Origin of the sequence: Lactococcus sp. EKM203L, from assembly GCF_011800585.1 — a bacterium.
Taxonomy (GTDB): Bacteria; Bacillota; Bacilli; order Lactobacillales; family Streptococcaceae; genus Lactococcus; species Lactococcus lactis.
Window position 1 is genome coordinate 170526 of record NZ_JAALEQ010000001.1, and the last position, 115343, is coordinate 285868.

The 115343-nt window shown below is 35.2% G+C and carries 117 protein-coding genes and 1 riboswitch (1 of these 118 only partly in view); of the genes, 89 read left to right on the forward strand and 28 right to left on the reverse strand.

Annotation, left to right across the window (positions count from 1 at the left end; genetic code table 11):
* From HFD15_RS00980 to HFD15_RS01050, 15 genes are all read left to right on the forward strand, one after another.
* Positions 1-278 carry the 3' portion of a phage major capsid protein gene (locus HFD15_RS00980; protein WP_167593568.1) on the forward strand. 1081 nt of this gene lie to the left of the window's left edge, so the window shows 278 of its 1359 coding nt (coding positions 1082-1359); its start codon lies off the left edge, out of view; the stop codon is at positions 276-278.
* The gene (locus HFD15_RS00985; RefSeq protein ID WP_167593569.1) at positions 278-544 is read left to right on the forward strand and encodes a head-tail connector protein; all 267 of its coding nucleotides are present in this window, start codon (positions 278-280) and stop codon (positions 542-544) included. Before HFD15_RS00980 ends, HFD15_RS00985 begins: the two co-directional genes overlap by 1 nt.
* The gene (locus HFD15_RS00990; protein ID WP_167593570.1) at positions 525-851 is read left to right on the forward strand and encodes a head-tail adaptor protein; all 327 of its coding nucleotides are present in this window, start codon (positions 525-527) and stop codon (positions 849-851) included. The genes HFD15_RS00985 and HFD15_RS00990 overlap by 20 nt, the downstream gene beginning before the upstream one ends.
* Positions 841-1176 (forward strand): hypothetical protein, encoded by a 336-nt coding sequence (locus HFD15_RS00995; RefSeq protein WP_075070399.1) that lies wholly within the window; start codon positions 841-843, stop codon positions 1174-1176. The genes HFD15_RS00990 and HFD15_RS00995 overlap by 11 nt, the downstream gene beginning before the upstream one ends.
* Entirely contained in the window at positions 1163-1531 is a 369-nt protein-coding gene (locus tag HFD15_RS01000; RefSeq protein WP_167593578.1) for an HK97-gp10 family putative phage morphogenesis protein, read from the forward strand. Before HFD15_RS00995 ends, HFD15_RS01000 begins: the two co-directional genes overlap by 14 nt.
* 1 nt (position 1532) lies before the next feature.
* Entirely contained in the window at positions 1533-2174 is a 642-nt protein-coding gene (locus HFD15_RS01005) for a major tail protein (RefSeq protein WP_167593571.1), read from the forward strand.
* Positions 2174-2641 (forward strand): hypothetical protein, encoded by a 468-nt coding sequence (locus tag HFD15_RS01010; protein ID WP_167593572.1) that lies wholly within the window; start codon positions 2174-2176, stop codon positions 2639-2641. The genes HFD15_RS01005 and HFD15_RS01010 overlap by 1 nt, the downstream gene beginning before the upstream one ends.
* Positions 2642-2832: 191 nt before the next feature.
* Entirely contained in the window at positions 2833-5139 is a 2307-nt protein-coding gene (locus HFD15_RS01015) for a phage tail tape measure protein (RefSeq protein ID WP_167593573.1), read from the forward strand.
* The gene (locus tag HFD15_RS01020; protein WP_167593574.1) at positions 5136-5852 is read left to right on the forward strand and encodes a phage tail domain-containing protein; all 717 of its coding nucleotides are present in this window, start codon (positions 5136-5138) and stop codon (positions 5850-5852) included. Before HFD15_RS01015 ends, HFD15_RS01020 begins: the two co-directional genes overlap by 4 nt.
* Positions 5849-8503 carry a phage tail tip lysozyme gene (locus HFD15_RS01025; RefSeq protein WP_167593575.1) on the forward strand — a complete coding sequence of 885 codons (2655 nt, stop codon included), beginning with the start codon at positions 5849-5851 and terminating at the stop codon, positions 8501-8503. The genes HFD15_RS01020 and HFD15_RS01025 overlap by 4 nt, the downstream gene beginning before the upstream one ends.
* 17 nt (positions 8504-8520) lie before the next feature.
* A complete protein-coding gene (locus HFD15_RS01030) occupies positions 8521-10809 on the forward strand; it encodes an SGNH/GDSL hydrolase family protein (protein WP_167593576.1) in 2289 nt (762 codons plus the stop codon).
* A gap of 114 nt (positions 10810-10923) precedes the next feature.
* Positions 10924-11229: a hypothetical protein gene (locus HFD15_RS01035; protein WP_167594985.1), complete on the forward strand. Its 306-nt coding sequence runs from the start codon at positions 10924-10926 to the stop codon at positions 11227-11229.
* A complete protein-coding gene (locus tag HFD15_RS01040) occupies positions 11216-11503 on the forward strand; it encodes a phage holin (protein ID WP_023164507.1) in 288 nt (95 codons plus the stop codon). The genes HFD15_RS01035 and HFD15_RS01040 overlap by 14 nt, the downstream gene beginning before the upstream one ends.
* The gene (locus tag HFD15_RS01045) at positions 11503-12282 is read left to right on the forward strand and encodes a peptidoglycan amidohydrolase family protein (RefSeq protein ID WP_167593255.1); all 780 of its coding nucleotides are present in this window, start codon (positions 11503-11505) and stop codon (positions 12280-12282) included. Before HFD15_RS01040 ends, HFD15_RS01045 begins: the two co-directional genes overlap by 1 nt.
* A gap of 154 nt (positions 12283-12436) precedes the next feature.
* Positions 12437-13279: a hypothetical protein gene (locus HFD15_RS01050; RefSeq protein ID WP_058217256.1), complete on the forward strand. Its 843-nt coding sequence runs from the start codon at positions 12437-12439 to the stop codon at positions 13277-13279.
* Between the two features lie 429 nt (positions 13280-13708).
* Here HFD15_RS01050 and HFD15_RS01055 read toward each other — a convergent pair whose 3' ends face one another.
* Genes HFD15_RS01055 through HFD15_RS01080 form a run of 6 tightly spaced genes read right to left on the reverse strand, consistent with a single transcriptional unit; the run spans position 13709 to position 18314 of the window.
* Positions 13709-14554, reverse strand: coding sequence for a nitronate monooxygenase family protein (locus HFD15_RS01055; RefSeq protein WP_025016989.1), 846 nt, complete (start codon positions 14552-14554; stop codon positions 13709-13711).
* A gap of 22 nt (positions 14555-14576) precedes the next feature.
* Positions 14577-15323, reverse strand: coding sequence for an SDR family NAD(P)-dependent oxidoreductase (locus HFD15_RS01060; RefSeq protein ID WP_080756625.1), 747 nt, complete (start codon positions 15321-15323; stop codon positions 14577-14579).
* On the reverse strand, positions 15320-15613 hold the full coding sequence (locus HFD15_RS01065) for a hypothetical protein (RefSeq protein ID WP_015426950.1): 294 nt from the start codon (positions 15611-15613) through the stop codon (positions 15320-15322). The genes HFD15_RS01060 and HFD15_RS01065 overlap by 4 nt, the downstream gene beginning before the upstream one ends.
* A complete protein-coding gene (locus tag HFD15_RS01070; protein ID WP_004255217.1) occupies positions 15588-15938 on the reverse strand; it encodes a hypothetical protein in 351 nt (116 codons plus the stop codon). The genes HFD15_RS01065 and HFD15_RS01070 overlap by 26 nt, the downstream gene beginning before the upstream one ends.
* On the reverse strand, positions 15935-17083 hold the full coding sequence (locus tag HFD15_RS01075; RefSeq protein ID WP_058208161.1) for an acetyl-CoA C-acyltransferase: 1149 nt from the start codon (positions 17081-17083) through the stop codon (positions 15935-15937). The genes HFD15_RS01070 and HFD15_RS01075 overlap by 4 nt, the downstream gene beginning before the upstream one ends.
* On the reverse strand, positions 17073-18314 hold the full coding sequence (locus HFD15_RS01080; RefSeq protein ID WP_025016987.1) for an AMP-binding protein: 1242 nt from the start codon (positions 18312-18314) through the stop codon (positions 17073-17075). Before HFD15_RS01080 ends, HFD15_RS01075 begins: the two co-directional genes overlap by 11 nt.
* A gap of 144 nt (positions 18315-18458) precedes the next feature.
* On the opposite strand from HFD15_RS01080, the gene HFD15_RS01085 reads away from it, so the two are divergent.
* The 22 genes from HFD15_RS01085 (at position 18459) to HFD15_RS01190 (ending at position 39801) form a co-directional block, all read left to right on the forward strand.
* A complete protein-coding gene (locus HFD15_RS01085; RefSeq protein ID WP_004255224.1) occupies positions 18459-19028 on the forward strand; it encodes a biotin transporter BioY in 570 nt (189 codons plus the stop codon).
* A 5-nt stretch (positions 19029-19033) separates the two neighbouring features.
* On the forward strand, positions 19034-20005 hold the full coding sequence (locus tag HFD15_RS01090) for a biotin--[acetyl-CoA-carboxylase] ligase (protein WP_023188526.1): 972 nt from the start codon (positions 19034-19036) through the stop codon (positions 20003-20005).
* A 16-nt stretch (positions 20006-20021) separates the two neighbouring features.
* Positions 20022-20327 (forward strand): CHY zinc finger protein, encoded by a 306-nt coding sequence (locus HFD15_RS01095; protein WP_012898347.1) that lies wholly within the window; start codon positions 20022-20024, stop codon positions 20325-20327.
* Between the two features lie 35 nt (positions 20328-20362).
* Positions 20363-21019, forward strand: a complete 657-nt coding sequence (gene tenA / locus HFD15_RS01100; RefSeq protein WP_167593254.1) for a thiaminase II — start codon at positions 20363-20365, stop codon at positions 21017-21019.
* Between the two features lie 379 nt (positions 21020-21398).
* Entirely contained in the window at positions 21399-22577 is a 1179-nt protein-coding gene (locus tag HFD15_RS01105) for an SLC13 family permease (RefSeq protein WP_012898345.1), read from the forward strand.
* 172 nt (positions 22578-22749) lie between these two features.
* Positions 22750-23313 (forward strand): GNAT family N-acetyltransferase, encoded by a 564-nt coding sequence (locus HFD15_RS01110; protein WP_004255233.1) that lies wholly within the window; start codon positions 22750-22752, stop codon positions 23311-23313.
* A 103-nt stretch (positions 23314-23416) separates the two neighbouring features.
* Positions 23417-23815, forward strand: coding sequence for a hypothetical protein (locus HFD15_RS01115; RefSeq protein WP_058208160.1), 399 nt, complete (start codon positions 23417-23419; stop codon positions 23813-23815).
* Between the two features lie 104 nt (positions 23816-23919).
* Entirely contained in the window at positions 23920-24852 is a 933-nt protein-coding gene (locus tag HFD15_RS01120; protein WP_004255238.1) for an ABC transporter ATP-binding protein, read from the forward strand.
* Positions 24849-26210, forward strand: coding sequence for an ABC transporter permease (locus HFD15_RS01125; protein WP_039115830.1), 1362 nt, complete (start codon positions 24849-24851; stop codon positions 26208-26210). The genes HFD15_RS01120 and HFD15_RS01125 overlap by 4 nt, the downstream gene beginning before the upstream one ends.
* A gap of 59 nt (positions 26211-26269) precedes the next feature.
* Positions 26270-26917: a ComEA family DNA-binding protein gene (locus HFD15_RS01130; RefSeq protein WP_010906131.1), complete on the forward strand. Its 648-nt coding sequence runs from the start codon at positions 26270-26272 to the stop codon at positions 26915-26917.
* Positions 26898-29108, forward strand: coding sequence for a DNA internalization-related competence protein ComEC/Rec2 (locus HFD15_RS01135; protein WP_058208159.1), 2211 nt, complete (start codon positions 26898-26900; stop codon positions 29106-29108). The genes HFD15_RS01130 and HFD15_RS01135 overlap by 20 nt, the downstream gene beginning before the upstream one ends.
* A 284-nt stretch (positions 29109-29392) precedes the next feature.
* Entirely contained in the window at positions 29393-30169 is a 777-nt protein-coding gene (locus tag HFD15_RS01140; RefSeq protein WP_058208158.1) for an alpha/beta hydrolase family protein, read from the forward strand.
* A 184-nt stretch (positions 30170-30353) separates the two neighbouring features.
* Complete coding sequence (locus HFD15_RS01145) at positions 30354-30569, forward strand: F0F1 ATP synthase subunit C (RefSeq protein WP_004255250.1); 216 nt, start codon at positions 30354-30356, stop codon at positions 30567-30569.
* 44 nt (positions 30570-30613) lie between these two features.
* Complete coding sequence (gene atpB, locus HFD15_RS01150; protein WP_004255255.1) at positions 30614-31327, forward strand: F0F1 ATP synthase subunit A; 714 nt, start codon at positions 30614-30616, stop codon at positions 31325-31327.
* Positions 31328-31341: 14 nt separating this feature from the next.
* The gene (atpF, locus tag HFD15_RS01155) at positions 31342-31848 is read left to right on the forward strand and encodes a F0F1 ATP synthase subunit B (protein WP_010906128.1); all 507 of its coding nucleotides are present in this window, start codon (positions 31342-31344) and stop codon (positions 31846-31848) included.
* Between the two features lies 1 nt (position 31849).
* Positions 31850-32377 carry a F0F1 ATP synthase subunit delta gene (locus HFD15_RS01160; RefSeq protein WP_012898339.1) on the forward strand — a complete coding sequence of 176 codons (528 nt, stop codon included), beginning with the start codon at positions 31850-31852 and terminating at the stop codon, positions 32375-32377.
* Between the two features lie 186 nt (positions 32378-32563).
* Positions 32564-34066, forward strand: coding sequence for a F0F1 ATP synthase subunit alpha (atpA, locus tag HFD15_RS01165; protein ID WP_004255265.1), 1503 nt, complete (start codon positions 32564-32566; stop codon positions 34064-34066).
* Positions 34067-34081: 15 nt separating this feature from the next.
* Positions 34082-34951 (forward strand): F0F1 ATP synthase subunit gamma, encoded by an 870-nt coding sequence (locus tag HFD15_RS01170; RefSeq protein WP_025016981.1) that lies wholly within the window; start codon positions 34082-34084, stop codon positions 34949-34951.
* 132 nt (positions 34952-35083) lie between these two features.
* Positions 35084-36493: a F0F1 ATP synthase subunit beta gene (atpD, locus tag HFD15_RS01175; protein WP_025016980.1), complete on the forward strand. Its 1410-nt coding sequence runs from the start codon at positions 35084-35086 to the stop codon at positions 36491-36493.
* A 184-nt stretch (positions 36494-36677) separates the two neighbouring features.
* Complete coding sequence (locus HFD15_RS01180; protein ID WP_004255278.1) at positions 36678-37103, forward strand: F0F1 ATP synthase subunit epsilon; 426 nt, start codon at positions 36678-36680, stop codon at positions 37101-37103.
* Between the two features lie 115 nt (positions 37104-37218).
* Complete coding sequence (locus tag HFD15_RS01185; RefSeq protein WP_058208157.1) at positions 37219-37860, forward strand: hypothetical protein; 642 nt, start codon at positions 37219-37221, stop codon at positions 37858-37860.
* Between the two features lie 21 nt (positions 37861-37881).
* On the forward strand, positions 37882-39801 hold the full coding sequence (locus HFD15_RS01190) for a hypothetical protein (protein WP_058208156.1): 1920 nt from the start codon (positions 37882-37884) through the stop codon (positions 39799-39801).
* A gap of 108 nt (positions 39802-39909) precedes the next feature.
* Here HFD15_RS01190 and HFD15_RS01195 read toward each other — a convergent pair whose 3' ends face one another.
* Both HFD15_RS01195 and HFD15_RS01200 read right to left on the reverse strand, forming a co-directional pair.
* Complete coding sequence (locus HFD15_RS01195) at positions 39910-40653, reverse strand: amino acid ABC transporter ATP-binding protein (RefSeq protein ID WP_003132766.1); 744 nt, start codon at positions 40651-40653, stop codon at positions 39910-39912.
* Between the two features lie 15 nt (positions 40654-40668).
* Positions 40669-42813: an amino acid ABC transporter substrate-binding protein/permease gene (locus tag HFD15_RS01200; RefSeq protein ID WP_017864907.1), complete on the reverse strand. Its 2145-nt coding sequence runs from the start codon at positions 42811-42813 to the stop codon at positions 40669-40671.
* 380 nt (positions 42814-43193) lie between these two features.
* Here HFD15_RS01200 and HFD15_RS01205 point away from each other — a divergent pair, with 380 nt between their 5' ends.
* From HFD15_RS01205 to HFD15_RS01295, 19 genes are all read left to right on the forward strand, one after another.
* The gene (locus tag HFD15_RS01205) at positions 43194-43850 is read left to right on the forward strand and encodes a VTT domain-containing protein (RefSeq protein ID WP_003132768.1); all 657 of its coding nucleotides are present in this window, start codon (positions 43194-43196) and stop codon (positions 43848-43850) included.
* A gap of 167 nt (positions 43851-44017) precedes the next feature.
* Positions 44018-44878, forward strand: a complete 861-nt coding sequence (locus HFD15_RS01210; protein ID WP_012898335.1) for a shikimate dehydrogenase — start codon at positions 44018-44020, stop codon at positions 44876-44878.
* Positions 44875-45945, forward strand: a complete 1071-nt coding sequence (gene aroB / locus HFD15_RS01215; RefSeq protein WP_003132771.1) for a 3-dehydroquinate synthase — start codon at positions 44875-44877, stop codon at positions 45943-45945. Before HFD15_RS01210 ends, aroB begins: the two co-directional genes overlap by 4 nt.
* Positions 45946-46055: 110 nt before the next feature.
* Positions 46056-46979, forward strand: a complete 924-nt coding sequence (locus HFD15_RS01220) for a DMT family transporter (protein ID WP_023188539.1) — start codon at positions 46056-46058, stop codon at positions 46977-46979.
* A gap of 111 nt (positions 46980-47090) precedes the next feature.
* A complete protein-coding gene (locus HFD15_RS01225) occupies positions 47091-47690 on the forward strand; it encodes a DUF1054 family protein (protein ID WP_167593253.1) in 600 nt (199 codons plus the stop codon).
* 4 nt (positions 47691-47694) lie between these two features.
* Positions 47695-48291: an HAD family hydrolase gene (locus HFD15_RS01230; protein ID WP_023188540.1), complete on the forward strand. Its 597-nt coding sequence runs from the start codon at positions 47695-47697 to the stop codon at positions 48289-48291.
* Positions 48292-48321: 30 nt separating this feature from the next.
* Positions 48322-49488, forward strand: a complete 1167-nt coding sequence (gene aroC, locus HFD15_RS01235; RefSeq protein ID WP_023164466.1) for a chorismate synthase — start codon at positions 48322-48324, stop codon at positions 49486-49488.
* 118 nt (positions 49489-49606) lie between these two features.
* Positions 49607-49966, forward strand: a complete 360-nt coding sequence (locus HFD15_RS01240) for a YxeA family protein (protein WP_010906119.1) — start codon at positions 49607-49609, stop codon at positions 49964-49966.
* A gap of 188 nt (positions 49967-50154) precedes the next feature.
* Complete coding sequence (locus HFD15_RS01245) at positions 50155-50934, forward strand: ABC transporter ATP-binding protein (protein WP_012898329.1); 780 nt, start codon at positions 50155-50157, stop codon at positions 50932-50934.
* Positions 50927-52930: an ABC transporter permease gene (locus tag HFD15_RS01250; RefSeq protein WP_033899972.1), complete on the forward strand. Its 2004-nt coding sequence runs from the start codon at positions 50927-50929 to the stop codon at positions 52928-52930. Before HFD15_RS01245 ends, HFD15_RS01250 begins: the two co-directional genes overlap by 8 nt.
* 180 nt (positions 52931-53110) lie before the next feature.
* Entirely contained in the window at positions 53111-54175 is a 1065-nt protein-coding gene (locus HFD15_RS01255) for a VanZ family protein (RefSeq protein WP_023188544.1), read from the forward strand.
* Positions 54176-54177: 2 nt separating this feature from the next.
* Positions 54178-54849 (forward strand): response regulator transcription factor, encoded by a 672-nt coding sequence (locus tag HFD15_RS01260; RefSeq protein ID WP_003132782.1) that lies wholly within the window; start codon positions 54178-54180, stop codon positions 54847-54849.
* Positions 54836-55711, forward strand: coding sequence for a HAMP domain-containing sensor histidine kinase (locus HFD15_RS01265; RefSeq protein ID WP_003132784.1), 876 nt, complete (start codon positions 54836-54838; stop codon positions 55709-55711). The genes HFD15_RS01260 and HFD15_RS01265 overlap by 14 nt, the downstream gene beginning before the upstream one ends.
* Before the next feature lie 2 nt (positions 55712-55713).
* Positions 55714-56778 carry a prephenate dehydrogenase gene (locus tag HFD15_RS01270; RefSeq protein WP_010906116.1) on the forward strand — a complete coding sequence of 355 codons (1065 nt, stop codon included), beginning with the start codon at positions 55714-55716 and terminating at the stop codon, positions 56776-56778.
* Between the two features lie 120 nt (positions 56779-56898).
* Entirely contained in the window at positions 56899-58191 is a 1293-nt protein-coding gene (aroA, locus tag HFD15_RS01275) for a 3-phosphoshikimate 1-carboxyvinyltransferase (RefSeq protein ID WP_023188546.1), read from the forward strand.
* A gap of 23 nt (positions 58192-58214) precedes the next feature.
* A complete protein-coding gene (locus HFD15_RS01280) occupies positions 58215-58703 on the forward strand; it encodes a shikimate kinase (protein WP_017864896.1) in 489 nt (162 codons plus the stop codon).
* Position 58704: 1 nt separating this feature from the next.
* On the forward strand, positions 58705-59544 hold the full coding sequence (pheA, locus tag HFD15_RS01285) for a prephenate dehydratase (RefSeq protein ID WP_023188548.1): 840 nt from the start codon (positions 58705-58707) through the stop codon (positions 59542-59544).
* Positions 59545-59546: 2 nt separating this feature from the next.
* Positions 59547-60140 (forward strand): histidine phosphatase family protein, encoded by a 594-nt coding sequence (locus HFD15_RS01290; RefSeq protein WP_010906114.1) that lies wholly within the window; start codon positions 59547-59549, stop codon positions 60138-60140.
* On the forward strand, positions 60137-62641 hold the full coding sequence (locus HFD15_RS01295) for an ATP-dependent RecD-like DNA helicase (protein ID WP_058208152.1): 2505 nt from the start codon (positions 60137-60139) through the stop codon (positions 62639-62641). Before HFD15_RS01290 ends, HFD15_RS01295 begins: the two co-directional genes overlap by 4 nt.
* A gap of 93 nt (positions 62642-62734) precedes the next feature.
* Here HFD15_RS01295 and rpsT read toward each other — a convergent pair whose 3' ends face one another.
* A complete protein-coding gene (rpsT, locus tag HFD15_RS01300) occupies positions 62735-62968 on the reverse strand; it encodes a 30S ribosomal protein S20 (RefSeq protein ID WP_010906113.1) in 234 nt (77 codons plus the stop codon).
* Between the two features lie 332 nt (positions 62969-63300).
* Here rpsT and HFD15_RS01305 point away from each other — a divergent pair, with 332 nt between their 5' ends.
* The 3 genes from HFD15_RS01305 (at position 63301) to HFD15_RS01315 (ending at position 65709) form a co-directional block, all read left to right on the forward strand.
* A complete protein-coding gene (locus tag HFD15_RS01305; protein ID WP_003132795.1) occupies positions 63301-63813 on the forward strand; it encodes an HD domain-containing protein in 513 nt (170 codons plus the stop codon).
* 155 nt (positions 63814-63968) lie between these two features.
* On the forward strand, positions 63969-64883 hold the full coding sequence (locus HFD15_RS01310) for a diacylglycerol kinase family protein (protein ID WP_058208151.1): 915 nt from the start codon (positions 63969-63971) through the stop codon (positions 64881-64883).
* Between the two features lie 112 nt (positions 64884-64995).
* Complete coding sequence (locus HFD15_RS01315; protein WP_023188576.1) at positions 64996-65709, forward strand: Bax inhibitor-1/YccA family protein; 714 nt, start codon at positions 64996-64998, stop codon at positions 65707-65709.
* Positions 65710-65782: 73 nt separating this feature from the next.
* Here HFD15_RS01315 and HFD15_RS01320 read toward each other — a convergent pair whose 3' ends face one another.
* From HFD15_RS01320 to HFD15_RS01335, 4 genes are all read right to left on the reverse strand, one after another.
* Positions 65783-66466: a lactate utilization protein C gene (locus HFD15_RS01320; protein ID WP_003130398.1), complete on the reverse strand. Its 684-nt coding sequence runs from the start codon at positions 66464-66466 to the stop codon at positions 65783-65785.
* A gap of 2 nt (positions 66467-66468) precedes the next feature.
* On the reverse strand, positions 66469-67941 hold the full coding sequence (locus tag HFD15_RS01325) for a LutB/LldF family L-lactate oxidation iron-sulfur protein (RefSeq protein ID WP_003130400.1): 1473 nt from the start codon (positions 67939-67941) through the stop codon (positions 66469-66471).
* Between the two features lie 9 nt (positions 67942-67950).
* Entirely contained in the window at positions 67951-68721 is a 771-nt protein-coding gene (locus HFD15_RS01330) for a (Fe-S)-binding protein (RefSeq protein ID WP_039115804.1), read from the reverse strand.
* A 180-nt stretch (positions 68722-68901) separates the two neighbouring features.
* Complete coding sequence (locus tag HFD15_RS01335; protein WP_003130402.1) at positions 68902-69738, reverse strand: Cof-type HAD-IIB family hydrolase; 837 nt, start codon at positions 69736-69738, stop codon at positions 68902-68904.
* 306 nt (positions 69739-70044) lie between these two features.
* Here HFD15_RS01335 and HFD15_RS01340 point away from each other — a divergent pair, with 306 nt between their 5' ends.
* The 17 genes from HFD15_RS01340 (at position 70045) to phoU (ending at position 89388) form a co-directional block, all read left to right on the forward strand.
* Entirely contained in the window at positions 70045-71466 is a 1422-nt protein-coding gene (locus HFD15_RS01340) for an NCS2 family permease (RefSeq protein WP_167593252.1), read from the forward strand.
* 191 nt (positions 71467-71657) lie between these two features.
* Entirely contained in the window at positions 71658-72506 is an 849-nt protein-coding gene (locus HFD15_RS01345) for an alpha/beta hydrolase (RefSeq protein ID WP_010906111.1), read from the forward strand.
* Between the two features lie 160 nt (positions 72507-72666).
* Positions 72667-73752 carry a YdcF family protein gene (locus HFD15_RS01350; RefSeq protein WP_012898312.1) on the forward strand — a complete coding sequence of 362 codons (1086 nt, stop codon included), beginning with the start codon at positions 72667-72669 and terminating at the stop codon, positions 73750-73752.
* Positions 73753-73825: 73 nt separating this feature from the next.
* Positions 73826-74815 (forward strand): competence protein CoiA, encoded by a 990-nt coding sequence (locus tag HFD15_RS01355; RefSeq protein ID WP_012898311.1) that lies wholly within the window; start codon positions 73826-73828, stop codon positions 74813-74815.
* Between the two features lie 62 nt (positions 74816-74877).
* Positions 74878-76683: an oligoendopeptidase F gene (gene pepF / locus HFD15_RS01360; RefSeq protein WP_167593251.1), complete on the forward strand. Its 1806-nt coding sequence runs from the start codon at positions 74878-74880 to the stop codon at positions 76681-76683.
* 2 nt (positions 76684-76685) lie between these two features.
* The gene (locus tag HFD15_RS01365; RefSeq protein ID WP_010906108.1) at positions 76686-77369 is read left to right on the forward strand and encodes an O-methyltransferase; all 684 of its coding nucleotides are present in this window, start codon (positions 76686-76688) and stop codon (positions 77367-77369) included.
* A gap of 153 nt (positions 77370-77522) precedes the next feature.
* Positions 77523-78449: a peptidyl-prolyl cis-trans isomerase gene (locus tag HFD15_RS01370; protein WP_010906107.1), complete on the forward strand. Its 927-nt coding sequence runs from the start codon at positions 77523-77525 to the stop codon at positions 78447-78449.
* 265 nt (positions 78450-78714) lie between these two features.
* The gene (gene alaS, locus HFD15_RS01375) at positions 78715-81333 is read left to right on the forward strand and encodes an alanine--tRNA ligase (protein ID WP_021722158.1); all 2619 of its coding nucleotides are present in this window, start codon (positions 78715-78717) and stop codon (positions 81331-81333) included.
* A gap of 104 nt (positions 81334-81437) precedes the next feature.
* Positions 81438-81995, forward strand: a complete 558-nt coding sequence (locus tag HFD15_RS01380; RefSeq protein ID WP_023189734.1) for an SGNH/GDSL hydrolase family protein — start codon at positions 81438-81440, stop codon at positions 81993-81995.
* A 31-nt stretch (positions 81996-82026) separates the two neighbouring features.
* Positions 82027-82494 (forward strand): SsrA-binding protein SmpB, encoded by a 468-nt coding sequence (gene smpB / locus HFD15_RS01385; RefSeq protein WP_003130878.1) that lies wholly within the window; start codon positions 82027-82029, stop codon positions 82492-82494.
* Positions 82495-82770: 276 nt separating this feature from the next.
* Entirely contained in the window at positions 82771-83667 is an 897-nt protein-coding gene (locus HFD15_RS01390; protein WP_003130880.1) for a phosphate ABC transporter substrate-binding protein, read from the forward strand.
* Positions 83668-84013: 346 nt separating this feature from the next.
* The gene (locus HFD15_RS01395) at positions 84014-84865 is read left to right on the forward strand and encodes a phosphate ABC transporter substrate-binding protein (protein WP_017864882.1); all 852 of its coding nucleotides are present in this window, start codon (positions 84014-84016) and stop codon (positions 84863-84865) included.
* A gap of 120 nt (positions 84866-84985) precedes the next feature.
* Positions 84986-85909: a phosphate ABC transporter permease subunit PstC gene (gene pstC / locus HFD15_RS01400; protein ID WP_003130883.1), complete on the forward strand. Its 924-nt coding sequence runs from the start codon at positions 84986-84988 to the stop codon at positions 85907-85909.
* Complete coding sequence (gene pstA, locus HFD15_RS01405) at positions 85909-86802, forward strand: phosphate ABC transporter permease PstA (protein ID WP_003130884.1); 894 nt, start codon at positions 85909-85911, stop codon at positions 86800-86802. The genes pstC and pstA overlap by 1 nt, the downstream gene beginning before the upstream one ends.
* Before the next feature lie 33 nt (positions 86803-86835).
* Positions 86836-87645 carry a phosphate ABC transporter ATP-binding protein PstB gene (gene pstB / locus HFD15_RS01410; RefSeq protein ID WP_003130885.1) on the forward strand — a complete coding sequence of 270 codons (810 nt, stop codon included), beginning with the start codon at positions 86836-86838 and terminating at the stop codon, positions 87643-87645.
* Between the two features lie 165 nt (positions 87646-87810).
* Positions 87811-88572, forward strand: a complete 762-nt coding sequence (pstB, locus tag HFD15_RS01415) for a phosphate ABC transporter ATP-binding protein PstB (protein ID WP_003130886.1) — start codon at positions 87811-87813, stop codon at positions 88570-88572.
* A 162-nt stretch (positions 88573-88734) separates the two neighbouring features.
* A complete protein-coding gene (gene phoU, locus HFD15_RS01420; protein WP_003130887.1) occupies positions 88735-89388 on the forward strand; it encodes a phosphate signaling complex protein PhoU in 654 nt (217 codons plus the stop codon).
* A 94-nt stretch (positions 89389-89482) separates the two neighbouring features.
* Here phoU and HFD15_RS01425 read toward each other — a convergent pair whose 3' ends face one another.
* The 4 genes from HFD15_RS01425 to HFD15_RS01440 all read right to left on the reverse strand — a co-directional run bounded on the left by HFD15_RS01425 (position 89483) and on the right by HFD15_RS01440 (position 93251).
* A complete protein-coding gene (locus tag HFD15_RS01425) occupies positions 89483-90052 on the reverse strand; it encodes a histidine phosphatase family protein (RefSeq protein ID WP_023189729.1) in 570 nt (189 codons plus the stop codon).
* A 21-nt stretch (positions 90053-90073) separates the two neighbouring features.
* Positions 90074-91048 (reverse strand): S66 peptidase family protein, encoded by a 975-nt coding sequence (locus HFD15_RS01430; protein ID WP_023189728.1) that lies wholly within the window; start codon positions 91046-91048, stop codon positions 90074-90076.
* Positions 91049-91236: 188 nt separating this feature from the next.
* Entirely contained in the window at positions 91237-92508 is a 1272-nt protein-coding gene (gene serS / locus HFD15_RS01435; protein WP_003130891.1) for a serine--tRNA ligase, read from the reverse strand.
* 383 nt (positions 92509-92891) lie between these two features.
* Positions 92892-93251: a DUF956 family protein gene (locus HFD15_RS01440; RefSeq protein ID WP_021722151.1), complete on the reverse strand. Its 360-nt coding sequence runs from the start codon at positions 93249-93251 to the stop codon at positions 92892-92894.
* Positions 93252-93411: 160 nt separating this feature from the next.
* Here HFD15_RS01440 and HFD15_RS01445 point away from each other — a divergent pair, with 160 nt between their 5' ends.
* Positions 93412-94107 (forward strand): YitT family protein, encoded by a 696-nt coding sequence (locus tag HFD15_RS01445; protein ID WP_023189726.1) that lies wholly within the window; start codon positions 93412-93414, stop codon positions 94105-94107.
* 24 nt (positions 94108-94131) lie between these two features.
* Here the strand turns inward: HFD15_RS01445 and HFD15_RS01450 are convergent, their stop codons facing one another.
* From HFD15_RS01450 to HFD15_RS01470, 5 genes are all read right to left on the reverse strand, one after another.
* Positions 94132-94515: a DUF956 family protein gene (locus HFD15_RS01450; protein ID WP_003130895.1), complete on the reverse strand. Its 384-nt coding sequence runs from the start codon at positions 94513-94515 to the stop codon at positions 94132-94134.
* 142 nt (positions 94516-94657) lie between these two features.
* Positions 94658-95581 (reverse strand): PTS system mannose/fructose/sorbose family transporter subunit IID, encoded by a 924-nt coding sequence (locus HFD15_RS01455; protein WP_015426887.1) that lies wholly within the window; start codon positions 95579-95581, stop codon positions 94658-94660.
* A gap of 18 nt (positions 95582-95599) precedes the next feature.
* Complete coding sequence (locus HFD15_RS01460) at positions 95600-96412, reverse strand: PTS mannose/fructose/sorbose transporter subunit IIC (RefSeq protein WP_167593250.1); 813 nt, start codon at positions 96410-96412, stop codon at positions 95600-95602.
* Positions 96413-96490: 78 nt separating this feature from the next.
* A complete protein-coding gene (locus tag HFD15_RS01465; protein ID WP_003130898.1) occupies positions 96491-97480 on the reverse strand; it encodes a PTS sugar transporter subunit IIB in 990 nt (329 codons plus the stop codon).
* Positions 97481-97748: 268 nt separating this feature from the next.
* Entirely contained in the window at positions 97749-97952 is a 204-nt protein-coding gene (locus HFD15_RS01470; RefSeq protein ID WP_010906103.1) for a ferredoxin, read from the reverse strand.
* Between the two features lie 46 nt (positions 97953-97998).
* Here HFD15_RS01470 and HFD15_RS01475 point away from each other — a divergent pair, with 46 nt between their 5' ends.
* From HFD15_RS01475 to HFD15_RS01525, 12 genes are all read left to right on the forward strand, one after another.
* On the forward strand, positions 97999-98517 hold the full coding sequence (locus tag HFD15_RS01475; RefSeq protein WP_025016963.1) for an SAG1386/EF1546 family surface-associated protein: 519 nt from the start codon (positions 97999-98001) through the stop codon (positions 98515-98517).
* A gap of 82 nt (positions 98518-98599) precedes the next feature.
* On the forward strand, positions 98600-99262 hold the full coding sequence (gene cmk / locus HFD15_RS01480; protein ID WP_003130902.1) for a (d)CMP kinase: 663 nt from the start codon (positions 98600-98602) through the stop codon (positions 99260-99262).
* Positions 99263-99339: 77 nt separating this feature from the next.
* Positions 99340-100743 (forward strand): LCP family protein, encoded by a 1404-nt coding sequence (locus tag HFD15_RS01485; RefSeq protein ID WP_017864875.1) that lies wholly within the window; start codon positions 99340-99342, stop codon positions 100741-100743.
* 328 nt (positions 100744-101071) lie between these two features.
* Positions 101072-101902: a LuxR C-terminal-related transcriptional regulator gene (locus HFD15_RS01490; protein ID WP_223848552.1), complete on the forward strand. Its 831-nt coding sequence runs from the start codon at positions 101072-101074 to the stop codon at positions 101900-101902.
* Positions 101903-102135: 233 nt separating this feature from the next.
* Positions 102136-103158 carry a putrescine carbamoyltransferase gene (gene ptcA, locus HFD15_RS01495; protein WP_039115775.1) on the forward strand — a complete coding sequence of 341 codons (1023 nt, stop codon included), beginning with the start codon at positions 102136-102138 and terminating at the stop codon, positions 103156-103158.
* A 15-nt stretch (positions 103159-103173) separates the two neighbouring features.
* Positions 103174-104535: an APC family permease gene (locus tag HFD15_RS01500; RefSeq protein WP_017864872.1), complete on the forward strand. Its 1362-nt coding sequence runs from the start codon at positions 103174-103176 to the stop codon at positions 104533-104535.
* Positions 104536-104545: 10 nt separating this feature from the next.
* Complete coding sequence (gene aguA / locus HFD15_RS01505; protein WP_167593249.1) at positions 104546-105646, forward strand: agmatine deiminase; 1101 nt, start codon at positions 104546-104548, stop codon at positions 105644-105646.
* A gap of 24 nt (positions 105647-105670) precedes the next feature.
* Entirely contained in the window at positions 105671-106624 is a 954-nt protein-coding gene (gene arcC / locus HFD15_RS01510; RefSeq protein ID WP_039115770.1) for a carbamate kinase, read from the forward strand.
* Positions 106625-106743: 119 nt separating this feature from the next.
* Positions 106744-106913: riboswitch (M-box (ykoK) riboswitch) on the forward strand.
* A gap of 56 nt (positions 106914-106969) precedes the next feature.
* Positions 106970-107320, forward strand: a complete 351-nt coding sequence (locus tag HFD15_RS14205; protein WP_235586229.1) for a hypothetical protein — start codon at positions 106970-106972, stop codon at positions 107318-107320.
* A gap of 18 nt (positions 107321-107338) precedes the next feature.
* On the forward strand, positions 107339-108727 hold the full coding sequence (locus HFD15_RS01515) for an ABC transporter permease subunit (RefSeq protein ID WP_235586228.1): 1389 nt from the start codon (positions 107339-107341) through the stop codon (positions 108725-108727).
* Between the two features lie 17 nt (positions 108728-108744).
* Complete coding sequence (locus tag HFD15_RS01520; RefSeq protein ID WP_058208146.1) at positions 108745-109542, forward strand: ABC transporter ATP-binding protein; 798 nt, start codon at positions 108745-108747, stop codon at positions 109540-109542.
* Positions 109543-109570: 28 nt separating this feature from the next.
* Positions 109571-110719 carry an LCP family protein gene (locus tag HFD15_RS01525; RefSeq protein WP_080735883.1) on the forward strand — a complete coding sequence of 383 codons (1149 nt, stop codon included), beginning with the start codon at positions 109571-109573 and terminating at the stop codon, positions 110717-110719.
* A 41-nt stretch (positions 110720-110760) separates the two neighbouring features.
* Here HFD15_RS01525 and HFD15_RS01530 read toward each other — a convergent pair whose 3' ends face one another.
* The 6 genes from HFD15_RS01530 to HFD15_RS01555 all read right to left on the reverse strand — a co-directional run bounded on the left by HFD15_RS01530 (position 110761) and on the right by HFD15_RS01555 (position 115258).
* Positions 110761-111447 (reverse strand): CPBP family intramembrane glutamic endopeptidase, encoded by a 687-nt coding sequence (locus HFD15_RS01530; protein ID WP_238785260.1) that lies wholly within the window; start codon positions 111445-111447, stop codon positions 110761-110763.
* 218 nt (positions 111448-111665) lie between these two features.
* Entirely contained in the window at positions 111666-111824 is a 159-nt protein-coding gene (locus HFD15_RS01535; RefSeq protein ID WP_012898283.1) for a hypothetical protein, read from the reverse strand.
* Positions 111825-112094: 270 nt separating this feature from the next.
* Entirely contained in the window at positions 112095-112634 is a 540-nt protein-coding gene (locus tag HFD15_RS01540) for a DUF1440 domain-containing protein (RefSeq protein ID WP_017864865.1), read from the reverse strand.
* A 171-nt stretch (positions 112635-112805) separates the two neighbouring features.
* Positions 112806-113981, reverse strand: coding sequence for an NADH-dependent flavin oxidoreductase (locus tag HFD15_RS01545; protein ID WP_033899386.1), 1176 nt, complete (start codon positions 113979-113981; stop codon positions 112806-112808).
* Positions 113982-114072: 91 nt separating this feature from the next.
* Positions 114073-114375, reverse strand: coding sequence for a helix-turn-helix transcriptional regulator (locus HFD15_RS01550; protein WP_003130388.1), 303 nt, complete (start codon positions 114373-114375; stop codon positions 114073-114075).
* A 64-nt stretch (positions 114376-114439) separates the two neighbouring features.
* The gene (locus HFD15_RS01555) at positions 114440-115258 is read right to left on the reverse strand and encodes an LssY C-terminal domain-containing protein (RefSeq protein WP_058208144.1); all 819 of its coding nucleotides are present in this window, start codon (positions 115256-115258) and stop codon (positions 114440-114442) included.
* Positions 115259-115343: the final 85 nt, after the last annotated feature.

Consider the following 115343-nt stretch of genomic DNA (forward strand, 5'->3'; position numbering starts at 1 on the left):
GAAACACGCTTGTTGGTTATCCTATGGAGTTCACAGACTCTGCTGATAATACAACTTCGTCCGATGTTCCAGTACTTTATTTTGGAGATTTCTCATCATTCCATATTCAAGATGTTATTGGTGCAATGACCATGCAGAAACTCGTTGAGAAATATTCAGGAACGAATCGAGTTGGATTCCAAATTTACAACTTGCTTGACGGCCAATTGATTTACTCACCATTTGAGCCAACTGTTTACCGATATGAACTTAGCGCATCTACTGGAGGGACTCATTAATGGAAGAACCGGACTTAGTTGAAAAACTAAAGTCTCATCTACGATTTGAGGAGGGAATGGACAATTCCCTTCTTTCTTTTTATATTGATAATGCTAAAGATTATGTTACAAAAGCAACAGGAAGCGAAAAAGAATATTTAGTTATTATGGTTGCTGGAATCATGTTTGAATATCGAGTATCAGAGAAAGAATTAGGTGAGGCTTTAGATGCACTGACTCCATTCTTTGTTCAGGAGGCGTTTTCAGATGAAGAAACAGATAAATAATTCAAGATGGAAAGCAGTCCTTATGTCTATTTCAAATGATGAATTGGATGAGAATGATCGGCCACAAACCATTAGAAAAAAGAAACGTGATATTTTTTATCAGGATATTGGGATAACCGCTCAGGAAAAGTTTTTATCTAAGCAAGATAAAACAGAAGTCGTTCGTAGAATAAAAGTAAGGTGGGATAAAGGTATCACAGAAAAAAACTCGGGTATTCAAATAGATTCGATTGATTATAATATCGAAAGAATTTATACGAACGTTGATACACGAGAAATGGAGTTGAGTTTATCATATGTCAATTAATTTAAATGAATTAAAAACTATTTTAAAATCAGTTAATCCTCGTGTCTATCGTGACCAGGCTCCGAATAATACTGATTATCCTTATATCGTTTATTCCAATATATCTATTGGAAAGAAAAAAGCCTCTAGTAAACTATTTAAATTAATGCCACTGTATCAGGTTTCCTTATTTACTTTAGGAACAGAGAGTGATGTTATTCCTTTGGAGAAAGCATTATCTAACATTCCACATCCAGATTTTTTTGGAGTTCAAGGAGATGAAAATGATGATACAGTTACAAATTTCTACACTCAAGTAAGGGTGGTGGAAGATAGTGAACAATAATAACGGGTTTCAAGAAATGGCAGATTATACTAGCCGTTTAGCGAAAGTTGATCCAGTTGAAATAACGCTAGAATCACTTAATGATGCCGCTGAATATTTTGTTGAAAAACTAGTTCCAGTAATTCCTAAATCATTGATGAAAAAAGAACACATGCGTGATCATATTCTAATAGAAGTTTCGGAAGATAAAGTAACTGTCTCTTTTGAAGGGACTTCGTTTTATTGGAGATTTATTGAAAACGGAACTAAAAAAATTAAAGCAGCACATTTTGTTGAGGGGACTTGGCAGCAACAAAAATCAAATATTGAGGATATTATGACTCAAAAATTATTAAAGAAATTGGAAGGTAACTAAAATGGGAACTACTGATGTGTTTTATTTTGAAGGGTTAGATGATATTCTAATCGCCATGATGACAAAAAAAGATACAGTCTCTACCGCACCGCAATATGGTGAAATTGTTCGCTTGCCTATTGCGACTAAATTAAAAGTAAAAGGAAATGGTTCAGAACTTGAAAAGTGGGCATCTAGTAAGATGTTCCGCCGTGTATCACGAGAAACTAAACATGAGTTAGGTTTAGATCATGTAGGAATACCTATCGAATTAATGGACCAAATTAAAGGCTTAATCGCTAAAAATGGAGTCACATTTGGGAAAAATAACGCTCGCGAACTTCCATATTTTGCATTTGGATTTATTGGTAATGTTGAAGGCGGAGGGAAAAAAGCGGTTTGGTACCCTAAAACCCAACTTTCAATTGTTGTTGATGAGGAATACGCAACAGCAGAAGAGGAAACTAAAATTGACGATGTAACAGCAAATCTTGTCGCAACAGGTCTTTTGAATAATGGAGTAATGTATTCAAGCTTTGATTCAAATAGAGATAGTGCTCTTGGGGTTTCTGTCGACAAATTTATTTCAGAACCTATTTTTGATGAAACGCAATGGGCAGAGATTGTGGCAGCTCAATCAGGTGGAGCAGGAGGTGGCGAATAATGGCAAGATTAGCCGATTATGGAATTCAAGTTGAACGACTATCTAACAGGGCGACAGTTCATATTGATGGACACGATTTCCCTGTAGTCTTGTCCCATGAAGCACTTGAATATATTGGAATCGTTTATCAAGAAGATTATCAGAAATTCGAGTCAGATTTAAATGACTTCTTACAACGTTCTAAAGGAAAGTTATCTGTTGGTACAATCAAATCAAGCGATTGGAAAATTGTAAAATCATTAGTTTATGGAATGCTTGCTGCTGGAGGTTTGGAAGATTCCCCTAAAGATGTGTTTACTTGGTTAGGTTTTAGAAATGAAACTGTTAAAGTATTTACTACGTGTATGGAAGTATTTTCAAAAAATACATTTCAGGTGGATGACTTAAAAAAATCGAAGAAGCCACAAGACTTTCAGAAAATGAAAAGAAAAAACAATCGAAATCAAAAAAACAATCCCAAGAATTAGGTACACCTTGGGATTTTTATTTATATGTTTCGGTTACATTGCTTGGATGGGATGTTAATTTCTTTTTGAAATCAACACCTAACTTGTGGCTTAAAAGTTATATTCAATGGTTAGAAACAAACACAGATTTTAAAGAGATAGAGTCAATCACACTTGATCAATCTCCATATTGGTAGAAAGGAGCAGTAGAAATGTCAAAAAAAGAATCAGATGTTGTATTAAATTTTAAAATGGATGGTCAAGTTCAATATGCACAAACCATAAAAGAAATTAATCAAGTGATGAATACTGCTGCTTCTGAATACAAAAATCAGATTTCAGCAATGGGAAATGATGCAACTGCAACTGAGAAACTTACTGCAGCTAAGAAAAAACTTGAAATTCAATTGGAAGGTGCTGAGAAACGCTCTCAAATGTTGCGAGAAGAATATGAACAGTCAGTGAAAGAAACTGGGGCATATTCTGAGCAATCAAAAAAACTTTATAAGCAACTTCAAGATTCTGAGACTGGCGAAAATAAGTTAAGGAATGCCCTTGATCAAACGAACGATGCAATAAAAGAGCAAGGTGATGTATCAATTGATACGGCAAAAAAATTGCAAAAAATTGAAGAATCTGGTGAAAAAATAAAAGGTGTTGGTGAGAAAATGTCTATTGGAGTAACCGCTCCAATAGTTGCTGCAGGAGCCGCAGGGTTAGCTGCTTTTAGCGAAGTAGATGAGGCATTGGATACAATTACCACAAAAACTGGTGCAACTGGAGACAAAGCTGATCAATTAGCACAATCTTTTGAAAATGTCGGTTCTAACACTCATTTACCACTCCAAACAGTTGGGGAGGCCATAGGAGAAGTCAATACTCAATTTGGTTTTATGGATAAGCAGCTTGAAGACTCGACAAATTATCTACTTCAATATGCTGAAATCAATGATACAGATGTTTCTCAATCTGCAATCTCAGCTCGTCAAGCAATTGAAGCCTATGGACTTAAATATACTGATTTAAATAGTGTTTTGGATGTGACTACAAAAACATCCCAAGACACTGGGCAATCGGTAGATGACTTAATGCAAAAAGCAATAGATGGAGCACCACAAATTAAACAACTAGGGTTGAGCTTTGGTGAAGGTGTGACCCTGATGGGGAAATTTGAACAATCTGGTGTTGATTCGGGGGCAGCATTAAGTAGTTTATCAAAAGCAACTGCTGCATATGCTAAAGATGGAAAGACACTCAGCCAAGGTTTGGGAGAACTCCAAGATAAAATAAAAAATGCTGGTTCAGAGACAGAAGCAATTAATGCCGCAGCTGAAATTTTTGGAACAAAAGGTGGACCACGAATGGCAGATGCTATTCGAAGAGGAGCTTTAGATTTAGGAGATTTAGCCAAAGCAGCAGATAGTAGTGGTGGGACAGTTGGAAAAACATTTGATGCAACATTAGATCCAATAGACCAAGCAAATCAAGCAATGAACAACGCTAAGCTAGCTCTTGCGGGTGTTGGAGAAAGTGTACAAGTTAGTCTTTTACCATTTTTTCAATCAGCTATTTCTGCATTAAAATCATTTAAAACTTGGTGGGATTCACTAAGTCAAGGTACTAAAAACTGGATTATGATAATTGCGGGTATTGCAGCAGCAGTTGGACCAGCATTAGTTATTTTAGGTACCTTAATGGGTTCAGTTACTAAGATCTATCAAGGTGTAAAGTCATTAAACACAATATTTGGTATCTTAAAGGCTACAATGCTTACTAATCCTTTTGTTCTGATAATAGCAGGTATTGCACTGCTTATTGCTACATTCGTTTTAGCTTATCAGAAAGTCAAATGGTTCAGAGATGGCGTTAACGCTTTTGTGGGTGGAGTCAAAGATATATTTGTTCAAGGCTTTAATTTCATTTCGGGCTTTTTAGGCAATGTTTTTGGAGGAATAGAACAAAATTTCACTAACTTCTTTGAAGCTGGTAAACGTATTCTCAATGGTTTAATTGATTTTGTAACAGGTATTTTCTCAGGCGATTGGGAGAGAGCTTGGAAAGGAGTAACAGAGATATTTGGTGGTATATTTGATGGAATTGCGGCTTTTGCAAAAGCTCCAATAAATGAAATGATTGGCTTGATTAATGGTTTTATTGGTGGATTAGATAATATCAAAATTCCCAAATGGGTTCCTGGTGTTGGTGGGAAATCCTTTAGTATCGGTAAAATCCCTTATCTTGCAACTGGTGGACATCTACTTAATGGTCAAGCTATCGTTGGTGAAGCTGGACCAGAACTGTTATCAACAAGTAATGGTAAAACTACTGTCACCCCTCTTTCAGCTGATGAAAAGAGAAAAGGGATTAGCGGTAAGCTTGATAATAATGTGACCATTGAACAACATAATCATTTTGGCCAAATTGATGCAAATAATCCAAGTGAACTCTCTCGATTAAATCGTAAGATGAAGCAAGCCTCTGTTCAGGCAATTGTGGGAAGAGGAGGTGTTCCAGGATGACGGATTTTTTTAATTCTGATGAGCCAAATTTTATATTTAAAGGAATTAATGCTGTGATAGATTTTGGGTGTGTTATTGAATCGGAAATTCCAGATATTAAAGCACAACCTAATATTGAAGAAATAACAATTCTTGGTCGAAGTGGAACGCTTACTGAGTGGTACGGAGATTATGAAGCTTATGATTTACCTATTGGAGATATTTCAATTCCATATGGAAACTTAGAGGAAGTTAAAAGGTGGCTGTCAGGTAGTGGTCAACTGATTTCGCACAATGATTATGATAAATATATTGAAGCTACTCCTAAGTTTTCAAGCCCTTTGGAATTTGAAAATGAGTGGGGGATTTTTTATAAGTTTGAACTGACTTTTAGATGCCAGCCTTTCAAAAGAAAAGTTAATGAAAAAAAGCTTGTTATTAAGGAACCTACAAGCACTTTTTTTAATCCTGGATCTGTGAATTCTTTTCCAATTATTGAAATTGCAACGAATGAAGGAGATTTGGAAGTTAATCTAAATGGGACAATAATTAAACTTCTAAATCTATCAAAAGATTGGGTAATTATTGACTGTGAAAAAGGAGAAATTAACCAACTAAATAAAATGGTTCGCTCGATAGGCGAATGGCCAGAGATTGTCCCTGGGGAAAATGAAATTTCGTTTTCTAATAATTTTATTGAAGCAACAGTATCAATGAGGAGTTCATGGTTATGATAAGAAAAATTTATCTGTATGACAAAATGCCAGAAAAACTTGAAGAAAATGGGATTCCAATTATTGATTGGAAAGATTTACCTGAAATTACAAGAAGCTTAAATAACTCTTTTTCATTTTATGGTAACTATCTTTTGAATGGTAATAATGTCAAAAAAATAAAAAAAGAAAAATATATCAAAGCATTTACCGAAAATGGAACTTATCAATATTTTAGAATTAAGTCGGTTAAGAAAAATCTTAATGGAATTTCAATTACTGCTCTCCATATCGGCTATGAAGCAAATCGCAACTTTATTCCTGAAGCAAATGTGACAAATGGGAACGGGAAACAGATCATGAATGCTTTGAAATCCAATCTTGTTTTAGATCAACCTTTTCTTTACGAGTCAGATGTTGCAAGTTACCATCAATTTACAGCAAAACAAGTGAATCCAATTGATGCCATAATTGGAAGTAATAATGGTAATCAGAACTTAGCTGGTGTATGTGATGCTGAACTTGATATGGACAATTATACCTTGACTTTAAAAGAAAGAATTGGAGAGGATAATGGATTTAGGATTGATTTTGGTAAAAATTTGGCTTCAATAGAAGAAACGGTGGACGACTCAGCAATAGTTAACCGTCTTTTTCTTGTCGGTGGTGTTCCTGATGATACTGATTACAATGTTGAGCAAGATCCTGTGACTTTTGGATACTTGAGTGTTTCTGGTGTAACAGAAGAAAATGTTCAGATTGCTAAACGAGAGAATAGTGAATGCAAAACTGTGGAAGACCTCAAAAAATGGGGTCAAACATTATTTGATAATGATCGCATTCATGAACCCAAAGTGACTCATGAAGTGGATATGGCGGTTTTAGAAAATACGTTAGAATATCAAAAAATTTATCAAAAGGTAGCTAGTCTTAAATTTGGAGATACCGCTTATATCTCACTCAAAAACTTAGACATTCAAGTCCAAGAGCGAATGATCGAATATACTTGGTATCCAACACTCGCAAAGTATAAGTCTGTCGTACTTGGGAATGATTTAGAGATGTATACCTCATCAATAGAAACCCAAGTTAATTCAGTTAACAAAAAAATTGAAACTAAATCAGATGAACTCATTAATGCCGTAAACAATGCTTCTCAATGGATTACAGGAAATAAAGGAGGATATGTTCTTTTAGACCCTAAAGATGCTCCAAGAAGAATTTTAATCATGGATAAACCAAATGCTGCAGATGCTAAAAAAGTCTGGCAATGGAACGTTGATGGGCTTGGGTATTCAAGCACAGGAATCAACGGGAAATATGGTTTAGCTATGACACGAGATGGAGCAATTGTAGCTGATTTTATAACAGCTGGTGTTTTATCTGGTATTAAAATTCGTTCAGTTAATAATGATTTTATCATTGAATTATATGACGGAAAAATTCGTTTTATAAAAAAAGATGGTTCTTCTGAAAAAGAAATGTTCGCATTTGCTCCAACTTATGTCGGTGGACAACTCCAAGGGATTAATGCAATCCAAAATCAAGGTTACTCTTTTGCACTCTCTTCGATGGGAAGTAATGGTGCATTTTTAAATGTTTTAGAAATTCCTAAAGATAGTACAGCAGATAATCGGAAGTTAAATCTTTATGGAGATGTTAAAGTTAAGGGTAACTTTTATGTTAATGATGTGAAAATCGATACCAACGGTGGAGGAAACTCTGGTGGTGGAGGTGGTTGGAATGGCCAATATCCACCAGAGGTAACAAGTGATCGTGATAAACGTTACTGGCAAATCTGGGCAATGGCGATTGGAGCTGGTTTCTCTAAACAAGCGGCCGCTGCTTTACTCGGAAATGCACAAGGTGAATCTGATGCTAACCCAACCGCTGATGAAAGTGGCGGACGTCCTGGTTTCGGTTATGGAGTTTGGCAATGGACAGATAGTTCGGGCGCTAGCTCTGGTCGTGTTTATATGATTAACCTTATGACGAGAGCAGGAGTGACTGACAATCCTGACACAATCACAGCCCAATTCAAGCTCTTGATGTGGCATGCACCAAATGGCCAATGGATTGCGACAAGTTCTTATCCTTATTCTTGGACTCAATTCATGACATTAACGGATATTAACACAGCTACACAAGCATTTGTATCGAACTTTGAACGTCCATTGGTTCCGCATCCAGAACGTAGCACTTGGGCGCAAGAATGGTTCAACAAATTTGTTAATCTTGAAATTCCAAGCGGAGGAAGCTATATTGCCCCGATTGCAAGTCCTATTACCGTAACAAGTGAAATGGGATGGAGAACGAGTCCAATCACCGGAGCGCAAGAATTTCACAATGCTATAGACTTGGTTAATGGCAATCCAACAACTCCAATCTTAGCTTCAGGCGATGGTCAAGTGGTCCAAGCGGGAAGTAATTATTATGACTGGTATGGAAATTACACGGTCATCAAGCATGCGGATGGACTTTATACAGGGTACGCACATCAAAGCAGAATCGATGTTTCTGTGGGTCAAAATGTTAAAAAGGGCCAACAAATTGGACTTATGGGAGCGACTGGTCCGGTCACTGGACCACATTTGCACTTCCAATTCATGGATGAATATTGGCCATCATCAAACGCTCACTTTAAGAATCCAAGGGATTATATCAAATTTTAGAAAACAGGAGAATAAATATGAGTGATTACTCAGTTACTTTGAGTACTACAGAGCCTAATAACTATGTTGGACTCATTAAGTTACGACAGGGAGATGTCGCTTCACAATCAATCCAAGCTACAATCACAGCAAATGGTCAACTCTTTAACTTTGACCGCTTGTCTGTGTTTTTTAATGCCGTTTTACCAAATGGAAATGTTATCAGAGACAAAGTCACCGATGTAGACTATGTCAATTCTAAGCTCAATTACATCGTTGCGGATAGCTTTTTGCAAGAGGTTGCTCAAGTTACCGCTTGGTTTTCATTTGAAAATGGGGAGAAAATAATTGATAGCACGAAGAATTTTCAATACTCGGTTATTGGCGGATGGAAGGAATGTATTCCGCAAGGGAATTACATTTATGAACTATCAGAAATTCAACGTGAGATTGAACAAATAATCGGCAATAAAGACTTCACAAGTCTAATCAGTAAAATTGACTCCGCAACAACTGAAATCGTCTTTTTGGATAGTACGAAAGCGGATAAAAATGAAGTGGCACAAGGCTTGGCTAGTAAAGTTGATAAAGGTGGTAACGAACAAGTTTCGTGGGCGAACTTATCACAAGAAGCAAAGAAAAATATTTCAGGTGATAAGGTAGCTGTTGTCGGAGATAATTCAGTCACTACTAGCACTGTCGCCGACAATGCAATCACACGAGCGAAAACAAATAAATATTCTCAAACAAATGAGAAATATCTAGACAGTAATTATGATTTGAATACTGTTTTTGAGGAAGGACGCTATGTTGTAACAACAGCTACTAACAAACCTTCTGACGTCGGGACAGCAAGTGGGTTCTTAGTTGTTGAACCTTTTGGTGATAAAAACAACCCAAATTCGTGGGTTCTACAGACTTTTTATTCATTTATTAATCAAGATATTAGTTATAGTCGCATACTAATTAAAGGTTCAAATGCAATTAGTTGGGTAAAAAATGCAAGTTTCACCACAATTAATGCGGACAATTTGAATGATGGATTTATGACCGATACAACAAAATTAACAAGTGCTATTGACTTGAATGGTTTTAGAAAAGAGGGTCATTTTATGGGGGCTGGTGCAAAAAATAGACCTTCCTCTTATGGAGATTCAGATACCTTTTTCTTAATCAATCAACAATTTGGAGATACCAACACCCGTAATGCGTGGAGTTTACAACGAACTATTTTATATTCAAACCCCACCCAAAGTTTTGAACGATTGGTGTATAATGAAGGGTCAACGTCTTCATGGAAAGCATTTGGTAATTTTGGAGCAATGAACCATGCGGAAATGTCTGAAACACCTTTGACCGCGTTTGATGTGTTAGATAAAAACTATAACTTAAATAATATTTTTAAAGAAGGTAATTACGTTGTAACCGATGCATATAACAGACCGTCACAATTCCCAGCGGCAGATGGGGCAGGGTATTTAGTGGTAAAACCGTTTGGCGGAAAATATGACCCTTATCGCTGGGTAATCCAAACGATGTACAGTGGATATGATGCACAAGTACAATATTTCAGATACATGGATATGAAAAGTAATATTCAGTCTCCATGGAAGACAACTACACCTCGAGAAGTAACCTCTATTTGCTGTATGGGGGATAGTATTACACAGAATGACAAATATCAAAGCCCGTTATCAAAACTGTTAGGTATTCCAAAAATTAAAGTCACAGGTTTTGGTGGAACTACTGTATGTGACAGAGATGAAGCTGACTACAAACCATTTTCGTTTATTAACTTAGTTCATGAAATTGTCAAAGTTAGTGATGATGCCACAAAATGGGCAGCACAAGACGCTGTAGCAGCGAACACTCAAGGCTACGATACAGCTTTAACGAATTTAAAAGCAGTAGACTTCAAAAACTTAGAATATTTAACCTTATTTTATGGCACAAACGATTATGGGCTAGGATATACACTAGAAAATTATCAAGATACGTATAAAAAAGCATTGTCTATTTTGCAATATAATTTTCCACGATTAAAAATTATTGTTTTGAGCCCGATGTGGCGACAAAGAAACTCGTTAGGAGACAATAAAGACGCTGACTATAACACAAATGGTTTAGGGAAATATCTTAAAGAATATATAGACGCAACTATTGAAGTTTCAAAAACACAAAAAGTACCTTTTAAAGATATGTATCATGAGAGCGGTGTTGGAATTAACAACTATTCAACGATGATGATTGACGGTTTGCATCCATCAGACGAAGGCGGAAAGCGTATCGCTGAATGTATTGCAGGTAAAATTAAAAATAGTTATTAAACAAAGAAAAATGAGAACAATGGCGCAGTATATGGCTGGTGTAATCAAACAACATTACTACTAATATGATTACAGGCACTGCATTGGAGTATCAATTATTAGAAAGCAGGGGGTATGGATGCATTAGTATATGAAGGGTGGCTTTTTTTCAAGCTTGTTATTGATAATTGGGCCGCTCTTCTTATAATTTCTGGTATTTTTGGATGGATGTATCGAAAAATGACCAAAAAACAGGAGGAGCAATTAAGAATACTTTTAGTAGTCATTAAGCGTGTTGAGCTTGGAGAAGCAATTAACCATGATTATGGCTTACAAATTGTCAGTGGTATTTTTGATGAATATACAGCGTTAGGGGGCAATCATTATGCTCACGAAATTTACGAAAAGTATAAAAAGGAGAAAGAACATGAAAACAATTGACAAAGGAACACTCACACGTACAGTTTTGCTTTGGTTAGCTATCATTAACCAAATTTTAACAGCATTGGGTATTAATCCATTGCCACTTGATGATAATACTGTTAGCACTGTAATTACAACAGTTTTTGCACTTTGGGCTTGGTGGAAGAATAATGACTTCACTCATGCAGCTAAAAAAGGAACTGAACTTACTAAAAGTTTAAAAAATGGAGATAGTGTTCAAGTAGTTAAGGCATCTGATTCTGACCACGAATTCACAGAAGGAGGCGAATAATGCCAAGTATTGAAAATATGATTGCTTGGATGCAAGCACGAAAAGGTAAAGTTACCTATTCAATGACTTCACGAATGGGTCCAAAAAGTTATGATTGCAGCTCGTCAGTGTTCTTTTCAATGATTGCCGGTGGCTTTCTGTCAGCTGGTTCAATAGGAAATACTGAAACCTTGTTTGGGATGTCTGGTTCAAAACTGAAAGAAATTAGTCGAGGAGAAGTACGACGTGGTGATATTTTTATCTCAGGCACTCCTGGTGGTTCTGCTGGCTCTGACGGACACACGGGTATTTTCCTAAGCAATGGCTCATTCATCCACTGTTCTTACACTCACAACGGAATTGCGGTTGATACGAATGATGCATATATGAGTACTCGCTTGCCACATCACTTTTATCGAATTATTGGCTCAGGTTCAGCAAATACTGACAGTAAACCTCAAATGGTTACATTAAACGTTGATGGACAATTTGGTAATGCGACAGCTAAACGATTGCAAGAATACTTTGATACAGCCGGGAAAGACGGAGTAATCAGTCACCAATATAAACAAACCTTTAATCAAAATATTTATGCGGCACAGTTTGATTCATCACTGACAGGCTCAAACGTAGTAAAAGCATTGCAAAGTTTCTTAGGAATTAAGCAAGACGGACTATTTGGTCAAGCTACGATTAAAGCACTACAAAAACATCTCGGAACAACACAAGACGGAACAATTAGTAAAGTTTCTGATTCTATCAGAGAACTACAACGTCGATTGAATGCGAATAAACTATAAAATTAACCCGCTTCGGCGGGTGTTTTTTGTTTTCCGTATTTTGAAAATCGAAATACTTCAGTTAACCAATTAATCTTTATTATTGTTCAAAAATATTTGGATACATTATGGTATACTAACAAAATATGATACAATTTGGAGGAATAATGAGTTTATGGGTAATATTGATTGGAACTTGACTTGGAGTATGGTCGGAAGTATAGCGACGGCTTTAGCAGTTATTACTTCTTTTGTAGTTCTTTTTTTGCAAAGATATTTTGATAACCAAAGAACAAAAAAAGAAAATGAAGGAAGAATATCTCTAGGGAGCTTCTATCCTGAATTTTCAAAGGATGAAATTGGATATTATTTTGATACTGATAGTTCTATTAAAGTTAATCCCTTTATGAGTTCTGGAGTAAGCATACCTATTATTAATGTGGGAAAAACTCCAGTTTCAGAAGTAGAAATCAAAGTTACATTCCCAGCTTTTGATAAAATAATAAAAAGTTGGGAAAAAGATGGTCTTAACTCACCATTAATATTTCATGGTTTTACACAAATTTATGCTAAATATATTGATACAAACAGAATTAAATATAATATCATCTACAATGATCATAAAAAAGAAGTAGTATTTTCTCATGATAGTCGGCGATATCGTATAGGTCCAATAATCTCTGGGGAAAGTTTTTTGCTGAAACTTTCCTCTAGAGAAGAATTATATATTCAATATTTATTATTCATTTTAAATCAGAGGAGTCGAAGAGAAAATACACCTAATGGAATTGGCGTTAGTTTAGGCGAAAATAAATCAACTTCTGAATATTTTAGAGGTTTTAAATTTCAAATAACATTTAATGATTATGTTGGGAATCAAATATCCAAAGATATTTATTTAGGACTGTTTGATGAAGGGTTTAAAGAATTTCATAGCCATTCCAATGATGTTAATGAAAAAATACAAAGATGGTACTTAGCGCCTGTTGACTATAATCATATAAAAGATTATTTGTGAAAGAAGAATGTTTGATATATAGCTATATAACGTTTTTTTAAGTATAAAAGTAGTAGCATTAGAACTATCCTGTTGAAGATTGATACTATAACAAATAAGAAATTACAATAAGGTTTAGAAGGACCATAAATAAAAAGGGGCAAAAAAGGGGCATAAGTCTTAAACTTCTATGTGAATATGACATTTTTTTGAAAATGTTCTAAACTTATTTATGCTAATGTATCAACGTTTCGGGTCATATTATGAGATTAAGAAATTCCATTTTTAAATGGAGGGTTCTATCGGGTAAAATAAAAAAACTGCTCCCTTGATTTTGGGGAGTATTTTTTTATGATTTATATCTTACTTAGTTTGTGATATTAGAGAAAATAGGTACAATGAAAACTCTGATAGAATCACTTTAAATAATAAAGAGGATTAATCTAAATTTTATTTTTTCATAATTCGTTGAATAATATTTTCAACAGGCTCAATTTTTTCAAGATAAGCAGAAGAGCTACCAGCCATAAATGCACCATTGATTAAATCACCTTTTTCTACTGCGGCTTTCAATGATTTATTTAAAGGATATTCTGATGAGATATTTAATAGTCTGGTCAGATGGCCATTCTTATCTGAGATTAAACTTGTTCCATTTTCTTCACCTTTGCAGATTAATTCTTGGTAAATTGGTGAAATTTGACATTCTTTTGCCAATAAAAAGGCGGTGCCAACTTGTACTCCATTTGCACCTAAAATATTAGCCAAAGAAGCAGTATGGTGATTATAAATTCCACCAGCAGCGATGAGCGGTAAGGGACAGATTGGAGCAATTTCTTTGAGAAGTGACGCCAAGTTTTGGATCCCCACGTGACCTCCTGCTTCATTTCCTTCTACAATGATTCCGGAGATAGGAAGTTTTAACATTTTTAGGGCAATTTCTTTATTGGGAACCACAGGGAAAAGTTTGATATTATTAGCAATTATAGTATCAATAATTTCTTTAGGACTCCCTGCACCAGTTGTCACTACTGATATTTTTTCTTCACAAATCACTTCTAAAAGTTGCTTGATATTTTTATCGAGTAACATTAAATTAACGCCAAAAGGCTGTGAAGTGAGAGTTTTTGTTTTTCTTATCATTCTTCTCAGTTCATTTGCTGTCCGTCCGCCGCTACCAATAATTCCCAAAGCTCCATTGTTTGAAACAGCAGCTACTAATTCAGCATTAGAAGCCCAAGCCATTCCACCTTGAAAAAGAGGATATTTTATTCCTAATTCGTGATACCAAGTCATTTAATTCTCTTTCTATACCTTATTAAAGTTTATGAAATGTAGGTTCTTGCCAATAGCCAATCTCAGAGCCGTTAACGGAAAAAATTTTGCCTGTCATTTCGCTTTCAATTAAATCAATAATAATAAAATTAGCGACATCAGAGCTTGAACCCATTTTCCATTCATCAGGGATATTCTGACCATAAGTTTCTTTTAAACTTTTTAATACTGGTAGAGTCATATCAGTTAAGGCAGCAGGAGAAACAGAATTTACTCGTATCATACTTTTTTGCAATTCTTTAGCTAGTGTTTTCGTAAAAGCAATGATGCCGGCTTTGGACGCCGCGTAGTTTGCTTGCCCAAAGTTACCAAATAAAGCTGATTTTGAAGTTAGTGTAATGATTTGTCCACCTTGATTGATTTTATCAAGCAAAGCGTGAGTACTATTAAATACACCAGTCAAATTGACAGAAATGACTTCATCCCAAATTTCTGGGCTCATTTTCTTAAAAGTACTATCAGCAGTAATTCCAGCATTATTAATTAGAATATCAATATCCTTTATTAATTTGGCTGCATTAGCAACGCTAGAGCGATTAGAAACATCTAGTGGAATAGCTTGGATTTCTGTTTTGGGAAATTTTTTTTTCAATTCTTCAGCTCTACTTTTTAAACTAAGTGGGTCACGGCCAGTTAAAATGACTTTGTGATTGGCCTGAGCAGCTTTCTGAGCAATTGCCCAGCCGATTCCCCTTGTTGCACCGGTAATCAAAATTGTTCGTTTGTTCATTGCTTCCATTCTCCTTTTAGGATTAATGTTTGATTTCTGTCAGTAATTTGAAAAGCGTTTTGATTAAATATAAAACAAAAGCGTTCATTCAAATAGGCTGGTGAGCAGAAATTTGCTTTTAAGTATGATAAAGGCACAGAATAGAACTCTTGATACATCTCTTCTAAAATAAATAATAAAAAATTTCCAGGTATAATGGGATTTTTACCGTAGTGTAAAGAATTGGTATCTTTAACTGATTGAAGATAATCAATTAAATCAGCCTTATTGATTTTTTTGTATAATTTCATTCCAGGAATCCTCAGATAATAGACTTAGGTTAATTTGTGCCAATAACTTTGTATTGCTAGTTATTTCAAGACTTAGATTGATTATATATTTTTTTGAATGACGAGTGATGTGTTCACTTAGTAAATAAAGTTTCAGTTTATCAAATGAATAATTAGAAGATGGATAGCGAATAATTTCTTCGGATAGTAACCAATTTTCTCCATTTTTAAGACTGTAGGGAATTCCTTCTAATTCTTGCCACAATTGTGGAAGTAAGGAGAGAAAATTTTTTTGGCCCTCTAATTTAAAATGTCTTGGAAGACTTTTTTGAGCGATTAAAATCATTTTTGATACCAGTGATTACCTATCAGTACACTGATTCCCATACCTCCAGCTACGCACAAAGTTGCGATGCCAAGACATGGTTTTTGCACTTGGTTTAGGCGATTTAAGAGTCGAGAAATTAGAATGCCACCAGTTGCACCGTAAGGATGACCAAATGCAAGGGCACCACCATAAGCATTTAATTTTATATCATCAAGCTTAAAATAATTTTGGAATAAAATGGCCTGACTGGCAAAGGCTTCATTTAATTCGATAGCCTCAATATCATTAAGTTTAAGGTTAAATTTCTGTAAAAGTTTTTCAGTTGCTTTTATTGGGCCTAATAAGAAATCTGATGGAGATAAAGCAATAGTTGTTTGTCCTAAATAATAGCCTTGAAAATCAAAAGGATTATTAGTGGATGACAATATGATTGAAGAAGCACCATCGTTTATTGGGCAAGAGTTTCCAGCAGTGGCTGTTCCGTTAGTGGTAAAAGCAGGGGTTAATTTGCTCAAAGCTTCCATTGAGGATTTAGGGCGAACAGTTTGATCGCTACTTATTGTAAATTCTTCATCTTGATAGGGGAAAACTTCATTTTCTAAAAGTTTTCCTTCAATAGCTTGAGACGCTTTTTTATGACTATTTAGAGCGTAAAGGTCTTGAACACTACGAGAAATATTGTATTTTAGGGCTGTCATATCGGCAAGTGTTCCCATGTCGAAATCTTCATAGGGTTCAGGAGCCGTTTTAAATCGCTTAATTGGCTGATAACTCTCTGAATCAAGAACAATATTGGCTTGAGATGTGCTTTCTACCCCTCCTGTACAAATAATGGAAGCTTCACCAGAAATAATGTAGTTTGCAGAGCTAATCATAGCTGTCAGTCCAGAACCGCACTGCTGGTCAATTGTAAAAGCTGGGACCTGGCTAGAAAATCCTGCTTTTAAGGCACAACGTCGAGCTAAATTTCCTCCTTGATTAGTCACATTTCCCAAAATAATATAGTCAATATCAGCTTTTTTGAGAAGTGGATTTTTATTAAACTGTTGTTTAATTAGATTTTGATATAAAGTTTCAGGAGAAATTTTTTTATAAAAACCATTGATTTCTCCTATAGGTAAACGGTTTGCTGCTATGATACCGACGGGATTTTTAAAGCTCATGATAGACACCTCTAAAATATTCTTTTTCTAATTCTTTTCTAGATATTTTTTGATTTTTAGTAAAATTAAGAGTGGGAGTTTCTAAATATATTTGAGGAAGTTTGTATTTAGGAAGTCTTTGAGCTAGTATTTTGATTAATTTCTCTTTCTCGATAGGATTTAAGAGTAGTAGAGCAATTTTTTGACTATATCTTTCATCAAAAACTCCAAAAGCGATGCAGTCTTCACATAAATCTTTTGCCATACGCTCAATTTCTTCTGGAAAAATTTTATTTGCACCATGCTCGATAATGTCAGACCGACGTCCAAATAAATAAAGATGATTATTTTTTAAGGTTCCTAAATCATCAGTTGTCCATGATTGTGGATAAGGTTGATTAAGATAGCCAGAAAATAAATAAGGACTTTTAACTGTAAGACGATATTTTGGTCCTAAAGTGAGCTCTACGTGTGGAAAGAGTTTTCCTACAGATGATGTTTTTTTACCATCATTAACTGCTTGCCATGAAATAAAACTTGTTTCAGAGCTTCCATAAAACTCAATCATTTGAGTTTGCGGAAGTTTTTTTCTTACTTTATTAATTGCCTCTGGGCTGAGTGTTCCTCCACCTAAAAAAATAATCTCTGGAGAAGTTAAAGCAAATAATTCATTGAGGTTATTTAAGAGGTAGGTTGGGACGGTAAAGAGAGCATAGTTTTCCGTAATATTTATAAATTGTGAAGGATTTGTAATTGCTAGGAAGGTTTTTCCTAGATATAAAGCACACATGAGTGTATGAAGTCCTAATGAAGTAGTGAGTGGGCTAGTAGTTGCAAGAGCTTGTGAGTTGCTCAAATGAAATAAATCATCACAAACTTCAAAACCCATTTTCCAAGATTCCCAGTTACGATAATAGATTTTGGGCGGTCCAGTTGTCCCAGATGTGCTTGCTAAGAACAAAGTATCCTCAGGGATAAGTCCGAATTCAAAAGACTTTTTCTTAAAAGATTTATCCACGACAAGTGGATAATTTCCACTTTCGATAATTGCGAGAAAATCAATAATAAAATTCAAGGGACTATCATTTATTAGAGTAATAACAGTTTTAGAGGAGTGGCTATAATCTGTTAATTTTCTTTGTATTAAATCATTGATTTGTTGGTAGCTATATGAAATTTCGTCTATTTTAAGAGCTGGATAATCAGTAAAAAGTGCGGCCAGTTTTGAAAAATTAAATTTATTTTTTTCCATCTAAAATTTTCCTTTGTGTGAATAAAAAAGCAAATAATAAAATTAACAGTTAACCTAAATTTGATTTTAGGGTTACTATTTGATATGATATCAGTATAATAAAAAATTCTTTTATTGTAAAATATAAAATCAGGAGTAGCAAATATGACTAAGAATCAAAAAGTCAAAACATTAACGTATTCAGCCTTTATGACTGCATTTATTATTATTCTAGGATTTTTACCAGGAATACCAATTGGTTTTATTCCTGTCCCAATTATCTTGCAAAATATGGGAATAATGATGGCTGGGGGACTTCTTGGCCCCAAATATGGTACAATTTCGGTAGGAGCATTTCTTACTTTAGCTTTAATTGGCTTACCTGTTTTAACGGGTGGAAATGGCGGAGCAGCGAGCTTTTTAGGGCCTTCGGGAGGCTACCGAATGGCTTGGCTTTTTACACCATTTTTAATAGGTTTTTTCCTTAAGAAATTGCAAATTACAGCTTCAAAGAATTGGATTGGAGAATTAATCATTGTTTTAGTGTTTGGAGTTATTTTTGTTGATCTAGTCGGAGCAATCTGGCTATCTATTCAATCTAATATTCCATTAATTACTTCGTTGATTTCTAATTTAGTTTTTATTCCTGGTGATTGTATCAAAGCCATTTTGACTGTTCTTATCGTGCGACGTCTTAGAAAAGAAGGAGGCTTTGAAATGTATTTTAGAAAGTGATAATTATGCGAACAACAAAACAATTTGTCTTGTTAAAACTTCTTCAACAAAAAGGAAACTGGGTTTCGGGTGATGAATTAGCTGAGGAGCTAAAGCTTAGTCGAGAAAGTATCTGGAAAGCAATTAATACTTTAAAGCGCAAGGGCAATCAAATCGAAAGTCGTAAAAATTTGGGCTATAAGTATGTTGGAAATAATTCATTAGATGAAGATACGATAAATTTTTATAGTGGAATGAAATTTGAAGATAAAATTTTTGTTTTTGATGAGGTGACTTCTACGCAAGAGTTAGCGAAGCAATATTTGTCTTCACATGAGGTCAAACAACCTCTTATTTTTGTTGCAAATAATCAAACGGAGGGACACGGTCGGCGTGGCCGAAATTTCTATTCTCCAAGTGATACTGGATTATATTTTAGTATTATTTTACCCAACCCCAGTCATGATATTTTGAAAATAGGATTATTGACGACAAGTACGGCTGTGGCCGTTGTCAAGGTCCTTGAACAATTTTATAAAGATAAAAACTTTCAACTCAAATGGGTTAATGATATTTATTTGGGGACCTATAAAGTTGGCGGAATTATCACTGAAGCTGCTTTAGATTTAGAATCAAGCTCTGCTGGAAATTTCATTATGGGAATTGGCTTAAATCTGTCAACAAAAGATTTTCCAGCAGATTTATCCGAAAAGGCTCAGGGAATAAATCCTGAGTTTAAGATAGACAGAAATCAGCTTTTAGCAGAAATGGCTAAAGAAGTGATAAATAATTTCGCAAATTATAGACAGCCAGATTTAATTGATGAGTATCGAAAGAGGTCATTGTTGTTTGGTAAAAATGTGACTTTAAAATTGGGAACAAAAGCTGTTAATGGACAAGTAGAAGGAATTTCTGATGACGGAAGCTTGATTTTAAAAGCAAAATCAGGAGAATTACAAACTTTTAAAAGTGGCGAAGTTGTGAAAGTTGATTGGTAATGAAAGGTGAATTTTATTGCGAGAAAAAATCTGGGGGAAAGTGATAGATGAGGAAGGCAGGTGTACTCATTATCATCAAGAAAATGATATTGTCGCCCTAAAATGTTCAGACTGTGAAAAGTATTTTTCTTGTTATCATTGTCACGATGAATTAGAGAATCATTTATTTAGGGCTACTGATAAAGAAGACTTTCCAGTACTTTGTGGCCATTGTGGAACAAAATTAAATTTTAATGATTATTCGCGAGGAGAGTGTATCAAGTGCAGCTCTGCTTTTAATCCAAATTGTCATCGACATTGGCAAGTTTATTTTAATGAATAGGCATATGTTTTTAATATTATGAAGGAAGAAATGAAATGTTATTTACTGAATTAGCAAGAGAAAAATCATCAATATTTTGGGAAAGAAGTTTTGAGCATCCTTTTATTCAAGGATTAGTGAGTGGAGAATTAGCTCCTGAGGTTTTTCGCTATTATTTGTTGCAAGACCGTTATTATCTTGAACATTTTAGTAAGTTATATTTTCTTATTGCCAAGAAATCTGCTAGTGAAGAGATTCAAGCGCATTTAAGATTAAATGCCGAAGAACTAAAAAATGGAGAGATTTTTGTTCGCGAGGGATTTTTTAAAGAATTAGAGATTGGTGAACAAGAAATTTTAGAAACGCCGGTTGCTCCCACTGCTTATCATTATGTTTCTCATATGTATCGTCAGCTTATTGATGGCTCTGTTAATAGTGCAATTGCGGGAATGTTGCCTTGTGCTTGGCTATATCATGAAATTGGTTTACGATTAATTAAGGTGGGGTCGCCCAATCCTTTGTATCAAAAATGGATTGAAACCTATGCGAGTGAAGAAGCTACCGTCCAAATCGCAAAAGAGTGTGATATTATTAATCGGCTTTATCAAGAAAGTGATGAACAAGAGCAAGAACAGATGCTTGAGGCTTTTTTGATTAGTAGTAAAATGGAGGCTGATTTTTGGGAAATGACTTTGGTCTTAGAAAAATGGTAGTTGAAATTTTTCTGTAAAAGTTAAAAAGTCTTATATGACTTCTAATATAAAAAAAGATTAAATCTATTTCAGTTAATTCTTGCAAACGGATACACAAAATGATAAAATATATTTATCCTTATAGGAAAGCGTTTACCTAAAAGTCATGGTTACGTAAATAAGCTATAGCGAGTAGCTTAATTTCTTTCAAATCCCTCCTAGTCAGGGGGATTTTTTGATGAAATTTTATATGGAATATATAGATAATAAATGTATTTTCTACTTGAAAAAGTCCCTTTGAAATTAATTTACTTTTATATGAGAAAAAGCTTGTCACTGTCATCTTTAGATGTTATAATTTATTGTGGTGCAAAATTTTATATGCTAGTTAGGAGAAGTAGTGGAACATTCAGCTACTCAGCGCGAATCCCAAAAAGTATGGACGGCCATTAAAAATTGGTTTCTAGTGGACAAAGTTTTTCTGATTTCGTTTATTATTGCAATTATTGCCATTAGTTTGGGTGGAGTGACAACGCGTTTCTTTAATTATCACGTCATCGTTACAGTTTCAGGTTTGATGCTTGTAATTGGTGGTTTTAAAGAAACAGGTTTGTTACAGTATTTGGGACAATCCTTAGTTAAAAGAAGTACAACAACGCGTCAGCTCGTTCGATTTACGACGCTACTTACCTTCTTTTTAGCCGTTTTTTTTACAAATGATTTAACAATTTTGACGGTTTTACCGCTCTATTTAGCGATTACTAAAGAAATTAAAAACCGAAAGTCAGTTTATATTGGAGCAGCATTGATTGTTCCAGCCTGTCACATTGGTTCTGCCTTACTTCCGCAAGGTAATCCGCATAATCTTTATTTGTATTCTTTTTATAAAGTAGCAGCACATCATGGTGGTGCCGCTTTAACTAATTTGGACTTTTTTAAAGGAACAGGCGCTTTATGGATTTTGGGTTTATTGATTTTGATGATTGCTTGTCAATTCATTGATAATGAGCCTTTGGTGATTGAAACTAAAGTGACGCAATTTAATAAAGTTGAAACTTCTATTTTTGTTGTTTTGATGTTATTGATGGCAGCTTCGGTTTTTGGCTATGTGAATTTTTATCTTGCTGGAGCAATTGTTGCTTTGGTTGTATTAATCTATCGTCCGAGACTTTTTAAAGGAATTGATTATCATCTTTTATTTACATTTATCTTTTTCTTTTTGATTGTAGGAAATATTGCTAATATCAGTGTGTTGACTGATTTTATCAGTAATACTTTAGTTGGACCGCAGGCTTCTTTTTTAGGAACTGTGATTATGAGTCAATTTATCTCTAATATCGCGGCCCCAATTTTGATTTCTCCGTTCACTCCTCATGCTGTTTCTTTGGTGCTTGGAGCTGATATTGGGGGAATTGGTACAATTGTTTCGTCAATGGCAACGCTGATTGCTTACAAAGTTATTAGAATGAATGCGCGTGGTGAAACGCGAGGATTTGTAAAATATTTTACAATTGTAAATGCAGGATTTGTTGTGATTCTAACTTTGATTGGTTTAGTCATTGTGACAATTGTTGGTTAAGATGTAAAAGTTGGAGCATCCAGCTTTTTTATTATGGAAAATTTTTACTGACAGAGCTGTCAGTAATTTTTTATTTATCTCTGATAAAAAAATGTTAAATAAAAATGTGTAGAAATTTCTGTCAGTAATTAATAAATGGTGTATAATAGTTAAAAATGTAAAGGAGAAGGAAATGGAGTTTAGATTAGCGAAAAAGTCTGATGCTAAAAGACTTTTAGAAATTTATAAACCTTATGTTGAAAAAACTGCCATTACTTTTGAGTATGAAGTCCCAACGATTGCAGAATTTGAAAAGCGAATTGAAAAAATAGGAAGTCGCTATCCTTATATTGTGGCGATTGAAAATGACAAAATCATTGGTTATGCTTATGCTGGCGCTTATCGAGAACGGGCGGCTTATGATTGGGTGGTTGAATTATCAATTTATTTAGATGAAAATGAACGGCAACATGGCGCTGGTAGTGCCCTTTATCAAAAGTTACTGACAGCTTTATCGGTACTTAATTATCAGCGTGCTTATGCTTGTATTACCTATCCAAATCCAGCAAGTGTTGCATTTCATAAAAAATTTGGTTTTGAACAAATTGGACTTTTTCCAAAAGCGGGTTATAAGTTTGAACAATGGTATGGTATTGTTTGGTTAGAACGCTCTCTCCAAACTACTGATAAAGTTACTGCGATAAAATTACTGACAGATTTGTCAGAGAATGAACTAGAAAAAATTTTGGCTAATTAGTCAAGATTTTTTATTATTTTATTGAAAAAGTAAAACATTTTGTATTTGGTAAGAAAAATATTAAAATAAAATTAAATAAATTAAAAGTAGAAAGGAAGAAAAAATGAACAAATTTATCTGGTCCATTTTTATCCCCGTCCTGATTTTTGCAGGACTATTGACAGTTATTGGTTTTAGCCTTGAGAGTCGGCATTTTTACTGGCTTCAATCTGTTGAGCTCATTTATCTTTTTGGAAGTTTAATCTTTACTTTTGCTGCTTTTTGGATTTGGCATCTGGGGATAAAATCTCGGAAAATGAAAAGCTTAAAAGTTTTGTGGCTCATTCTGAGTTTAGTTTTTCTAATTGACTTAATCAACACAGGAGTTTATTTAGCTCAGGGGCAAGGATGGCTGTGGGGTATGAGTAGTTTTAGTTCTGCTGGACCTGCTTTTTTTGCAAGCATGCTCCTTTTGATCCTAAGTTTTTTAGGATTTAGAGGTCAAATGAAGAAAGAAAATTAAAATGACAAAATTAAGACATTTTTTGTCTTACCTAAGAGGGAAAAGGAGGTTAAAAGTGAAAATAAAATGATATAATTAGAAAAAAAGGAAGAGTAAGGAAAATTATGACATTAAAGATTGACAAAGTTCGAAAAAGCTTTGGTGATAAAATCGCTGTTGATAATCTCAATATGGTTGTTAAACCAGGTGAAGTTATGGGCTTAATTGGTCAAAATGGTGCTGGGAAAACAACGACTTTTCGGATGATTCTTAATTTTATATCAGCTGACCAAGGGAAAATTACTTGGCAAGATGGACCGATTACGCAAGAAATCAAGCAAAAAATTGGTTTCTTACCCGAAGAACGTGGTCTTTATCAAAAGATGACAGTTGAAGACCAAATTCTTTATTTTGCGGAACTCCATGGAATGAAACGAGCAGATGCCCGGATAAAGCTACAAGACTGGATGAAACGTTTAGAGGTCGTTGGTAAACCAACCGACAAAGTTCAAACCCTTTCTAAAGGGAATGCCCAAAAAATTCAATTCATTGCCACTTTGATTCATGAGCCTGAATTTTTGATTTTGGATGAGCCATTTACAGGGCTTGACCCAGTGAATACAGAACTCTTGCGAAATGAGATTAAACGGAGTCGTGATAAGGGAGCGGCGGTTATTTTCTCTAACCATAATATGAGTGATGTTGAGCTTTTATCTGACCATTTGTTAATGCTAAAAGGCGGTCAAACAATTTTAAATGGAACGGTTGAAGCCATTCGAGCTTCTTATGGCCGTACCCGTATTTATTTGGAGTCTGATCTGCCCAATGAAGAGCTCTCTGTAATTACAGGAGTTGAATCAATTGAAAAAAGAGGAAGTGGTCGTTCAATAAAAATATCTGAGGCAGAAGTTGGACGTGAAATTTTCCAAAAAGTGGCTAAAGATGGCTATGTTCAAGCATTTGTTCAGTCTCCACCGTCACTAGATGAAATTTTCCGAATGGAAGCAGCTGAGAACAATCAAGAAAATTTAAGTGCAAGAAGTGAGGAAATAAAATGAAAAATCAAACTTGGCTTGTTGCAAAAAATATTTACCGAAGTCGTGTCAAAGGAGTGGGCTTTTGGGCACTTGTCCTTTCACCATTTTTGCTAGGAGCGATTTATTTAATTATCGGTTTAGTCATCAGTAGCGGGGCTAATCAAAGTCCAAAAATGGTTGTAGTCGATAATCCTGCTCTAACTCAGATTCTTTCTAAAAATGACACTTTAAAAGCAGATATTCGTAACGAGTCTTCTTTAGATGACGCTAAAAAAGACCTTTCTTCCGGAAAAATTGATGGATTTTTAACCGAAGATAATGGAGCTTATACCATTGTCACTGATAATAAATCAAGTGTCAAATTTGACCAATCAAGTTTTCAAACTGCACTGACTCAAGTTAATATTTCAAAAACAGCACAACGTCTCAATCTGTCAGCCGCCGATGTTCAAGAACTTCTTAGTCCAGCTAAGTTTACAATGAAAACACAAACAAGTTCTGGACAAAAGTCAACAGGTGATGGACAGACTGGCGCGAATATTGCAATTGGCTCCATTGCCTCGATTTTAATTTTCACATTGATGATGATGTATGTGGGAATCATCGGACAGGAAATTGGTAATGAAAAATCTAGTCGAATTATGGAGACGTTACTCGCGGCCACTAGCTCAAACGTACAGTATTATGGGAAAATTATTGGTGTAATTCTACTATTAGCGACTCAGCTTGGAATTTATGTGCTTGGTTTTGGAATTGCTTATCCTTTTATCAAAAATTTAGATCAGATTAAAGCAATTGGTACCATGCTTTCAGGGATTACTTTCGGTTTCGGAATTTATTTGGTAGCCATGTCTTTAATTGGGATTTTAGGTTATTTAATTCTCGCGTCAATTGTGGCATCTCTGGTTAATGAACAAGCTCAGGTGCAACAAGCTACTCAGCCAATTGCTTTTTTAGCGATGATTGGTTATATTGGGGGAATTGCTGGCTCGACTGTTCCGGGGAATATTGTTTTGAAAGTTCTTAGTTTTATTCCATTTATCAGTCCAACATTGATGACTAGCCGACTGGCTATTCAATATTCAACAACGACAGAAGCCTGGATTGCTCTTGGATTACAACTTTTAGCAACACTTGCCATAGCAAAAGCGGGTGAGAAAATTTATGCGCGAAATGTTCTTTCTTACAGTGATGAAAAAATTATGAGTCAACTTTTTAAAGGACTGACAGGTCGAAATTCGAAGAAAAAAACAACTGACAAACTGGTCAGTGAAAATGGTGAAAAGAAAAATCCATGGCGGAGAAATTCTCCACTGCGTCTGGCTCTTGTCATCATTATCATTCTAATAATTTTGGCTTATCGATTCATCTTTAAATAAAAAATATTTTATAATTCAACTCTTGGAAACTTTCCAAGAGTTTTTTCGTATATAAAAGTATGGATAAGATTTTAGAAAAAGTAAAAGAATATTGGAAAATGATTGTTTTAGTTGTTTGTGGGCTCATTGCTGGTGGGATTTTTTACGTTTTAACCAACGGTCAAAAGCCAACTACAAATCTGTCAGTAGAAAATTTAAGTTCTGTCAGCAGGCAAAGCTCTGTCAGTAAATTTAGTGAACCTAATGAAAAATCTGTCAGTAAAATTATGGTTGATTTAAAAGGTGCGGTAACAAAGCCTAATGTCTATCAAATTTCGTCAGATGAACGTCTAGTTGATCTAATTAAGGAAGCTGGTGGTTTTACTGACCAAGCTGACCAGAAATCAATTAATCTGTCAGCAAAATTAAAAGATGAAGAAGTAATTTATGTCCCAAAAATTGGTGAAAATTCAAGCACAGAAAATACTGATAGCTCTGCTAATTCGGTCACTAGTCAAGTCTCAACAACCACTGAAAAAATAAATATCAATCAAGCAGATTTGACTGAACTACAAAAATTAACAGGTGTTGGTCAGAAAAAAGCTCAAGACATCATCGATTTTCGGACGAAAAATGGTGATTTCAAATCACTTGAAGACTTGGGAAAAGTTTCCGGTTTTGGAGATAAAACACTAGAAAAATTGAAAGATGAGTTGTGTTTTGAATAAAATTCCTTTGATATTTTTAGCTTATCTTTCTGTTATCTTGTATTTTTTAATCTTCAATTTTAATTTACTTTGTCTCATTTTGTTCATTTTTTCAAGTTTACTTGCCTCATATAGAAAATATTATTTAGTCATCCCATTTTTATTAGTTATGGGAAGTTTTTTCTTAGTAGTAAAAATGGATACGATTAAGAATAGTGAAAATCAGCCAACCACTCTTTCCAAAATTACAATGATCCCCGACACTATCCAAGTTAATGGTGATTTACTAAGTTTTCAAGGAAAAGAAAGAGACCAAAATTATCAAGTTTACGAGACTCTAAAAAGTAAAAAAGAACAAAAATTTTATCAAAATCTAAGTCAAAATTGTCAGCTGAGTTTCACAGGAAACCTTCAAATTCCAGAAAAACAAAGAAATTTTAATGGATTCGATAATCAAAAGTATTTAGCGAGCCAGGATATTTATCGGCAAATTACGATTGATAAAATTAATAAAATAGTTTTAAACGACACTTTTGACCTCCGTGTTTTAAGACGAAAAGCAATTGTCTGGTCACAAACTCATTTTCCAAAGCCAATGAATGATTATATGACTGGCTTACTTTTTGGCTTTTTAAGTAAAGATTTTAATCAAATAGGAGACATTTACAGTTCATTAGGAATTATTCATCTTTTTGCCTTATCGGGAATGCAAGTTAATTTTTTCATTGATTGGTTTCGTAGAATTATTCTTCGACTAGGAATAACGAGAGAAAAATTAAATATTTGGCAAATTCCCTTTTCAATTTTTTATGCATTTATGACAGGATTTTCGGTTTCAGTATTACGAGCTTTATTTCAAAAAAATATTCGTCTAAATCCTTTAGATAACCTAGCAGTGACAACCTTTCTTCTGATGATTGTCAGTCCTAAATTTTTACTGACAACAGGAGGACAACTAACTTTATTTTATGCTTTTGTCATTTCAATGATTAATCATAAATTTTCAGAACTAAAAGGAATAAGAAAATTACTGACAGAATCATCAGTGATTTCTTTGAGTGTTTTACCTTTACTCATTTTGGATTTTCATATCTTTCAGCCTTTTTCAATTTTACTGACGATTGGCTTTGGCTTTTTATTTGATGTAATCTTATTGCCTTTACTATTAGGAACTTTTCTCTTGTCTCTAATTGGCTATAATTTTAATATAAATCATATTTTTCAAATTCTAGAATGGCTAATTCATGAGGTTGATTTACCCTTACATTATCCTTTGGTTTTAGGGAATCCCCGGCCAATTGAATTATTAATCTTATTTTTCCTAATCGGTTTGTTAATTGATAATCTCTTTAAGAAAAGAAGACAAATAATTTTTGCTGGCCTAATTGTTTGTAGTTTTTTTATTTGTAAAAATCCAATTTACCCCAGTATCACAGCAGTTGATATTGGTCAAGGAGATAGTATTTTTTTGCAAGATAAATTTAATAAAGAAACAATTTTGATTGATACAGGCGGACGATTAGCCCTTCCGCAAGAAAGTTGGCAAAAACCTCAAAGTCAAACAAATGCCGAAAAAACACTCATTCCATATCTTGAATCTGTTGGAGTAAGTCAAATCGACCAGCTCATTTTGACGCATACGGACGCTGACCATGTTGGAGATTTTTTGAATTTAGCTGATAAAATAAAAATAAAAGAAATTTGGGTTAGCCCCGGTGAACTGACAAATAATCATTTTGTAGAAAAATTGAAGAAAGCAAATATTGCGATTCACATCAGTAAAGTTGGAGATAAAATTCCAATCTTTGATAGTGCTTTACAAGTTTTATCAAATGGTTATACAGGAAAAGGGGATAATAATGATTCTATCGTGACTTATGGAAATTTTTATCATACAAAATTTCTATTTACAGGGGATTTAGAACAAGAAGGAGAAAAAGAACTGCTCAAGAATTATCCTAAATTGAAAGTTGATGTCTTAAAAGTAGGTCATCATGGCAGTAAAACAAGTTCAAACTCTGACTTTATTAAAGAAATTAATCCCAAACTTGCCCTCATTTCGGTTGGAGAGAAAAATCGATATGGACATCCCAATCAAGAAACTTTAGAAACATTAAAAAAAAACCAAATCAGAATACTGAGAACCGATCAAAAGGGAGCGCTTAAACTAATGCAAATCAATCAACAGTGGCGAATCCAAACAGTTAGATAAATGAAAGGAAAAAGTGAGCAAAAGACATCTATAAAATGTTACAATAAAGAAGACGTTGAAGGCCTGTAGAAACGTAAAAATACTACCATTATTTGATTTCTAATGTACCCCAAAAATAAAATGGAGTAATGACTTCACAGCGCACACTTTGAAAAAAAGTGAAAGAAGGTCAGAATAAAAGAGAAAGGAAATTTCAAAATTAAGGGATTGAAGAAAATCCACTTTTAATAGGTAGAGAGTTGTCAACAAATGACAACAACATAAATTTATTAAGGAGATATTTTATGGCAGTAATTAATATCGAATACTATTCAGAAGTTCTTGGGATGAATCGAAAAGTTAATGTTATTTATCCTGAATCAAGTAAAGTGGAAGATTTTACCCAAACAGATATTCCGGTGCTTTATCTTTTGCATGGAATGAGCGGAAACGAGAATTCTTGGATAATTCGTTCAGGAATTGAACGATTGATTCGGCATACTAATTTAGCAATTGTCATGCCCTCAACGGATCTTGGTTTTTATGTGAACACCACATATGGTATGAATTATTTTGATGCGATTGCTCATGAACTTCCCAAAGTAATTAACAATTTTTTCCCAAATCTATCCACAAAAAGAGAAAAAAACTTTATCGCTGGTTTATCAATGGGAGGATATGGAGCTTATCGTCTCGCATTAGGAACTGACCATTTTAGTTATGCGGCTAGTTTGTCTGGCGTTTTGACTTTTGATGGAATGGAAGAAAATTTCAAAGAAAATCCAGCTTACTGGGGAGGAATTTTTGGAAATTGGGAAACTTTTAAAGGGTCAGATAATGAAATTTTATCTTTGGCAGATAGAAAACAAGAAAACAAACCCAAACTTTATGCTTGGTGTGGGAAACAAGATTTTCTTTTTCCAGGAAATGAATACGCGACAGCCGAGTTGAAAAAACTAGGTTTCGATATTACTTATGAAAGCTCAGATGGCGTTCATGAATGGTATTATTGGACCCAAAAAATCGAATCTGTATTAAAATGGCTCCCAATAAATTATAAACAAGAAGAACGCTTGAGCTAATCTAAAAAATTTTCTCTGTTTATTCAGTACAAAATTTAAAAATTTTGTCTATCAAACGCTTACAAAGACAAAAATGAGAGAAATGATGAAATTCTCATGCTTGTCTTTGACAAAAACTACGAATAGTAGTAGAATTTCTTAGTAAAATAAATTTGCGAAATCGCAATATAGAAAGAGGTCTATAATGACAATTACACTTGCCGCTCTTGGAGCAATTGCTATCGGTCTTGCAGCACTCGGAGCCGCTATCGGTGATGGACTTATCGTTTCAAACTTCCTCCAAGCCGTTGCACGCCAACCAGAACTTGAAGGAAAACTTCGTGGTTCAATGTTCATGGGTATTGCCTTCGTCGAAGGTACATTCTTCATCGCCCTTGCTATGGCATTCCTTTTCCGTTAAAATTTTTCTCAACAAAATTTTAAAAACAGAAAGGAAGAACAGGTATGGAATCAACATGGACCTTTAATATTGGGCCAATTCCATTTGATGGAACAATCACAGTAATGACTTTTGTGACTGTCCTCATTGTGTTCGGTCTGGTATTCTGGGCGAGTCGCAATATGCAGCTCAAACCCAAAGGTAAACAAAATGTTCTTGAGTGGGTTGTTGATTTTGTCAATGGAGTTTCCAAAGATAACGTCGGCCCTCATGAAGCACCACGCTTTGCGCTCATGAACTTTACCCTCTTTTCTTTCCTTCTTATTGCCAACTGCATTGGGCTAGTAACCAAAATTAGTACGCCAGGTGATGTTTCCCTTTGGAAATCACCAACTGCAAATCCAACAGTCGATTTGACTCTTGCACTACTTGTTGTTGTAATGTCAAATACACTGGGTGTACAAAAATTCGGTTTTAAAGGTTACCTCAAAGTTGCCTTCTGGAAAGATCCGAAAGGTCTTCTTCCAATGAATATTCTGGAAGAATTTACAAATGCACTTTCACTTGGTTTACGGCTTTATGGGAATATCTTCGCGGGTGAAATCATGCTTGGTCTTATCGCCGGTATGATTCAATCAACCATGTGGATGCTTCCAGTTGCGTGGATTCTTGAAGTTGCATGGATTGGCTTTTCACTTTTCATTTCAGCCCTCCAAGCTTATGTCTTTGTCCTTTTGACAAACTTGTACATTAGCCACAAAATTATAGCAGAACATTAAGAAAGGAGTAGAAATTGTCAACATTATTATTAGAAGCTGCTCCGAATACCGTTCTCGGTAACATCATCGTTGTATCTGGTGCATTTATTATCTTATTGGTATTGTTGCGCCTCTTTGCATGGAATGCAATTACTAGTGTTTTTGCAAGTCGTGCGAAAAAAATATCTGATGATATCGATGCAGCAGAAGCGAACAACAAACAAGCTGCTGACTTGGTTAAACAACGTCAAGCAGAACTTGCAGGTTCAAAAGAAGAAGCTGCTAACATCATTCAAGTTGCAAACGATACTGCCTCACAAAACCGTGCGAAAGTACTTGCAACAGCAAATGAAGAAGCAACTAGTTTGAAAAAACGTGCGCAAGAAGATATCGAGCAAGAACGCAAAGAAGCTCTTAACACAGTTAAAGGCGATGTTGCGGACATCTCAGTTCAAATTGCTGAAAAGCTTATTGGACAATCATTAGATGCTTCTGCACAACAGGAATTAATCGACTCTTATCTCGCTAAGTTAGGAGAATAAGATGACAAAAGTAAATTCACAAAAATACAGTAAAGCTTTACTAGAAGTTGCCCAAGAAAAAGGACAACTTGAAGCAATTCTTTCTGAAGTTAGCGAAATGATTCAACTTTTCAAAGAAGATAACTTGGCTGCTTTTTTAAGTAGCGAAGTTTATTCATTCTCTGCAAAATCTGAATTGATTGATACTTTACTTCAAACTTCTTCAGAAGTAATGTCAAATTTCCTTAATACCGTTCGTTCAAATGGTCGTTTAGGAGATTTGGGTGAAATACTTGATGAAACTAAAAATGCAGCAGATGATATGTTTAAGATTGCTGACGTTGAGGTGGTTTCAAGCATTGCTTTGACAAATGCTCAGATTGAAAAATTTACAGCTATGGCGAAAGCAAAATTTGACCTAAATGAAGTAACAGTAATTAACACAGTCAATGAAAAAATTCTCGGTGGATTCATTGTGAATTCTCGTGGAAAAATTATTGACGCCTCACTAAAAACACAATTGGCTAAAATCGCCGCTGAAATCCTCTAATCAGGATAGAAAAATTTTCTTTCTCTGCTCAAAACTCAGTGGAAAATTTTTCAAACTCATACTGTTAAACTTTTGAGAACATATAAAGGTGATTTCAAATCTTACCTATCATGCTCAAACGGTATAACTGCAGTTTAAAGCTAAATAGCCTTGAACTAGTAAAAATTTCTAGAAGGGAGCATATTTTTGGCAATTAAAGCTAATGAAATCAGCTCACTGATTAAAAAACAAATTGAAAATTTCACACCAGATTTTGAAGTTGCTGAAACTGGTGTCGTTACCTATGTTGGTGACGGTATCGCCCGTGCCTATGGCCTTGAAAATGCGATGAGCGGTGAGCTTGTTGAGTTTTCAAATGGTGTCCTTGGTATGGCGCAAAACTTGGATGCGACAGACGTTGGTATTATCGTACTTGGTGATTTCCTCTCAATTCGTGAAGGTGACACTGTAAAACGTACAGGTAAAATCATGGAAATCCAAGTTGGTGAAGAACTCATCGGACGTGTTGTAAATCCACTTGGACAACCTGTTGATGGACTTGGAGAACTTAATACTGGTAAAACTCGTCCTGTTGAAGCAAAAGCTCCTGGTGTTATGCAACGTAAATCAGTCTCTGAACCATTGCAAACTGGTCTTAAAGCGATTGATGCCCTCGTTCCAATTGGACGCGGACAACGTGAATTGATTATCGGAGACCGTCAAACAGGTAAAACATCAGTCGCTATTGATGCAATCTTGAACCAAAAGGGTCAAGATATGATCTGTATCTACGTTGCGATTGGACAAAAAGAATCAACTGTTCGTACACAAGTTGAAACGCTCCGCAAACTCGGTGCGATGGATTATACAATCGTCGTAACTGCGTCAGCTTCTCAACCTTCACCACTTCTTTACATCGCTCCTTATGCTGGAGCTGCAATGGGTGAAGAATTCATGTACAACGGTAAACACGTCTTAGTTGTTTATGATGATTTATCAAAACAAGCGGTTGCTTATCGTGAACTTTCACTCTTGCTCCGCCGTCCACCAGGTCGTGAAGCATACCCAGGTGACGTATTCTACTTACATTCACGTCTTTTGGAACGTGCTGCCAAATTATCTGACGATCTTGGTGGTGGTTCAATGACTGCACTGCCATTCATTGAAACACAAGCCGGAGATATCTCAGCTTATATTGCAACAAACGTTATCTCTATTACTGACGGTCAAATTTTCCTTGAAAATGACTTATTCTATTCAGGTGTACGTCCTGCCATCGATGCTGGTTCTTCAGTTTCTCGGGTTGGTGGTGCTGCACAAATCAAAGCCATGAAGAAAGTTGCTGGTACTTTGCGTCTTGACCTTGCGTCATTCCGTGAACTTGAAGCCTTTACTCAATTTGGTTCTGATCTTGATGAAGCGACTCAAGCAAAATTGAATCGTGGTCGTCGTACCGTTGAAGTTTTGAAACAACCATTGCACAAACCATTGGCTGTAGAAAAACAAGTTTTAATTCTTTATGCATTGACTCATGGTCATCTTGATGATGTTCCAGTTGATGATGTTCTTGATTTTGAAACAAAAATGTTCGATTTCTTCGATGCAAATTATGCAGAACTCTTGAACGTGATTACTGAAACTAAAGATTTGCCAGAAGAAGCAAAACTCGACGAAGCAATTAAAGCATTCAAAAATACAACGAATTATTAATAAGGAGGCTAACTAATGGGAGCTTCACTTAATGAAATAAAAACTAAGATTGCCTCAACGAAGAAAACAAGTCAAATAACTGGAGCCATGCAAATGGTTTCCGCTGCGAAACTTCAAAAAGCTGAATCTCATGCCAAAGCATTTCAAATTTATGCTGAAAAAGTTCGTAAGATTACAACTGACTTGGTTTCCTCTGACAATGAGCCTGCAAAAAATCCGATGATGATAAAACGAGAAGTTAAAAAAACTGGCTATCTTGTAATTACTTCGGATCGTGGACTTGTCGGTGGCTATAATTCAAATATTTTGAAATCTGTCATGAATACTATCCGTAAACGTCATGCTAATGAAAGTGAATATACTATTCTTGCACTTGGCGGTACTGGAGCAGATTTCTTCAAAGCACGCAATGTTAAAGTTTCTTATGTCCTTCGTGGTCTTTCAGACCAACCAACTTTTGAAGAAGTTAGAGCGATTGTTACAGAAGCGGTAACTGAATATCAAGCAGAAGAATTCGATGAACTCTATGTTTGCTATAATCATCATGTGAACTCATTGGTAAGTGATGCACGTATGGAAAAAATGTTGCCTATTTCTTTTGAAGAATCAGGTCAACAAAAACCATCTCTTGAAACATTTGAATTAGAACCAGATCGTGAAACAATCTTAAACCAATTGTTGCCACAATACGCTGAAAGTATGATTTATGGTTCAATCGTTGATGCTAAGACAGCAGAACATGCTGCAGGTATGACAGCAATGCGTACTGCAACTGATAATGCTCACTCTGTTATCAATGATTTGACTATTCAATACAACCGTGCTCGTCAAGCATCGATTACGCAAGAAATTACGGAAATCGTTGCAGGAGCCTCAGCGCTTTAATTTACTGATAGGAATTCTGTCAGTGATGGCTTTGAATCTTAATTGTTTTTGTCAGTAAAATTTTTACTGACAAACATAAAAATGAATAGAAATTCTGTTCTTTGACAGAAAATAAAAACAGGAGGAAAAACATTGAGTTCTGGTAAAATTACTCAGATTATCGGTCCCGTCGTTGACGTGGAATTTGGTTCTGATGCCAAATTGCCTGAGATTAACAATGCCTTGATTGTCTACAAAGATGTCAATGGCCTAAAAACAAAAATTACTCTTGAAGTTGCTTTGGAACTTGGTGATGGTGCAGTTCGTACAATCGCTATGGAATCTACTGATGGCTTGACTCGTGGACTTGAAGTCCTTGATACAGGTAAAGCAGTCAGCGTTCCTGTTGGGGAAGCTACTCTTGGTCGTGTTTTTAACGTCCTTGGTGATGTTATTGACGGTGGGGAAGAATTTGCTACTGATGCAGAACGTAATCCTATCCATAAAAAAGCTCCAACATTTGACGAATTGTCAACTGCAAACGAAGTTCTCGTAACTGGGATTAAAGTTGTCGATTTGCTTGCACCTTATCTTAAAGGTGGTAAAGTCGGACTTTTCGGTGGTGCCGGAGTTGGTAAAACCGTCCTTATTCAAGAATTGATTCACAACATCGCCCAAGAACACGGAGGTATTTCTGTGTTTACTGGTGTTGGGGAACGTACTCGTGAAGGGAATGACCTTTACTGGGAAATGAAAGAATCAGGCGTTATTGAAAAAACTGCCATGGTCTTTGGTCAAATGAATGAACCACCAGGAGCACGTATGCGTGTTGCCCTTACTGGTTTGACAATTGCGGAATATTTCCGTGATGTTCAAGGTCAAGACGTATTGCTTTTCATTGACAACATCTTCCGTTTCACACAAGCTGGTTCAGAAGTTTCTGCCCTTTTGGGACGTATGCCTTCTGCCGTTGGTTACCAACCAACACTTGCTACTGAAATGGGGCAATTGCAAGAACGTATCACTTCTACTAAGAAGGGTTCTGTTACATCTATCCAAGCGATTTATGTCCCTGCCGATGACTATACTGACCCAGCGCCAGCTACAGCCTTCGCTCACTTGGATGCAACAACTAACTTGGAACGTCGTTTGACACAAATGGGTATTTATCCAGCCGTTGACCCACTTGCTTCATCATCACGTGCGCTTACACCTGAAATTGTTGGTGAAGAACACTATGAAGTGGCAATGGAAGTTCAACGTGTCCTCCAACGTTATAAAGAATTGCAAGATATTATTGCCATTCTTGGTATGGATGAATTGTCTGACGATGAAAAAATTCTCGTTGGACGTGCACGTCGTATCCAATTCTTCCTTTCACAAAACTTCCACGTTGCGGAACAATTTACTGGTCAACCTGGTTCATATGTACCAATTGACAAAACTGTTCATGACTTCAAAGAAATTTTGGAAGGTAAATATGACGAAGTCCCTGAAGATGCTTTCCGTGGTGTAGGTCCAATTGAAGATGTACTCGAAAAAGCAAAATCAATGGGTTATTAATTCGATTTCTGATGAATTGAGAAAGTGAAAATACTCTATTGACTAAAAAAATTACTGACAAAAAATTCTGTCAGTAAAAGTTGATTGAATTGTAAAATTTGAGTGACTGTTAGAGTTTTGTTTTTAGAAAAGTATTTTTTATCTTTGTAATTTAAATTTTCATAGAAAAAATTGGAGGAATCGAATGTCTGAAAACGTCATGACACTTCAAGTAATTACCCCTGCTGGTATGATTTACGATCACCATGCAAATTACATTACTGCTCGAACTACGAATGGTGAAATTGGTATTTTGCCAAATATGATTTCAACGATTGCTGGACTTGAAATTGATGAACTTAAAGTTCGTCGTCCAGATGATGAAACACATGTTGATTATATTGCAGTAAATGGTGGAATTATCGAAATAAAAGATAGTCTTGTAACAATTGTTGCAGACTCTGCAGAACGTAATCGTGATATTGATGTATCACGTGCGGAACGTGCAAAAATTCGAGCTGAAAAAGCACTTGAAGTTGCTAAAGCTGAGAAGAAATCAGATGAAATAAATAGAGCGGAAGTAGCACTCCACCGAGCGCTTAACCGGTTGAATGTTTCGTCTCATAGATAAAAAGCACCTACGGGTGTTTTTTTATTTTAAGGGAATAAGATTGCAAAATAAAGACAAACATGTTAAAATTGATGGAGTTCTTTAAATAAAATACTGCAAATTAGAGAGGGGCAACGTGATTCTTGATTATTGTCATCAGCTATTGGATGTACTAACAAAGCTAGAAGAACTTTTGCAAAGTTCAGATGAGCTGAAACAAAATTATGAACGACGAGTCGCCCGTCAGGTTGAGTGGCAAGCAATTTTTCTAGGATTTCTCATTTCTTCGATTTTAATTGTTTGGTTTATGACCGAAAAATCTGGTATGTTTGGGAGAGTAGCAGCAAAAACAGGTGCCACAGAAGTTTTTGTAAGAATGTTCTCAATCAGTTTTGTTGCCCTGGTGTTAGGTAATGGTATACGTATAGGCTCCCAATGGTTATGGATGAGAGACTATTTTCCTTTAGGGAAAAGAATGGGTAAAAGATTATTTTTGAAAAAATATCAAAAAAAAGAAAATGAAATTATAAAAAAAATAAACCAGATTCTAAAAGAAGAAATTTTAGAGGTGCCTCAACTACCAGAAAAATATCTTAATTCGCGAAGCTTGAATTATATCATCGGATGTATAGAAGATAAAGAAGTTAAGAATTTATCAGAAGCGATTAACTTATTAGAATTAGAATCTCAAGATTTGCAAGTTCGTGATTTAATTATGAATGAAAAGAGTGCTCTTCTTAAATCAAGGCAGTTAGTGAGTGAAAGTCAATTACAGTAATTTATAAGAAAGGAATTAAGTTTGAACAATAACGACAAATATTTTAAGTTAACAACTTCTTATTTAATAAAGAAAATTAATTTTTGTTCAAAATTGATTCTTTTTATAATAATTTTCACTTATTCACTGTCATTCCATTTTTTAAATGATGCTTTCTACAAGAGTGTTCAGGCAGATACTACAATTTCTCAGCTAGTTCCAGATCAGAGTTTTGATACTGGAAACCATATCTATCCTCCGCAGTCGAATCAGAATTCGGCGTTATGGACAAATATAGGGTCAGCTGAGACTGTAGAAACGTCTACCTTTTCAGTGAATTTAGTAAATAATAAGTCTAAATCTGCTGGATATGCTTTATTTAATGGTGCGATTGATATGACTCAGAAAGTCAGCTTTTCGGGTAATTTTTCATTACAAGCTAATTCTAGTACAGACCCTTTTGCTGCTGGTGATTCTCTAGGATTTATCTTAACACCAAAATCTACAGATTTTATTGCAAATAATTTGAAATCAAATTTAGCTGCCGATGGGACTTCAAATGTTGTTGGAAAGTATTTGGGTATTGGTGGCCTGTCAGATTCAATCTTCATGGGTAGAGATCTATATCAAAACTCTGATGTAGATTTAGACGGATCTGGTACAGAAAACGCGGCATCTAACAATGTTTCAATTCGTCAGACAAATAATTTGGGGGAGTTAATTAAACAGGCTTATCCAACCACTTCAGTTCCAAATACTGGAAGTACAATTACTGAAAATATGAAAATAGACTGGCAGCCAAGTAGCACACTTACTAATGATAAGAATGTAACAGGGGAATTAACATATACAATCTCGTCAGAAAATAGGGGGAAAGCTACAACTCTTTCGGAAAAAATAACAGTTGCTCGTTCAATGTCACTGGGAATAATTGGCTCGACTGGAGGTAATTTTGGACGTTTGACCTATTCGAGTACAGAAGATGAGTTTAATGCTTATAAAGGAACGCAGAGTGTTCAGGTTAACTATCTTGATCAAGATACCAACCAACCAATAACAAATTTTTCCCCTTCCATTATAAAAGCTAATGTGGGAGATACAATTAAGGTGTTAGGTAAACAGCTCAGGGATATTGTTGATATAAATACCTTTTCTTTCCTTACGCCAGAAATACCCGGGTATATTTTTGTGTCTGCCCCTCCTTTAGTTGTGGCAAATAATGATTCGGAAAATAATGTAATTAATGTTACTTATAAGAAGCTTCCTATTGGAAAAGCACATTTTAATTATCAATATAGTTCTGATGTGGTAGACCAGTCGATTTTACTGCCAACAATTAATGATACTGAAGGTGAGATAAATGAAGCAGTTATTATGCCTGAACTCCCTAATTTACCGGACAATTACTATATTTCGAAAGTAGTGACAACTGATGGTCAGCAATATGCTACTTTAAAAGATGCAATCTCAGGTGAGAAATATAAAAATCAAGAGTTGCACTTTACACTCATCGTTTCAAAAGTTGTTGTACCTACCACAAGTGATAACAATTCAAGTAAGCAGAGTTCTACAGCAGAAAGAAAAAATGAACAAGGTAAACAAACTAGCAAGGATTCAACAACAGTAGATCAACCACAGGAACAAGAGACTATAAAAAAAGAAGCAATTCATAAAAACGAGAAACCTAATAGTGAATCAAATGATACCTTCAAAGAAGTAAACAAAGAGATTGATTCACCACTTAAACTGCCTTTAAAAATGCCTACAGAGATTTCCCAAATGCCTCAATCATCTGTTGTAGCAATAAATAACGAGCAGTCTAAATATCCAAACGTGTCAGCTCATAATTTGGAAATACAAGTGGCAGGAACAGCTGGAATATTTGCTGGCGGTGTAGTTGCTATTGGAACAATTACAGGATTTAATAAGTTTTATAAATTTTTTAAAATAGTAAAAAAATAAAAACCAGAGCTCTGGTTTTTATTTTTTCAAAAACACTTGTATTTATAATAAAATAGAGTATGAATAAATAAAAAAATCCCATTTAAATTTTAATGGGATTTTTCTATTTTATGCATTCAAAACTTTTGATAAGAAGTCTTGTAAACGGGGATGTTTTGGGCTATCAAAGAGTTCTTCTGGTGTACCATCTTCCAAGATAACTCCACCATCCGTAAAGATTACACGGTTAGCAACTTTACGTGCAAAGCCCATTTCGTGAGTAACAATAAGCATTGTCATTCCTTCTTCGGCCAATTTTTGCATAACGGCTAGAACATCACCAACCATTTCAGGGTCAAGTGCTGAGGTTGGCTCGTCAAAGAGCATAACGTCAGGATTCATTGCGAGGGCACGGGCGATAGCAACACGTTGTTTTTGACCTCCTGAAAGCATTTCAGGCATTGCATCTTTTTTATCTAACAAGCCAACTGTTTCAAGAAGTTGAATTGCTTTTTTATCTGCATCATCTTTTGACATCTTTTTCAGTTCAACTGGAGCATAAGTAATATTTTGCATCACAGTCATATTTGGGAAAAGATTGAAATGTTGGAAAACCATTCCAACGTTTTGACGAACAAGATTAAGATTTGTATTTTTATCAGTAAGGTTAAATCCGTCAATAATAATATCGCCAGAAGTAGCTGTTTCAAGCCCATTTAAAGCTCTAAGAAAAGTTGATTTTCCAGAACCTGAAGGGCCAATGATGCAGACTACATCACCTTTTTCAAATTTTGTTGTAATTCCTTTTAGAACTTCGTTTTTTCCAAAAGATTTGTGAAGATCAGTGACTTCGATTTGAGTATTGATTCCCATATTAGTATGTTCTCCTTATTTCATTCTTTTTTCTACGCGACGTCCAATCCACATCAAGAAGAGGAGGACAATCATGTAAACTAAACCAATTAATCCATAAACACGGAAGGCTTGGAAGTTACGTGCCACGATAATTTGACCTGTTTGGAGCAATTCAACAAGTCCGATAACTGAAACTAATGTTGTATCTTTCAATGTGATGATGAATTGGTTAATCAAACTAGGGATTGTAATTTTAATGGCTTGAGGTAAGATAACCTTGCGCATTGATGTCAGGTAAGTCACACCGAGTGAACGACTGGCTTCCATTTGTCCAGAAGGTACAGCTTGAACACCAGAACGAACGATTTCTGCAATATAAGCAGAAGAGTTCAAAGTAAGGGCGATAACACCCGCTGTAAATTCATTAAGTGGTGATTGATGACCCGTAATGATTTGTAACAGGTTAGGAATTCCGTAGAAGATAAAGATTGTTAATACTAAGAGCGGAATTGAACGGTTAAGGTCAACATAGATGCGTGCAATTGTACGTAGAATCTTGCTTGGAGCTACTGAGAAGAGTCCAAAGATAATTCCGACGATCATTGCTAAGATAAATGAGAGAATGGCAAGTTCAAGAGTAACGAGTAGACCACGGCCAATTTGTTCCCAGTTATTTTGTAAAATACCAAAGAAAGTATTTTCTTTTGCACTTGATTGGATTGTTTTAGCATCACTCGCTAAATATTTATCAATGATTTTATCATATTCACCATTGGCACGGAGATTTGCTAAACCATTGTTAAACATTTCAATCAACTCTGGATTGCTTCCTTTTTTAACAGCAAATCCATATTGTCCATCAGGAATTGGTTTAATTGGAGTGGCAAATTTTTGCCCTTGTTTAATGGCGTATTTAATGACGGGTTCGTCATCCATTAGAGCATTGATAGAACCGTTATTCAATGATGAATACATGGTTGTTGCATCAGTGAAAGTTTTTACAGTGTAGCCATATTCTTTTGCATGGGCATTAAGATAATCAAAAGAAGCAGTTCCGTTTTTAGCACCAAGTGTTTTACCTTTAAGGTCTTTCCATGACTTGATAGAGTCATCTGTACTTGATGTGGCAATAGTTAAGTTTGAAGAATAGTAAGGACTACCATAATCGAAAACTTGTTTACGAGCATCAGTGATTGACATTCCTGACATCATTCCGTCAGCATGTCCAGATTGAACAGAGTCAACAGCTGCTTGGAAACCAATGAAATTCCATTTTAGTTTGAAACCTTGGTTTTTAGCAATAGCGTTAAGCAAGTCAACGTCGATACCAGTGAATTGTTTATCATCATTTTGGAATTCAAATGGAGCGAAGCTATTATCTGAAGCAATGGTGTAAACATCTTTTTTAGGTGTTGCTTTTTTAGTGGCAGTAATCCCATACTTTTTGAGGATTTTATCATAATCTCCGTTTGATTTCATTTCAGCGAGTGCTTTATTGAAACCATCGACGAGCGTTGAATTTTTGCCTTTCATTACGGCAAAACCATAGCCTCCTGGAAGGGAGATTGATGGGAAGTTCATTGCTAAATCTTGCCCTTGTTTCATAGCGTAAGAAATAACTGGAACTTCGTCCATTGCTCCAGCAATATTACCAGAGCTTAGAGCGGCAAACATATGAACACCGTCAGAATAGGTTTTGATTGTGTAACCATATTTCTTTTGATTTTCTTGAAGCCATGTTTGTGCAGCAGTCCCATTTTTTGCTCCAACTGCTTTACCTTTAAGATCACTGTAATCAGAAAGTTTAGAGTCTTTAGTTGTAGCAATGGTTAATGCTGATGTATAGTAAGGATTTGAAAAATCAAAAGTCTCTTTACGTTCATCAGTGATTGTCATTCCTGCAATTACACCATCTACTTGTCCAGCTTTAAGGTTTTGGAGAGCTGCATCAAAACCAGGATATGACATTTCTAATTTCCAGTCATTGATTTTAGCAACTTCTTGCATGATATCAACATCAATCCCTACCCATTTTTTCTGACCATTTTGAAATTCAAATGGAGCGTATGAGCTATCGGATGCAATTTTTACAGTTGTCTCGGCCTTAACCGAAGGTGCGACTAGGAAAGCTGTAACAGTGGCAAGCATCATTGCCAGAGCGAAAAATAATTTCTTCATTTTGTCTCCTCGAATATGAGATTTGAGCTTGTCTTCTTTTAAATATAAAAAAATGAAAATTAAAAAAATGTTCTTCTAAATAAGTGTTGGAATAACATTCTTTTAGTTTCCTATATTTATTAGGAGCTAAGCTCAGTTTATTTTATTCTGGAAAAATTATACCACAAAAGTTGCTTATAAGCAAGCTGATGTTAGGTTTTCTGACATTGTTTGACCATTAGTTTTGAGATTTCTCTGATAAATTATAAGAAAGTTGTTATTGTCAAAAGGCCCTTTTTGTTGTAAAATTGAACGAGTGCTTGAATGAATTCTTTATGGATGTATTCTATTTAAGTAAACAAAACTATTGTAAGAATTTTTAACTTTTGAAAAGGAATATTATGTTTGTACAACTTTCGATTTTTGGTTTCTTTAATGACTGGATGGCTAATTTTGCCCAGATGCCTAATGGTCATATTTGGATATATGTTGTTTTAGGGGCGATTATTTTTATTGAAACAGGATTAGTGATTTTCCCCTTCTTGCCTGGGGATTCCATTTTATTTTTTGTTGGTTCTTTGGCAGCAATGTCAAACGGAAAATTATCTATTGGCTTATTGATTTTGGTGATGGGGATTATTGCCTTCATTGCTAATCTGTTGAATTATGAAATTGGTCGAAGATTTGGGGATGTCATTCCAAAACATAAATGGCTTTCTCGCTTCTTAAAACCAGAATATATGGAAGAAGCTCATCAATTTTTTGAAAAATGGGGTTCTTGGGCCATTTTCTTAGGGCGATTCATGCCAATCATTCGGACGATTGTTCCATTTACAGCTGGTGCTGGTAAAATGCCACATAAAAAGTTTATTTTCTTTAACTTCATCGGTGGTTTTGCTTGGGTTATTGTTGCCTTAGGTGCAGGCTATTTATTTGGTGGAATTCCTTTTGTTAAAAAACATTTTGAAATCATCATGATTGCCATTGTCTTTGTGTCACTACTACCGGCAATTATTGGCATTTTGAAACGCGTTCTTGGAAGTCGCAAGGAAGCTTAACTTTATGATAAAATAGGACTTACAAAACTGTCAGTCCTTTTTTTTATCGATTGATATGTCAATGACAATAGAATTTACTGACAAAGACACTAGCATAGTTGAGCCTTTTGCGTCTTGCGCAATTATGGATATATTAGTAGTTTCATCAGTAATTTTGGAGAATTTTTATGAACATTAACGGCTACACTCGTATGGCTGCTGTTGTAGCAAACCCAATTAAACACAGCTTGTCACCATTTATTCATAATCTGGCTTTTGATTTAACGAATGAAAATGGTGTTTATTTAGCATGGGAAGTTGAGGCTGAAAAATTGCCAGCTATTGTGGATAATGTTCGTACTTTGGACATGTATGGACTTAATATTTCAATGCCTTATAAAACAGAAATTATTCCATTTATGGATGAATTGAGTCCGGCAGCTGAATTAATTGGAGCTGTTAATACAGTAGTCAATCAATCAGGGAAATTAATTGGACACAATACAGATGGCATAGGATTTTTCAATAGTTTAGAAAAATATCATTTCAATATCCAAAATAAACAAATGCTTATTCTTGGTGGAGGGGGTGCAGCAATTGCAATTATTGCTCAGGCAGCTTTGTCTGGAGCTAAAAAAATTGTGGTCGCAGCAAGAAAATCGGCCTCATATATTCCGCTAAAAGAGAAGTTGGAAAAGCTGTCAGTAAAAACAGGGATTGAAATTTTACTGACAGACTTATCTGAAGCTGATAGATTACAAAAAGAGTTGAAACAGACCGACTTATTAGTAAATGCAACCTCAGTTGGAATGGATGGAGAATCTTTGCCGCTGGAAAAGAGCTTAGTTCTTCCTGAAAAACTTTTGGTGGTAGATGCTATTTATAAAGTTAGAGAAACACCATTTTTACGTTGGGCAAAAGGGCAAGGAGCTCAAACTGAAAATGGACTTGGCATGCTCATTGGACAGGCGGCGGAAAGCTTTTATTTATGGACAGGTAAAAAAATGCCTGTTGCAGAAATTACATTAGAAATGGAGAAAGAAGCATGAAATTAAATGTGAATTTACCAGAACATCCCTATGATGTCATCATCGAAAATGGGGCCTTGGCTAATATTGGAACTTGGGTTTCTTCATTGTGGAAGAAGCAAAAAATTGTTTTGATTTCTGATAATCATGTCAATGGACTTTATGGTCAAAAAGTTGTTGACCAACTTGAAAAAGTAGGTTTTGAAGTGGCAACTTTTGAATTTCCGGAAGGAGAAGCTAGTAAAAATTTACTGACAGCCGAAAATGCTTGGAACTTTTGTGCCGAATTTGGATTGACTCGTTCTGACGGAATTATTGCACTCGGTGGTGGAGTAACAGGTGATTTAGCTGGTTTTGTAGCCTCTACTTACATGCGTGGCATCCATTTCTTACAAATTCCAACAAGTTTGACCGCCCAAGTGGATAGTTCTATTGGTGGGAAAACAGGAATTAATTCCAAAATGGCTAAAAATATGATTGGGACTTTTACACAGCCTGACGGCGTGTTAATTGACCCAGAAGTTCTGCAAACGCTCGGTCAAAGAGAATTCCGTGAAGGACTGGGGGAGGTCATCAAGTGCGCCCTAATTGCTGACAAAGACCTCTGGAATTTACTGACAGACTTGTCAGCGGATGATTTGGTAAAAAAGCTTGATAAGATTGAAGAAATTATCTATCGGTCTTGTGAAGTAAAACGAAAAGTGGTTGTTGATGATGAATTAGACAATGGTGTACGGCTCTATTTGAACTTTGGTCATACAATTGGACATGCTGTTGAAAATACTGCAGGCTATGGCAAAGTGATGCATGGAGAAGCAGTTGCTATTGGAATGGTTCAAATCAGTAAAATTGCCGAACTCAAAGGTCTTATGCCCAAAGGGATTACTGACCAGATCCGAAAGATGGTCAAAAAATTTGGTTTACCTGACGAATATCAACCTTGGGATGAAGAGCTTTTGTTTAAAGCATTAACTCATGATAAAAAAGCACGAGGAAGAATCATCAAAACCGTTATTGTTCCTGAAATTGGCACCGCTAAAATTAATGAAGTGACTTTTGAAGAAATGAAAGACTATCTCAAAAAATAACTTGAGTTATTCGGAGAGGAACCCTATCTAAAAATTACAAAAATGTGGTAGCATTAAAAAACTCCCAGCTTTTATAAAAGCTGTAAAAACACTTATTTAAAGGAGAAACGATGTATATTTACCTAGCTTTTGCTTTAGTTGGCGGTTTTTTACTTGCTAATCAAAATCCAATCAATGCAGATTTACGAAAAATTGTTGGCTCACCATTTTTAGCCTCTGGAATTTCCAACTTTGTTGGTTCGATTTTTTTAGGAATCATCACTCTAGTGACAAGTCAAACACTTTTTCCTAGTTTTCAATTTGTTGGCTCACACCCAGCATGGATATGGATTGGTGGAGTTCTTGGTGGGATTTTCCTAACGTCTAATGTTTTACTTTTTCCAAGATTAGGAGCTGTCCAAACAGTGATTTTACCTATTTTGGGTCAAATATTGATGGGGACACTTATTGATTCATTTGGCTGGTTTCATGCCATGCAACTTCCGATGACTCTGATGCGCTTTTTGGGAATTATTATTACTTTAGCTGGTGTTATTGTCGCGGTTGTTCTTCCTAATTTAAAAGAAAAAGAAGCAGAAACGAACCAAACTAACTTACTAGGCTGGCGGATATGGGCGGTCATCGTTGGGGCAATGTCAGCTGCTCAACAAGCAATTAATGGCCGATTGGGAGTTTTACTTGAAAATACTGCACAAGCAGCCTTTGTTTCGTTCTTCATTGGATTTTTAGCTATTTTTATCGTGTCTCTTTTTATTGACCACCGTTTGCCAAAAATTTCAGAATTAAAAAAAGCAAAACCTTGGAATGGAATTGGTGGATTTTTAGGAGCCTCATTTGTTTTTGCAACAGTCGTTGCTGTTCCGCAAATTGGTGCAGGGCTGACAATTATGATGGGCTTGATTGGACAAATTTTAGGCAGTATGTTGGTTCAACAATTTGGTTGGTGGCGCTCAAGTAAATATGGCATTCAAATTTGGCAAATTGTTGGGATTCTAATTATGCTGACCGGAATAATATTCATTAAATTTTTATAAAGTAGCTAGTAATATGGAACAGGGCTTCACGCTCACTGCCTTCCGTCTGCGCGTTCACTAAGCAGTAATACCTATAAAAGAACTTAGAAAATTGAGGATAATCACTCTAAAATGTTTACTCAAAAATCATTTGAAATTTTTAAAATAGAAGGTTTAGAACCAAGAATGACTGAGATTCGTTCTGAAATTCAACCTGTTTTTTCTGAAATTGGTCAAAAGTTACTGACAGAGCTGTCAATAAAAATTCCAAATCAAGAATTTTACTTTCACATCGCTCAACATCGCGGAAGAACAGCAAATGCGCCTGAAAATACTTGGTCAGCAATTTCCACAAAAGTCCGTGGTTATAAAATGGAAGCCCATTTTCAATTAGGAATTTGGGAAGATTACGTTTTTATTTATTTATCAATGATAGACCAGCCTAAAAAGCAAAAAGAATACGCCAACTTACTGACAAATCTGTCAGTAGAAAAGTTACTGACAGAAGATTACGTAATCTCAAAGGACCATACAAAAGCAGAAACTTATCCCCTGTCAGCATTTAGAGAAGCCGCTGAACGCTTAGGAAAAGTAAAAAAATCTGAATTGGAAATTGGACGGGTTTGGCCTAAAGAAAGATTTAACGGCAAAGAGGACTCAATAATTCTAGCGGAAATGATAGAAACAATTGACCAACTCCTACCGATTTATCAAAAATTAATGGAGGTCTAATCTAATGACGACATTTATTTGGGATTTAGATGGAACACTAATTGATAGCTATGAGGTGTTTTTAGAAGCCTTGTCCGAATCATTTGCAAACTTTAACCTACCATTTGACCGAGAAACAGTATATAATTTTATAAAAGGTCAGTCAGTCAATGCTTTACTAAAAGAACAACCCGTTCCTTTTCAAGAAATAAAAGAAGATTTCACGACAAATTCAACAGCTAAAAATGACAAAGTTAAATTAATGGTTGGTGCAAAAGCCATTTTAGATTGGACTCAAAAAGAAAATATTCAAAATTTCATTTATACTCACAAAGGGAAAAATGCTTATGATTTGCTTAATCAGCTGGAAATTTCCCCCTATTTTTTAGAAATAGTCACTTCTGAAAATGGATTTAAAAGAAAACCTCATCCTGAAGCAATCAATTATTTACTTGAGAAGTATAAATTAAAGCCTGAAGAAACCTATTATATTGGTGACCGAATCCTTGATATTGAAGCAGCCCATAATAGTGGCATTCAATCAATCAATTTTCTTTCAGCAAAAAATTCACAGCAAATTAATAAATTAACAGATATTATTCAAATTTTTGAAATGAAATAAGTAAAAAGTTACTAAAAATGGAGGTATAAAATGCGTTATTTTACAGCGGGAGAATCTCACGGCCCAAGACTTACAGCAATTATTGAAGGAGTGCCAGCCGGTCTCTCATTGTCAGCAGAAGATATTAATATTGAACTTAAACGTCGTCAAGGCGGCTATGGTCGTGGCGGACGGATGAAAATTGAGTCTGACCAAGTTGAAATTACTTCAGGCGTTCGACACGGAAAAACAATTGGTAGCCCGATTACACTTAATGTTACAAACCGTGATTTCAAGAATTGGGAACAGATTATGGCAGCCCAAGATGTTGAAGATAAAATTAAAAAGCAACGTCGTTTGACCAAACCACGCCCAGGACATGCCGATTTAGTTGGCGGAATGAAATATGAATTTGAAGATTTACGAAATGTTTTAGAACGTTCGTCAGCGCGTGAAACAACAATGCGTGTTGCGGTTGGAGCTGTGGCAAAAAAACTACTTCACGAATTAGAAATTGAAATAGCTAATCATGTCGTAAATTTTGGCGGACGAGAAATTACAAGTCCAGAAAATTTAAGTGTTCAAGAGATTCGTCAGACAGCCGGCCTTAGCGATTTGTCTATTTTTGATGAGAGTCAAGCAGAAGAATTACGCAATTACATCGACCAAATAAAAAAAGCTGGAGATACAATTGGTGGAATAATTGAAACCAGAGTAGAAGGAGTTCCGGCAGGTCTTGGTTCTTATGTCCAATATGACAGAAAGTTGGATGCAAAAATTGCTGCTGCGGTTGTTTCTATCAATGCCTTCAAAGGAGTTGAATTTGGACTTGGATTTGAAGCAGGAAAACGACCGGGAAGTCAAGTGATGGATGAAATCATCTGGTCTGAGGATAAAGGCTACACTCGTTCAAGTAATCAGTTAGGCGGTTTTGAGGGAGGAATGACAAATGGTGAACAAGTCATCGTCCGTGGAGTCATGAAACCTATTCCAACATTGTATAAACCCTTGATGTCTATTGATACCGAAAGCCATGAACCCTACAAAGCAAGTGTAGAACGTTCTGACCCAACCGCTCTTCCAGCAGCAGGAGTTGTGATGGAAAATGTAGTAGCAACGGTAGTCGCTCAAGAAATCTGTGATAAATTTAATTCAGATACAATGAATGAACTAAGAGACGCTGTAGCCAGTTACAAAAAGCGCTTGTCAGAATATTAAAAAAAACAAAGCCTATCTTGGGCTTTTTTTATAAAATAAATAACTTACGAATTTGTAAGTTTTCAGGTGTACATTTCTTGTTACAATGAATTTATCAAGAAAACATAAGGAGAACAAAATGAAAAAAATACTTTTTGGAATAATAGCACTTATCATCCTCGTCGGTGGAGCAGGTTTTGCATGGTACAAAGTAAGTTATGGTGGAGGAACCTACTACGTTCAAATCACAAAAGACGGAAAAGAAAAAGAAGTCAGTGATAATTCAGGAAAAAAATTTAAAGAATATGATTATGATATAAAATCCTATCAAAAAGATGGAAAAGAAAAGAGAGTTACATTTATGGCAGACCACAATCTCCGTAAAGAAGCTTACCTGAAGTTAACAGTTAATTCCGTTAAAGGAGTAACCTCTTGGGAAGAAGTTAAAAAGTCAGAGGTTCCTAAAGAAGCCCTTAAGAAATTAAATAATAACTCATAAAAATAGTCTCAGAAAGAAAGAGGAAAGAACATGACATTTTTGCAAATTAATATTATGCTAATGACCATTACAGTTATTTTGTCTTCACTAATGGGCGCTTGCCTCCTTTATTCCATGAAGGCAATGCGAACACGTTTAACTAAAATAAATAAAAAGAACGAAATTGAAAGATAAGATAGGAGAAAAACATGTTACTCGAAGTAAAACATCTCAAGAAAATTTTTAAAACAAGATTTTCAAAAGAAGAAACCACAGCCCTAGTTGACATTGATTTTGGTGTAGAAGAAGGCGAATATATTGCCATTATGGGGGAATCTGGTTCAGGAAAAACAACCTTGTTGAATATCCTATCAACTCTTGAAAAACCAACTTCTGGACAAGTACTCTTAAATAAAGAAGACATTACGGCTATTAAAGATAAAGAAATTTCTGCATTTAGACGTGATCATCTCGGTTTTGTCTTTCAAGATTTCAATTTACTTGATACCCTTAACGTCAGAGACAATATTTACCTTCCACTCGTTTTATCAAAATCAAGCGTAGAATTAATGAAGAGTAGACTAAAAATTCTCGCACCTAAACTAAACATTGAAAATCTCTTAGAAAAACAACCTTTTGAACTTTCAGGAGGACAAAAACAGCGGGTTGCTGTAGCACGTGCCTTGATTAGCCAACCTGATTTAGTTCTTGCCGATGAACCCACAGCGGCTTTGGACTTTAAAAACTCAGAAGACTTACTCAACCTTTTTGAAGAAATTAATGATAGTGGTCAAACCATTATCATGGTTACTCACTCAAGTTTAGCTGCAAGCCATGCGAAACGTGTTCTTTTTATAAAAGACGGTGTTCTTTACCATCAACTTTATCGTGGTGAAAAAAGCTCAACTGAATTTGCAAAAGAAATTACTCTTTCAATGACTGCTTTCTTGGGAGCATCAGAGGATGAGGAGGTGTCCTTAAATGCTTAGTTTAAAACTTGCGGCCAATAACATCAAAAAGGGATTTAAAAGTTTTGCACCTTTTTTAATGGCCTCAGTTACGATGTTCGTAATGATTTTCGTCACAGCATCAATCGCTTTATCTCCCTCTATTAGTAAATTAAAAGGAGGGAGTTCTCTTTCACAAGTGATGGGATTTGCATTGATTGTTTTATCTATTTTTGCAGTTCTTATCTTAGTTTATAGTTATCGCTTTTTACAAACTCAGCGCTCTAAAGAATTTGGACTTTATGATATTCTTGGCTTTGGTAAAACAAGAATTGTAGGAGTCGCATTTTTAGAATTACTCTTAAGCTATATCATTACGGTTATTGTTGGAACGATTTGTGGGATTGCTTTTTCAAAATTTCTCTTCTTAGTGTTTGTAAATATGATTGGAGGAAATTATTTTAATCTAGTCATCAGTCCCACAGCAATTTTATTACTTGCCATTCTCTTCTTTGTTTTCTTTTTAGTTTTAATGATGATCGGAGTTTGGATTATCTGGCGTTCTTCAAGTCTTGATCTTCTAAGAGAAGAGTCAAAAGGTGAAAAAGAACCAAAATCAAATTTATTTTTCGCCATTGCCGCAGTCATTCTTTTAGGAGCTGGTTACTATATCGCTTTAACGGTTGAAGACCCAATGGCAGCAATAATGAAATTCTTTATTGCCGTTTTACTTGTTATCTTTGGTACTTATCTTTTCTATATTAGTTTTACCGTTTGGTACCTTAAATTGAAAAAGAAACGTCCAAGTTACTATAAACCAAATAATTTCATTACAACAAGTTCTATGCTTTATCGAATGAAAGCAAATGCTGTTGGTCTAGGGAATATCACTATTTTGTTATCTATGACAATTGTGACCGTAGTTGTCAGTTTAGGTGTTTTTCTTGGAACTGAGAACTCAGTAAAAACCTACTATACCCGAGAAGCAAAGACTTATTCGGTTGCAAATAATACGGATGTAAAACAAGACATTGAACGAATTAAAAGTGCCGCAGCTAGCAAAAATATAGAAATCAAAAATCTATCTGATATGTACTATGCTCAAGATTTACAAGCCGATAGAGTCAAGTCGTCTAAAGATCAATTTATTACTTCAAATAAGCAAGGAGTGATGTTTGATAAAAATTCATATTTTGCGACCTTAACAACTGCTCAAACACTTAAATCTTTAGGAAATAAAGATATTCCTTCTTTAAAAGACAATCAAGTCTTACTTGTGGACATATCGAAAAATAAAACGTCATTTGATAGTAAGATCAAATCAATTCAATGGTATGGAGAGACTTATCAAGTTGCTGACACGCTTAATTCTGTTAAAGATTTTCCATCAAGCAGTGTTGTAACGGTTTCTTCTAAGGTTATGATGATTGTCTTTGCTAATAATCAAGCTTTTGATAAAGGACTCGCTAATTACAATAAAACAATTAGTGATGATCAAGGATTTTCAAATCTTGCATCAACATCAATCATCTTTGATATCAAACCTGTTGATGAAAAAAGATTTACTAAAGCTTTCAAGGAAGAGTTTAAAGATAATAAAGATTTATCGATTTCATATAGAAGTGAAGCTTTGCAAGATCAGCGCGCTCAAATTGGAGGATTTGTCTTTGTTGGTTTTGTTTTAGGAATTAGTTTCATTCTTGGAGCTGCATTAATTATCTACTACAAGCAACTCTCAGAAGGGGCACAAGATAAACGCTCATTCAAAATTCTACAGGAAGTGGGACTTTCAAAAGAAGAAGTTCAAAAAACAATCAAATCACAAGTTCGTTTGATATTCTTCCTACCATTAGTTATCACTATCGCCCATTTTGCTGGTGCATATTTAATGATTGAAAAAATAATAATGTTGTTTGACATTAATGACCGCTCAGTTATTTTTACTATTTCCTTAGCAACAATTGCAATCCTTGCAATTATTTACTACCTCATCTATAAGGCAACGAGTCGTGTTTACTACAAAATTGTTGAAAGATAAAAAAGAAGGCATAAATATGCCTCTTTTTTTGTTTAAATCCATATAGAAGAAACAAGGGAAGGAAAAAGCTACAAAAGAGAGCTACTTTTGATATAATAAAAGGAACAAAAACAATGGTTTTCTCGGCACTAAATGTATCTTTTGTTAGAGAAAAATAGTTACCTTTAGGGAAAGGAAAATATGACGATCTATCTTCATTCAATTCAAATTGGAGTTCTTCTCTTTTTTATATTTTTATTTATATCATTAATTCCATATTTGATTGTACAATATCGTCGGTATGGTCGGATTAATTTTTGGCGCTTTTTTGTCAATTTTTCATTTATTCTTTATCTCATTTGCGCTTATGCCATGACAATTTTCCCGCTTCCTCCTGTGAGTGAAGTAGCAAAAATGACAGGTCCAAAGCAAAACTTAGTTCCATTTGAGTTTGTTCGTCAATTTATTTTATATAGTCCTTTTAATATAAATGAACCTTCAACTTGGCTTGCAGCTCTAAAAGATTCAACATTTATCCAACCATTTTTTAATCTACTTTTAACCTTGCCTTTTGGCCTTTATTTAAGATATTTATTTAAACGCTCATTTAAACAAACTTTTGTTTTAAGCTTTTTGCTAACTTTATCATTTGAACTTATCCAAAGGTCAGCTCTTTTTGGACTATATCCTCGACCTTATCGTTTGTTTGATGTTGATGATTTAATGATTAATACGCTTGGAAGTTTAATTGGATTTGGAATTGCGGTTATTTTTAGTCGATTTTTACCAGATTTGGATGCAACTAAGGTTGAAAGTTCAAGAGTTAGTCTTTCAAGACGTTTCATTGCCTTTTTAGTTGATTTGGTTCTTATTTTTATCATTGGAAGTCTATTTCTTCCAACAGGCTATTATTCAGAATTAATAATTTTAGGACTTGTCCCGCTAGTTCTCAAAGCAACGCCAGGTCAATTATTATTGAGAATTCAAATAAAAGCTAAAAATCGTTTCAGAATTGCTTTGCGCCAATTTTTATCTTTTGGAAACTTTGCTTTGATTGTCTCAGCAGAATATTTTCTTCAACGTTCAGGTACAATACCTCAGGATCAATTGGGACAAAACTTTTTACTTATTTTACTCTTTTTAGGATTGAGTCTTTTACCTCTACTAGATGTTTTAATTGCTTTTCTCTCGAAAACAAGAAAACTTTGGTATGAAAGAGTGAGTGATACAGAAATGATAGCAAAATTGAAAACAAATGAGGAGTGAATATGACTAAAATATTTATTGTAGAAGATGATGAAATTATTGTGAAAGCAATTAAGATTGCCTTAGAAAAAGAATTTCAAGTCAGAAGTGTTTCCAATTTTCGAGCAGTAAAACAAGAAATTATGGAATTTGAAGCAGATTTAGTATTAATGGATATTGGGCTACCATTTTATAGTGGTTTTTATTGGACAAATGAATTAAGAAAGCTTTCCCAAATTCCTATTATCTTTATTTCTTCGGCATCGGATGATATGAATCAAGTAACCGCCATGAATCAAGGAGCTGATGATTTTGTAACTAAGCCATTTTCATTAGAAATTTTAAATGCAAAAATAAAAGCTTTACTGCGCAGAAGTTATTCTTTTTCAGGGATTGAAAAGTTAGAATTTGCTGGTTATGTTTTATCTGAAAATACTTTGATTTCAACTCAAGAAGGTGAACGCGAAGAAATTGAGCTAACAAGTTCTGAAAATAAAATTTTAACTCTTCTTTTTCGTGGAAATGGTGAAGTGGTGACCAAGGAAAAAATTCTACAAGAGTTGTGGCAAACAGATGAATTTATTGATGCAAATACTTTAAATGTAAAAATGACTCGTTTACGCAAAAAACTTGGTGAAATTGGCTTTGATAAGCATATTATGACAAAAAGAGGAAGTGGTTATGCTCTGGTTTAAATTTTTTAAGTCTAAAATTCCACAAATTGGTGTCTTTTTGCTTATGTCAGCTATTTATATTGTGACATTTTGGCTTTGGCATCTACCAATGATGGCATTTGTTAACAGTACTTTATTTGCTGTCATTATTTTTATTATTTACCTTATCTCATCCTATTTTCGATGGAAAGCAAACTGTGAAGCTATTGAGAGAGTAGTGAAAGACAACGAAGAGTTGCAAAAAAAGTTAGAACAACAAAATCTTGCTGAGCGTGAAATGGAAGATATTATCAGGGTCTGGTCGCACCAGATGAAGGTCCCTTTGGCAGCTATTGATTTAATGACTCAAACTCAAGTTAATAGTGAGGAGCTGAAGAATCAGGTTTTTTCTTTAGAAAATTATCTAAAAATTCTTCTGGAATATCAAAGAATTAATAATTTAGCTACTGATTTCAGATTTGAAAAAGTGAGTATGGCTTCACTTGTGAAAGAATTAGTCAAAAAATATAGTAGCTTTTTTATTCAGAAAAACCTTTCAATCCAAATTGAAGGTGAATGGTTAGTCAATAGTGACCAAAGATGGTTGAGTCTGGCTGTTGAGCAATTACTGAATAATGCTGTAAAGTATACCAAAGAAGGTGGGATTCTAATTAAAATTAAAACTGGTGAATTAATCATTCAAGATAGTGGGATTGGGATATTAAAAGAAGACCTTCCTCGCCTTTTTGAACATGGATTTACTGGATATAATGGTCGGATTCAACAAAAGTCAACAGGTCTTGGACTTTATTTATCTAAATTAATTTTAGATAAATTAGAATTTGAAATTTCAATTAACTCTGAAATTGGAAATGGGACGTCTGTGACAATAACGAAAGAATAAAAATGAAAAAAATATTAATCATTGGACTTGGTCTCATTGGAAGTTCAATTGCCTTAGGGATAAAAAGAGCTCATCCTGATTTTGAAATTCTTGGCTCTGATCGTGAGAACATTCAAGAAATTGCTCAAAAGCGCGGAATTATTGATTCTAAAGTTAGCTTAGTTGAAGGAGCTCAAAAAGCAGATATTATTATTTTGGCTGTTCCAATTATAACCACTTTGGAGCTTTTGAAAAAGCTAGCAACTTTGAATTTAAAAAAAGGTCTTTTGATTACAGATACAGGTTCAACCAAGAGCGAAATTGTTGAACTGGCAAATCAACTTTTTGATGAAGACAAAGTACGATTTATCGGTGGACATCCGATGGCTGGCTCTCATAAATCAGGAGTAATGGCGGCAGATATTAATTTATTTGAAAATGCTTATTATGTTTTGACCCAAGAAAACCAAGAATTACGTGATTTACTTAAAGGACTTCATGCCAAATTTATTATTTTAGATGCAAAAGAGCACGACCGAGTCACTGGGCAGGTTTCTCATTTCCCGCATATTTTGGCTTCGGCCCTTGTTTGGCAGTCAGATGATTTTTCAAAAGAACATCCTTTAGTGAAACATTTAGCGGCTGGTGGTTTTAGAGATTTAACTAGAATTGCAGAGGCTGACAGTTTGATGTGGACAAGTGTCTTATTATCAAATCCAGAAATTACGATTGATAGAATAGAAAATTTCAAAAAACAATTAGATGAAATTGCTTTAAAAATTGCTAATAAAGATTCTGCAGCTATAGAACACTTTTTTGAACAAGGTAAAAAAATTCGTCAAGCCATGGAAATTCATAAAGGGGCTTTGCCAAACTTTTATGATTTATTTATTTCGGTTCCCGATGAAAAAGGAGTTGTTTTAAAGGTTTTAGGCTTACTAGAAGATTTCTCAATAACAAATGTAAAAATTAATGAAGAAAATCGCGAAGATATTCATGGTCAACTTCAAATTTCATTTAAGAGAGCGGAAGATTTAAAAGAAGCACGAGAAATTATTGAAAAAGCAACTGATTTTACAGTTGTTTGATAAAGATTAAAGATAGGACTTTCTTAGTCTTAAAATCTTAGGAAAAATTGTTGAAAATAAAAGGGCTCTGAGCGCCCTTTTATGCTATAATAAATACTAAAAAATGTTTAGGATAATATAATGAAATTAAAGATAAATTCGCAAGGCTTAAAAGGACGTTTAAAAGTTCCAGGAGATAAATCAATCTCACATCGTAGTATTATGTTTGGCTCTATTGCTAAAGGAAAAACTGTTATTTATGATATTTTACGTGGAGAAGATGTCTTATCTACTATTGAAGCTTTCCGTGCGATGGGAGTTGAGATTGAAGATAAGGGTGAGGTGATTACTGTCCACGGTAAAGGAATTTCAGAACTTAAGGCTCCTGAAAAAGCACTGGATATGGGAAATTCCGGAACTTCAACTCGCCTTTTATCGGGAATTTTAGCAGGCCTTCCTTTTGAAACTACTTTGTTTGGTGATGACAGTTTATCAAAAAGACCAATGGATCGTGTAGCAACTCCTTTACAATTGATGGGGGCAGAAATTGCTGGTCAAACCGATAAGGTTAAATTACCGATGACAATTAAAGGAAGCACGCATTTGAAGGCAATTGACTATGTTCTTCCGGTGGCTTCGGCTCAGGTAAAATCAGCTGTAATTTTTGCTGCTTTACAGGCAGAAGGGCTGACGAAAGTTGTTGAAAAGGAAAAAACACGCTCACATACGGAAGAAATGTTAGTTCAATTTGGTGGAGAACTAAAGGTTTCTGATAAAACAATTCTTGTACCTGGTGGACAAAAACTTGTGGGTCAAAAAGTAGTAGTTCCTGGAGATATTAGTTCGGCAGCTTTTTGGTTGGTTGCGGCCTTGGTTGTTGAAAATTCAGAACTTATTTTAGAAAACGTTGGAGTTAATGAAACAAGAACTGGAATTATCGAAGTCATTCAAGCAATGGGTGGACAGTTGGAAATTTTAGAGCAAGATAATGTGGCAAAGTCTGCAACTCTAAAAGTAAAAGCTAGTCAATTGAAAGGAACTGAAATTTCAGGTGATTTAATTCCTAGATTAATTGATGAATTGCCAATCATTGCTCTCTTAGCAACGCAAGCTCAAGGCGAAACAATTATTCGAGATGCGGCTGAGCTTAAAGTAAAAGAAACTGACCGAATTGCTGTTGTCGCGAATGCTCTTAATAGTATGGGGGCCAAAATTCAACCAACAGATGATGGAATGATTATTCAAGGTGGAACGAAACTCCATGCTCCAGAAAATTCAATTAATACTTTAGGTGACCATAGAATTGGAATGATGGCTGCAATTGCAGCACTTTTGGTTAAAAATGGGGAAATTGAGCTTGAACGTGCCGAAGCAATTCAAACAAGTTATCCAAGTTTCTTTGACGATTTAGAACAATTGTCGGAAAATATTTGAACTTAAGTGATTGGAAGTAAAAAATGAGTATCATTTTAATTGGATTTATGGGTGCGGGAAAGTCCACAGTAGCAAAACTTTTAACAGAAAATTTTACTGATTTGGATCAATTAATTGAAGAAGAAATTGAGATGCCAATTGCTGAATTTTTTGAATTATTTGGGGAAGCTGATTTTCGTAAAATTGAAAATGAGGTTTTTGAACTTGCGCTGCAAAAGAATATAATTATTGCAACGGGTGGTGGAATAATTGAAAATCCAAAGAATTTAGAGGCTCTTGATAGAGAAGCTGGAGTTGTCTTTTTGACCGCTGATTTTGAAACGCTTTGGGAACGAATTTCGATGGATTTGCAGAATGTTCGTCCTCTAGCGCAGGATAAAAAGGCCGCTCAACTTTTATTTGAAAAAAGAAAAAATGACTATGCAAAAGTGGCCGATTTAACGATTGATGTTACTGATAAGAGTCCTGAGCAAATTGTAGAAGAGATTCGTGAAAAATGGGGGATAAATTAAGATGAAAATTGCGTATTTAGGACCTCGTGGCTCTTTTTGTTCGGTGGTGGCTGAGACAGCATTTGTATCAGAAGAATTATTTGCTTATGATAGTATTCTGGATGTTATTGAAGCTTATGATGAAGGAAAATGTGATTTTGCTCTTGTTCCTATTGAAAATTCGACTGAAGGAACTGTGAATATGAGTATTGATAAAATTTTTCATGATTCTAAGGCGACAGTTGTGGCTGAATTTGTTTTGCCAATTTCACAAAATTTGCTGGCTCGTTCAAAAGAGGGGAAAATTGAACATATTTATTCCCACCCTCAAGCGCTTGCACAAACACGAAATTATTTACGAGAGCATTATCCACAGGCAAAGGTTGAAATTACGGATTCTACTTCAGCAGCAGCTGAATTTGTGAAAAATCATCCAGATTTGCCAATTGCAGCTGTTGCTAATTCTTACGCGGCTAAAATGTATGATTTAGAGATTGTTGCCAAAAATATTCAGGATTTAGCAGGAAATTCTACTCGGTTTTGGTTATTGGGAAAAGAGAAAAAATCATTTGATTTACTAAAAACAGGTGAGAAGGTGAGTTTGGCTTTGACTCTACCTGATAACCTGCCAGGAGCGCTTCATAAAGCGATTTCTGTTTTTGCTTGGCGTGATATTGATATGACAAAAATTGAATCACGTCCTTTAAGAACAAGGCTAGGTCAGTACTTTTTTAATATTGATTTAGTAAATAATGAAAAAAATAATTTAAAAATTCCTTATGCTCTTGAAGAACTATCAGGTTTGGGAGTAAAGGTTCGTTTATTAGGAAATTATGCAGTCTATTCATTGGGAGAGGTGTAAAGGTGAGAATTTATTTTGTACGACATGGTAAGACGGAGTGGAACTTGGCGCGACGTTTGCAAGGACAAAAAGGAGATTCACCTTTATTGCCAGAATCTTATGAAGCGATTGAACGAGTTCATAAGTTTTTAGAACCAATTGAATTTGACAAGGTTTTGTCGAGTCCACAAAAAAGAGCTTTGATTACGGCAGATTTACTGACAAATCAAAGTGTGAGTACTGACAAACGATTGTCAGAATGGAATTTCGGGGAATTAGAGGGTTGGTTCATTAGCGATGCAATTGCTAAATATCCTAAAGAAATGCATGATTCACGTTTTGAGTTGGATCAATTTGATGGAAGTGTTTTTGGAGCTGAATCTGTGAGTTCTGTCTTGAATCGCTTTGATTCTTTGGCTCAGGATTTGTTGAATTCTAAAATGGACAATGTACTTTTAGTTGGTCACGGGGCTTCTGGAACGGCTGGAATGCGTCATTTAGCTGGCTTTCCAATTGCTGAATTACGTTCAGTTGGTGGTTTAGCCAATAATACGGTCACTGTTTTAGAATCAAATGCTGGCCATTTTGACTTAAAAATTTGGGATAAACAGCTATGATTGAAAAAACTTATTTTACTGGTTCGATTGAGGCAATATTTTTCTCCAATCCCAGTAATTTTTATAAAGTTCTACTCATTGAAATTGATGAAACTAATGCTGAATATGATGATTTTGAAATTGTGGTTAACGGGACAATTGGAGATGTGGTTGAAGGAGATTCTTATACATTTTATGGTCAATTGACGCAGCATCCTAAATATGGGGAACAATTACAGGTCAGTCAATATGAAAAAGCAGTGCCGACTTCTGGTGCTGGTTTAGTTAAATATTTTTCTTCAGATAAATTTCCTGGAATTGGTAAGAAAACGGCAGAAAAAATTGTTGAAACTTTTCCTGAAAATACGGTAGATTCAATTTTAGAAGCACCGGAAAAATTGGATGGTCTATTGACTCTAGCCAGAAAAAATTCATTTATCAAACGATTACGTGAGAATCATGGAATGGAAAAAGTGCTGACCAAGCTTGCAGAATATGGCTTACCAAGCAAAATCACTTTTCAAATTTATGAACTTTATAAAGAAGAAACGATTGAAAAAATTGAGGAAAATCCTTATCAGCTTGTGGAAGATGTTAAGGGAGTTGGTTTTAAAACAGCTGATAAGATTGCAAGTAGTTTAGGAATTGAAGCGGATAGCCCTAATCGATTTCGAGCGGCATTGATGCATGAGGTCAATACACATTCGCAATCAACAGGTGATACTTACATTGAAGCCAAAAATTTACTTGAGATGACGATAGACTTACTTGAAGAAGCTCGTAATGTCGAGGTCAATCCGTCTGCTGTTGCGGAGGAAATTAATGGTTTAATTGTTGATGGAAAAGTGCAACAAGAAGGAACAAAAATATTTGAGAATTCCTTGTACTTCGCTGAGGACGGGATTCGGAAATCACTGACAGCATTAACTAATCGTTCGGGTAAAGATTTTGCTGATGAAAAGTTACTGACAGTATTGGCTGAAGTTGAAAGAGATTTAGAAATTACTTATGATGATTTGCAAAAGCAAGCCATTATTAGTGCAATGAATCAGCAATTTTTCATTTTGACTGGTGGACCAGGAACTGGTAAAACAACAATTATCAATGGTTTTATTGAAACTTATGCCCGTATTCATCAGCTAGATTTGGACCCAGACCATTATAATGATGATGTCTTTCCTATATTACTGGCAGCACCGACTGGTCGAGCTTCAAGACGGATGAATGAGTTGACTGGTCTTCCAGCAGCGACGATTCACCGCCATTTGGGTTTGGGACAAGATGAAGCAGAAGATGCTCTTGGAAATGAATTGTCTGGTGCTCTTTTGATTGTTGACGAATTTTCTATGGTTGATACTTGGTTAGCTAATAAACTTTTTCAAGCGATTCCTGGTTCAATGAAAGTTCTCCTTGTTGGAGATGCTGACCAGCTTCCTTCTGTGGGGCCAGGACAAATTTTTGCGGATTTACTAAAAATTCCAGAAATTCCGTCAGTAAAATTGGATAAGATTTTTCGTCAAGGGGATGATTCTACCATTACTGATTTAGCTCACCACATCAAAGATGGGCAATTGCCAAGTGATTTCACGGCGAAAAAACCTGACCGTTCTTATTTTGAAATCAGTGCTAATTTTGTTCCTCAGATGGTTGAACAAATCGCAAGTGCATGGCAAAAAAGAGGGAATAATCCTTTTGAATTACAAATCTTAGCGCCTATGTATAAAGGAATGGCCGGAATTAATGCAATGAATGTTCTTTTGCAAAATCTCTTTAATCCGCTTAACGACCGACTTGAATTCGCTTTGGGTGATATGAAATTTCGTGAAGGAGATAAAGTTCTTCATTTAGTAAATGATGCTGAGGCCAATGTATTTAACGGAGATTTGGGACAAATCGTAGAATTGATTGCAGCAAAATATACTGACAGTAAACAAGATGAGTTGGTGATGGATTTTGATGGTCAAGAATTGACTTATCCAAGAGCGGAGTGGTATAAAATTACTCTGGCTTATGCTATGTCCATTCATAAATCTCAAGGTTCGGAGTTTTCCACAGTTATTGTGCCGATGGTTTCTTCGTATTCACGGATGTTAGAGCGAAATTTGCTTTATACGGCAATTACAAGGGCTAAACAAAGTCTGATTTTACTTGGTGAAGAACGAGCTTTTGCACAAGCGGTGGCGCGTGAAGGGGCGAATCGAAAGACCTATCTGATTGAGCGATTTATGGGAGAAAATCCAGCGGCTAAAAATCTGTCAGTAGAAATTGTGAGTGAAAAAGTTACTGACAAAAAAGAAATATCTGACAAAGAGAAGAAGCCTGCAGCGCCAGTAGAATTACAAGGGCAAATTCGTTCTGTCAGTAAAAAAATGCCAGCACAAGTAGAAGAAATTTCTTTATTTGAAGATGAAGAAATTGAAACACTGGATAAGGGAAGCTTGACAGAAGCACTTATTTTGTCAGGAAATTTTGACCCTTTAATTGGTTTAACTCAACAAGACTTTGCAATCTTTAATAAATAAAAAAATACTGACAGAAATTGCTGTCAGTATTTTTTTGTTTCTATCAGTACTTTTTGATATAAAAAAATCTGCCAAAGAGACAGACATTTTTAATTAGCCAAGTTTAGCAGCAAGACGTGCTTTATCACGTGATGCTTTGTTAGCATGGATAAGGCCTTTTGAAGCAGCTTTATCAATTGATGAAGAAGCAGCTCTGTAAAGTTCTTCAGTAGGTGCAGCTTCAAATTTTTTGATAAGAGTACGCATTGCAGATTTTTGTTGTGCGTTGCGTTCGTTTGCTACTTTATTCAATTCAGCACGTTTGATTGCAGATTTAATGTTTGCCATTTTTTGTCTCCTTTTATTACTTTTCATAGAAAAGCGGTTGATGTGATGTCCCAGGTGGGCACACTACACCCTCCAAGATTTTTCTAATACCTATCAATTATACAGGAAATTTGAGTTTTTGTAAACTATCGGCCTTACTTTTTTAGAAAAAATAGAAAAAATATTTTTTACTAAAATAATAAATAAATAAAAATGGAAATCAAGTAAAATAGCAAATTTTCAAAATTTTACAAGCATTAAAAATAAATTTCTAAGCATTTAAAAAGAAAAATTTAATCTAAAAACTAAGTAAATCGTATTGACAAAGAGAATTATCGTGTTATAATCAAGTCATGAATTTAGAAGAAAAGCCGTGGTTTAACGACGCAGAATATATGAGTTATGTCGGTCATCTATTAGAAATGGATGAGCTTAAAAAGCTTGATGGGATTACACATCACTATACTTCAACACGCTTGCAACATTGCTTAAGAGTAAGTTATGTCAGCTATCTCATTGCGAAAAAACGTGGCCTCAATGCTAAAGCTACAGCTAGAGCTGGACTTTTGCATGACCTTTTCTATTATGATTGGCGCAATACAAAATTTGCTAAGAGCCATGCCTATGTGCATCCTCATATCGCCTACCGTAATGCGCGTAAACTGACAACCTTGTCAGCTCTTGAAAAAGACATAATCATCAAACATATGTTCGGTGCGACAATCAATCCGCCACGCTATAAAGAAAGTTGGATTGTTACTGCTGTTGATAAATATGTAGCTACCCTTGAAGGGTCAGTTAACCTCAAGTACAAATGGAATCGCCGTAAGCATTTTAAACGTTTACCTTATTTCAGTATTGATTAAAAAAGTAAAAAATAAAACCTATCCATTGATAGGTTTTTTATTTAGAAATAAGTCTGTCAGTAAAATAAAGCAAGTCTTGTCAGAGATTTTTCATAATATGATAAAATTAGTATGTAAGCAATAAATTCCATTGCACTAAAATAAGGAGGTATTTTATGAAAAATGTAAAAGTATTTTATAATGAAAAATCTGGTAATAATGATGAAGACAAAGTTTTGAAAACAATTAAGGACTTTTTTGCAAGACCAGAAAATTCAGCCTCTAAACTTGAATTTATCAACCCAGAAAGCCCAGAGGATGCAATCCATCTTGCTAAAAAAGCCAGTCAAGACCAAACAGACCTTGTGGTTGCTTTAGGTGGCGATGGAACCATCAATAAAATTTGTGGAGGAGTATTTGAAGGAGGAGCAAAACCGATTCTAGGCATTGTTCCTAATGGTACGGTTAATAATTTATCAAAATCACTTCATATTCCGCAAAAATTAGAAGAAGCACTTAATAATTTAAGTCAAGGCAAAATTCAAAAATTTGATATTGCCAAAGTCAATAATGATTATATGACATCAAGTTTAACATTAGGGATTTTAGCAGATATTGCCCAAAATGTCAGCGGCTCTGAGAAGAAAAAATTTGGACCTTTAGCTTATCTAAAAGATGCTTATAAAGTTATTCGCTATAATAAAACCTATCGAATTAAAGTAAAATATAATGGTAAAACCAAGTCATTAAGAACGAAACTATTATTGATTACAATGACAGATACAATTGGTGGAATGCAAGCTTTGGCCCCCAAAGCTAAAGTTGATGATGGACTTATCCGTGTTTATTCATTAAAAGAAATCAATTTATTTAACATTCTTTTTCATTTGAACAAACTTCGCCGAGGAAAATTTGATGATTTTCTTGAAATGACTCATTTTGATACTGACCATTTAGAGATTCTCACACATTCAAAGAAAAAGAAAGATAATCCATATTCAAGAATTGATGGGGATAAAAGTGATCCGCTTCCATTAGATATCAAGGTTTATCGAAAAGCACTGACAACCCTTGTTCCTAAAAGTGAATAAAAGGCTGTCAGTAAATAATAGAAATAAAAAATCAGACCTAAGACTGATGACAAAAAGCCCAATTTTTGGTAAAATAGTCTTAGAATTAAATTAAAAAGGGAGGCCAAATATAATGAAAAATATGAATGATAATGATGTTATCTTTGACCAAAGAAGCGATGGATTGAATGCATTTTTCAGTAAAATTTATGCGTTGATGGGAGCAGGAGTATTAGTTTCTGCACTCGTTTCTTGGATAATGATTACATTTTTCTTAGATAACATGACAGCAATTCTCCAAAGTGGAAGTTTATTCTTCCTTGTACTCTGGATTATTCCTTTAGTGATGGTAGTATCACTTCAAGGGTTAGCAATGAAAAACTCAAAAATGGCACTACCGATTTTTATCGGTTATGCGGCATTTATGGGATTCTTGATTAGCTTCACTCTTTTGATGTATACCGCCACTGATATTACTTTAGCCTTTGTTACGGCAGCAGCAATGTTCTTTGGTTTATCTGTTTATGGACGATTTACTAAACGTAATTTATCGGCAATGGGTAAAGCATTTGGTGTTGCAGTCTGGGGTTTGATTGTAGCGATGTTCCTTAATTTCTTCATTGGTGGTACAATCCTTACAATCCTTATTAGCCTAGTAGGTGTTGTGATTTTCGCAGGGCTTATCGCTTGGGATAATCAAAAAATTACACAGGTTTATAATGCAAACAATGGACAAGTAAGTGATGGTTGGGCAATTTCAATGGCACTTTCACTCTATCTTGACTTCATCAACATGTTCCTCTTCCTGCTCCGTATCTTCGGTATCGCAGGTGGAAATCGTGATTAAGAAAAAATTACTGACAACACATCTGTCAGTAAAAATAATAAAAAAACTCTGCTGTCAGCAGAGTTTTTTCCTTTCATAAATCTTTGACAATCACATAATTAATTTCCAAAGGACCATGAAGTCCAACCACAAGTTGCATCTCAATATCACCAGAATTTGAGGGGCCAGAAATAAAATGAAGGGTTGACCCAGGCTTCTTATGTTCATCAAACCAAGCCGCAGCTTGGGTAGAACGAGGAACCATACGACTTAGTGGAATTACAGAAATATAATGAGTGGGTAAGAAGTGTAAAGAACGCCCTTGGCCAGCTTCTGATTCGACTACAATCGTTGCTGATTCAGCGAGGAAAAATTTAGGAACAGCCACGACAACATTAGAATTTTGGGCAGCATTAATATTTTCATCACGATTTTCTTTACCAATTTTCCACTTCACCAATTGGTCTGAAATAACATTCACTCCTAATTTTTCAAATTCATCTGTTGAAGGAATCATGACTTGTCCGCCACCAGATTTTTCAATTAATTGGCGAATCACTTCATTCATTTCAAAAGAAGAGGTTTCAATTAAATTAGCAGAAACTCGGCTGGCTTGCTCCTTAGCAATATCCAATAATTCCTCAGTAGTTAAATGAGCCAAATGTGTCTCAGGCAAATCTGAAATTGGAACATAAGGTTCAAATGGAAGTTCTACACCCCCACGTTTTTCAAATAAAGTTTCTAAAAATTTACTTCGATTTTCAATAGTTCCTGTCATATTTATTTACCTGCCTTATGTTTTTTATACCACTGACGAAATTGTTCTTTATGTGGCGGAGCAATTGGCAAATCTCGGACATCTGTCCAACCTTTAGCTAGAGCAGGAGCTTTTCTAACGGCGCCATAGTTAAATAAAGAACCCTCAACGCTGACCTCCTTAGCTTTGGGTAACATATTAAGACCAGTGTGAGCCATATTTATTGCCATCCCAAATAGTGCTGGGCTACTTGTTCCTTTCCCAATCGTATTCATTTCAAAATTGACAAAAGAGCCATCATGATGCATTGAAAGATCATCTTCCATCACTTTGCGATGTTCAATTAAAAGTTCATGCAAAGGGATTTTTACCGGACAAGTTTCAGTACATGCCCCACATAAGGTTGAAGCATAAGGTAAATCACCATATTGTTCATAACCTCCTAAAACGGGAGAGAGAACTGAACCGATTGGTCCAGGATAAATCGAACCATAAGCATGTCCACCAATTTGACGATAAACTGGGCAAACATTCAGACAAGCACCACAACGAATACATTGTAAAACAGCTTCAAAAGCAGTTCCAATCGCATTTGAGCGTCCATTATCAACAATGACAACATGAAAATCCTCAGGACCATCGGATTCGTCGTCGGCCTGTTGACCGGCAAAAGTGACATAAGTTGTCAGTTTTTGACCAACGGCAGAACGAGCAAGCATATTATCTAAAATTTCAGCTTCTTTGATTGATGGAACAATCCGTTCCATTCCCATCAGAACAATTTGTGTCTTAGGAATTGAAATTGTTAAATCAGCATTTCCTTCATTGGTCGATAAATTAATGTCACCAGTGTTGGCAATGGCAAAGTTACAACCGGTAATTCCGACTTCAGATTTTAAGAAAAGCTTACGCATGGTATCCCTAGCACAGCGAGCCAAATTAACTGGATTATTATCACCTTCATAGCCTAATTTTTTAGCAAATATTTCACGAATTTGATCACGATTTTTGTGCAAGGCTGGAAAAACAATATGTGAAGGCTCATCCCAATCAGCGACTTGCAAAATAAATTCAGCCAAGTCTGTTTCCAAAATATCCATATCATCAGAAAGCGAAACGAGCATTGGGTCAATGTCAACTTCCGTGGTCACCATTGATTTTGATTTGACAATCTTTTTCGCGTTTTTTTCAAGAACAATCCGTTTAACATAATCATTGGCTTCTTTAGCATCAGCGGCAAAGAAAACATGACCGCCACGAGCCGCAACATTATCTGAAAACTCTGTCAGATAATGGGGTAAATATTTTAAAGTATGTTGACGAATGGATTCAGCAATATCACGCCATTCTTGCCAATTTCCAAGCTCATCACGCGCAGATTCTCTTTTCTCCCATTGGGCATCCTGCGCTTTGGCTACCGCAGCTTTAGCAAACTGGTCTTTTTTACTCTCTTCTAAACGTTCAGCGAAAGTTTTTGTACTTGTAGAAAGTCCCATTTTCTCCCCCTATGCTTTGATAAATGCTGGGTTTTTCACAGCATCTATTCTTTCTAAATCGACATTTGTGTTTAAAATTTCAGCAATATGCATCACTCTTATTTTTTTACCTTCGCGATTCAATTTTCCACCAATATTCATCAAGCAGCCTAAGTCAGCAGAAATTAAGATTTCAGCACCAGTTGATAGAATATCGTTTGTTTTTTCAGTGACCATCATCTCTGAAATCTCAGGAGATTTAACTGAAAAAGTTCCGCCAAAGCCACAACAATTTTCCAAATGAGGAAGAGAAAGAACTTCAAGCCCTTTGACTTTATCCAATAAAATGAATGGAGCTTCTCGTTCACCTAGAATTCTAGTCATGTGGCAAGAACGATGATAAGTTGCTTTTTCACCATTAAATGTGGCACCAAGATCTTCAAGACCTAAAACCCGATAAAGAAATTGGGTGAATTCATAGGATTTATTTGCTAAATCAATTGCTTTTTGTTTATATGGGTCACCTTCATCGAACATATGGGGATATTCTGTAAACATCCCTGAGCAAGAACCAGCAATCCCAACGACATAATCAGAAGATTCAAAAGCATCAATCTGATTTTTGATTGTTGGCATGGATTCTTTAACTAACCCTGAATTATAAGTAGGTTGTCCACAACAAATTTGTTCTTCTGGCAAATCTGTTTCAATCCCCAAACGTTCAAGGACTTCAACCATGGCAATTCCAACTTGTGGAAACATCAGGTCCATCACACAAGTGGAGAATATTGAAACTTTCATAAGCACTCCTTAGTATTTTGAAATCTTTGTTAAAAACTAGACATCTCCTAGAGATGTATGCTCTTTCATTATAAGCTGATTTATTTACATTTTCAAAAAAAGGAGCTGTCAAAAGAATTTGACAGACTGTCGTTTAAAAATTATTTTGTAAAAATAAAAATACTAATCATTGATTGGTATTTATTTATTCGGGGTTAAAAAAAGTTTTTCAAGCTGTCTAGCTACACCATCCTCATCATTTGTCCAAGGAAGAATTTCACTGGCATAAGGAGTAAGTCTAGCAGAGGCATTTTTCATAGCATAAGCATTGGGAGCTAATTTAAACATTTCAATATCATTATGTTCATCTCCAAAAGCAATAAGATTCTCTAAAGGAATATCAAGAACTTTAAGTAGATGATTAAGACCAGAGGCTTTGGAAATTCCTTTAGGAACAACTTCTAATATGCCATTCGGTCCACCCCAAACGCCGACATCTATCTTGCCATTATAATGACGTTTCATTTCCTCTGCCAATGCTAATTTATCTTTTTGGCGAGTGGAAAGGAGTACTGCATGAGGATTTTCAGTAACTCGGTCTGCACGAAGTCGATTATAGGGTTGAAATTTTTCTACACCAAAGAGCTTGGGCTCGACATTACGGAAAGTGTTTAGAAAGAACTTTCGACGATATTCAACGGCAAAGAAATGGAGATTAAAATTTTGTTGGTGCCTCAAAAGGTCAAAAATGAAGGAACGATCAATATAATAAGATTTTGTATGTTCCCAGTTTTTATCATTAGGCATTGAAATCAAAGCCCCATTAAAGTTAATGACTGGACTTGTCAACTCAAGCTCGCGATAGACATCTAAAGACATTCTAAAAGGGCGTCCGGTTGTGATACAGATAATATGTCCGAGTGATTCTACCTGTTTAAAAATATATTTGGTATAACGGCTGATTGAACGTCCATCAGACTGCAAAGTAGTACCATCTAAATCAATTGCAATCAGTTTACGTTCTTTGTAGTTCTCCATTCAAACTCCCCTTATTCTAAAATTTATTTGTCAATTCATTCATTATATCATAGTTAGAAGCAGGAGCGGAACTCTACCATGTTCTACGAACAAGAAAGCACTTTTTAAAAAACTTGTTCGTCATTACCGAACAATTAAAGGATTTAGAGTAGTTTTTATGCTAAATTTCTTGTTTCCTTAACTAAAACTGATTAGAATAATAATATAATGTTTTTTATTTTATGACGTGTTTGCTTAAAAAGCAAAGACAACTTTTTATCAAAGGGTTGAAATTTTAATCACAGACCCTAAAAGGAGAAATTATTCGTGAACAAGTTCTTTAAACTTGAAGAAAACGGCACAACAGTTGGCCGTGAAATAATGGCTGGTTTGACTACATTCTTTGCTATGAGTTATATCCTCTTTGTTAACCCACAAGTTTTGGGTACAACAGGAATGCCTGTCCAAGCAGTTTTCTTAGCAACTATTTTGGCCTCTATTGTTGGGACACTTGCAATTGCCTTAATCGCTAATGTTCCCTACGCTTTGGCACCCGGAATGGGTCTAAATGCATTCTTTGCTTACACTGTTGTATTATCGCTTGGTTATACTTGGCAAGAAGCTTTGGCAATGGTTTTCATTTGTGGGATTATCAATATTATTATTACTTTTACTTCCATTCGTAAAGCAATCATTCTTGGAATTCCTGAAAGTTTACAACACGCAATTGGTGGTGGTATCGGTATTTTCATTGCCTATATTGGGATTAAAAATGCAGGAATTTTGCGTTTTATCGCTGACCCAGGAACTTATGTGAACAACCATGGAACTATTACAGCAAATTCATCAATTGTTCCAGAACTTGTAACTTTTGATAACCCAGGCGTATTAGTCGCACTTGTTGGGATTGTAGTGACAATGTTCTTTGTTATTCGTAAATGGCGTGCAGGAATTTTACTTTCAATCTTAGTAACAACTATCTTAGCTCTTTTGACTGGTGTAGTTAAAGTTGATGTGAATACTTTATTTGCTGAAAACAACTTAGGAACAGCTATCAATCAAATGGGAACAACCTTTGGTGCTGCTTTTGGTCCAAAAGGTTTTGTCTCTTTATTCTCAGACTCATCACGTTATATTGAAGTTTTGATGACAGTCCTTGCTTTCTCATTGACATCTATCTTTGACCCAATTGGTACCTTTATTGGAACAGGTCGCGCAACAGGAATCTTTACAGATGAAGATTTGAAAGATATGGAAACAAGTCATGGTTTCTCTTCTAAAATGGATAAAGCTTTGTTTGCTGACATGATTGCCACTCCAATCGGAGCAATTTTCGGAACATCAAATACAACTGTTTATGTGGAATCTGCAGCCGGAATTGGTGCAGGGGGACGTACTGGTCTTGCATCTGTGGTAACAGCAATTATGTTTGCTATCTCAAGTTTATTCTTACCACTTCTTGCAATTGTTCCAACACAAGCAACTGCACCAATCTTGATTATTGTTGGGATGATGATGCTTGGTTCATTTAAAGAAATTAAATGGGGTGATTTGACTGAAGCAATTCCTGCTTTCTTTGCCTCAGTATTTATGGGACTTGCTTACTCAATCTCTTATGGGATTGCAGCTGGTTTCATCACTTACATTCTGGTCAAACTGTTCACAGGAAAAGTGAAAGAAGTAAAACCTGTCATTTGGGTTGTTGCACTTTTATTCTTGATTAACTTCGCTGTTTTGGCAGTACTTTAAAAACTTAAGATTCGTCAGTAAATGACGGGTCTTTTTTACTCACAGCTTTAGTCGCAAGCCAATGAAACAAATATAATGCATATCTAAAGATAAAAAAATTACTGCTTTGGCTAATTTATGCTAAAATCAAATTAAAGAGTATTGAATGTAAAAAATGTGAGTAATCTAAAGAAATATGTGAGAAGCAAAGCATGAAAAAAAATATTTCTCTTATTGTGAGTTTTATTGGTGTATTTATAATTGGTGTTATTATTGGGCGGTTTATTTTAGCTCCCCACCCACCTTTAGCGGATGATAATCGTCCGGTCTATCCTACTATTTATATTACAGGTTCTGATGGCAAAGCATCAACTATGAATACTATGGTTAATGATGTAACTTCTGATCGAGATACTCGGGCTAGAAAGGGACTGACAATCGTCGTTGATACAGATAATAATTATTCACTTAAAGTGACTGGTAAAATTGATAAGCATAATACATATCCAACGATAGAAGTGGGAATGGTCAAAGGGACCAATAATTCTTTGAAGTACGAGGGTTCTTTAAAAGCGATTATGTCTTATCTTGGTAAGCATTATAATATTCCTTATGCGAATGTTTTAGGATATTCTGCAGGAGGTTCAGGTGTTTACCGTTATTTAATTGAATATGGATATGACCGTAGCCTTCCTCCAATAAAAAAATGGGTCTCTCTTGATGGTCAATTTAATGCCAGTACTCCACAACCGGATCAAACGCTAGCCCAAGTTTTGACGGATGGTCCTAAAGTTAAGACGAAATATTATGATTATTGGTTGCAAAATTATGAACGAGTTGATAAAAGTATTCAAGCGGTGTTGCTTGCGGGAGATTACGATAGTGAAAAGCAAACCGATGGTACAGTTCCTTGGGCGGATAGTTTTTCAATCTATCGTTTACTGATGAAAAATGGAAATTCTGTAGTTCATTATCTTATTAAGGGCAAAGATACATCACATGCTGAAATGCCTCATAATAAACAAGCAATCAATTATATTAAAGTGTTCTTTTATGAATAAAAAGAACGTTAAAAATTTTAAATTGAAATGACTTTTCATAAAGGTCATTTTTTATTATTAAATCTAGGCTAAATACAAGATATAGTTTACAAAATTTATTCAAAAGAAGACTTGGCGCAATTGATTGACAGTTTGCTTCAAGTCAAGGTATAATAACAGCATGGATATAAAGAATGGTTTATTTATTATTGGGGTAATCCCAACAATACTTTTTGCAGTATTGACGTTTATTTTTTGGTGGAAAATTAGAAAACTGAAGGATTTAAGAACGTTACGATTGGGGCGTTTATCATTTTTTGCTTTGCTCTTTTTGTGGATTACAATTAATGGAATTATTGGTTCAGGATTAGTATTAACCGAATTGCATCAAAATGTACTTTTATTATTACTTATTGCTGAAGCAGTTGTGATGTTCTTAATCATACCAATGATAATCGGTATTATTGTACCTATAAGTATCGTTGTGTTAACAATAAAGATGTGGCGCAGAGAATCAAAATCGATAGGGAATCTTTTATTGCCTATTGTTGTGTTGACCTTTTTAGTAGTTGACTGGATTCATCTTTCAATGGGCAGATTACCGGATAGTTGGATTTGGTTAAAAATATTAGGAATGGTTTATCCCATTCTTTCAATTTATCTTGCTTGGCAGTTTGGAATTTTCTTTTTATCAAGTTGGGTCTATGGTCGGCGTGTTCGAAAACAAAGAGCAAATTACTATGTTGTCCTAGGCGCAGGGTTAATTCAGGGAGAACATGTGGGTAAATTGTTAGGAAATCGAATTTTGGCAGCGGTCAAAGCTGTCCGCGATAATGAAACAATTTTAGTTTTTTCAGGTGGACAAGGTCCTGATGAGAAAGTTTCTGAAGCTAGAGCTATGCAACGGTATGCGGTTGAAGTTCTTGGTTTTCCGATTGAGCGGACAATGCTTGAAGATCAATCAAGAACAACTTACGAAAACCTGGTTTTTTCTTCTCAATTGATTAGGGAAAAATTTCTGTTCTTCACTTCTGATTACCATGTTTTTCGAGCAGCTCTTTTTGCAGCAATGTTAAAACTTGAAGCTCAAGGTGGGAAGGGTGGAAAGACAGCTATGTATTATCGTGTTCCAGCTTTTATTCGTGAATTTATTGCTGTTTTAAATTATGAAAAGAAAAAACATATGATACGAGTAGGAATCATTGTGGCTATCTTTTTGAGTATTGCTATTGTTTCACAAATTGGCTATTTTTGGAATCAAAGATAATAAAAAGTTACTGACAACTTTCTGTCAGTAACTTTTTTGGTTACAAATAAATACTTTTTTCGTATAGTAAGATATGTTGACAGCAATTGATGAAAATGGACAAGTAGTAAACTTATTAGAAATAGAAGTAAAAGAACTGACAGGAAAATATTTTTGTCCTTCTTGTAAATCAGAGTTATTTATAAAAAATGGTGAAATAAAGATGACTCACTTTGCTCATAAATCTCTCAAAGCTTGCGACTTATGGCTTGAAAACGAATCTGAACAACATTTAGGATTAAAAAAAGCACTCTATCAATGGTTTAAAAAAACTGATAAGGTGGAAATTGAAGCTTATATTCCTGAATTTAAGCAGAGGCCAGATTTATTGGTAAATGATAAAATAGCTATTGAAATTCAATGTTCTCATCTTTCTACGAAACGTTTAAAAGAAAGGACAGAGAATTATCAAGTCCACGGTTTTACGGTACTTTGGCTTATGGGGCAAGATTTATGGTTAAAAGAGCAAATAACAGAACTTCAAAAAAATCTAGTCTATTTTTCAGAAAATAGAGGTTTCTATTATTGGGAGTTAGATTTCAAAGCTCAGAAGATGAGATTAAAATCCCTGATTCATGAAGATTTGCGTGGAAAAATTATTTATTTACAAGAAGAAATTCCTTTTGGGGAAGGACGACTTATTGAGCAATTACGACTGCCTTTTTTATCACAAAAGTTACTGACAATACCACTTATTGTTGATCTTAAACTAGCAGAATTTATTCGTCAGCAACTTTATTATTGTTCACCAAAATGGTTGAAACTTCAGGAAAAATATTACCAAAGAGGTGAAAATTTGTTGAATTTGACTTTTGAACGTTCATTTATTGCTCCTTTGGGATTGAACTTACTTGAAGTTTTTGATGATAAAATTCCTTTACATAAATTTACTCAAATTAAGCAGAATATTAATCTTTATTATGAAAACTTTTTAATAAATTTTCAGCAAAATAGCTTTAAGGCAGTCTATCCTCCCCGTTTCTATGCTATAATGAAAAAGCAGAAGAAGGATATGAATGAATGAAATTCTGCTAATAAGTTTTTAATGTGAATAAAAATTAATTTGAGTAAAAAGGAGTGATCTTCATGGCTAAGAACAGAAATGAAATTCCTGAAAAATTAACTTGGGATTTGACAACAATTTATAAAACAGATAAAGAATGGGAAGCAGAGTTAACTAGAATAAAAAGTGAACTTTCACTCGTTGAAGAGACAGACCCCGGTCATTTACTTGATTCAGCTGAAAGTCTTCTGATAATTACCGAAAAAATGTTATCCATTTCTCAACAAGTTGAAAAACTATATGTTTATGCTTCAATGAAAAATGACCAAGATACCAGAGAGGCTAAGTATCAGGGGTATCAGTCAAAAGCAACAGCCCTCTATGTGAAATTCGGAGAGGTCTATGCCTTCTATGAACCTGAGTTTTTGAAAATTTCAAAAGAAGTCTATAACAAATGGTTGGGGGAGCTTAAAAAATTAAAAAACTATGACCATATGTTTGAGCGCCTTTTTGCAAAAAAAGCTCATATTCTTAGTCAAAAAGAGGAAAAGTTATTGGCTGCGGCTGGTGAAATTTTTGAAAGTCCTTCAGAAACTTTTGAAATTTTTGATAATGCGGATATTAAGTTACCTATGGTCAAAAATGAATCTGATGAGATGATCCAACTCACGCATGGAAATTACTCTTCCTTAATGGAAAGTAAGAATAGAGGAGTACGAAAAGCAGCCTATAAAGCACTTTATAGTAATTATGAACAATATCAGCATACTTATGCAAAGACCTTACAGACTAATGTAAAAGTCCATAATCTTAATGCCCAAATCCGCTCTTATGATTCAGCCCGTCAAGCTGCCCTGGCTAATAATTTTGTTCCAGAAAAAGTTTACGATGTTTTGATGGAGGCCATTCATCAACATTTGCCACTTTTACATCGTTATATTGAACTACGCAAGAAAATTTTAGGAATTACTGATTTAAAGATGTATGATATCTATACTCCATTATCTAATTTAGATTATAAATTTAACTATGAAGATGGAGTGAAAAAAGCAGAAGAAGTTTTAGCGATATTTGGTAAAGAATATAAAGGAAAAGTTAAAGCAGCTTTTGAACAAAGATGGATTGATGTCGAAGAAAATATCGGAAAACGTTCGGGTGCTTATTCAGGTGGATCTTATGATACCAATGCTTTTATGCTTCTAAATTGGCAAGAAACGTTAGATGATCTTTTTACTTTAGTTCATGAAATGGGGCACTCAATGCATAGTGCTTTCACGCGTGAAAACCAACCATATGTTTATGGGGATTATCCAATCTTTTTAGCTGAAATTGCCTCAACTACAAATGAAAATATTTTAACTGAAACTTTATTAAAGGAAAGTAAAGATGATAAGGAGCGCTTCGCCCTTTTGAACCACTGGCTTGATAGTTTCCGTGGAACTGTTTTCCGTCAGAGTCAATTTGCCGAATTTGAACAAAAAATTCATGAAGCAGATGCTGCCGGCGAAGTTTTAACAAGTGAATACTTAAACTCACTTTATGGCGAAATAAATGAAAAATACTATAATTTAGCAGCCAAAGAAAATCCAGAAATTCAGTATGAATGGGCTAGAATTCCGCATTTTTATTATAATTTCTATGTTTTTCAATACGCAACAGGTTTTGCTGCGGCAACTTTCTTAGCTGAAAAAGTTGTTCATGGTTCAGATGAGGATCGTCAAAAATATCTTGAATATTTGAAGGCAGGTTCCTCAGCTTATCCTTTAGAAGTAATTGCCAAAGCTGGAGTTGATATGGAATCTACCGATTATTTAGATGCCGCCTTTGAGTTTTTTAAAAATCGATTGAGTGAATTAGAAAAATTAGTTGAAAAAGGAGTTCATCTTTAAAAATGGTTGAAACATATAAACGTACAAGTAACCCCATGATGAATCGACCAGTTGTCAAAGCAGAATTAGTAGAATGGATGCGTTCAAGTCAAACACAAATAACCGGAGAACTTGCAGAAGTACTGAAATTTGCTAAAGAAAATAATATTCCAGTTATCCCACATGAGACAGTTATTTATTTTCAAATGTTGTTGAGTTTGTTGCAGCCAAAAAGAATTCTCGAAATCGGAACAGCAATTGGTTTTTCGGCTCTCATAATGGCTCAAGAGGTTCCAAATGCGGAGATTGTAACAATTGACCGTAATCCTGAAATGATTGAGTTAGCCAAAAAAAATCTGGGCAAGTATGACCATCGAAACCAAATTATTCTTAAAGAGGGTGATGCTGCAGATATTTTGAAAGAGTTATCGGGCTCATTTGATGTAATCTTTATGGACTCAGCTAAATCAAAATATATCGAATTCCTACCAATTGCTCTAGATCTACTATCTGAAAATGGAGTGATTTTAATGGATGATATTTTTCAAGGTGGAGAAATATTGACCCCAATTATGGAAATCAAAAGAAATCAGCGGGCGCTAGAGCGTGGCTTACGCAAGCTTTTTGATGAGGTCTTAGATAATCCGAAATATTTAACAAGTATTCTCCCACTTGGAGATGGCTTGTTGATGATAAAAAAAGCATAAATTAAACTTTTAGGTTGTCAATTCGCTGATTCATTTTTTGGTGTATTTAAAGCTTTATTTAATTTTTTATGATATAATTGCAACAAGTTAAAAATAAAAGGATGTTTTAGGACACATTAACTACAAACATCGAATCATGCGAAGGAGAATATCTTGAAATTCAAAAAACTCGGATTAGTTATGACTACTGTCTTTGCCGGAGCCGCATTGGTAACCTTATCTGGTTGCTCAAGTAGCGATTCAGCAAGCAAGGATATCATCACAATGAAAGGTGATACCATTCGCGTTTCTGATTTATACAAGGAAGCCAAACAATTTCCATCACAACCGACAAATACATTACTTCAAAATTTAACTTTTGACAAAATTTTTACTAAAGACTTTGGAAAAGAAGTAACCGATAAAGATGTCAGCAAAAAAGTTAAGTCAATTAAAGACCAATATGGTAGCCAATTTTCATCTGCTTTGCAACAACAAGGCTTGACTGAAGCAAGTTTCACACCATACATGCGTACACAAATGCTTGAACAAGCAGCGATTGACCATGAAATCAAAGAAACTCAATATACAGATGCTAATCTTAAAAAAGCTTGGGAATCTTACCATCCAGATGTAACAGCTTATGTTGTTTCTGAAACATCAAAAGATGCAGCAACAAAAGCGTTGGATGCCGCTAAAAAAGATGATGCTGGTAAAGCAAGCTTTGAAAAAACAAATGCTGAAAGCAAAGTAACATTTAATTCAACTTCAACAAGTGTTCCAACAGAAGTTCAAACAGCTGCTTTCAAATTGAAAAATGGCGAGTTTTCAGATGTCATTGAATCAACAAGTTCATCAACAGGTGCTACTTCATACTATATTGTCGAAATGGTAAAAACATCTGAAAAAGGAACTGACATGAACAAGTACAAAAAAGAACTTCAAAATGTCATTAAAACTGAAAAAGAACAAGATACAACATTTGTAAGTGGAGTTATTGCTAAATACCTCAAAAAGAATAACGTAACTGTGAAAGAATCTGCATTTGCATCACTCTTCTCACAATTTACACAAACATCAAGTTCTTCATCATCTAAATAATTTAGATAATAGAAATTAACTTTAAAGAGAGCTCTAAATGGTGAGAATGAGCAAGTTAAAAAAAGTGCTTATAGCAGCGATAACTGCTTTAACAACCGAACTAAGATGATAGAAATTCTATCGTGAATAAGGGTGGTACCGCGGTATAACTGTATACGCCCCTTTGTTTACGGTAGAATTTTATTGTTTTATTGTGAAAATTTTAACAAAGTATATGAAATAAGTTTATTGTTAGACTTTAAACTTTATATAAAAGGAGAAAATAATGAAAACCATGACTTCCGCAGAAGTTCGCCAAATGTTCCTCGACTTTTTCAAATCAAAAGGTCACACTGTGGAACCTTCTCAAAGTCTTGTTCCTGTAAATGACCCAACTTTGCTTTGGATAAATTCAGGAGTAGCAACGCTAAAAAAATATTTTGATGGTTCAGTAGTGCCGGAAAATCCTAGATTGACTAATGCTCAAAAGGCTATCCGGACAAATGATATTGAGAATGTTGGTAAAACAGCACGTCACCATACTATGTTTGAAATGCTCGGTAACTTTTCAATTGGGGATTATTTCCGTAAAGAAGCGATTGCTTTTGCTTGGGAATTATTGACAAGTTCTGAATGGTTTGAATTCCCAGCAGAAAAACTTTACATCACTTATTACCCAGCTGATATGGATACTTATAATCGTTGGGTTGAGGTTGGGGTAGACCCAACACATCTTGTGCCAATTGAAGATAACTTCTGGGAAATTGGTGCTGGTCCTTCTGGTCCAGATACAGAAATTTTCTTTGACCGTGGAGAAGTTTATGACCCAGAACATGTGGGCTTAAAATTGTTGGCGGAAGACATTGAAAATGACCGTTATATTGAAATCTGGAACATTGTTCTTTCACAATTTAATGCCGATCCATCAATCCCTCGTTCAGAATATCCTGAATTGCCACAAAAAAATATTGATACGGGAATGGGACTTGAACGAATGGTTTGCATTATTCAAGGCGGAAAAACAAACTTTGATACAGACTTATTCTTACCAATCATTCGTGAAATTGAAAAACTATCTGGAAAAACATATAGTCCAGACAGCGAAAATATGAGTTTCAAAGTGATTGCTGATCATATTCGCTCACTCTCATTTGCTATCGGTGATGGTGCTTTGCCAGGAAATGAAGGACGTGGTTATGTTTTACGTCGCTTACTTCGTCGCGCGGTTATGCATGGTAAAAAATTGGGAATTCAAGGGAAATTCTTGGCTTCACTCGTTCCGACTGTTGGGAAAATCATGCAATCCTATTATCCAGAAGTGCTTGAAAAAGAAGACTTCATCATGCAAATTATTGATCGTGAAGAAGAAACTTTCAACCGCACGATTGATGCGGGTCAAAAATTGATTGATGAACTTTTGGTAAATCTTAAATCTGAAGGAAAAGATAGACTTGAAGGGGCAGATATTTTCCGCCTCTACGATACCTATGGTTTCCCTGTGGAATTGACAGAAGAATTGGCAGAAGATGAAGGATTCAAAATTGACCACGAAGGATTCAAAGTAGCCATGAAAGCTCAACAAGAGCGTGCACGTGCTGCTGTTGTCAAAGGTGGTTCAATGGGCGCTCAAAATGAAACATTGTCATCTATCGAAGTAGAATCAGAATTCCTTTATGAAGATAAGACTACTCAAGGAAAATTACTTGTAGCTATTCAAGACGATGAAATTGTTGATGAAGTTTCTGGGAAAGCTCAACTTGTTTTTGATGTGACTCCTTTTTATGCTGAAATGGGTGGTCAAGTGGCTGACCATGGAGTAATTAAAGATGCAGAGGGTCAAGTTGTGGCTAATGTATTAGATGTACAACATGCGCCTCATGGCCAAAATCTTCATTCTGTTGAAACTCTTTCACCACTTAAAGTTGGTGAAAGCTATACTTTAGAGATTGACAAAGAACGCCGAGCTGCTGTTGTGAAAAATCATACAGCAACTCACTTACTTCATGCTGCTTTGCATAATATTGTTGGGAATCATGCACTACAAGCTGGTTCACTTAATGAGGTTGAATTCTTACGTTTTGACTTTACGCACTTTGCACAAGTGACTAAAGAAGAATTGGCTGAGATTGAACGTCAAGTTAATGAAGTAATTTGGCAATCATTAAAAGTTGAAACAGTTGAAACTGATATTGCTACAGCCAAAGAAATGGGAGCGATGGCCCTCTTTGGTGAGAAATATGGGAAAAACGTTCGCGTTGTAAAAATTGGTGACTACTCTATCGAACTTTGTGGTGGAACACATACACAAACAACTTCTGAAATTGGTTTATTCAAGATTGTTAAAGAAGAAGGAATTGGTTCTGGTGTTCGCCGGATTATTGCTGTAACAGGTCAAAAAGCTTATGAAGCCTTTAAAGATGCTGAAAATACTTTGAATGAAGTAGCAACAATGGTTAAAGCGCCGCAAACTTCACAAGTTTTAGCAAAAGTTACTAGCTTACAAGATGAGCTTAAAACAGCTCAAAAAGAAAATGATGCTTTGGCTGGAAAACTTGCAGCAAGTCAATCAGATGAAATTTTCAAAAATGTGCAAACAGCTGGTTCTCTCAACTTTATCGCCAGTGAAGTAACTGTTCCTGACGCTAATGGTTTGCGTAATTTGGCAGATATTTGGAAACAAAAAGAGCTTTCAGATGTTCTTGTTTTAGTTGCTAAAATTGGTGAAAAAGTAAGTCTTTTAGTGGCTTCTAAGTCATCAGATGTAAAAGCAGGTAATTTAGTTAAAGAATTAGCACCTTTTGTTGATGGTCGTGGTGGTGGAAAACCAGATATGGCCATGGCTGGTGGTTCAAAAGCAGCAGGAATTCCTGAACTTTTGGCCGCAGTTGCTGAAAAATTAGCCTAAAAAGATAAATATCGTAGATTTTCTACGATATTTTTTATTTTCTGGATATGAGTCAGTAAATTTTTATGGTAAAATGATGAAAATACTTGAAAGAGATGCCTAAAATGAAGATTACAATTTTTGGAGATTCAATTACCAATGGTTTTGGAATGGATGAAGGGGGTTCGTCAAATATTATTGCAAGATTAATTGAGAAAAATGAGCCCAAGCTGAAAGTGGTACTTCATGGAATTAATGGAGATGATACTTATGGTGGACTTCTACGTCTAAAATACGTTCTAGAGGAAGAAGCGGACTTAAATTTTATTTTCTTTGGGGCAAATGATGCTTCGCCTTATCATTTGATTCGACCGGCAGAATTTCGCGAAAATTTATTAAAAATGATTTCGCAGTTGGGTGTAGAAAGAACGGTTTTAATTACTCCTCCTTTTTATAATGATGATGAACCGACACATTATAGTAAGCTTTCCGAGGTTGAACTTTTTAGAGAAGTCATATTAAATTTAGGCAAAGAAAAATCGCTTAAGGTGATTGATATTTTTCAGATAATGAAGAGGTCTGAAAATCCTAAAAATTTGTTGAGAGCTGATGGTTTACATTTTACATCAAGGGCTTATGAGTTGTTGGTCAGAGAGATTTTATCTGTCATTAAAAATCCTTAAATAAATGTTCATTTTGTGGTAAAATGAGGGCATGGTAAAAAATACAGAAGATAAGCCTTTAGCTCAGAACAAAAAGGCTCGGCATGATTATGAAATTTACGAAACTTTTGAAGCAGGAATTGTGCTGACAGGAACGGAGATTAAGTCTGTTCGTCAGGCAAAAATTCAATTAAAAGATGGATTTGCCAGAGTTCGTAATGGAGAAGTTTGGTTATCAAATGTTCATATTGCTCCTTTTGAGCAGGGCAATATTTTTAATGTTGAAGAATTGCGTACGCGAAAACTATTACTAAATAAAAAAGAAATTGCTAAGATTGATAAGGAATTATCAGGGACAGGAATTACTTTTATTCCTTTAAAAGTTTATTTGAAAAATGGCTTTGCTAAGGTTTTGATGGGGCTTGCCCGTGGTAAGAAAGATTACGATAAACGTGAAACGCTCAAACGTAAAGAACAAAATCGGGATATTGCAAGACAAATTAAAGCTTACAACCGTTAAAGAAATCACTGATAAATCTGTCAGTGATTTTTTTACTGACAGAATTGTCAGCTTGCTGATAATTCTTTTATTTACAGCGAAAATATGCCTTCTTTGTCATATTTTATTGACAGATTTACCGTCAGTAAAAAAGTTTCAAGATAAAAATATCGTTTACAATCGATTTACCTTGTATTTACTAAGTGTTTACACCCAGTGCCTTCTTTCGATGATAGAATAGTTTTGTAAGCAAAAACGCTTAACAACTTATTTAGAAATTAATTGGAGAAACTTCTCATGAAAAAGAAAATTCTTGTTGGTCTTATTACTGCTGGTGCATTGTTAACTCTGGCAGCTTGTGGTTCATCAAACGGCTCATCATCTAGTAGCTCAAGTTCTTCTGACAAAGCTCTGTCAGGAAAAATTATTGCTGGAGGTTCAACTGCTCTTCAACCATTAGCACAACAATCGTCAACAGAATTTATGGCAAAAAATACTGGTGTTCAAGTGACTGTGCAAGGTGGTGGTTCTGGTGTTGGTTTGACACAAGTTGCAGCTGGTTCTTTCCAGATTGGGAACTCTGATATTTTTGCTGAAGAAAAATCAGGAATTGATGCTTCTGCAATTACTGACCATAAAGTAGCGGTTGTTGGTTTTGCACCGATTGTTAACGCAAAAATTGATGTTAAAAACTTAACTTCTCAACAATTGCAAGATGTCTTCACAGGTAAGGTGACAAACTGGAAAGATGTGGGCGGTTCAGACCAAAAAATTACGGTTATCGGACGGACTGAGGGTTCTGGAACTCGCGTAAACTTTGATAAATTCGCACTTGGTGGAGCAACAGAGGTTAAAGGCCCAACACAAGATGCTTCAGGTTCAGTTGTTCAAATGGTAGGTCAAACACCAGGAGCGATTTCATATGTGGCACTTTCTTATGTTGATACAAGTAAAGACATCAAAGATATTTCAATTGATGGTGTTGAGCCAACAGAAGCAAATGTTGTAACTAATGACTACAAAGTTTGGTCTTACGAACATATGTACACCAATACTAAGAAAGAAACTGCAGCAGATAAAGCTTTCATTAAATATGTGGCAGAAAACAACAAAGATATCAAAAAATTGGGATACATTCCAATCAGTGACATGAAAGTTGAACGTGACGCTGACGGAAATATCACTAAAAAATAATACTGACAGTAAGTCAAGTTCAAAATAATTTATGTCTGTCAGTAAATTTAACAATTAATAAATTAGTTTATAACCATAGGATTCAAAGCAATAAAAATTTTCTTCTTCATAAATTAAAATTTAAAAGTTTGACTCCTTTTTTATAAAAATTTTATCAGTGAACATAAACAGGATGAACTGATGAGAGACTATCTTTAAATTTTTCTTCATAATTCTTTCCCTAAAAGACAGGAAATTGCTCACTCTTTTTCAGAGTTGGGCATTTTCCCGTATTATTTACAAAACATTTACATAAGAACGCTATCATCAACCGCTCATTGATAGGCCATTATGGTATAATTAAGCTATGAAGAAGAAAATTTTTATTGCTTTGATGGCCAGTGTGAGTTTGTTTGCATTGGCAGCTTGTGGTTCTGGAAATAAACAGGTCACAGCAGGTGGCTCAACTGCCTTGCAACCCATGGTTGAACATGCTTCTATGGCATATATGAAGCAAAATCCTGATGAAATTATTATGGTTCAAGGTGGTGGTTCTGGTGTCGGATTGGCTCAAGTTGCGGCTGGTTCTTTCCAGATTGGGAATTCTGATATTTTCGCTGAAGAAAAATCAGGAATAGCAGTTGATAAAATTATTGACCATAAAGTTGCTGTCATTGGTTTCGCACCAATTATCAACAAAAAGTTAAAAGTTTCAAATTTGACTCAACAAGAACTGATTGATATTTTCACTGGTAAAATTACCAACTGGAAAGAAGTAGGAGGTCAAGACCAAAAAATTACGGTCATTGGTCGTACTGCTGGTTCAGGAACGCGAGTAAATTTTGATAAATATGCTTTGAATGGTGCCACAGAAGTGAATGGTCCAACCCAAGATGCTTCAGGTTCTGTTGTTCAATTAGTTGGGCAAACGCCAGGGGCTATTTCATATGTTGCTTTCAGTTACACCAATAAACCCGGTGTAAAGGCGGTTAATGTTGATGGTGTTGCGCCAAATTATGACAATGTAAAAACTAATGCATGGAAAATTTGGTCATATGAGCATATGTACACCAACAAATCTCGTAAGAACACAATCGAAAATAAATTTATCGAATACGTTCAAAATGATAAGAAAACCCTAGAGCAGCTTGGTTATATCCGTGTTTCTGAAATGAAGGTTGACCGTGATGCTAAAGGAAATGTTGAAAAAATTAAATAATTACTGATGGAAATTAAACTTATCCTCCGTCAGTAAAAAAATTAGTCAAAATAAGTTTAATCAATAACTTCATTTGTATTAATCAGATAGATGCAAATTAACAAAAATAGTTAGGTCCCTATGGAAAATTCAAAAATCAAAGAAAAATTGCTTTCAAGCAATAAAAATTCAAGACTTGAAAAATTTGGTAAGAGTTTAACTTTCTTATGTATTGCCCTTATTGTCTTCGTTGTAGGTGCAATTCTTGTCTTTGTTGCTCAAAAAGGTCTGTCAACTTTCTATTCAGATGGTGTTAATCCTTTCCGTTTCCTTTTTGGAACAAATTGGTCACCGGGTAATCTTGGCCCTGACGGTAAACCTGCAGTTGGCGCATTGCCGATGTTTACGGGGTCATTGATTGTTACTGTACTTTCAGCCCTTGTTGCCACTCCATTTGCGATTGGTGCGGGAATTTATATGACAGAAATTTCACCAAAGTATGGTAAGAAAATTTTGCAACCTGTCATTGAACTTCTTGTTGGTATTCCTTCAGTTGTTTATGGCTTCATTGGTTTGACTGTTGTTGTTCCAGCCATTCGTAATGTTTTTGGTGGAACTGGTTTGGGTCTCTTGTCAGGTGTGTTTGTACTCTTTGTCATGATTTTACCGACTGTAACTTCAATGACTGTGGATGCTATGAAAGCTGTCCCTTCTTATTATAAAGAAGCGTCACTCGGTCTTGGTGCAACGCGTTGGCAAACAATTTGGCGTGTTCTTCTAAGAGCCGCAACACCAGGGATTTTGACCGCTGTTATCTTTGGAATGGCGCGTGCTTTTGGTGAAGCTCTTGCTATTCAAATGGTGGTAGGTAATGCTGTAATGATGCCAAAAGATTTGATTTCACCAGCTTCAACCTTGACTTCAATCTTGACATCAGGAATTCCAAATGCAACACCTGGTATTCAATTGAATGCACTTTGGTCACTTGCCTTACTCCTTTTGATTATGTCACTCTTTTTCAACCTCGCAATGCGTGCTATTGCTAAGAAAGGAAGTCTTAAATAATGAACGCTAAACGCTCTGACAAGATTGCCACTGGTGTCCTTTACGTCCTTTCTGGCATCATTGTCCTTATCCTCGCTTTTTTACTGGCTTATATTTTAATTAAAGGTTTGCCAGTTATCTTTAAAGATCCTAAATTTATCATCACCGCGTCAAATCCATTGACAGGTGGTGGGATTGCAGTCCAACTTTTTAACTCTGTTTATCTTTTGATTGTCACTTTGATTATTTCTGTTCCTTTATCACTTGGCGCAGGAATTTATCTGTCTGAGTATGCGAATCAAAAACATTGGTTAACTGGTGTTGTTCGCTCAGCTATTGAAGTTTTATCTTCACTTCCTTCAATCGTTGTTGGACTTTTCGGGATGTTAATTTTTGTATTACAATTTGGTCTTGGATTCTCAGTTTTATCAGGTGCCTTGGCACTGACTGTGTTCAACTTACCATTGATGACTCGGAATGTTGAAGAATCACTTCGAGCAATTCCAACTTCACAACGTGAGGGTGGTTTGGCACTCGGAATGTCACGTTGGGAAACGGCAACACAAGTCATTTTACCAGCTGCTGTGCCCGGAATCATTACTGGGGTTATCTTATCTTCAGGACGCGTTTTTGGTGAAGCTGCGGCTTTGATTTACACTGCTGGACAAACGAACTTACCAATTAACTGGGCAAACTGGAATCCGATGAGCTTGACTTCGCCACTCTCACTTTTCAGACCAGCTGAAACTTTGGCTGTTCATATCTGGGCACTTAATACCGAAGGAACGATTTCAACAGCACAACAAATTTCTGCAGGAGCTTCAGCAGTATTGATTATCTTTGTTCTCCTCTTTAACTTGGGGGCACGTTTCCTTGGAAATCGAATTCACAAGAAGTTAACATCTTCTAACTAAGAAAATCAAAGATTTTATAGAGAAAGAATAATTATGGCAACAACATATGACTGGTCTCAGCGCAAAATTATGGTGCCTGAGAAAGAAGAAATTGCATTATCAACAAATGATTTGCGTGTTTTCTATAACGGAACAAAAGAAGCAATCCATGGCGTGACAATGTCTTTTCCTAAAAATGAAATCACAGCACTTATTGGCCCTTCAGGTTCTGGTAAATCAACCTATTTACGTGCTTTGAATCGCATGAATGACACGATTGATGGCGCTCGGGTGACTGGCGAAATCAATTATGAAGGGGTCAATATTAACGAAAATAAAGTGAATGTTTTTGAAGTTCGTAAGCAAATTGGGATGGTTTTCCAAAGACCTAATCCATTTCCAAAATCAATTTATGAAAATATTGCCTTCATTCATCGTCGTGATGGCGTGAGAGACAGGAAAAAACTGGATGAGATTGTTGAAACTTCATTGAAGCAAGCTGCTTTGTGGGATCAAGTAAAAGATAATCTTAATCAATCAGCACTTGCCATGTCCGGTGGACAAGCACAGCGCTTATGTATTGCAAGAGCATTGTCAGTAAAACCAGAAATTATTTTGATGGATGAACCAGCGTCAGCTCTTGACCCAATTTCAACAATGCAAATTGAAGAAACAATGATGGAACTTAAAGAAAATTATACGATTATCATTGTGACTCACAATATGGCTCAGGCTTCTCGGGCCTCTGACAATACAGCTTTCTTCTATTCAGGAGATTTGATTGAGTATGATAAAACAAGCACAATTTTTACTCAACCTAGTTTGCAATCAACAGAAGATTATGTCTCTGGTCACTTTGGTTAAGAGAAAATAAAGTTTAAAATTACTGACGGAATTTTCGTTAGTAAAAAAACTACTGACGGATTCTTGATTTGTCGAAAAACTTGTCCGTCATAGGACAGTCGTTTGTACTTTAGTACATTACGAATGTGCTAGTAGTTGTATCAGTAACTTATAAAAAGGTAAAATATGGAAAAAGAAGCAGTTTTAACCGTCAGCGACTTATCGCTTTATTACAGCAAGAAAAAAGCGTTGAATACGATAAACATGACATTCTACAAGAATGAAATTACAGCGCTCATTGGTCCCTCGGGATGTGGAAAATCAACGCTTTTACGTTCAATCAATCGAATGAATGATTTGATTCCAACAGTAACAATTACTGGAGCCATTGATTATAAAGGTAAAAATATTTACAGTCCTAAAGTTGATACTGTTGATTTACGTAAAGAAATTGGCATGGTTTTCCAACAACCCAATCCTTTTCCATTTTCAATTTATGAAAATGTGGTTTATGGATTGCGTTTAAAAGGAGTGAAAGATAAGGCACTCCTTGATGAAGTGGTGGAAAATTCACTCAAAGCAGCAAATATTTGGGATGAAGTTAAGGATATTTTGCACAGTTCAGCACTTGGACTTTCAGGTGGGCAACAACAAAGGGTTTGTATTGCACGTGTCCTTGCTGTCAATCCCGAAATTATCCTAATGGACGAACCAACATCAGCCCTTGACCCAATTTCAGCGGCTCGTGTCGAAGAAACCATGCTTGAACTTAAAAAAGATTATACAATCGCGATTGTTACACATAGTATGCAACAAGCATCACGAATTTCAGATCGTACCGCCTTTATGTTAGACGGAAATCTGATTGAGTATAATGATACGAAAAGTATTTTCTTAAATCCAGAAAAACAAGAAACTTCTGATTATATTTCTGGTAAATTTGGATAAATTTTACTGACAGCCTTTGATGCTGACTTTAAAATGGAATGGACCGTCTAGCCAAAAGGTGAAGCGAGATATTTCATTAGCATTCATTAAAGAAAGCGAAATAGCGTTGATTTAAATGAATGTATCATAATAACATTACTATAAAAACAAAGAGGGGTAATTATGTTGCGTACACAATTTGAAGAAGATCTTAATAAACTTCATAATCAATTTTACTCAATGGGCACGCAAGTTTCTGCTCAATTGAATAAGGCCGTTCGTGCCTTTGTTAGCCATGATCGTGATTTGGCTGAACAAGTCATTGAAGGCGACCATGCCATTAATGACCAAGAAAAAAGTCTTGAAAATCAATCATTAGAAATGATTGCACTTCAACAACCGGTTTCTAGCGATTTAAGAACAATCATCACCGTTCTAAAAGCATCATCTGACCTTGAGAGAATGGGTGACCACGTTGCATCTATTGCTAAGGCAACCATTTCACTTAAAGGTGAAGAAAGAATTCACGTGGTTGAAGAAGATATTAGCTTACTCGGTGAAAAAGTTAAATCTATCGTTGATGCTTCACTCAATGCTTATATTCAAGGCAATGATAAACGGGCTCATGAAATTGCTGAACAACAATATGTCATCAAAAGTATGAGTCATGAAATTCAAGAAAAAATTCTTGACGGAATGAAAGAAAACTCTGAAACAGTAACAACAGGTAAAGAATACTTGTTGACACTGGTTTACTTAGAACGAATTACCGGTTATGCGGTCAATCTCTGTGAGTGGATTGTTTACTTGAATTCTGGAAACATTATTGAACTGTAAAATAAAAAGTTACTAACAAGAATTGCTGTCATAGGATAGTCGTTTGTACTTTAGTACATTACGAATATCCTGGCAGTTCTATCAGTAACTTTTTTTATTGCTCATAATCAATTTCAATGACTTGGTGGGTCAGATATTTATTTTCAGCAAAGTCCATTTTGATGACATAGGGCATCTTTCCAGCTAAAGATTGAAAATCTTGAAACTGAAAGTCTGGTTGATAAAAATTTAAAATGGTAGAAAGAGAAGTACCATGTGTTCCGATTGCAACTTTTTGATTTTTAGAAGTTGTTAAAATCTGTTCAAGGGCTGAAATATTACGATTTTGAACTTCACGTAATGATTCTCCGTCAGCAAATTTATAATCAAAATCATTCCATTGTCGCTTAGCAAAGGGCCAAAAATCAGCTATTTCATGGCCAACATTTCTTTCTCTAAAATCAGAAATGAGTTGAATTTCAAGATTTTTAGAGTGAGCAAGAGGATTCAGGGTACGAACAGAACGTTGAAATGGACTGGAAAAAATTTGCTCGATTGATACATTTGCAAAAGCATCAGCCAAGATAAGTGCGCGTTTTTCACCCTCGGCAGTCAGCGGAACATCCATATCGTCATAGGCTGCATTATCTCTAAGAGAATGTCGAATAAAATAAACTTCAGTCATGTGACTCTCCTTTTTGATGTTCTAGCCTTCTAAGATTTCAATTCTTAAAGGCTGTGTGGAAATTTCTGCTTGCCCTCCCAGAGGAAAAGTAAAAATAGGTTGAGTATGTCCAAAATCGACATCATAGACGACTGGAATTGTTTTTAAGTGGGGATATTTATCTAAAATAAAGTGTAAAATTTCCTCAGTCATCCCCTCTTCCTTAGGAAAACGACCGATGACAAGCCCAGCAATATCTGGATAAATTTGCAGAAAATGAGCTAATTCTCGGTCCCAATCATAGAAATCTTCCTGCTCCGCATTTTCTAAAAAAGCAATTGGGTGACTGGATTTGACTTGAGCACTGGTTCCTGTCACAAGCATCAAGGTATTTAGATTTCCGCCAATAATTTCCCCTGTCGCTTTGCCATGGTTATATATTTTCCAAGCAGCAGGCAGAAGATGACGAGCTTGAGTGGGGTCATACCAAGCATCACTCGTGTAAAAATCGCTGGCATTTAAAGAATAAGTTGACTGACCAGCGACTGCATTTTTCCAAGAATTAGTTTGAAAGTCTTGTAATTCATCCATTAAAAAGGCGATATAACCTGGACCATAGTAAGTGACCAAGCCAGTTTTAGCGAAAATCGCTTGGTGAAGAACAGTGATATCAGAAAATCCACAGAAAATTTTAGGATTATTTTTTACAACGTTCCAATCAATATAAGGAAGAAGTTCATTAGAGTTAAAGCCACCAATTGTACATAAAACAGCTTTAACATTCGGGTCTGAAAATGCTGCATGGAAATCTGCAAGACGTGAATTAATCGAACTTGATTCAAGCAAATCATTTTCTAAAATATGCTGACCAAAAGTAACCTGATAACCAAGTGCTTCAAGACGAGCTTTTGCTTTTAATTTATCTTCAAATTTTCCAGTCCGAGTCAAAGAAGAACTAGGTGAAATCACACGGATTTCATCCCCCTCTTGTAATTTTTTAGGAAATATTTTATTCATTTATCAAAGCCCTCCGTCAGTAAATTGAACTAATTATAGCATTTACTGACAGCATTGTCATCAAAAATATTTAAAGATTTTAATTTAGGATTATATTTTGAAAGTTACTGACAGAAATTTCTGTCAGTAATATTAAACAAAAAAATCTACTAACAAGCCAAAAAAATTTCTGTCAGTAGATTTTTTAATTATTTAATTACTTCAAGTCCACCCATATAAGGACGAAGGACTTCAGGAACAGTGATTGAGCCATCTTCATTTTGATAATTTTCAAGAATAGCAGCCACAGTACGTCCAACAGCAAGTCCAGAACCATTCAAAGTGTGAAGGAGTTGAACTTTACCCTCTTCGTCACGATAACGAATTTGGGCACGACGGGCTTGGAAATCTTCACAGTTTGAACATGAAGAAATTTCACGGTAAGTATTTTGTGCAGGAATCCAAACTTCTAAATCATAAGTTTTAGCAGCAGAGAATCCCATGTCACCAGTTGACAAAGCCACGACACGGTATGCAAGACCCAATTTTTGCAGAATATTTTCAGCGTTTGCTGTCATTTTTTCAAGTTCATCATAAGATTGGTCAGGTTTAGCAAATTTAACCATTTCAACTTTATGGAATTGGTGCAAACGAATCAAACCACGAGTATCACGACCAGCAGAACCAGCTTCAGAACGGAAAGAAGGACTCATTGCTGTGAATTTGATTGGCAATTCTGCGCCATCCAAAATTTCCCCACGATAGTAGTTAGTCAAAGGAACTTCAGCAGTTGGAATTAAAACAAAACCACGGTCATCTTTCAATTCAAAAGTATCTTCTTTAAATTTAGGATATTGACCCGTTCCAAACATTGACTCTTGATTAACCATATAAGGAGTAATCATTTCAGTATAACCTTCTTTACCGTGCTCATCAAGCATGAAGTTATAGAGTGCACGTTCAAGTCTTGCGCCAGCACCTTTGTAGAATAGGAAGCGTGAACCAGTGACTTTACCACCACGTTCCCAATCCAAAATTCCTAAATCTTCACCCAAATCCCAGTGAGCTTTAGGTTCAAAATTGAAAGTTGGAGTTTGACCAACACGACGAACCTCAACATTATCATCTTCATCAGCACCAATTGGTGTACTTTCATGAGGAAGATTTGGCAACATGATAATGATTTCATTCAAGTTTTCTTCGATTTCAGCAAGTTCAGCATCAATGGCTTTGATTTCAGCAGAAACTTTTTGCATTGCAGCAATTTGTGCGCTGGCATCGCCTTTTGCACGTTTTACTTGAGAAATTTCATCAGAAACGCTATTACGTTCAGCTTTCAAAGCCTCAGATTTTACAATGAGTTCACGACGTTTAATGTCTAAGTCATGAAGTTTTTCAAGTTTCTCTTTTTCAACACCACGAGTGGCTAATTTTGCAGCAACACCGTCAAAATCAGCACGAATTTTTTTAATATCAAGCATAAGCTCTCCTTTATTTTTATATAAAACTTACTGACAAGAATATTTTAGAAAAAGTTCTGTCAGTAGAAAAAAAGCGCCCAAATTCAAAAAGAATTAGGGCGCGGTAATCGCACGGTTCCACCTAAATTATCTATTTATTTACTGACGAAAACTGATATTCAAGCTGTCAGTAAAAATAGAACTCAAGTCACTTGTAACGTAAGCAGACGTTCTCATTTTCATGAGAAAATTAACAGAAGTAGAAAGTCATTATTTCATTTTACTTGTTTTCAGCACCACAAGCTCTCTAAAAAAATTTAATAAGACCCATTTCTAGATTTATTTTACCATTTTGTGAATTACTTTGTCAAAAATTTTTAAAATCATCATTTTAAAATCAATCATTACTTTTTGAAAGCGCGACGGAAAGGGTCAAGCAAACTAGGTGCTCTGACAATATTTTCTTTACCCACATATTCAGCAACTTTTTTCAAAATAGAACCGGAATCCTTAGAAGAAAATCGTACCTTAGCTTGAGTGTCTAAAATCAAAGAAAACTGCTGACCAAGTTTTCCACTGATTGAAACATCAACTTCGGCGCTTTTAATACTTGACCAAGTAAAGAAAATATTTTGTCCTCGGCGTGGATTTTTATATTCAAATTCAAAACCAGCATCACCCAAGATAATTTTTCCATTTTCAACCACACCTAAATAGGCTGTTCCTTTTGTTTCATAAAATATTTCAGAATTATTAGTTGCCAAAATCGTCCTCATTTCGTTTATACCTGTATTATAACATATCTATATTATATCAAGAACTAAAGAAGATAATAAAAATAGGCCCAACGAGGGATATGGTTTAAAGAATAAATATAAAAATGTTATCATTAGATTATAAGAAAAAACTAATAAAGGAGGTAAAATGACTTTAATCGGAGTAAAAATTGATAGACTATTTCTCAGAGATCTATTCATACTACTAGTTGGTGTAGGCCTTTATATCCTCTCTATTCAACTTTTTGTCGTTCCTAACGCGATGGCTAGCAATGGAATCGCAGGATTTTCAGTATTTATTCATTTTGTTTTCGGAATGAATCCAGCTTTGACTTTTTTTGCAGTCAATATTCCACTCTTTCTTTTGAGTTGGAAACTACTTGAGCAGCGGGAATTGTTACTGACCATTCCTGGAGCGCTGGCCATGAGCGGATGGATGATGATTTATGAAGCAATAGGAATTACTGGCTTTCAAATGGACTCATTGATTACTGTGGGAATTATAGACGGAATCCTCTCAGGAATTGGTGCAGGTTTAGTTGTTCTATCACAAGGAACATTTGGAGGCTCTATTCTACTTGCGCGGCTTTTTGAAAACAAGTGGAAAGTGCAAATAGATAAAACGCTCTTTGGTATTGATATTGTAGTTATGCTATTAGCAGTCGTGACTTATCTTGCCCTTCCAAATTTTTTTGTCACACTCTTATCTTGTTACATCTTCAGTAAAGTCACACGTTTCATCGGACGACCCTCATACCGCCAACAAATTTTACAAAAAGTTGGATTAATAAAAAATGAGTCAAGCTGTTCTTGCACAACTAATGAATGTTCTTGCTCTAACTAACAAAAAAATCCCAGATTGGGATTTTTATTTTTTCTTCTTTCTCTTAAAAGCATTTTTAAAAGTTCCGAGGAAACTAGGGGATTTAACCACTTTATCGTTTCCTAAATAATGACGAATCCATTTTAAAACAGTTCCTGAGTTTTTCGATGAGAATCGAACCTTAGAGCCATTTTGTAAAACGATTGAAAATTGTCGACCAACTTTTACCTCACCTTTGAGGGATTTTGAAACATCACCCTCAACACGAGCCACTGCCGTCCAAGGAAAAGTCATATTTTTTTCAACATTTCGGTCATTATAAAACTCAAAAGCAACATCACCAATCAGAATTTTTCCATATTCAGCAAAACCTAAATAAGCAATTCCTTCTGTTGAATAATCAGCCTTAGTATTTAGTGATTGAGCCACAGATTCTCTCCATTTCCTAGATTAATAATCTAAAAACCATTATACCATAAAAACGCTTTACTTGCCTTAAATACTTCAATTTATTAGAGAAAAATAAAATAAAAAAACCAATCCAAAGATTGATTTTTTTATACCAAATCGATTACATGATTTGAGCCCAACGACCGAGGATACCCACGACGAAGAGACCAAAGATAATAACGATTGGAGAAACTTTTTTCTTAAGCAACCACATGCAAAGGAATGTGATAAGTAAACCAGCAAGACCAGGAATCAATTGATTCAAGTTATCTTGAAGATAAGTTACTTTTGTAGGATCAAGAGAAAGTTTGTTACCAACTTGACCAAGAATATCATGAAGTTGTGTACCAGATACAGAACCTTTAGGGAATTCTACATAAGCACCTTTTTGTAAAGGAATTTTTGAAACAACAGCGTTAGGACCATTAAAGTTAATTGTTACCCAACGTTGAATCAATACACCAAGGACGAACATACCAAGGATAGATGCACCTTTAGTAACAGTTTGGAGAAGTCCTCCACCAAGGTCTTTAGTGATTGCAGAACCTGATTTATAACCAAATTCTTGAGTGTACCACAAGAAAGCGATACGGATAGCGTTCCACACGATGAAGAAGAAGAGTGGAGCGATAATTGATCCACCAGTAGCCAATGAAGCTGCAATCGCACCAACGATAGGACGTACTGTAAACCAGAAGACAGGGTCACCGATACCGGCAAGAGGACCCATCATACCAACTTTAACCCCTTGAATAGCGGCATCATCGATATCAGCACCGTTAGCACGTTCTTCTTCAAGGGCAAGAGTTACACCGATGATAGGAGCGGCAACGTATGGGTGAGTATTAAAGAATTCCAAGTGACGTTTCAAAGCTTCTTTAGCTTCTTCGCCAGAAGGGTAGAGTTTTTTCAATGCTGGAATGAGCGAGTAAGCCCAACCACCATTTTGCATACGTTCGTAGTTCCAAGAACCTTGGAGGAACATTGAACGCCACATAACGCTACGACGGATTTTCTTATCAAGAGTTACTTTATTTTCAGACATTTTTTAGATCCTCCTTTCTTAGTAGTCGTTCAAGATGTCGCCAATTGGGTCACCTGATGAAGATGCAGTACCATTTCCAGAACCACCAGAAGCTTGGAGGTTAAGGTAAACGATAGCGATAACAACACCGAGGACACCAGTTGCAATCAATGTTAATTCAGAGATTGGTGCGAGAGCGAAACCAAGGAAGAAGAATGGCCATACTTCACGAGTAGCCATAAGGTTGATAACCATAGCATAACCAACGGCAACAACCATCCCACCACCGACAGCAAGACCGCCAGAGATAACTGGAGGAATAGCAGCAAGAGTTTTTTGGATAGCATCTGGTGAGATAACCAAAAGAAGTCCAGCAGGGATAGCAATACGCAAACCTTGACAGATAAGCGCGATGAAGTGCCACATTTCAACACCTGAGTATGAACCATTTTCAGCAGCACGGTCAGCTTGGTGAACGAGCACAACTGAAAGCATACGTACAAGAGTAGTCAATACAAGACCAGCAGTTGCAAGCAAGATAGCAGCAGGAACGATAGTACCCATGATGTGAGTCAAGTCAAAGTTATTTGATTGAACCATCAAGATAGATGATGCGATAGAGGCAAGGGCAGCATCGGGTGCGACAGCGGCACCAACGTTAGCCCAACCAAGAGCGATCAATTGAAGTGAACCACCTAGGATAATCCCTGCAGAAGCATGACCGGTAACAATACCGATGAGCGAGCAGGCGATAATTGGTTGGTGGAATTGCCATTGGTCAAGGATACCTTCAAGACCAGCAAGGAAGGCAACAACAATGACCAAGATTACAGATAAAACACCGTATTCCATGTTTTTTATATCTCCTTAATTATTTGGCTGCCTAATATTCAATTTTAGTAATCAGAATATCAGACGAGCATATTCTGATTATTGTACGTCAGCTTTGTTAATCAAACCAAAGAGGTCAGATTTAGAGTCAGCTGGAACTTTACGTACGTCGAATTTAACTCCGAGGTCACGCAATTTTTCAAAAGTAGCAACGTCATCTTTGTCCATAGAAAGAACTTTGTTGAGCATTGTTTTACCAGTTGAGTGAGCCATAGAACCAACGTTCAATGTTTCAATTGGTACGCCACCTTCGATTGTTGCAAGAGCGTCTTGTGGAGTTTCGAAAAGAAGAAGGGCTTTAGTGTCACCAAAACGTGGGTCTTTAGCAACTTCAATCATTTTCTTAATTGGTATAACGTTAGCTTTTACACCAGTTGGAGCCGCTTGTTCAATGAGCTTCTTACGAAGTTCATCTTTAGAAACGGTGTCAGAAACAACGATGATGCGGTTTGCTCTTGAGTCTGGAGTCCAAGCAGTTGCAACTTGTCCGTGAAGCAAACGTGAGTCAATACGAGCGAGGTTAATTTTAATTTTACCATCACCGATGACTGTTCCTTCAGGAATCGCACCTTGAACAGCAGCCGGAGCAGCTGCAACAGCAGTTTCTTCAGCAGGTTGAAGTTCTTCAGGTAGTACTTTAATACCGCCTTTGGCTTCTTTCATAATATTTGCTACGACTTTATCCACCCCGGCAGACGCATCCATCATGCGTTCTGTGTAGGCTTGGATAAGCATAGGCAGGTTGAGGCCTGTGATGATAGCAATCTTGCGCTCTGGATTTTCACCCATCACTGCACTTGCTTGATTAAATGGAGAACCGCTCCATAAGTCAGCAAGGACAAGTACTTCATCTTCAGCATCAAATGTTGCGATGGCAGCTTCGATTTTAGCATGCAAATCAGTTGGTCCTTCGCTAGGCATAAAAGTAACAACTTGTACTTTTTCTTGCTCTCCGAAAATCATAGAACCAGATTGTTTGATGCCTGCGGCGAATTCACCATGGCTCGCAATAACAATTCCGATACTCAATGTGAGTAACCTCCTATATAAGATTATAATAAAAATTATTACTTAGTTATTATACTACTTCAAATCAATATTTGCAAATGTTTTCATAAAAATATTACACTTGTTTTTTAAGGAATGGAAACCCTTTATAAATAATTTGTATAGATAGCTTTATAAAGCGTTTTTTGGGTCGTAAATAAAAAAAGATTATCAAAGTAAGATAAATCTTTTTGAAAAGTAACAGGAATCGAAAAACTTATGGTAGAATAGTAGTTGATAAAATAATACACTAATCTCTCTCGATTTTAAGTGCTCCTGTAGGACAGGATTTTATAGCTAAAAGAAGTGAATTATCATCGGAAAATTCTTTTTGAACTTCCTCCGTATCATAAAATTTGACGATTCCATTATCGTGATAATCAAAAACTTCTGGCGCATGGAGATTACATAAACCACATGCGATACATTTGTCGGGAATTATTTTTATCTTCATATAGGAAATGATAATAAAAAAATAGTAAAATTGAAAGGAAAAGGTCGTGTCAACAAAAGAACCCTGGAATAATGAAATTTATCGTGCGATGAAAGAAGAATCGACTGAAATGAAGAGACATGATAGAGGTAGAGATGAAAGTAAACGTCCGTTAACGACGCGTTTTTTGACTTTTCTCGTTATCCTCATGTTTATTCTTGTTGGGCTAGCTATTGGCTTTATTTTATGGAATAACCAAGTACGAAATACAGCTAGTATCGCAAAAAGTTTTCATCAATCTTCATCGGTAGCTAAAACCGAAGAATCAACCAGTCAAGCCACGGCCTCTTCCTCAACAGAAGCGACTCCACCTGCTAGTAGCAGCAGCACAGTTGCCTCATCATCTAGCAGTAGCGTTGAGTCTGGAACAACTTATACAATTGCTACCGGAGATTATCCAAGTACGATTGCAGCTAAGACAGGAATTCCTTGGGCAACGATTGCTAGTTTGAATGGAATTACAGCTGATGGATATAATGCTGATGGATCAGCTATTCATGCTGGACAAGTTTTAAAATTAAAATAGAAAATCACTGACAGACCTTTTTACATAATTCTGTCAGTAAAAATTGAACTAAAATAGGAAATAAGGTAAATAAAGAGATTCTATGAAAAAGATTCAAATTGCAATTGACGGTCCAGCGTCAAGTGGAAAATCAACAGTTGCTAAAATTATTGCACGAAATCTTGACTTAATTTATTTGGACACGGGCGCTATGTATCGAGTAGCTACTTTTGTTGCCTTGCAAAAGGAAACAGATGATGCAAAAGAAATCATTGAATTTATTGAAAAAAATCCAATTTCTTTTATGAATGGTCAAAAAGGTCAAGAAGTTTTAATGGGATCAGAGAATGTTACAGAAGTGATTAGAACAAATGAAGTTACAAATACTGTTTCTAAAATCTCAGCTATGACCGAAATTCGTGAATTCATGGTTGCAGAACAACAAAGAATTGCTAAAAATGGTGGAATTATCATGGATGGACGTGATATTGGAACAGTTGTTTTACCAAAGGCAGATTTGAAAATTTTCCTTGTTGCTTCAGTTGATGAACGAGCTGAAAGACGTTATAAAGAAAATCTGTCTAAAGGAATTCCAACCGATCTTGAGCGTTTGAAAATTGAAATTTCGGAAAGAGACCGCAAAGATAGTACACGAGCAATTTCTCCTTTGAAACAAGCAGAAGATGCGATATTACTTGATAGTACTGGAAAAACAATCAATGAAATTGTTCAATTTATTGAAGACAAAGCTAAAGAACTCATGTAAATGAGTTCTTTTTAATTATTAGATAGTCTAAAGATTGGTAAGATTTTGCAGGAATTATCAAACTTTGATATAATAATATGACAATGAATGAAAAAAAGTATAAACGCTTAGAATATTTGAGACATAACATCAATTATCTCACAATCCGAGAGCGTCAAGAGTACTATGACTTACTCAATGAACTAAAAAAAGCTGGAAATCAATCTGAACCCGAAGAATTCGAGGAGTTTGAAGAATACGTTGAGCCAGAATATGAATATTCCGATTATGAACCAGAAAGCTTTCAAAAAAATACTTCCTCTTCTAACGGTAGAAATACTAGTCGAAGAAATACGCGAGAAAGTTTTTCAAATCAAGAAAACAACAGAAATAAACCATCAAAAAAAGAAAGTAAATCTTCTAAAAAAGCTAAATCTGGCAAGAAGAAAAAACGTCACTGGTTGAGAACAATATTAACAATTATTGTTTTGATCATTGCAGTCATGATTGGTTTCTTTGTTTATGGATATCAAAGGGGCGTTAAACATGAGGGAAGCGTCGCTAAACAAGAAAAGTTCACAAGTTTAAAAAATTCGGACGGTTCTGTAAATATTCTTTTGTTAGGAGCAGACCAAAGACCATGGCAATCATCAGGTGTTGCTCATACCGATACTATTATGGTTTTACATGTCAATGGTAAGAATCATCAAACACAAATCGTGAGCTTTATGCGTGATACCCTTGTCAATATTCCTGATGTCGGCTCAAGTGATACTCCAGACTCAAAAATAAATTCTGCCTTTACAATTGGAGAACAATACAATAAACAGGGTGTGAATTTGATGAGTGAGACACTGAAAAATAACTTTGGCATTAATTGTCAATATTACGCAGTCGTCGATTTTTCAAGTTTTGCAACGATTATTGATTCTTTGTTCCCAACTGGCCTGAAAATTGATGCAAAATTTTCGACTGTGAATGGTGAGAATCTTTCTGCCGTACCTGTTCCCGATGATTTAGCTGCAACAGAAGGAAAAGTTTCAAGTGACAAAGACTTGACAGCTGAAGAAGCAGCCGCTTTAGGTTATCCTGATGGTGGTGGAACATTTATGATGATTAAACCAGGAACTCAAAAAATGGATGGACGAATGCTCTTGAATTATGCCCGATTCCGTCATGATGACGAGGGAGATTATGGGCGAGTAAAACGTCAACAACAAGTTTTAGAAACAGTAATGTCTAAAATGAAAAATCCACTCTCATTGTTTACTGCTTCAAGTGCATTGGGAACAACAAGAGCAGTTACAATGACGAATATTCCAAATTCATTTTTCTTAACTAAAGGAATTACAGCTCTTCTGGATATGAAAAATGGTATAAAATCAACAACGATTCCAGCTAACAATGACTGGGTGAATGCCTATGATATGTATGGAGGTCTAGGACTTTCAATTGATATGACAAAATACAAAGCGAAAGCCCAAGAACTTCTTGGTCAATAAATTAAAAATTACTAACAGTTTTGTTAGTAATTTTTAATTTTAAATATTCATATGAAAAAAATGATGACAATTTTTTTCTTTAGTTATTGATTAATGGCTTATAAATAAATTATAAATTTGTATTTTTATGATATGATATGAGTATGATAATAAGATAAGTAGGTCTAATCCAATGATGTTTAATTATATTTATACTACTTTTTTGACAATTTTATACACAGTCGTGATGTCACTTTCTCTAAGCTTGTATCTAAAAGAGCGAGAAAAAAATTATTTATTGGTAAGTCTTTATTTTTTGCTTCTTATTTTAAACGGTTTAATAGTGACCATGTCCGAAACCTTTCAAATATTTGCAAATGACTATAATCGGCAATTTATGGTTAATCCAATCATTGAAACCATTTATTATTTGGCAACTTTTGGTATTGCCTTAAAATTAGTGACCGAATTATTTGAAGAAAAAATAACAACTTATCAATATGGTATTTATATTGTTTTTGCTTTATGGCTTATTGTTGTGCCTTTTATGGCAAATTCAGCGCTAAAGGTCTGGCTCTATTATTTTCCAAGCCAATTACTAACGGTCTATCTTGGAATTTATTTATTAATTCATAATCGAAAAATGATTCCTAAAAGCAGTTTAGGAAAATATGTAAAATTAATTGGAAGCCTAGCAATATTTTTTGGATTAGCTATAGTGGTAGAAGATACTTTTATTATTTATTTTAGAGATATTTATCATACAAATATGCTTAAAATCCATAATAGAAATGTTTCAGAAGATATTTTTCATATCTCACTTTGCCTTATTGCCATTAAATATTTTCTAACCAATTATCAAAAAGGCAACGAAGAAGTAGCTGTCATTGATATTAGAAATGAAAAAAATGAGACTAATGATTCTGTAAGTAATTTTGAAGAAGATGAATATTACTTTAAAAGATTTATGGATAAATATGGAATCACTCAACGGGAAGGAGAAATTCTTGAACTTCTCCTTCAACGTAAACACAATCAAGAAATAGCCAATCAATTATATCTTTCTCTAGGAACAGTCAAAACCCACACTCACAATATTTTTATAAAACTCCAAGTTGAAAAACGTTCAGAAGTTTGCGAAGTCTGGGAAGCGTTTGAAAAATCAGAGCTTACTCAATAATCCTAAAACTCCATTTTTTAATGGAGTTTATTTTTATTTTAATTAAGAAAGCGGTTAAAATAGTTCTAAACCTTACTAAACCTTTTTACTTAACCCTTTGATATCAAAGGGTTTTCGGCTTTTATAAAAGATTAAATCCTAGAGTTGATTGTTTTATATTTTTGCTCTTGATATACTGAAAGCGTCCCCAAGAGGGGAGTCAAATAACTATTTTATTCAGGAGGAATAAAGAAATGGTAACAACAAACAAACGTGATTTCATCACAACAGAAGAGTACACTAAAGAAGAAATTCTTGATATTGTAACATTGGGCTTAAAAATCAAAGCAGCGATTAAAAATGGCTACTATCCACCACTTCTTAAAAACAAATCACTAGGAATGATTTTCCAACAAACATCAACTCGTACTCGTGTTTCCTTTGAAACAGCTATGACTCAATTAGGAGGACATGCAGAATATTTAGCACCTGGTCAAATTCAACTCGGTGGTCATGAAACAATAGAAGATACAAGCACAGTTCTTTCTAGATTGCTTGATATCATCATGGCGCGTGTTGATCGTCATGAATCAGTTAATAACCTTGCAAAACATACAACCATTCCAGTTCTTAACGGGATGTCAGACTATAATCATCCAACACAAGAAGTCGGTGATTTGACTACAATGATTGAACATTTACCAGCTGGTAAAAAATTAGAAGATTGTAAAGTTGTCTTTGTCGGTGATGCGACTCAAGTTTGTTTCTCATTAGGTTTAATCGCAACTAAAATGGGAATGCACTTTGTTCATTTTGGCCCTAAAGGCTACCAACTTAATGAAGAACATCAAGTAAAATTAGCTGCAAATTGTGAGGTTTCTGGTGGTACTTATGAAGTAACAGACGATGAAGAATCAATTGTCGGTGCAGATTTCCTTTATACAGATGTTTGGTACGGTTTGTATGATGCAGAACTATCAGAAGAAGAACGTCTAGCGATTTTCTTCCCTAAATATCAAGTGACACCTGAGATGATGGCAAAAGCAGGAGCACATACAAAATTTATGCATTGTCTTCCAGCTTCAAGAGGTGAAGAAGTTGTTGATGCGGTTATTGATGGTCCAAACTCAATTTGTTTTGACGAAGCCGAAAATCGCTTGACTTCAATTCGTGCCCTCCTTGTTTGGTTGATGTCCGATTATGCTGAAAAAAATCCTTATGATTTGAAAGCACAAGCCAAAGCTAAGGCTGAGTTAGAGGCTTACTTAGCCAAATAAGAAAGTGTATCATTTATGGAAAATGGAAAGAAAAAATTTAGTCTGTTTAGTGCTATTCTTTCTGTCATTTGTGTTGTTTTTGTTGCCGAAGCAGCAGCACCGGTTGCTGCTATTGGTAACTCGCAGTTCTTTTGGTGGATTGTTCTCATCGTTGCTTTTCTCTTACCTTATGGTCTAATTACATCTGAACTTGGAACAACTTATACTGGTGAGGGTGGGCTATATGATTGGATTACAAAAGCCTTTGGTCATCGTTGGGGAGCACGTGCTTCATGGTTTTATTGGGTAAACTTCCCATTATGGATGGCTTCACTTGCTGTACTTTGTCCTGATTTATTGCATACAATGTTTGGCTTTCAATTAAATACAGGTATTTCACTATTAATTGAATTAATTTTCATCTGGGTTATTGTTTTGATTAGTTTATATCCAGTAAGTGATAGCGTTTGGATTTTAAATGGCGGCGCAGTAATTAAGGTATTCTTAGCATTAGCATTAGGAGGCTTAGGAGTTTATTCAGCTTTGACTAAGGGAGTAGCAAATCATTATACTTTAGCATCATTACTTCCAAGTTTTGATTTGCATAGTCTATCATTTATCTCAGTAATCATTTTTAACTTACTGGGGTTTGAAGTCATTTGTACTTTTGCTGACAGTATGGAAAATCCTAAGAAACAAATCCCACAATCAATCATCATTGGTGGGATCGTAATTGCAGCGATTTATATGTTTTCGGCCTTTGGGATCGGTGTTGCTATTCCAACCGATAAATTATCGACAAGTTCGGGATTGGTAGATAGTTTCCAAGTGATGCTGGGTACACCGACAGGTTGGTTCATTAGTTTAATCGCTTTCTTGTTTATGCTGACTTTAGTGGGTAATATGGTTTCTTGGTCACAAGGGGTTAATAATATTGCTAGTTATGCTGCTGATAATGGTGATATGCCTAAATTCTTCTCAAAAAGACGTGCTTCTAATGGAATTTCTTGGGGGGCAGCTTTGATGAATGGGATTGTAGCGACATTTATTGTTGTGATTGCCCCATTATTACCCAACCAAGATTTGTTCTGGTCATTCTTCTCACTAAATTTAGTACTATTTTTATTGAGTTATATTCCGGTCTTCCCTGCTTTTTATAAATTGCGCAAGATTGACCCTGAGACTCCACGTCCATTTAAAGTGAGTGGTAGTGACGGAATCTTGAAAGTATATATGGCCTTACCAATGATTATTATTATCATATCATTAATTTTTACAGCCATACCCTTGCAATATGATAAGGCATCATTAACAGAACAATTACCGATTACAATTGGCGCAATTATTTTTATTGTGATTGGTGAATTAATTATTAAATTTAAAAAAATAAAAAAATAGGAGAGAAAAAATGGCAAAACGTATTATTGGTACAACACCAAAAGAAGATGGTTTTCGGATGCCTGGTGAATTTGAAGCTCAAGATCAAATTTTTATGATCTGGCCCGAACGTCCAGATAACTGGCGTGATGGAGCAAAACCTGTTCAGATTGCCTTTACTAATGTTGCTAAAGCAATTAGTAGATTTACACTAGTAACAATGTTAGTTTCACAATCCCAATATCAAAATGCTCGATATCAATTACCCGCTGATGTGCGTGTGCTTGAAGTTTCTAACAACGACTCGTGGGTTCGTGACTGTGGGCCAAGTTTTGTAATTAATGATAAGGGCGAACTTCGAGCAAATGACTGGACTTTTAACGCTTGGGGTGGACTTGTTGATGGTCTATATTTTCCTTGGGATCAAGATGATCTAGTGGCACAAAAAGTTTGTGAATTAGAACGTGTTGACTCTTATCGGACAGATGATTTTGTTCTTGAAGGAGGTTCGTTCCATGTTGACGGTCAAGGAACAGTTTTGACTACTGAAATGTGCCTTTTATCTGAAGGACGCAATCCTCACATGAGCAAAGAGGACATTGAAAATAAACTTAAAGAACATTTGAATGCTGAAAAAATTCTTTGGCTTGGGGATGGAATTGACCCAGAAGAAACAAACGGTCACGTGGATGATGTTGCTTGCTTCGTAGCACCAGGGGAAGTTGCATGCATTTATACTGAGGATGAGAAGTCACCTTTTTATGAAGCAGCACAAGATGCCTATAAACGCTTGAGCCAAATGACAGATGCTAAAGGACGTCAACTCAAAGTTCATAAATTGACTTGTCCAGCTAAAAATGTAACGATTAAAAAACAATTTAGAATTGATACAGTTGAAGGAACAATGCCACGTGAAGACGGAGATATTTGTATTGCTTCATATATGAATTTCTTGATTACAAACAAAGGAGTTATCGTACCACAATACGGTGATGAAAATGATGCTCTAGCATTAAAACAAGTTCAAGAGATGTTTCCAGACCGCGAAATAGTTGGCGTGAACACTGTTGAAGTAGTTTATGGTGGAGGAAATATCCATTGTATTACTCAACAACAACCTAAAGCCAAATAAGGAGTAGAGAGGATTTAACAGAAAATGGCAAAACGTATTGTAGTTGCTCTAGGGGGGAATGCTATTTTAACTAGCGACCCTACAGCGCAAGCACAATCTATGGCACTTAATAAGACTGCCGAACAATTAATGCCTTTAATAAAAGACAATGATGTTGAAATGGTCGTCACTCATGGAAATGGCCCCCAAGTTGGTAATTTACTTTTGCAACAACTTGAAAGTAATTCAGTTAAAAATCCGGCAATGCCACTTGATACAGCTGTTGCTATGACTCAAGGGCAAATCGGTTATTGGATGGCACAAGCTTTTACAGAAGCTCTTGCTAATAATGGAATGTCTGATGTTCCATTTGTTTCTGTAGTCACAAGAACAGTAGTTGATGCTAATGATGAGGCTTTTAAAAATCCGACAAAACCTATTGGACCTTTTTATAGCCAAGAAGAGGCTAAAAATATTCAGACTCAATATCCTGATTGGAAATTGATTGAGGATTCTGGACGAGGTTACCGAAGAGTAGTTCCTTCACCTTTACCTCTCAAAATTGTTGAGGCTAACGCAATTAAACCATTGTTAGAATCATCAGCTTTGGTTACAGTATCTGGTGGCGGAGGAATTCCAGTTATTGAAAAAAATAAGGGGTATCAAGGAGTCGAAGCGGTAATTGATAAAGATTTTTCGGCAGCAAAATTAGCAGAACTTGTTGATGCTGATGAACTAGTTATTTTTACCTCTGTCGGTGATGTCTTTTTAAATTTTGGGAAACCTAATCAAAAAGCTCTAGGAGTTGTACCAGTTAGCGAAATGCGTCAATATCTAGAGGAAGGTTATTTTGCGGCAGGTTCTATGAAACCAAAAGTGGCAGCAGCTGTCGCTTTTGTCGAAAATACTGGTAAGCAAGCCACGATTACTTCACTTGAAAATGTGGAAAACTTTGTTAAAAGTGGGGCAGGAACACGGATTGTCCCCGATTTAGTTTAAAAAAAGTATTTTTCAAAATAATTTATTTAAAATTCGAAATAAAAAGAATTTAAGTAGGTTACCCATTTCAATTTTACAAAAAGTATAGATAGTGCTATACTTTTTTTGTAGTAAATAAAAACTAATCATATTAGGTGAGGTTACTCTGAAGAACATAGGTTATCGCTCAAAACTGTCGAGAGACAATAATGGGTAAAGCAGGACTAGTCGAATCAAGGCTTTTCCAAGATAACTAGAAATATCATTTCTTACGTCTCAGAAAGCCAAAACTCAAATGTCGTGATTAAATAGACTAATAATCTATTGATTTTGAGAGCCTCCCTTTATATGAAAAGGAGGCTTTTTATGTCAAGAAGAAAATATCTTGATACAAAACAACCAAAAGTAAAATCTATTATGGGTGATTTTATTTTAATTGGTATTATTTGTTTGTTTGCATTTATTCTTATTGTGACACAAATAACTATTAACCAACCCCTTTCATCGTTACCGTCTCAAAGTTCAGTGGATGATGTCAAGAAAATGCACGATTTTTTATCTATTGGAAACCTTGCGTATTTTTCAATGCGAACAATGTTTCGCATGATTGTAGGAATGATGTGGTCAATTTTATTCTCTGTTATTTGTGGTGTATTGGCAATTAAGTTTAAAACTGCAAGAAGAATTATTTTGCCGATGGTCAATTTCTTAGAATGAGTTCCTTTATTAGGTTTCATGACATTCACTACTGCATTTTTACTTGGATTATATCCAGGTAATGTAATGGGAGCTGAAGCACTTGCCATTTTTGCAGTATTTACTGGACAGGCATGGAACATCATGTTGTCACTTTACCAAATAATGGAAGTAGTTCCCAAAGATTTGAAAGAAGTAACATCACAATTTCGATATAGTGCTTGGGAAAAATTTTGGCGTCTTGAATTTGTATATTCAATTCCAGGCCTACTATGGAATCTTGTCATATCTCAGTCAGCAGCATGGTTTGCCATTGTTGCAAGTGAACAGGTTACCGTCGCAATCCCTAAGTCTGAAACTTTAATTTTGCCAGGAATTGGCTCTTATATTCAAGTTGCATTAGATCGTGCAGACTTTAAAGCTTGTGGTTTCGCTGTTATTGCTTTAATTATTAATGTCGTCATACTAAATTTCTTAGTTTTTCAACCTTTGGTTAAAGCTACTTATTATTATCGTTATGATGAAGGAACAACTCAAGGTAATCCTCCAAAATCAATTGTATACAATTTAGTAAAAGCATCTAATTTTGGAAAAATATTAATGAAATGGATTCAAAAAATAAAAGATTTCTGGATTTTTAAGTTACCTAGAGTTTGGTATATTCTTAGGATAAATCTTATCTTTAAATATCTAGGAAAAGTTAAGAAATATATTTCAATCATTTGGTATATCCTTTTAGGGTATGCGGTTGTTATCTCTGCTATTAAACTTTATAGATTCTTACCTCATGAAGATTTTTCAATAATCCCTCACTTAATGCTTTTAACTACATTGAGGGTAGTATTAGCAATGCTTATAGCAGCAGCGATTTTTACACCTCTTGGGGTTTGGGTTGCAAGTAACAAAAGACGTTTAAGCTTTATCCAACCAATTGGACAAGTTGTTGGATCGATTCCTTCAAACGTATATACTCCATTCATAGTAATTTTTATTAGTTTAGGGTATAAGCAACTTGAGTGGTGGATTTTGCCGCTAATCATGGTTGGTTGTCAATGGTATTACTTTTTCAATGTTATTGCTGGGTATTTAGCAATACCAGATGATATAAAAGAAGTCACAAAAATTTTTCCATTATCCAAGTTCAAGTGGTGGACTCGCTATCTCATTCCATCAATGTTTCCGTACTTGATAACAGCTATCATAAATGCTGCGGGAGCAGCATGGAATGCAGATATAGCAGCGGAAAGCCTACAGTGGGGTAAAGAAACAATAAATGTTACTGGCTTAGGGCAATATATTGCTGTGAATGATGGAATTAAAGATAAATCAGCACTTGGTACTTTGGCGATGTGTGCTGTAGTAGGCTTGTGTATTATATTCGTTTGGCAACCACTTTACAAATATGCTAGAGAAAAATTCCATTATTAAAAAGGGAGGAAATAAGAATGGAAAAGAAAAATTTAATAAAAGTAACTTCACTCTGCAAAGCTTATGGAGTAGAAAGATCAAAGAAATATATACAAGTTCTGAAAGACATAAACTTTACCGTAAAGGAAGGAGAATTTGTAAGTCTTATTGGACAATCAGGAGCAGGGAAATCGACATTATTGAGAAGTTTAGCTGGTCTTGTTCATCCAAGTCATGGAGAAATCATCTTTGAAGGAAAAAAGATTAAAGAACCGGATCCAAACATTAGTATGGTTTTTCAGAATTTTGCTCTATTCCCATGGTTAAATGTTTATAAAAATGTTTCATTTGGCATAGATAATAATTTGAAAATATCTAAAAATGAAATTAATGATAGAGTAAAAAAACTAATAAAAATGATTGGGCTAGAGGGCAATGAAAAATCATATCCAAGAGAAATTTCTGGCGGAATGAAACAAAGAGTAGGATTTGCTAGAGCTTTAGCCGCAGAACCTACATTATTATTACTTGATGAACCTTTTTCTGCTTTAGATGTTGTAACATCCAAACAGCTGTCAGATCAACTTATAAATATGTGGTTAAGTCAACAAATTGTCACAAAATCAATTGTAATGATTACGCACGATATAGAACAAGCAGTGCAGATGTCTGATAGGATTATATTGTTAGATTCAAATCCAGGGAGGATTGCGAAAGTTTACAACATTGATATCCCAAGAAATCAAAGAACTATAAGTAGTATCTCAAGTATTGTTGAAGAAATTACTAATGAGATGGTAGTCATGACAGAACTTAATGTTAATAAAAATTTTTAGTAGGTAAAAGAAAGGAAGAAAAATTAATATGATTCCACATAGGAGAAAAAGAAATAATAAAATAAAAAAAATGGTCGGATTTCTCATATCTCTAGTAATAATAATAGCAGTTGGAGTATTCGGGTATATCGCTATGGCCAATCATCGCTTAAATAATATATTAGACAAGGGTTATCATAAAGTTGATAATAACTATAAATCTGAGAAACATAAAGATACAGAGTCATTTTTGATCATGGGTTTAGATAATACTCAAGAGAGAAATTTGGGAACGACGCGAACGGATGCGATGATGATTATTACAATTAACAAAAAAACAAAAACGACAACTTTTTGTAGTATCCCTCGCGATAGTTTTGTTCAAATTGATTCAAAATCATACAAAGGTATGCAACGGATAGAAGCTGCCTATACTTATGGAGGACCTTCGGCTTCAGTTAACACGGTAGAAAAAACTTTTAATATTCCTATTGATCATTATTGTGTTTTTAATTTCAATTCATTTATTAAGCTTATTGATGCTATAGGTGGAATTGATATTGATGTTGAAAAGTCATTTATGGGTACTGATGAAAGTGGTATTGAGTCTATAAAGTTTAATTCAGGTAAGCAACACTTAGATGGTGCCAAGGCTCTTTCATATGCTAGAGAACGACATGTAGATACAGATATTATGAGAGGTTTCAGGCAACAAAAGGTAATTTCAGCAGTTGAGGAGAAGTTAAAATCAATGACTTCTTTCACTAATTTATATTCTATTATTGATTCTTTAGATGATAATATTCAGACTGATATCACACCAAAAGATATTAAAGAGCTTATTTCTAACGCTTTAACTTTTAGTAATTACTCTAAACAACAATTAACTTTTGATTGGAGAACTTTCAGTAACCAAGGAAGAAGTATGGTAGAACTCTATAAAGATAGTATCAAATTTGTCAGTCATAAATTAAGAGTCTCTCTCGAATTAGATCGTAAAAATGAGACTGATAACAATGGATATTCCTTCCATACAAATGGTGACTATCTTTATCAAAGTGACTATACTGTCCAGAATCCAGAAGCTGAAGCACAAGAAGATACTTCAACGAATGGAAATACATATATTGGGACAAGCGGTAATACAACTACTGGTCCTCTGCCTAATATTAAGACTTCAAATGGTTTTATTAAGTAATTAAGATAAATAGCCCCTATCATAGGAGCTATTTATCTTAATTACTTAATAAAATATTTACAATTAGAAGGGCAATCACAGAATGAATTAGTGATGGATAGGATTACAAGGATAAAAATAATCCAATCATAGGTAATATGAATAAGTAAACCTGTATACAAGGAGTCGCTCCTTAAAGAGGCAAGGGTAAAGGGAATTCTTGCGGCTGCAATAATAAAAATAACTTGGGCAAAATTCCAGTCGTAAGTAGGTAAATGTAGAAATCCGAATATTAAAGTGGATATGATAACCGCAACAATTAAAGCTTTGCGTGTTCCACCTAATAAGTTTGCGATAATTATAAGTAAAATTATAGTAATTAACTCTTCACCTAAAAGCATAGGAATTGTCTTAAGAAGTCCAAAAATAGTCATTCCATCTGCTACTGGATTAGAATTTGGAGAACTTCCTAATAGTATTTTAGTAATTAGAATGCCAACTCCAGCAAAGATATAAGCACCTATAAGTCCAGCAAAATAAGTACTCACTATTTTTTGAGGTTTAGAAAAAGTGTAAGAAATTCCTTTTTTCCCAAAAAGAATGTAAAGGCTGATAAATCCAGCAATAGCTAAGGAAAAAGGAGCAATAACTGGCAGCCCAAAAGATAATGCTAAAAACCCAGCTAATAGTAAAATCAGTGATAGAGGAACTGCTGATTTGCTCATAGGTGCGGTAAAAAGTTTTTTCAAAAGAGAAACCTCCAAAATTTAGATAGATTGACAAGCCTAATAAAGCTATTTAAATAAGTATAACATGAATAAAAATTTTTTAAGGAATATAAACAATGGATAAAAATAGGTAGCTTAAAAGGGTATTTGAAAAAATTTGACAACAAAAAAAGCACCTACTCTATATCCTAAAGTAGATACTTTTACGGTGAGGGATGTTCATCCATTGACTTATTCTCCTATACTATTTTTTCTAAATTGTGTGTTGCTTCTTCAATTGTATTACCAATACCAAAAATTTGAGGTTTGTTAGCCAAAAAAGCTTGAAACACATTTTTTGAAGTATCAAGTTGAATACTATACTCAAAAAATTTATTTTTGTTAGTGTATGTCATCATAATACATTCTCCTTTCTTTTTTTAACGAAAGGGACTATAACAATCACAACGAAATTCCAAGTTCAGTTTAACACAAAAACAAAGTATTTGCAATATACGAGAAAATTAATAGGTAATAAAGTATTTGCCCTTAGATTGAAATTTAAAATCAGGTTTATGATATTTTGATAAAATATCTGTTAATCCAATCCTTTTAGAGATAAACAGGGCAATATTTTTCCGAAAAAGAACTGAAAAAAATAAAAAAGAAGGAATAATCCTTCTACTATATTAAATATTTTCTAAGTGCCCTTTTTTATCTTTAGCTATTAAGTAGTAGGCGCACGCTGCAATGGCCCAGGCCCAAACAATATGTCCAAAGAACTCAGAAAAGTGCTCGTCGAAAGGTTGGTTCCAAGGAGCAGGAACTGTTCCCATAGCTGGCATTAAGATAATATGCCAGATAATCCATATTACAATACCATAAGCAGCACCTTGCCATAAAGTGATAGCTTTCCAGTATTGCGCTATAAAAATAAATAATGCAGCAAAGAAAATTGAAAAACTAAAGTGAAGAATCAAAGAGAACCAAAATACTTTTTGATCTTGAGAATATAAAATGTATGAGTGGGTGAGAGAAGATGGCACACCAAACTGTTCCATCATATGTTGTGGAGGGTTGGTTAAATTACGAGCAATAGTTCGTGGCGGAAGAATTGCTTCCCAACCAATTTTAACCATTCCAGAAATCATACCTGAAATAAATCCGAACCAAATGCTTTTGAGAATAATTTCTTTTAGAGAAGCAATTGGTTTTCTTAATGAGAACATATTAATACTCCTTTCTTATGTCCTCTATTCTAACAAAAAGTTAAATGTAATTCAAAAATACCAGAGGATTCAGTGTTTTTGATGCTATCTTCCAAAATTGTAAACAAAGGAAGTAAAAAAATTGCTACTAGATATTTAAAAATCCCCACAGAAATTTCTGTGAGGAAATAATTATATATCGTACTTTCCTGTATGCAAAGTCCTGATTGATTCGCCTCCGGGTAAAGGAGGTAAGCCAAGAGAATCTTCACGGCTAAAGGCTTCAAGTAATCCAGGAGTTAAGTGAGAATACTCAACTGTTTCCGGACTAATCTTATGAAGAATTGTGTCCCCTTTTCCTTCAGTAACTTTTTTAGCAAAGTTAGGGTCAATCAAAGTTCCACGAGCAACAGCAATTAAATCAGCATAGTTTTCAATCGCATCAGTAGCTGTATCCTCCCCAAAAATACCACCGACAATAAGAAGTTTTGTTTTATCATCTAAGATTTCTCTAAAAAGTTCAGCATAAGATTTTTCGCTATTTTCAGGTTTAGAATTGTATCCTGCCCATAATGAAAGATGGATATAATCAAGTTCATATTTAATTACTTCAGAGATAAGTGAGAGAGCTTCTTTATAATCATAGCCAACATTTTTTCCATGAAGTTCTTCAGGAGAAATACGGTAACCAATGATAAAGTCTTTAGGAGCATATTCATCAACGATTGCTTTTACTTCTTTAACAACAGCTAGCGGAAAGGCCATTCGATTTTCCAGTGAACCACCCCATTTATCTGTGCGAAGATTAGAAAGTTTTGAGAAAAATTGTTGAATTAAATAATGATTGGCACCATGAATTTCAACACCGTCAAAGCCGGCATCAATTGCCCGTTTTGTGGCTTTACCAAAATCAAGAATAATATCATCAATCTCTGTTAGTGTGAGTTCACGAACAGGGTAATCTAAGAAAGAAAAATCGATAGCAGAAGGAGCCACCACATCTAATCCATTAACATGACGTCCTACAGCGGCTCGCCCAGCATGATGAATTTGAAGAATAGCTTTATTTCCATCTTTTTTTAGAGCCTGTGCAGTTTTTCGTAGTCCTTCAAGATGAGCGTCAGAATAAGCTCCTAATTGTTCAGGATATCCTGGCACATATGCTGGTCCACCATTTTCACTTACATAATGGAATTCTGTAATTAACATACCTGCCGCTTGTGAACGGGCAGAGTAATATTGAATAGTATCATCAGAAGCGAAACCACCTTTTAAACCAGAATGAGTTTGCATTGGAGACATTACAATACGGTTGTTTAAAGTTGCCCCATGACGTAAGGTAACATGATCAGTTAGTTGATTTGGCATATTTTTATCCTGTTATTATTATATTTGGAAAGTAGATTATTAAAACTATAATTCGAGAAATATCGATATGAAGAAGTAAAAAGAAAGTTAATTATAACTCTTCTAATATGAAATTTTTAAAATCGGAAATCATCTCCTCATTTCGACGATAATAGGTCCATTTACCAATGCGAGTAGCAATTAATAAATTGTCTTTTTCTAACATAGATAAATAATGAGAAGTAGTAGACTGAGTTAAGTTCAGTAATTTTTGGATTTCACCTACACAAACACCCGTTTCAACTTCATCTACTTTAGTTTCGTTGTAGAAATGTTTTTTTGGTTCTTTGAGTAAAGTAAGAATCTTCAATCGATATTCATTTGATAGGGTTTTAAAAGTTTCCACATTTTCCATAAATCTATTATATCGAAAAAATACGATATGTCAATATAAAAGATTTTGGGAGTAAGTTAAATACCTATCGTTTGTTGGGTTTTTTTCTTAATTTCAAATAAACTAAAGAACCATCTGTAGAAATCTTATCTCCCCCACCATTTCTACTTCGATAAGGATTTGTGAAATGAGTATATAGCTTCCTTTCTTCAACTAGTCCATGCTCGATGAGTTCATTTGTGATAAGATTTCTTTCTTGATCTATATTCTCATCAATACGATGAGTAATTTGTCCTGTAAATAAAGAAAATCTAATTCCAATATCTAAGGAAGCAGCACAGACCCAATCAGACTTTACTCCCCCAGGGAGGTAATAATCTTGTGGAGTTTCCCATAATCTGATATGATGCCTTTGTTTAGGACTTCCAGCAATTTCTTTTTCAAAGGCGAGGTCTTGTTTTTTAGAAAATAAAAAGAGAGAGCTAACGGGTGCAGTGGGATAGCTTTGATGTAATAAGCTTGATTTTATAATTTTGAGAGAGGACCTTAAAGTAATTTTATCTGATTTTGTCCACCCCATTCTTAAAAAAGCAGCTTCTATATCTTCTTTTGAACCGTCAATTAATAAATTTACCGAATCACCTAACACACCATCAGAAGTTCTAGACCTTCCAATAAAATATTCCGGTAGATAAATTTTTGTGATGATTTTTGTGATATTGGGGATAATCAGATAGGACAAAATTAGCCATGTGACAATATATAAAAAAATATGAATTTTACGAGTTAATAACTCTCTGAAAAATAAATCATAAATGGTATATCCAAAGACAACTGCTACTAAAACACGAAAAGTACGAGCGGTGAAATTTATAATTTTAGTTTTTTGATCCATTGATATCATCTTTCTTATTTAGAGGTTAATGAATATTTTTTGATAAAGTATTATAGATTTTTTTGACACAAAATCTATTTATATATCTATTCTA

Bases quoted from the DNA above. Each gene is read 5' to 3' on its own strand.
- HFD15_RS01225 (WP_167593253.1), top strand. From the start codon at position 47,091: ATGTTTACTCAAAAATCATTTGAAATTTTTAAAATAGAAGGTTTAGAA.
- aroB (WP_003132771.1), top strand. From the start codon at position 44,875: ATGAAATTAAATGTGAATTTACCAGAACATCCCTATGATGTCATCATC.
- HFD15_RS01080 (WP_025016987.1), bottom strand. From the start codon at position 18,314: ATGGAAAAAAATAAATTTAATTTTTCAAAACTGGCCGCACTTTTTACT.
- HFD15_RS01255 (WP_023188544.1), top strand. From the start codon at position 53,111: ATGACGATCTATCTTCATTCAATTCAAATTGGAGTTCTTCTCTTTTTT.
- HFD15_RS01180 (WP_004255278.1), top strand. From the start codon at position 36,678: ATGTCTGAAAACGTCATGACACTTCAAGTAATTACCCCTGCTGGTATG.
- HFD15_RS01240 (WP_010906119.1), top strand. From the start codon at position 49,607: ATGAAAAAAATACTTTTTGGAATAATAGCACTTATCATCCTCGTCGGT.
- HFD15_RS01135 (WP_058208159.1), top strand. From the start codon at position 26,898: ATGAGTTGTGTTTTGAATAAAATTCCTTTGATATTTTTAGCTTATCTT.
- HFD15_RS01335 (WP_003130402.1), bottom strand. From the start codon at position 69,738: ATGGAGAACTACAAAGAACGTAAACTGATTGCAATTGATTTAGATGGT.
- HFD15_RS01260 (WP_003132782.1), top strand. From the start codon at position 54,178: ATGACTAAAATATTTATTGTAGAAGATGATGAAATTATTGTGAAAGCA.
- HFD15_RS01535 (WP_012898283.1), bottom strand. From the start codon at position 111,824: ATGATGACATACACTAACAAAAATAAATTTTTTGAGTATAGTATTCAA.
- alaS (WP_021722158.1), top strand. From the start codon at position 78,715: ATGAAAACCATGACTTCCGCAGAAGTTCGCCAAATGTTCCTCGACTTT.
- HFD15_RS01445 (WP_023189726.1), top strand. From the start codon at position 93,412: ATGACTTTAATCGGAGTAAAAATTGATAGACTATTTCTCAGAGATCTA.
- HFD15_RS01460 (WP_167593250.1), bottom strand. From the start codon at position 96,412: ATGGAATACGGTGTTTTATCTGTAATCTTGGTCATTGTTGTTGCCTTC.
- pstB (WP_003130886.1), top strand. From the start codon at position 87,811: ATGGAAAAAGAAGCAGTTTTAACCGTCAGCGACTTATCGCTTTATTAC.
- HFD15_RS01015 (WP_167593573.1), top strand. From the start codon at position 2,833: ATGTCAAAAAAAGAATCAGATGTTGTATTAAATTTTAAAATGGATGGT.
- HFD15_RS01395 (WP_017864882.1), top strand. From the start codon at position 84,014: ATGAAGAAGAAAATTTTTATTGCTTTGATGGCCAGTGTGAGTTTGTTT.
- HFD15_RS01500 (WP_017864872.1), top strand. From the start codon at position 103,174: ATGGAAAATGGAAAGAAAAAATTTAGTCTGTTTAGTGCTATTCTTTCT.
- HFD15_RS01345 (WP_010906111.1), top strand. From the start codon at position 71,658: ATGAAAAAAAATATTTCTCTTATTGTGAGTTTTATTGGTGTATTTATA.
- HFD15_RS01085 (WP_004255224.1), top strand. From the start codon at position 18,459: ATGACTAAGAATCAAAAAGTCAAAACATTAACGTATTCAGCCTTTATG.
- HFD15_RS01050 (WP_058217256.1), top strand. From the start codon at position 12,437: ATGGGTAATATTGATTGGAACTTGACTTGGAGTATGGTCGGAAGTATA.
- HFD15_RS01210 (WP_012898335.1), top strand. From the start codon at position 44,018: ATGAACATTAACGGCTACACTCGTATGGCTGCTGTTGTAGCAAACCCA.
- HFD15_RS01230 (WP_023188540.1), top strand. From the start codon at position 47,695: ATGACGACATTTATTTGGGATTTAGATGGAACACTAATTGATAGCTAT.
- HFD15_RS01390 (WP_003130880.1), top strand. From the start codon at position 82,771: ATGAAAAAGAAAATTCTTGTTGGTCTTATTACTGCTGGTGCATTGTTA.
- HFD15_RS01040 (WP_023164507.1), top strand. From the start codon at position 11,216: ATGAAAACAATTGACAAAGGAACACTCACACGTACAGTTTTGCTTTGG.
- HFD15_RS01035 (WP_167594985.1), top strand. From the start codon at position 10,924: ATGGATGCATTAGTATATGAAGGGTGGCTTTTTTTCAAGCTTGTTATT.
- pstA (WP_003130884.1), top strand. From the start codon at position 85,909: ATGAACGCTAAACGCTCTGACAAGATTGCCACTGGTGTCCTTTACGTC.
- HFD15_RS01245 (WP_012898329.1), top strand. From the start codon at position 50,155: ATGTTACTCGAAGTAAAACATCTCAAGAAAATTTTTAAAACAAGATTT.
- HFD15_RS01280 (WP_017864896.1), top strand. From the start codon at position 58,215: ATGAGTATCATTTTAATTGGATTTATGGGTGCGGGAAAGTCCACAGTA.
- HFD15_RS01060 (WP_080756625.1), bottom strand. From the start codon at position 15,323: ATGAACAAACGAACAATTTTGATTACCGGTGCAACAAGGGGAATCGGC.
- arcC (WP_039115770.1), top strand. From the start codon at position 105,671: ATGGCAAAACGTATTGTAGTTGCTCTAGGGGGGAATGCTATTTTAACT.
- aguA (WP_167593249.1), top strand. From the start codon at position 104,546: ATGGCAAAACGTATTATTGGTACAACACCAAAAGAAGATGGTTTTCGG.
- serS (WP_003130891.1), bottom strand. From the start codon at position 92,508: ATGCTTGATATTAAAAAAATTCGTGCTGATTTTGACGGTGTTGCTGCA.
- HFD15_RS01485 (WP_017864875.1), top strand. From the start codon at position 99,340: ATGACAATGAATGAAAAAAAGTATAAACGCTTAGAATATTTGAGACAT.
- HFD15_RS01145 (WP_004255250.1), top strand. From the start codon at position 30,354: ATGACAATTACACTTGCCGCTCTTGGAGCAATTGCTATCGGTCTTGCA.
- ptcA (WP_039115775.1), top strand. From the start codon at position 102,136: ATGGTAACAACAAACAAACGTGATTTCATCACAACAGAAGAGTACACT.
- HFD15_RS01070 (WP_004255217.1), bottom strand. From the start codon at position 15,938: ATGATTTTAATCGCTCAAAAAAGTCTTCCAAGACATTTTAAATTAGAG.
- HFD15_RS01130 (WP_010906131.1), top strand. From the start codon at position 26,270: ATGGATAAGATTTTAGAAAAAGTAAAAGAATATTGGAAAATGATTGTT.
- cmk (WP_003130902.1), top strand. From the start codon at position 98,600: ATGAAAAAGATTCAAATTGCAATTGACGGTCCAGCGTCAAGTGGAAAA.
- HFD15_RS01380 (WP_023189734.1), top strand. From the start codon at position 81,438: ATGAAGATTACAATTTTTGGAGATTCAATTACCAATGGTTTTGGAATG.
- HFD15_RS01250 (WP_033899972.1), top strand. From the start codon at position 50,927: ATGCTTAGTTTAAAACTTGCGGCCAATAACATCAAAAAGGGATTTAAA.
- HFD15_RS01115 (WP_058208160.1), top strand. From the start codon at position 23,417: ATGAACAAATTTATCTGGTCCATTTTTATCCCCGTCCTGATTTTTGCA.
- HFD15_RS01305 (WP_003132795.1), top strand. From the start codon at position 63,301: ATGAATTTAGAAGAAAAGCCGTGGTTTAACGACGCAGAATATATGAGT.
- HFD15_RS01075 (WP_058208161.1), bottom strand. From the start codon at position 17,083: ATGAGCTTTAAAAATCCCGTCGGTATCATAGCAGCAAACCGTTTACCT.
- HFD15_RS01065 (WP_015426950.1), bottom strand. From the start codon at position 15,613: ATGAAATTATACAAAAAAATCAATAAGGCTGATTTAATTGATTATCTT.
- HFD15_RS01330 (WP_039115804.1), bottom strand. From the start codon at position 68,721: ATGAAAGTTTCAATATTCTCCACTTGTGTGATGGACCTGATGTTTCCA.
- HFD15_RS01545 (WP_033899386.1), bottom strand. From the start codon at position 113,981: ATGCCAAATCAACTAACTGATCATGTTACCTTACGTCATGGGGCAACT.
- atpB (WP_004255255.1), top strand. From the start codon at position 30,614: ATGGAATCAACATGGACCTTTAATATTGGGCCAATTCCATTTGATGGA.
- HFD15_RS01120 (WP_004255238.1), top strand. From the start codon at position 23,920: ATGACATTAAAGATTGACAAAGTTCGAAAAAGCTTTGGTGATAAAATC.
- HFD15_RS01470 (WP_010906103.1), bottom strand. From the start codon at position 97,952: ATGAAGATAAAAATAATTCCCGACAAATGTATCGCATGTGGTTTATGT.
- aroA (WP_023188546.1), top strand. From the start codon at position 56,899: ATGAAATTAAAGATAAATTCGCAAGGCTTAAAAGGACGTTTAAAAGTT.
- tenA (WP_167593254.1), top strand. From the start codon at position 20,363: ATGTTATTTACTGAATTAGCAAGAGAAAAATCATCAATATTTTGGGAA.
- HFD15_RS01320 (WP_003130398.1), bottom strand. From the start codon at position 66,466: ATGACAGGAACTATTGAAAATCGAAGTAAATTTTTAGAAACTTTATTT.
- HFD15_RS01520 (WP_058208146.1), top strand. From the start codon at position 108,745: ATGGAAAAGAAAAATTTAATAAAAGTAACTTCACTCTGCAAAGCTTAT.
- pepF (WP_167593251.1), top strand. From the start codon at position 74,878: ATGGCTAAGAACAGAAATGAAATTCCTGAAAAATTAACTTGGGATTTG.
- HFD15_RS01110 (WP_004255233.1), top strand. From the start codon at position 22,750: ATGGAGTTTAGATTAGCGAAAAAGTCTGATGCTAAAAGACTTTTAGAA.
- HFD15_RS01090 (WP_023188526.1), top strand. From the start codon at position 19,034: ATGCGAACAACAAAACAATTTGTCTTGTTAAAACTTCTTCAACAAAAA.
- HFD15_RS01430 (WP_023189728.1), bottom strand. From the start codon at position 91,048: ATGAATAAAATATTTCCTAAAAAATTACAAGAGGGGGATGAAATCCGT.
- HFD15_RS01125 (WP_039115830.1), top strand. From the start codon at position 24,849: ATGAAAAATCAAACTTGGCTTGTTGCAAAAAATATTTACCGAAGTCGT.
- HFD15_RS01045 (WP_167593255.1), top strand. From the start codon at position 11,503: ATGCCAAGTATTGAAAATATGATTGCTTGGATGCAAGCACGAAAAGGT.
- HFD15_RS01515 (WP_235586228.1), top strand. From the start codon at position 107,339: ATGACATTCACTACTGCATTTTTACTTGGATTATATCCAGGTAATGTA.
- HFD15_RS01020 (WP_167593574.1), top strand. From the start codon at position 5,136: ATGACGGATTTTTTTAATTCTGATGAGCCAAATTTTATATTTAAAGGA.
- HFD15_RS01010 (WP_167593572.1), top strand. From the start codon at position 2,174: ATGGCAAGATTAGCCGATTATGGAATTCAAGTTGAACGACTATCTAAC.
- HFD15_RS01425 (WP_023189729.1), bottom strand. From the start codon at position 90,052: ATGACTGAAGTTTATTTTATTCGACATTCTCTTAGAGATAATGCAGCC.
- HFD15_RS01030 (WP_167593576.1), top strand. From the start codon at position 8,521: ATGAGTGATTACTCAGTTACTTTGAGTACTACAGAGCCTAATAACTAT.
- HFD15_RS01025 (WP_167593575.1), top strand. From the start codon at position 5,849: ATGATAAGAAAAATTTATCTGTATGACAAAATGCCAGAAAAACTTGAA.
- pstC (WP_003130883.1), top strand. From the start codon at position 84,986: ATGGAAAATTCAAAAATCAAAGAAAAATTGCTTTCAAGCAATAAAAAT.
- HFD15_RS01540 (WP_017864865.1), bottom strand. From the start codon at position 112,634: ATGTTCTCATTAAGAAAACCAATTGCTTCTCTAAAAGAAATTATTCTC.
- HFD15_RS01195 (WP_003132766.1), bottom strand. From the start codon at position 40,653: ATGGGAATCAATACTCAAATCGAAGTCACTGATCTTCACAAATCTTTT.
- aroC (WP_023164466.1), top strand. From the start codon at position 48,322: ATGCGTTATTTTACAGCGGGAGAATCTCACGGCCCAAGACTTACAGCA.
- HFD15_RS01220 (WP_023188539.1), top strand. From the start codon at position 46,056: ATGTATATTTACCTAGCTTTTGCTTTAGTTGGCGGTTTTTTACTTGCT.
- HFD15_RS01265 (WP_003132784.1), top strand. From the start codon at position 54,836: ATGCTCTGGTTTAAATTTTTTAAGTCTAAAATTCCACAAATTGGTGTC.
- HFD15_RS01325 (WP_003130400.1), bottom strand. From the start codon at position 67,941: ATGGGACTTTCTACAAGTACAAAAACTTTCGCTGAACGTTTAGAAGAG.
- HFD15_RS01140 (WP_058208158.1), top strand. From the start codon at position 29,393: ATGGCAGTAATTAATATCGAATACTATTCAGAAGTTCTTGGGATGAAT.
- HFD15_RS01205 (WP_003132768.1), top strand. From the start codon at position 43,194: ATGTTTGTACAACTTTCGATTTTTGGTTTCTTTAATGACTGGATGGCT.
- phoU (WP_003130887.1), top strand. From the start codon at position 88,735: ATGTTGCGTACACAATTTGAAGAAGATCTTAATAAACTTCATAATCAA.
- HFD15_RS01315 (WP_023188576.1), top strand. From the start codon at position 64,996: ATGAAAAATATGAATGATAATGATGTTATCTTTGACCAAAGAAGCGAT.
- HFD15_RS01200 (WP_017864907.1), bottom strand. From the start codon at position 42,813: ATGAAGAAATTATTTTTCGCTCTGGCAATGATGCTTGCCACTGTTACA.
- HFD15_RS01310 (WP_058208151.1), top strand. From the start codon at position 63,969: ATGAAAAATGTAAAAGTATTTTATAATGAAAAATCTGGTAATAATGAT.
- HFD15_RS00990 (WP_167593570.1), top strand. From the start codon at position 525: ATGAAGAAACAGATAAATAATTCAAGATGGAAAGCAGTCCTTATGTCT.
- HFD15_RS01295 (WP_058208152.1), top strand. From the start codon at position 60,137: ATGATTGAAAAAACTTATTTTACTGGTTCGATTGAGGCAATATTTTTC.
- HFD15_RS01005 (WP_167593571.1), top strand. From the start codon at position 1,533: ATGGGAACTACTGATGTGTTTTATTTTGAAGGGTTAGATGATATTCTA.
- HFD15_RS01270 (WP_010906116.1), top strand. From the start codon at position 55,714: ATGAAAAAAATATTAATCATTGGACTTGGTCTCATTGGAAGTTCAATT.
- smpB (WP_003130878.1), top strand. From the start codon at position 82,027: ATGGTAAAAAATACAGAAGATAAGCCTTTAGCTCAGAACAAAAAGGCT.
- pheA (WP_023188548.1), top strand. From the start codon at position 58,705: ATGAAAATTGCGTATTTAGGACCTCGTGGCTCTTTTTGTTCGGTGGTG.
- HFD15_RS00995 (WP_075070399.1), top strand. From the start codon at position 841: ATGTCAATTAATTTAAATGAATTAAAAACTATTTTAAAATCAGTTAAT.
- HFD15_RS01550 (WP_003130388.1), bottom strand. From the start codon at position 114,375: ATGGAAAATGTGGAAACTTTTAAAACCCTATCAAATGAATATCGATTG.
- pstB (WP_003130885.1), top strand. From the start codon at position 86,836: ATGGCAACAACATATGACTGGTCTCAGCGCAAAATTATGGTGCCTGAG.
- HFD15_RS14205 (WP_235586229.1), top strand. From the start codon at position 106,970: ATGTCAAGAAGAAAATATCTTGATACAAAACAACCAAAAGTAAAATCT.
- HFD15_RS01455 (WP_015426887.1), bottom strand. From the start codon at position 95,581: ATGTCTGAAAATAAAGTAACTCTTGATAAGAAAATCCGTCGTAGCGTT.
- HFD15_RS01555 (WP_058208144.1), bottom strand. From the start codon at position 115,258: ATGATATCAATGGATCAAAAAACTAAAATTATAAATTTCACCGCTCGT.
- HFD15_RS01350 (WP_012898312.1), top strand. From the start codon at position 72,667: ATGGATATAAAGAATGGTTTATTTATTATTGGGGTAATCCCAACAATA.
- HFD15_RS01355 (WP_012898311.1), top strand. From the start codon at position 73,826: ATGTTGACAGCAATTGATGAAAATGGACAAGTAGTAAACTTATTAGAA.
- HFD15_RS01525 (WP_080735883.1), top strand. From the start codon at position 109,571: ATGATTCCACATAGGAGAAAAAGAAATAATAAAATAAAAAAAATGGTC.
- HFD15_RS01160 (WP_012898339.1), top strand. From the start codon at position 31,850: ATGACAAAAGTAAATTCACAAAAATACAGTAAAGCTTTACTAGAAGTT.
- HFD15_RS01365 (WP_010906108.1), top strand. From the start codon at position 76,686: ATGGTTGAAACATATAAACGTACAAGTAACCCCATGATGAATCGACCA.
- HFD15_RS00985 (WP_167593569.1), top strand. From the start codon at position 278: ATGGAAGAACCGGACTTAGTTGAAAAACTAAAGTCTCATCTACGATTT.
- HFD15_RS01490 (WP_223848552.1), top strand. From the start codon at position 101,072: ATGTCCGAAACCTTTCAAATATTTGCAAATGACTATAATCGGCAATTT.
- HFD15_RS01170 (WP_025016981.1), top strand. From the start codon at position 34,082: ATGGGAGCTTCACTTAATGAAATAAAAACTAAGATTGCCTCAACGAAG.
- rpsT (WP_010906113.1), bottom strand. From the start codon at position 62,968: ATGGCAAACATTAAATCTGCAATCAAACGTGCTGAATTGAATAAAGTA.
- HFD15_RS01055 (WP_025016989.1), bottom strand. From the start codon at position 14,554: ATGACTTGGTATCACGAATTAGGAATAAAATATCCTCTTTTTCAAGGT.